The organism is Ruminococcus sp. J1101004sp1_RTP21198st1_B9_RTP21198_201120, assembly GCF_040924245.1.
GTDB classification, from domain to species: domain Bacteria; phylum Bacillota; class Clostridia; order Lachnospirales; family Lachnospiraceae; genus Blautia_A; species Blautia_A faecis.
The window spans coordinates 57672-173014 of the sequence record NZ_JBCOMI010000001.1 but is presented as its reverse complement, the minus strand read 5'-3'; the positions used below and the strand labels follow the sequence as shown (position 1 = coordinate 173014).

Here is a 115343-nt window from a genome sequence, read left to right as displayed (position 1 = left end):
AAAGAAGGGAAACAGATGCAGCCACCGTTACCACTCCCAGACCGCCTATTTGTATGAGTATAAGAATAATCGTCTGTCCTGCCAGAGACCAGTAGCTTCCGGTATCCTTTACTACAAGCCCGGTTACACATACCGCCGAAGTGGCTGTAAAAAGAGCCTCATGAAACGGAGTTGGTATTCTATCTACAGATGAAAATGGAAGCATTAAAAGAATGCTTCCCAAAAGGATCACTCCTGCAAATCCCAGAATTATTAGCTGAAAAGATGTCAGATGTTTTTTCTTATATGATTTTTCCGGCATAAATGATCAAAACTCCTTACGAATGATTACTTTTTTGTTGCACCCATTATATATAATTGCCTTTAAAGATGGTATAAGAGTATCTGATTCTGTATTAAGATTGTATAAAGATGTGTTTCCGCCATATTCAGCCTGAATTCGGTTGCCGTAGCAAAAAAATAAGCCATTCAGTCAGAAACATATCCAACCAAATGGCTTTTATTCTTATCTTCTATCCAGTATTTTATCAAATCGTCTGAAGAAAGTTGAAGTTGTAATGATTGCTGCCAGTATATCGCTGATTGGTTCAGCCAGAAAAACGGCAAATACCTTATTCTGAATGAAAAGCGGCAGAATAAAGATCAGCGGAATCAACAGGATCAGTTTTCTTAAGCATGCAAGCAGCAGACTGACTTTCGCCTGTCCCAGTGCCATAAAGCTCTGCTGACAGGAAACCTGAAATCCCAGTGAAAAAATACCTGCCATATAGATTCTCAGTGCCCATGCGGTATACGTGATCAGATCCGTATCATTAGAGAAAATACCTGCAAAGAGCCTGGGAAACAGAAGCATGATCAGCCAGAAGCAGCCGGTAAAAACCGTGCAGACTGTAAACTGCGTAAAAAATGCTTTTTTAACACGCTCTTTATTGCCGGCACCGAAATTATAACTCATGATCGGCTGTCCGCCCTGGCATATTCCCTGCAGCGGTAAGGTTGCAAGCTGGCTGACACTTGTGATAATAGTCATGGCTCCAACCGCAAGATCTCCGCCATATCTTGAAAGGCTGGAGGTGAAACTGATGGACAGAATACTTTCTGTGGACAACATGACAAAAGTGGATATTCCAAGCCCCAGGCATGGTAAAATAATATTTTTTTGTAATTTGAAATTCTCTTTCCTGAGATGGAGAATGGTCTTTTTTCCTGACAGGAAACGAAGAATCCAGATAGCACCAACAGCCTGACTCAAAACAGTAGCAATTGCAGCACCGCTTACGCCCAGGTCAAATACAAAAATAAAAACAGGATCCAGAATAATGTTGATCACCGCACCGATCACAGTAGTCATCATACTGATCTTTGCAAATCCCTGTGTGGTGATAAAAGGATTCATTCCCATTACGATCAGGACAAAAATACTTCCCAGTATATAAATTCTTGCGTATGACACTCCATAAGGAAGGGTCTTATCACTGGCACCAAACATTGTCAGAAGCTGTGGAGCGAAAGCGAAAAAAATCACCGTAAGGGCCACAGCCATAAGAATAAGAAGCGAAAAACAGTTTCCAAGAATCTTTTCCGCTGTCGCATTATCCTTTTTTCCCATGGAAATTGCAGCTCTGGGAGCACCTCCTGAACCTGCGAGCATGGCAAAGGCATTAATCAGCATAAGAATTGGCGTAAATAACCCCACACCGGTTAATGCTGCCGCGCCAACACCGGGAATGTGTCCAATATAAATACGGTCTACAATGTTGTACAAAAGATTAATGATCTGTGCCACAACAGCAGGAATTGCAAGCTGCGCCAAAAGACGTGGGATTTTTTCCGTTTCCATTGCCTGTGTATTAGATTTACTACTCATATCTGTTTTCTCCTGACAAATTTTTTGACATAAACCAATAAAATATAAACGAATTATGTCTTCTGATTTTAACTCATATATTTGTCAATATCAAGCTTCTTTTCTGATTTTGCAACGATCAAGGATGCAGCTGTTGCTCATTGCACGCATCCTTCCTCCACTGATCAACAGCCTGTTTACAGCTTATGTTTTCTCCTCCAGATACAATCCTTAAGTACATTTACAAGCCTTGCCGGTTCAAGGGGTTTGGTAAGATGCTCATCCATGCCAGATATCCGGCTGTTTATAATGTCTTCTGCAAATGCATTGGCACTCATGGCAATAACCGGTACGCGCTCTGCATCTGATCTTTTCATGGAACGAATTCTCCGGGCAGTATCCCAGCCGTTTAAGTTTGGCATCATGATATCCATTAAAATCACGTCATAATACCCTGGCTCGGACTTTTCAAATTTCCCAATTGCCTCCAGTCCGTCTTTGGCGCAATCCACAAGAAGCCCGTTATCTTCCAGGATAAAGCTGGCGATTTCCCTGTTCAGCTCATTATCATCAACTACTAATGCCCGGAGACCTTCAAGGGAAATCGTATTCTGGTCCTTTACAAAATCTTCCAGTTTCCGGGCTTTTTCTGCTTCTCCGATTTTGAACGGAATTGTCATGATCACAGTTGTGCCGGTTCCCTCTTTACTTTCGATCCGGATCGTGCCGCCCATTCTGTCTGCCAGCTTCTTTGCAATGGGAAGTCCCAGTCCGGTGCCTTCATATTTCGACCGGCTGGTTTCCTTCTCCTGGGCAAAAAGGTCAAACGCATGTGCCACAAACTCCTGGCTCATACCAGGACCATTATCTGCACAGCCAAATTCATACACTACCCGCTTTTCATCTGCAAACTTCTCTTTACACCATACATGGATTCTTCCGCCTGGTTCTGTAAATTTCACCGCATTATCAGAAATCGCATTCAGAAGCCGTTCCAAATAAACAGAATTTCCGGTTAATAATATATGACTTAGCTCTGATTTTTCCCAATCCACAATGCATTCTATATTTTTCTCAGCTGCCTGAAGCTGCTTTTCTGTGTTGATCCTGCTCAGGATTTCTGTCAGATCAAAAGTAAGCTCCTGATCAACAATATCTCCCGACTCCAGTTTATTCATATCCAGTATATCGTTTACAAGGGAAACCAGATATCTGGAGGAATCCATAATCTTATCCCTGCATTTTTGTTGTATTTCAGGGTCATTGGGATAACGGTTTGCCAGTTCAACCATGCCTATGATCCCATTCATAGGAGTTCGGATATCATGGCTCATATTAGACAGAAACCTGGTTTTAACCGCCGCATCCTTCTTTGCTTCTGCAACCTGGTATATAAGAGTCTGCTCCCTTCTCTTCGCATCACTGATACTTCGAATCGCACAAAGAACATGGGTCAGGCGGCCAGTCTCATCCCTTTTCTTCTCAATAAAGCGCAGACTATGCCAGCTTCCATCCTTCATCCGGTATTCCATAACGACGGATTCTTCGTCTTTCATTCGTTCCGGCAGTGTAGAGATATCTGTAAATTTTTCAAAAGCATCCTGATACTCTTCTGCCACCAGTCCACGGCAAACTCTTTTGTTGTTTTCAGACAGAGTACCTGAATGAATATATTTCAGATGCTCCACATCCCTGTTGGAAATTTCCTCAAAATAATCCGCCTGGATATCAATTCTGGAAATATATTGGTACGTTCTGGCAATGGAGGAAATGATCTCATTTCCTAATCTGGCCTCATTCAATGCTTTTTGCAGTTTCTCCTGGATTTCCTTTTCTTTGTAAAGGATACTGTCTATATTGCGATATCCAAGAAAAGCATCAAAGGTCTCATCATCTGTCTTTCCCTTCACTACATAGGCTTCATAATAGCTATCTTTCCCTTCCTTTGAAACACTGTGGTAATGGTAAGTAAACTTCTCTTCATGTAAAAGCCTTCTTTTCATATTTGCGCAAAGATGCCAGTCTATAAACTCTTCTTTCTCTTCATCCAGAATAAAATTGTCTGCATATCTTCTCACATATTCATCAAAATTTTCAGGCGGATGGGGATCTTTCTCCGCCAGCTGCCTGGCATTGGTATTCGCATCCAGTCTCAGTATTTCATATTTGCCGGAATTAAGATCTATCCGGTATAAAGATACATACTCGGGCAATAATCTGCTTAAAACATATTGTTCTTTCACCGGATAATCATTTACATCCTGCCTTTGATCGTCTGTCTTTGTTTTTTCTCGTGAAAGCATAATACCGTTTTAAATTTATCCTTTCTTTTGCTGTTAACATTTGTTTTTGCATGCCAGGCATAAACCACCACGGACGTTTCTGGTGGAGCCGCATAACTTGCAAATCTCTGTTATTTCCGGCTTCCAATCGCTGTCCAGCCTCTTCAGGCCTCCGCTGACCTGATCCAACGCTTCATCATCCAGCTCAACAGCTGCCTGACTCATAGGCTTCATGCTCTCTTTTTTGTCATTCACTTCTTTCATAATAGTTTCCTCCTGTATATGATTTTAATATGATTTCACTTTTTACTATAGTAATTATACAAGTTTTTACTTGTGTCTTCAACTGTTTTTTGGCATTTTAGCCAAAACGTTACTGGTCACTCCGTGACTAGTACATCGAAAATTAAGTATCTGCTATATTGACGCAGGATGATTTCGTGCCGCAATTCTCGGGTTTTCTGTGAACCTTGTTCACAAAAAACGCCTCGCGGAAATAATATCTCTGTTTATTCACGCCTGCTTCGTCTGTACTCCATAGCCGTCATACCGCAAGATTTCCGAAAACTCTGCGCCAGATAGCTCTGGGAAGAAAAGCCTGCAAGATGGGCAATGTCAGAAATATCGTGATCTGTATTTTCCAGAAGATTTTTGCAAACCTCAATCCTGCGCCGGTTCAGATAGTTAATGGGAGAAATCCCATAATATCGGGTAAACTCGTGGCTTAGATAATACTTGTTCAGATGACTTAATGCAGCCAGCTGATCCAGATTGATGTCCTCCCCATAGTTAGAATCCAGATAGCGCTTGATCTGTGCACACTCTTTACTTGGATGAAAAGAAGGCACCAGCTGAAAGCCGGAATCTGTAATCCTGCGAAGCTGGGCAATAAGAATGGAAAGCGTGTGTCTGCAAATCTCTTCATAACCCTCTTTTTTTTCATCTAATTCCTGAAAAAGGGAGTGAAAATAAAACAAAAGATCTGTATTAATCTTCCGGCAGTTGAAAATCTGGAATTCCTTCTGATCCCGGAAAGAAAAACTGATTCCATCCACTCCTACAGTATAATAAGAAAGGGGCGCAGCGCTCTGAGAAGTTTCCGTGTGCAGGATATGTGGATTGATAATGACCAGATCATCCCTGGCAATGGAAAAGCGCTGATTTTCTATAAGAAATTCGCCGCTTCCTCTGGAAACATAAAAAAGCTCCGTAAAAGCATGGGTATGAGGAATGCTGGGCCAGTCCTCTTCGTATCTGGAGGATGAGGCATTCACCAGAACTGCTTCTGTAGAAAGTGGATTATCATTGGAAAAAGAAAAGGAACGTGTACTCATAGATTCTCCTTACGTATCATAAACTATAGTTTGTTGTCTGCGCTGTCAGCTCCCGATATTTCGAATACAGTGTCTGCAAGCAGCAATGAAAAAAGCTCGCACACTTAGAGTACCATGAAACGGAAAATACAGCAAGATTTCTAAAAACCATAGCAACAACTCTGTTGAAAAACAGCTGTCAAAAACGTATTCTTATATTATAGGAAAAACAACCATCAAACAATATTAACAACCTTTGTAAATAAAAAAGAGAAAAGCGAGGTCGCAAAATGGAACAGAAAAAAGGCAGAGTTACCATTCCTACCAACCTGGATGTGGTAAAGGAAACACTGGATATTATGAATGAGTGGGGCGCAGATGCCATCCGTGACTGTGATGGAACCGAATTCCCACAGGAGCTGAAGGACACCGGTGCGAAAATCTACGCTACCTACTATACCACCCGAAAGGACAATGCCTGGGCAAAGGCTAATCCGGATGAGATCCAGCAAATGTACATTATGAGTTCTTTCCACACTGCAACATCAGACAAACTGGAGATCCACCTTATGGATCACCTGTACCCGGATATGCTGAAGGTGAACACACGCGATGATATCACAAAGTGGTGGGAAGTGATCGACCGCACCACAGGAGAAGTGGTTCCGGCAAGTCAGTGGCATTATGAAGAAGCGAGCGGAAATGTGGTAATTACACCTGTAAAACCGTTCCATGAGTATACCGTCAGTTTCCTGGCTTATATTATGTGGGATCCGGTGCATATGTACAATGCAGTGGTAAACGACTGGAAAGATGTAGAGCCGCAGATCACATTTGATGTGCGCCAGCCAAAAACAAGAGCTCATTCCCTGGAGCGCCTCCGCAGATTCCTTGACACCCATCAGTATGTGGATGTGGTACGCTTCACCACCTTTTTCCATCAGTTCACCCTGATCTTTGATGAGCTGGCAAGGGAAAAATATGTGGACTGGTTCGGTTATTCCGCATCTGTCAGTCCATATGTGCTGGAGCAGTTCGAAAAAGAGGTCGGCTATCCATTCCGCCCGGAATACATTATCGACCAGGGCTACATGAACAATACCTATCGCATTCCATCTAAGGAATTCAAGGACTTCCAGGCATTCCAGCGTCGCGAGGTTGCGAAGCTTGCAAAGGAGATGGTAGACATTGTCCATGAATATGGCAAAGAAGCCATGATGTTCATGGGTGACCACTGGATCGGCATGGAGCCATTTATGGATGAGTTTGCTTCCATCGGTCTTGATGCTGTGGTTGGAAGTGTGGGAAATGGTGCAACCCTGCGTCTGTTCAGCGATATTAAAAATGTAAAATACACGGAAGGACGATTTCTTCCATACTTTTTCCCGGACACCTTCCACGAAGGTGGAGACCCGGTGAAAGAGGCGAAGGTAAACTGGGTAACTGCAAGGCGTGCCATTCTCAGAAGCCCCATCCAGAGAATTGGTTATGGCGGATATCTGAAGCTGGCTCTTCAGTTCCCAGATTTTGTCCAGTATATTAAAGAGGTCTGCCAGGAATTCCGTACCCTTTATGATAATATCCAGGGTGTGACTCCTTACTGCGTGAAACGTGTTGCTGTGTTAAACTGCTGGGGCCGCATGCGTTCCTGGGGCAATCATATGGTACATCACGCAATCTATTACAAACAGAATTACTCTTATTTTGGCATTATTGAGGCATTAAGCGGTGCACCCTTTGATGTATCCTTTATCAGTTTTGATGATATTCTGGCAGATAAGGATCTGCTGAAAAAATTTGATGTTGTGATCAATGTAGGGGATGCGGATACTGCGCAAAGCGGCGGCGAGTACTGGGTAAATGAAACCATTATTACTGCTGTAAAGGAGTTCGTTTACAATGGTGGCGGTTTCATCGGAGTTGGCGAGCCTGCAGCCCATCAGTGGCAGGGAAAATTCTTCCAGCTGGATGATGTACTGGGTGTGGAAGAAGAAAGAGGCTTCAATTTAAATACCGATAAATACAACTGGGAGGAACACAGAGACCACTTTATTCTGGCTGATGTAGAAGGTGATGTGGACTTCGGTGAGGGCAAAAAGAATATTTTTGCGCTTCCGGAAACCCAGATCCTGATCCAGAATGACCATGAGGTTCAGATGGCAGTAAAAACCTTTGGAAAAGGCCGCGGTGTTTACATCAGCGGACTTCCATACAGCTTCAGAAACAGCCGTGTACTCTACCGTGCGGTTCTCTGGTCTGCATCTGCCGAGGACGAACTGAACCGATGGTATTCCACCAATTATAATGTAGAAGTCCACGCTTATGTAAAGAATGGCAAGTACTGTGTCGTAAACAATACTTACGAGCCACAGGATACAGTTGTCTATAAAGGAGATGGCAGCAGCTTCCCGCTTCATATGGATGCAAACGAAATTAAATGGTACCAGATTTAATAGTCATAGGTTTATTATAATTAAACCACATCCTATTTCAATAATTCTGTCACGAAGTGTTGGAAAATGGCACGAATGGTATTATAATAAACCTATCACAAAACAAAGGAAACCATTATGAGAATTGCAATTGTTGATGACATTAAAGAAGAGCGTGACAAGCTCGCAGACGTACTGACGAAACAGCTTTCCAGACGTGGGATTCACGTAAATTTATTTGAATTTGAAAATGGAGAAGATTTTCTTATTGCGGCAAAGGAACGTCCTTTCACCGTCGTTTTTCTGGACATCTACATGAGTGGTGCAAATGGGATCGAGACTGCCAGAGAGCTTCGGATATTTGACTCAGATGCACTTTTAATTTTTACTACCACTTCTACGGATCATGCTCTGGATGGGTTCAAGGTCCGTGCCATGCACTACCTTGTGAAGCCATATCCCGAAAATGAGATTTCAGACCTGATCGATGAGGTTCTTTCCCGGATCCCGGATTCTGGAAAATACATAGATATAAAAGTAAACGGAAGCAATGTGCAGGTTCCGTTTCGACATATTATATACGCAGAACATTTTTCCCATATGATCCATATTCACACCACTGGCGGCAAAGAGCTGATCACCCGCCAGTCCTTCGAAGCCTTTACTACATCCCTAAAAATGGATCCAAGATTTTATCTTTGCAGCAGAGGCGTTGTGATCAATCTGGAGCATGCTGTTGATTTTGATGGAGCCCTGTTTATCCTGGACGATGAAACCCGGATTTCCGTCAGCCGGAAGCTGGTCAAAAATGCAAGACAGACTTTTATGGATTTTCTGTTTCAAAGGGGACATTGAATATGAATACTATATTAAGACCTGTTCTGGAGCTTACGGTAATGATTTCCGGTCTGTTCCTTGCCTATCTGCCGGTACAGACCTATCTGAAACAACCGCCCGGCAGACTGGCTGCATGGCTTGCACCTCTTCTGGCAGGAATCTGTCTCCTGGAAGGAGGATTTTGTTACTTTCTTAACATTCCTACCAGCTCAGTGCTTTTTCCCACTCTGCTGGTACTGATGCTGATCTATCACAAAAGCCTGACTATCTCTATCTGGAAATCCGGCAGCATTTTTCTGGCAGTATGTGGGGTCTTTGCCTGTGTAAACAGCCTTTCCAGAGCAGTGAATGCCATTGTGGCAGAAAGACTTGGACTTCCGGAAACAGAGATCTGGTTTCACACCAGTGCCGGTATTTTTTACAATGTAATATGTCTGCTGTTCGTTGCTGCCGCCTGGTACCCGGCCTCCCATGCAGCCCGCACTATGATCGATGACGAAAATTTAGCCCAGACCTGGTATGTTTTCTGGATACTGCCACTGATTTTTATAGGTCTGAATCTCTTTATGATTCCCAAATATGAGGGAACTCTGTATACTGGACGTATTTTGCAGGGCTACATTGTGATCAGCCTGATGCTTCTTGTAATTCTCATGCTGTTTTACACAATGTTTCTTATGATGGCCAACAGCCTGAATAAAAATGCAAGGCTTCAGCAGGAAAATCATTTTCTCTCCCTTCAGCAGGCACGATATGAGAACCTTTGCTCTGCCATAGAGGAGGCAAGGCAGGCACGACACGATATCCGCCATCACTTTTTGCAGCTTTCTTCCCTTGCGGAAAAGGGAGATCTGGAAAAAATAAAAGAATACCTTTCCAATGCAAACAGTAAAATTCCAGACTACGACCTGCATTTTTGTGAAAACCAGGCGGCTGACAGCGTGATCAGCCATTATGCCGCTCTGGCAAAACGGGAGAACATTCCTTTCCGGGCAAAGGCCGATCTGCCAGCCCACATTTCCATAGACCAGATTGATATGTGCTTGGTTCTCTCCAACCTTCTGGAAAATGCTCTGGAAGCCAGTCTGAAAGCAAAGTCTTCCAACAGGAGAATCCATGCAGAGGTTTACCTTCATCATAAGCACCTTCTCCTGATCCAGGTGGAAAATACCTTTGAAGGAAAAATACAGGAGAAAAATCATATTTTCCAGTCGTCCAAGCGTCCCGGAAACGGAGTGGGAATCCAGTCTGTCCGCCACATTGCAGAAAAAAACGGAGGAGACAGCAGCTTCACTTATGAAAATGGTGTTTTTACTGCAAAAATTATGCTGCGCATACAGAAAACAGCCGTTTCCCATCCATAACCAAAGCAGAGAGGTTTCATGCAGACACGCTCTGGAACGTGTCGAAAAAATCATTCCCGCAATCTGCACGCCCCACTTTGCGGTATATTTTCCCCGAATCCAACAAAAAAAGAAAGCTGCAGAACAATATCAGAAATGATACTGTCTGAAGCTTTCTTTTTCTGCATCAATAAACTACAAATGCCATGACCACATACACCAGTATGGATATCAGGCAATACAGAGAATTGGTGGTGGAAACATAAGCGCTTCCATCCTCACTCTTCAGGAAGGTCTGCATACTGAATGTGGCTGGAGCGGACATGTAGCTGATCACTGCAAGGTTCAAAAGCAGATGATCTCCCACTATGTAATGTATTGCCAGCAGCACTCCCCCGATCATGACTGCCTGAAGAAGAATACGAAGTACAATGGTCCTGATACATGGGGAAAGAAGTTTCTTATCAAATTCAATGCTGAATCCTACCACCAGCAGAATAACTGAGGTTATGGAAGTGGTGAGAATGTTCTCCACACTTGTATAGGTACCTGCAAACGGTCCGGCAAGAAGCTTCTGCACCACACCGGTAAGTCCGGCAATGATTCCCAGCACACTTGCAATAAACGCCGGTGTACGTATTGCACTGGAAAACAGTTTTCCCGGATCGATCTTTTCCCCGTTTTCTACCTGTCCGAGCATTCCCATATAGACGCTGAAGCCAAACAAAAGGCCTGCAATATCCAGCACAGCGATCTGGGAAAGATTCTCCGCTCCGCAAAGGCTGGTATATAAAGGATAGGCCATGGAACCGCCTTCGTATACACTGACCATAAAGGGCAGATATTTCCGGTAACGCTCTGCCGGCATAAGCGGGCGGAGTAAAAAACCGATGCTAAAGGAAACAACCAGCATTACAAACATAATTCCAACCAGAATTCCGGTTTCTTTATTATATTCTGACGTAGCAAGGGCATGGAAAATTGCCACAGGAAGCATGATCTGGGTCACCAGAAGCTTCATATTGTTAATTCCATTCTGATCCAGCAGTTTCAGCCGCTTGCAGGCCATACCCAGAAGGATCATCACCAGTACGGGCAAAATAATTTCCAATACTTTCATTCTATGCACACTTTCTATGTATTTCTTAATATTGTATTTTGGTATTTCTTAATCCAGACTCTTCCTGATTTCTTACCTTACAGGATATTTCGTATGGCAAACTCTTCTGCCAGAGCGTGTCTGAATAGTTCTTTTATTCATCAAAATCGGTCTCAAATACTCCCTCAGGCGTACGCATGGTAAGAACCCCGAGATTAAAATCATCATCCATTACCGTGATATGATACTCAAAGATTACATCATCCTCAAACTTGGACAGCAGAATATAGCTTCCGTTCTCTTTTCCCTCGATCTGGTCGCAGATATCATCATACACATCTGCACCGGAAATCTCACGCGGATAACCGGAAGCTTTGATTTTTTTCTCAATTGCAGCGTATAATTCTTCCATTTTATGTTCTGCAGCAGTGCATGCCATCAGGGCTTACCCTCTCAGTTCTTTTTGACTGCCGCATACTCCTTTCCTGAATTTTTTTCGATTAAATATGATTGTATAATATCCGCCCCTGAAATGTCAAACCACATTTTAACCAAATCCTGGTTATCGTAATTTCTTCGTGAGCAAAGAAATCCTGATTTGTATGATTTCGTACCATACTTCTCGTTTTTTGTATAATTTTTTATAAATTATCTGTTATTTTATTCTACTCTCTACATTTTTTCCATGGCTTTTGTGTTTTTTTGTTTTTTCTTTTGTGTATTTCGTTGTGTTTTTCTTTGTTTTTGATATTTTTCATTGTTTTTTTCACCAATTTCTGTTGACATCTGACTGTTTTTGTTGTATGCTATTTTCTACAGAGAGGCACTCCATTTGGTACAAGGATATATCTATGGAATGCCTCAACTCGTATCTAAAGGGAGGTAATACTTATGAAAATGAAACAGGTTTTAGCAACAGGCGCAGCTTTATCAATGGCCCTCTCCATGACTCCGGTCACCGCATCCGCCGCAGACAAAGTGGACATAAACGTCATTGCTGCACAGTATGGCCAGCAGACTGCTGACTGGTGGGCGAACTTCGTGACAGAATTTAATGAGGCAAACCCGGACATTAACCTGAACGTAGAAGTTGTTTCCTGGAACGACATCTACACCGTAGTAAATACCCGTATCGCCAATGGCGAAGCTCCTGATGTCCTGAATATCGACGTATTCGCAGATTATCAGGCAGATGATCTCCTTCTTCCTATCCAGGACGTTGTTTCTGAAGAGACCTACAGCAAGATGTACGATGCATTCCTTGCACAGTCTGAAGTAGACGGAACTGTATGGGCTATCCCTGATCTTGCATCTGCACGTGCTATGTACTATAACAAAGACATCCTCGATGCAGCAGGCGTAGAAGTTCCTACTACATGGGATGAACTGAAAGCTGCATGTGAAGCTCTTAAGGCTTATGACGACAGCATTTATCCATGGGGTATCGATATGACTACTGACGAAGGTCAGGCAGCATTCGCATACTACACCTGGAACAACGGCGGCGGATTCGTTGACGATGAAGGCAACTGGACACTGAACAGTGAGCAGAACGTTGAAGCAATCCAGTACGCAATCGATCTTGTAAATTCCGGTTACACAAACACCGATCCTGCTAACGATACCCGTTATGATCTGCAGGATATGTTCGGCGCAGGTAAGGTTGCTATGCTCATCGCACCGAACAGCTTACCTACCTACATTGCTACAGGCGGAAATGAAGTAAACTACGGCGTTGCTTCCATTCCTTCCAATACAGGCGAGTCTGTATCTGCAGGTGTTATGGACCGCTTCATGTGCTTCGATAACGACTACTCAGATGATGAGAAAGCTGCTATCTCCACATTCTTTGATTATTTCTATGATGATGCCCGTTATACAGAGTGGGTTGACATGGAGGGATTCCTTCCGGCAACCAAGTCCGGCGGCGAGGCTCTCGCAGCAGCTAACGAAGATATGGCAAGCTGGATTGATATCTTAGACAGCTGTAAATTCTATCCAACAGCGAAAGCAGAATGGGCAGATGTAAAACAGGGCGTTATCAACGTAGAGCAGAATGCTCTTCTTGGCGGCGACGTTCAGGAATTACTGGATGACCTTCAGGCAGAAATCGCTGGCTGATCTTAATCCACTGTTTTTCCCATTACGAGGAAGATAATGGGCCGGACTTACGGGTCCGGTCCATTTTTAAGTTTGCGAAGCAAACGCTACTTCTTGTGCCAGGCACAAGAAGGTTCCACCTTTTTGCGAAGCAAACACTACTTCTTGTATTTGTCACAAGAAGGTTCTGTTTTTCTACGTAACAAACGCCGTTTTCTGTGCTTGTCTGCGCAGCGTCAACGCTATTTTTATAAAAAGAGAGGTATCCCTGTGAAGAAAAAATTCAAAAAAGTGGAACCATATGTATGGATCCTGCCAAGTGTCCTTCTCATGGCAATTTTCATCCTGGTTCCTATTATCTTTGTATTCCGTATGGCCTTAAGCGACGTCAGCAAAGCTGGTCTGATCAAAGGCTTCGCCGGATTGGAAAATTTCCGCAAGGTAACAAACAGCCCTGTTTTTGCCATGGTGCTGAAAAACACCCTTGTGTGGACCGTTGCCGTAGTCGGCATCTCCACACTCCTTGGATTTATCCTTGCGATCCTCCTCAACAATGAATTTAAAGGCCGTAAGCTTGCACGTGCCGTTGTTGTTTTCCCATGGGCCACAACCCTGATCGTTCAGGCAAGTATCTGGAAATTCATCATCGACACAGATTACGGTACCTTAAATACACTGTTGATGAAGCTTGGCATTATTGACCACGCTGTGAACTGGACTCCTACTGCCGGTGCTTATTTCGCCTGGGAAATTGCCTGCGGTATTTTTGTTACCATTCCATTTGTAACCTTTACCGTACTTTCCGGTCTGCAGAGTATTGATGCCAGCTACTATGAGGCAGCAGCCGTAGACGGAGCCAGCTACTGGCAGAAAATGTTCCAGATCACCATCCCGCTGGTACGTCCGAATCTTACCATCAGTACCATCCTGAACATTATCTACGTATTTAACTCTTTTCCGATCATATGGACCATCACCAAGGGTGACCCTGCCAACCGTACCGACACCCTGGTTACCTATCTGTACAAACTGGCCTTCTACAATGGCAAACAGGGACAGGCAGCAGCCGTATCTGTTATCGGCTTCCTGATTCTTCTTTTCTGCGCCAGCCTGTACATGGTTTCCGTACTGAAGAAAGGAGACGAATAATATGGCAAACACCAATGCTTCAGTTAAGAAAAAAAATACCAGAAACACAGTTTTGCGTGTATTGCTCTATGCAGTGATCATCGCCATCTGTCTGATAACTTTATACCCATATTTTGTAACTGTATGTACTGCTCTTAAAAGCCGCGCGGAAATCTTTTCCATGAATGGAACTATTTTCCCTGTTGAGGCCATCTGGTCCAACTTCACAGACGTATGGAAGCTGGCTCCCATGAGCAATTACATGATGAACTCCATTGTGATCGCAGGAGGCTCCACTCTTCTGGCTATGGTCTGCGGTATCCCAGCTGCTTATGCCCTGTCCAGAATGAAATTCAAAGGCCAGACTGCTTTTCTGGGATTTGTTATTGTCTCCCAGATGTTCGCACCGGTTGTACTTCTCATCGGTATCTACAAGGTTATGATGGCGTTCCATCTTACCAACAGCATTATCGGCCTGATCTTTATCAACGCAGCATTTAACCAGGCATTTGCTATCTGGCTGCTCCGCGGTACTTTCCTGAGCATCTCCCCTGAGATGGAGCAGGCTGCCACTATTGACGGCTGTAACCGCGTACATGCCCTTTTAAGGATCCTTCTGCCTGTTGCTGCACCTGGTATCGTTACAGCGCTTATTTTCGTATTTATCAACGCCTGGAACGAATATACAGTGGCACTGACACTGATCTCCACTGATACCTTCAAGCCTCTCACCGTTGGTATCAATATTTTCAATGGTTACAATATGATCGAGTGGCAGTATCTGTTTGCTGCTTCCCTCTATGCAATTGTTCCAGTTGTAATTCTGTTCGTCGGAATTGAAAAAAATCTGGTTGGAGGACTCACTTCTGGTGGTGTCAAGGGTTGATTTTTATTTTTTTCCAAGTATAATAGAGGAAGATGCGGACGCGAGAAAGGGTTGCCCAGGGCAGCCCTTTGTTCATGCCCCGTAACTATTCAGAAGGCAGTATTCCGCCAGGTGTTTTTGTGAACATTGTTCACAGCTGCGGCGCGAAATCATACAAAACATGTTACTGGTCATCCAGTAACTGTTTTATTGTGTACGGTAAAATTTCACATACGGAATAACCCCGATGATTCCGCACATTTCAGGAACTCTATACCGGAGATCACCGAATGATTCTTCTGTCCTGCTGACGAAAATTCAGCACATTTCACAGATTTTTAAAATCAATGGTTTTGACCTTGACTTTTCTGTAGAATACTGTAATATTGATAGTGCACAACATCTAGTATGCAATTAAAGATTTAAACACAATATATGGAGGGATTTGAAAGAATGAGTACTGAGGTCAATGCAAACGTCATTAAACGAAATGGCGTGGAAGTTATTTTTGATAAGGCGAAGATCATCAACGCCGTTGAAAAAGCGAATGAGGAGGTTTCTAAGCTTCACAGGCTGAGTCATTACCAGATCACAGCGCTTGCTGATATGATTGCCACCCGTGCCCTTGAATCCTCCCACGCTGTCAATGTGGAAGATATTCAGGATATGGTAGAGACCGGCATTATGGAGATGCGCGGTTATGAGGTTGCACAGAAGTATGTGCGCTATCGCTACAAGAGAGAGCTTACCCGCAAGTCCAATACCACAGACGACAGCATCCTTGCTCTTCTTGACCAGATTAATGAGAATGCCAAGCAGGAGAACTCCAATAAGAACCCTACTATTAACTCTACCCAGCGTGATTACATGGCAGGCGAGGTCAGCAAGGACCTGACCATGCGTGTTCTTCTTCCTGAGGAGATCGTAAAGGCTCACGACGAGGGAATCATTCATTTCCATGATTCCGATTACTACGCACAGCGTGAGCATAACTGTGACCTGATCAATCTGCAGGATATGCTCCAGAACGGCACGGTTATCAGCCAGACACTGATTGAGAAGCCTCACAGCTTCTTTACCGCATGTAACGTTACCACACAGATCGTCGCACAGGTAGCCAGCAATCAGTACGGCGGACAGTCCTTCTCTCTCGCCCATCTGGCTCCTTTTGTAGACATCAGCCGCCAGAAGATCCGTAACAAGGTAATCGAGGAACGTAAGGCTTGCGGTGAGCCTCTTGATGATGAGATCATCCAGAAGGTATCGGAACGCAGACTGAAGGATGAGATCCAGAGTGGTATCCAGACGATCCAGTACCAGCTGATCACTCTTATGACCTGTAACGGACAGGCACCATTTGTAACGATTTTCATGTATCTTGATGAAGTTCCGGAGGGACGCACCCGTGATGACCTTGCACTGATCATCGAGGAAGTTATGAAGCAGCGTATGCAGGGTGTTAAGAACGAGCGCGGTGCGTGGATCACACCTGCATTCCCGAAGCTGATCTATGTGCTGGATGAGGATAACATCCACGAGGATTCCAAATATTGGTACCTCACAGAGCTTGCAGCGAAATGTACTGCCAAGCGTATGGTTCCGGATTACATCTCAGCCAAGATCATGCGCCAGTTAAAAAACGGCAATGTTTACACCTGCATGGGATGCCGTTCCTTCCTTACCGTTGAGGAGAAACAGAAGAACCCGGACGGTTCCTACAAGTTCTACGGTCGTTTTAACCAGGGTGTTGTTACCATTAACCTTGTAGATGTAGCCTGCTCCTCAGACGGCGATTTTGATAAGTTCTGGGAGATTCTGGAGGAGCGCCTGGAGCTTTGCCACAGAGCACTCCGCTGCAGACATGAGCGTCTTCTTGGCACAGTTTCCGATGTTGCCCCGATCCTGTGGCAGTATGGTGCTCTTGCACGGCTTAAGAAGGGTGAGACCATTGACAAGCTTCTTTATGACGGCTATTCTACGATCTCACTTGGATATGCAGGTCTCCATGAGATGTGCATGAGAATGTACGGAAAGCCTCATACAGACCCTGAGGTTCGTCCGTTTGCGCTGAAGGTTATGCAGCGCCTCAATGACAAATGTGCCCAGTGGAAGGCAGCTGAGAACATCAGCTACTCTGTATATGGCACTCCGATGGAATCCACCACATACAAGTTTTCCAAATGTCTCCAGAAGCGTTTTGGCATCATTCCAGGAGTTACGGATAAGAATTATATTACAAACAGCTATCACGTTCACGTTACTGAGGAGATCGACGCATTCTCCAAGCTGAAATTCGAGTCTGAATTCCAGAAGCTTTCTCCAGGAGGAGCCATCAGCTACGTGGAAGTTCCGAATATGAAGCAGAATATTCCGGCAGTTCTCTCTGTTATGAAGTTTATCTATGATAACATCATGTATGCAGAGCTGAATACCAAGAGTGATTTCTGTGATGTCTGCGGATATGACGGAGAGATCCAGATCAAAGAAGACGAGAACGGCAAGCTGATCTGGGAATGCCCGAACTGCGGTAACCGCAATCAGGACAAGATGAGCGTTGCCAGAAGAACCTGCGGATACATCGGTACCCAGTTCTGGAACCAGGGACGTACCCAGGAGATCAAGGATCGTGTATTACATCTGTAATAAGTAATGGTTCCCGGGTTTTCTGTGAACTACGTTTACAGAACCTTATATAACGTTACCACTGAACATAACACTCCGGACAGTTTTCTGAATTTCATAATTTTGATTTCTGTCCGGATTTTTTTGCATAATGGTATTTTACTATGAAAGTCCTGAATCGTGTTTGAAAAAGGCTTTCTGCAAGATGTGTGCATTTGATTATCAAGCACAGGAGGAAAAGAGGAATCAGTTATGAACTACGGAAACATTAAATCCTACGACATTGCAGACGGCACAGGCGTGCGTGTAAGCCTGTTCGTATCTGGTTGCAGGCACCACTGTAAGGGCTGTTTTAACGCACCTACGTGGGATTTTAACTACGGTAAGCCATTTACCCGGGAGACACAGGATAAGATTCTGGAGCTGCTTGCTCCGTCTTATATAGAGGGCTTCTCCCTACTCGGCGGCGAGCCATTCGAGCCAGAGAATCAGCCTGTTCTGGCAGAGCTTCTGGAAGAGATCAGGCGTACCTTTCCGGATAAATCCATCTGGTGTTACAGTGGATATCTTTTTGACAAAGATATGGTTCCCGGAGGTAAGATCTACACTCCTTTTACAGACCGGATGCTTTCCTGCATCGACGTTCTGGTAGACGGAGAGTTTATTCAGGAATTGAAAAACCTCTCCCTTCAGTTCAGAGGGAGCAGCAATCAGCGAATTCTGCATTTAAAAGATGGTAAGCTTATTAAAGAAGGCCTGTGATACGGGTCTTCTTTTCTTATATCTGCATTCAAATAGTTGCATAAGTTTTTACATCTGGGTAATCGAAAATCCCCCTCCTGTCTAACAGGAGGGGGATTTTATTACACTTTATTTATTTTGCTTTCGCATATTTTGGTGTGCTGTAAGAAGAATAGATTGGAACACCTGCTTCGTTGTTTCCAACGGCGCGTACTTTGTAATAATACTTGGTTCCAGCTTTCTTGGAGCTCTTGTCAACATATTTCACTTTGGAGCCTTTTGTAATAGTTCCTACCAGTTTGTATCCGGAACCTTTCTTAGTGGAACGGTATACCTGATATCCGGTAGCTCCTGTTACTTTCTTCCAGCTGACAGTAATCTTGCCCTTTGTTGCTTTCGCTTTTGGACTGGTTGGCTTCGCGATCTTTGCTGTGGAAACTATAGCACTTGCAGATTTGCTTGCACCACTTGTATATGTTTCATCAGCAGAATCTTTGTACTCATAGGACTTACCATTCTTGTAAGCAATTACATAATAGTAATATTTTACTCCTGCTTTCGGTCCTTTGTACTCTGTGCTTGTTGCACCATTATAGGTGTACTTGATCTCGCGATCTGTAATAGTCGTTTCCTTCAGTTCACTAACGAATTTGTATCCGCTGACTGTTGTGGAATCAGCAACATAATTCGGGACAGTTGCACTGGAACCGTAACTATAGCTGTAAGAATTGCTGTCTTTGTTATATCTGTTCCAGGAAGAGGTGGTTCTGTATACACGATAGTAATCAGCACCTGCTACCGGATTCCATGTTACAGTAATACTTCCATCTGCTTTGTTTGCAACAGCTTTTACATTGCCAGGAGTTGCTAAAACAGGATTAACTGTTGCTCTGATTTCATTGCTGTATTCCTGTCCTCTGTATGCACGTACACGATAGGTTGTTTCCGTATCTGCTGCCGGGAATGTAATGGAAGATGTGGAAGCTTTCAGTGTCTTATAGGTTTCCCATGCACCAGTCTCTTCATTTCTCTTCTCAACCAGATAACCCTTTCCTGCATATACCGGCTGCCAGCTTAACTTCATCTTACCGTTTGCATAAGAAATTCTGTTAACGGTAGTCATCTCGAAGCTAAGATTTGCATATACACCTTCATCAATGTAATACTTGCTGTTTCCTACAGTCTTGTATGCTCTTACAAGATAGTAATAATCCATACCGCTCTGAAGCTTCTTGTCTGTATAACTGGAAGCCTTTGCACTTGTAGTCTTGATCAGTTTATACTTAGCAAAATTGTTGGTCATGCCAGCTGCTACAGTATCTCCAATAGAAGATCCTTCACATCTGTAAATCTCATATCCCTTAGCACCTTTGATCTTGGTCCAGGACAGTTTTACAGAAGTTGTGCTCTTAGGTGTTGCTTTCAGCTTCAGCGCACCGCCCCAGGTAGTAACCTTATTATAAGCCCATGCTCCATAAGTGGTCTTGCCTGTTTCGGAATCATAATAATATGGTCTTACTCTGTAAGTATAGGTAGTATCTGCTTTCAGTTTGGTATTCTTATAAACGCTGTCTGTAGTTTTGGCAATTGTTTTATATTTCTTGCCATTCTTTCTCTGGATCTGATAGCCGGTAAGCCAGCTTTCTGATCCGCTTTCAGCGCTCATCTTTAAGGTAACGGTCTTAGCTGTGATAACATTTGTTACAGATATATTCGGCATACCAGCGTTAAATGATGCTGTATTTGTGTATGCACTGTATTTCTGTGCAAGTGTAGCTGCCTTATCATTTTTTACACGGGCACGCACATAATAGGTCTTGCCTGGTGTAAGTGATTCAAAGTAAAGTGTTGCCTTATTATTCTCACCAGAAATACAATCTGTAACCTTGTAATCATTTACAAATTCAGGTGATTCGGAATACCAGAATTCTACATCTTCTTCTTTTCTTACAGTTCCGTCATAGGAGAATACATAACCATCCGGTGTTTTCTCAACCAGCTTCAGGTTGCTGATCGCTGAAGTGGCTTTGGAGACATTGACAGCTACTACATTGGAAGGAGTACCGTATTTCTTGTTTCCGCTCTTGTCTTTTACATAAGCGACAACTCTTACATAGGTTGCTCCTTCTTTTAATAAGGATTTTCTCAATGTAAGTGCATCATCATCCTCATAGTACTCATCTTCATCTTCATCATAGTAACCACTGGAAGAAGCTGTTACCCAGTCCTCTTCGGAAGGCTGTGCCTTATCAGTGTACTGGAGCTCATAAGAGTCGCCATCTTCCAGAACAGCATCAAAACGGAATTCGAAGCTGTTTTCAGATTCTTTATACATCTCTAAGCCAGTCACATTCTTAGGTGCCTTTTCTGCATCTGTAGTGAAGGAGACTGCTGCAGGTTTCAGTTTTGCAACCTCTTCCTCTTCCGGTCTGTCTGCACTGCTCACTGCACGAACATAATAGGTTTTTCCTGCTTCCAGATTACTGTTGTTTTTACTGATCTTCAGTTTCGCAGAACCAGCTGAGCCATCATAATAGAAGCTGCTCCAGTCACTTGCCATAGTTGCAGTAGTAAATTCTGTGCCTGTTGCAATCTGATACCATACGCTGTTTAAATCAACCTTTGCACTGTATGTGAAATAATAGTACTCATCGTCAGCTTTTACATACTGAAGATCTGTGATCGGCTGAAGAGCATCTACTGTAAATGCAGCGGACGGTGCTGACCAGTCGCCTTCTACGGTCTTTGTGACTTTCTTTCCGTCTGTATCAACGGTATAAGTGCGTACTGCACGTACCTGGAAGGTATAGGATTCTCCAGGAGCCATTGCCTTGATCGGATCGCCCTTCTCATCTCTTACACGGTCAAATGAAACCTTAGGATCTGTTGTATATGTATACAAATCTTCATCTTTAAGCTCTGACAGGGAAACACTTGGGAAATTACCGCGTCCGACGCTGTAGTAGGTCTTATCAACAGTTCCGTCATCCTTCAGAGAAGCTGAGCTCACGTATTCACGGCCGGCAGAATCTTTTACAAGGATTTCATAGCGGTTTACATTGTCAAGTGCGTTCCAACGCAAGGTTGGCTCACTATCCTCTGTGTTTACATTTACACCGGAAACAGCTGCAGGCTTCTCACTGGTACCTGCATCTGAAGCGGTTACTTTGTATGCAAATGCATTGGACCAGTCTCCGTATACTTCCTTACCATCCTCTCCGATCTTAACGGCACGAACAGAAAGATTATAGGTCTTTCCGTCTTCAAATGCATAAACAGGCTGACCGGTAGCCGGGTAAATAACAGGTTCCAGAACTCCGTCTACGCTTGTATAAGTTCTATAATCAGACTCATCAAAGGAATATCTGGTGCCGCTTACTCTGGTATACCTGCCACTCTTCCGATCGGATGCCAGCGACTCAAAGTACTCACGTCCAGCTTCGTCTGTGATCTTAATCTCATAGCTGTCTGCATTCTTATCCGGATTCCAGCTGAGAACATAAGAAGAAGCTGTTACACCGGAGATTTTCTTCAGGCTTGTATCTACAGCTTTATAAGTTACTGTATAAGCGTCAGACCATTCACCTTCCTGCTTCTTGTTTGCACCATTCTCATATCTGTAATTAATTCCGCGGACACGGATGGTATAGGTTTTACCTCTTTCAAATTTGAACTCTCCGTAGGTTCTTCCTAAATAGAAGTTTGGATAGGAATAATTGGAATCTGTTGTAAAGGCAACTTTTCCATCTACTTCAACTTCGTACTGGGATACATATGTATTCTGGATACGGTTCCAGCTTACATATTCATATTCATCGTTGTATTTGAAATTACCGGTCTTCTCTGGTACAAGACTGCCGCTGTCGTCTGCTTCTACAACCAGCTCATTGGACCAGTCGCCTACCTTCTTCTCGTCGCCGGAGCCTGTATATGCACGGACTTTAACGGTATATTTCTTGCCTTTCTGGAAAGCACCGATATATTTTCCGTCTGCATCAGAAGCGACTTCATAAAGACCTGTGGTGTCGTTCTTTTTAAGCAGATAACCGTAATTCTCATAGAAATTGAGCCAGTTACCTGAAGTAGTTACATAGGAGGGTTCCTTTGCTCCATATGCATAAGAATAATATTCATTTCCAGCTTCATCCTTAATGGAAACCTCGAGGTTCTGGTTCTCGCCGGATACCTGAATCTGATTCTTTCTTTCAGCTGCATAAATTGTCACACTCTTCGGTTCAGCGACCTTCTTTGAGTAGGTATAATCTACAACGTCAGACCATTCACCATATGCAACAGTTCCATCTGCGCTGTTACGGTTTACGGCGCGAACGGAAACCTTGTATGTCTTGCCATTCTCAAGACCTGCAATATATCCGTCTTTACCATCTGGTTTGTATACAAGGTTTCCTTCTGCGTCAACCTTGAACGGCTGCATGGTAAGACTTGTAAGATTATAGCTTAAGTTGACTGTGGACGGATAACCAGTCTCTGGCTCGCTTGCATTATAATTGTAGCGGTAAGTATACTCTCCGTCTGTTACACGGATCTGGTATTCATCTGCCTTCTGGTCCGCATACCAGGTAAGAACATTCTTATCCTCCTCATCAAATGCAACATGTCCGATCTTGCCAGGTGCCTCTGCATCAAAAGCAGCAACCTCATCGGTGCTTCCGCTCTCTTCTGCGTCTGCAACTGCCTCGCTGTCACCGAAGCCATCCTCTGTAACAGCTGCCACTGCGGCTTCATCTCCGAAGCCATCTGCCTCTACAGCAGCTTCCTCTGTGGTGTCCGCTTCCGCTGCCGGAGACTCAGATACGAAATCTCCTCCATCTGTAAAATCTGACGCCAGAAGTGGTGTCGGTGCAGAAGTTGCGGTCATTGCCGCTGCAATTGCAATGGCAACAGACTTATTGAGTGTTTTCAAATCTTTCTTCATACATTTCCCTCCATGAATTAAATTTATTGAAATTGATCAATAAGTAGTATGGGAAAATTATAGCGTATTACTCCGTTTTAGGCAAGTGTTTTGTGAAAAATTTATGTATTTTTTGTGTAAATAAACACACATTACCCCACCCATTTGTATTTTTCTGATATTTTCTCTTTTTTCTGACAATTAAGTGTTTTCTTTATTTTTTGACTATTTTAGTGTTTTTTCATATTCCGTCAAAATACTGTTCATTTCGTAGCGTTTTAACTGTCTGATCAGTTCTTCTGCATTAATATGAAGCCGCATATCTTCCAGGCTTTCTTTTATCTCAATGTCACGTTTCATAGTTGCCAGCTGTTCGCTTAAGTATACCATCTCTTTATTTGTTTTCAGTGCTTTCAGAGGGCTTCTGCCTATTCCAAGGTTTTCTTTCCAGAAAGTATTCAGTTCCTTTTCTTTCTTTGCCACGTCTTCGCAGTCCTCAATTGCTTCATAGATCGCGTCCAGGGTTTTATATTCTGCTACAAGCGGCGCTGCTGCTGAGGAAACGCCCTTACAGCCTGGAATTCCATCGCCTGGATCTCCGGTGATCGCCAGAAGCACAGGAATCTGTTCCGGATATACCCCTTCCTCAGAACAGACAATTTCCGGTGTATATTCAAATACATTAGAAGGGAGTTCCTCGTAAGCTTCTTTTCCAAACAGGCCATATGCATCCTTTAAGTTCTCCAGCTTATCCTTCGTAACAACACGCCACATGCGGGTATATTCGCTTACCAGCTGAAAATAATCGTGATCCTTGGTAAGCACATAAGTCTGCAGATCCGGGCCCTGGAATTTCTCCACAAGAGATGCCGCATAATCGTCAGCCTCGTAGTCCTGACTCATAAATACCGGACAGCCAATTGCTTTCAGGAACTCTTCCATCTGGACAAACTGTTCTTTTAAGGGCTGGGCAGTCTCCTTACGATTGGCCTTATAAAAATCGGCACCAAGCTGGGTGCGGCGGAAGGTATCTCTTGTCATATCAAAGGTAAATGCCACGTATTCCGGCTTTACTTTCTTATAGACAGCCAGAAGGGAGCGAAGCATGGTGAACATGGCATTTGTATATTTTCCATCGGAGGTGTGCAGGATTTCCGGATAGTGTCTCTCTTTTTCCTCGTCTGTCTTTGCGAAAAGGATAGATTTGGGAAGATTTCCGTAATAGGATGTGGACAGCATGGAGGAGCCGTCGATGATCAGAAATTTTGGCATGATTGTTCTCCTTCTATGATTATTTGGCAGCTTCCTAACAAAGTGTTGGTTTTTACACACTGTCAGGAAGTGTCTTTTCAAGATCTGATATGATATCAGACCTGTAATTTCTCTCAATTTCTCTGTAAGTATACCATAAATTTATCTTATCTGAAAAATTCCCAAAAATTTTTTCAGATTTCGTGTTATTTCTTTCTCTGGTTTTCGTATATATAGTGAAGGGAGCAGAAAACAAAATTATTTCTGAATTCCCGCTTCTACGTAGAATGAGGAGGTACTCAATGAAAAAAATAATTTTAACCTTATCCGGCGTTCTTTTTGTGATCGTCACCGGATGCTCGCTGCTGATCTGCATGATGAACGGAATTCCGAATTTGGATCAGCCGGCTGCTGCCTTTTACCTGGCGAAAGCAATTCTGTTATCCTTTAGCCTTCCTCTGATAACCTTAGGTCTCTTCGTACACTGTTTGCAGCTTAGACGAAAGCTTGATAAGAAGAACCTGTTGTTCCGGAATGCGATGAAGGAGCTGATAAAAAATCGCCAGACCAGCTGCAGGGATTCTGGAGATTCTGATTTCCAGAGCTTTAAAAATTCACTTACCTGTCTGTTCTGTGCCTTTGCCGAAGATTCCGATCTCAGCGAAGAGGATCAGAAGGACTTGCTGGATTTTATTGACAAATTTTAAGTGAGGGACTTGCATGCTTTTAATCTGTATGAGCATAGCAGGAACAGTGCCACTGATCATCTGTCTCCTGCTATTGCTTCTCCAAAGGAAAAAATTTTCATACCGGCTTGGCCGGAACCTGGTGTTTCTGAGTCTGGTGGGGTATTTGATACCGTTTCAGGTGGTTAAATATCTGATGCCCGAGGATTTGTTAAGAGAAACGGATTCTCTTATGAACATTTCCTACTTTATCAATTTTGATGACAAAGAAGCAATTTCTTACAACGGAATTTCACTCTGGATGTCCGACTGGATTCTTATGGTTGGATTATGCTGGCTGTTTCTTGTAAGCGGTTTCAGCATTTATGAAATCATTAAGTATCACCGGCTCACGCGAAAGCTGAAAAGAATTACTGAGACGAGAAATTGTTTCTTACCTGGAATTGGAGATGTACAATATCGCATTTCTCCTCTTATTGGTTCTCCATATACTATAGGTTTCCTGAAACCTTTCATTGTCGCACCGGAGAGCCTTGATAATTCCAGATTGTCAGAAATGATCATGCGGCATGAATATTCACACCTGCGCCGTCATGACTCAGCTGTAAAGCTGCTCTGCCTGTTAGCCATTTGCCTTCATTTTTATAACCCGTTAACATTGCTTACGCTTCTGCTTTACACCAGCTTTTCCGAAAACATTGCAGATCAAGCCGCCACCGAAGGTTTCACCACGGAGGAGAGAAAAGCCTACGCAGTCGCTCTCGTGAATCTTTCCGCAAGAAACAGACAGGTTCCTGTAGTCTGGAAAAACAACTTATTGGGGGCCAAACATACAATGAAAAGGAGAGTGGAATTTATTATGATGAAGAATAGGAAAGCCAGTAAAATTGGTACTGCTGCTGCAATATTGGCATCTGTGTTTTTGAGTGGGACTACAGTGTTTGGGTATGCGCCGATGCAGACGGTACAAATCACTGACAACACACCAATCACTGAAGAATATATGGCGTTTAAGGATTCTGAAACACAAGATGAATCCTTTAATACTACCAGTCTTCATTTTGAAACCAACAATCATGAAGTAATTCCGGTTTCTGAATCAGATTTAGAAACTCGAGCACTTATATGTACTCACAATTTTAAATCCGGTTATGTAGATAGACATTATTCTCAAAGCAATGGAGGATGTATCGTAAAAACCTACACAGCTAAAATTTGCACTAAATGTAATCATCTTGTTGTTTTAGACTACGTAAGCACAACAACTTACGCCAAATGCCCACACAAATAATCGCCTGCACTAACTTTAATGGGAGGAAGTTAGCCCAGCCGAATTATTGAATCATTCACACTTACCCAATTATGTCATTTTCCATTATTATCTTTCGTGAAGCTCAGAGGGAACGGAAGCTAAAAACGAGCCAGGGAAGCGTTTCGCTTTCCCTGGCTCTTACCCGTTTCAGAAACATATTATAACATTTCTCTTCTTTCTTTCCATCACGCCGCTTTCCCGGTACCCTTCAGCTGTCCATGCACCGTCCGTCTCACAAACACAAAGCAGACCACCTGCAGCACAATGGTAATGAACCAGGATGCCGGATAGGAAATAAACAAGGTGTACAGGCTTCTGTGCTGTGGGAATATCCAGAAGATCCACACAATTCTGGTACCAACCGTACCGATAATAGAAAGGATCATAGGCACACCGGAATGTCCCATTCCCCGGAGAGCGCCAGGAAAAAGATCCATGATTCCACATAAGAAATAAGGCACTGTGGTGATGGAAAGAATCTCCACACCACATCGGATAACCTCCGGATCCTCTGTGTAAACCTTCAGGATTTCACCGCCACACATATAAGATCCGCATCCCAGCACAAGGGCGATCACAAAGGACAGGATTCCGCAGTCCAGCAGCACTCTGTCCATACGTTTATATTTTCCAACACCATAATTCTGGCTGGTAAAGCTCATACAGGCCTGGGTGACCGCATTTACAGACGCATACAAAAATCCCAGAATATTATTCGCCGCCGTATAACCAGCCATAGCAGTGGAACCAAAGGAATTTACAGAAGACTGCAAAAGCGCATTGGAAATATTAATAACCGTACTCTGCACTCCTGCCGGTATTCCCACCTGGAAAATCTGTACCAGATAAAATTTCTTCATGCACAATCTGGAAAACCGGAGCTGATAACTGCTGTCCGTCATATACAGACAGCGGAGAACCAGAATACAAGAAATCAGCTGGGAAATAATGGTCGCAATGGCAACACCTGCAACACCCAGATGAAACACGATCACCAGAATCATATTCAGCACCGCGTTGGTCACACCTGCCACAACTAGGAACATCAGCGGACGCTTGGTATCCCCTACCGCACGCAGAATAGCTGCACCATAGTTATAAAGCATAAAAAACGGCATTCCCAGGAAATAAATCCTCATATACAAAGTGGACTGGTCAATCACATCCGCAGGCGTTCCCATAACCTCCAGTGCCCATCTTGAAAAAACAAGTCCTACAGCAGCCATCGCCACACCACTGACCAAAGCCAGTGTAACAGACGTATGTACCGTTTCCGACATCTCCTTCGCCTTACCTGCCGCATAGAACCTGGCAGCCAGTACATTAGCTCCCAGTGAAACACCAATAAAAAGATTGGTAAACACATTGATCAAAGCGGTAGTAGAACCAACTGCTGCCAGGGCCTGGCTGCCGGAAAACCGTCCCACCACAATAATATCCACAGCATTGAACATCAGCTGCAGAATTCCGGAAACCATCAGCGGAATGGCAAAAGAAACCAGCTTGTCCATAATGGTTCCGTTACACATATCTATTTCGTACTTATTCTTACTCAACTCTATCGCTCCCTCATCCATATGCCAGCACCACCGGAAGCCCCTTCCGGTCTGCTGCCAGAGTATATAAAAAGCTCTGGCAGGTACTGGCTCACATCATCCTTTCTGTCCTCGAAGCCATTTTTCAAGGACAGAATAAATCACATTCATGTCAATTGGCTTAGTCACATAATCACTCATTCCACACTCTGCTGCCCGGCTCTCATCCTCCTGGAACACATTTGCAGTCATGGCGATCACCGGAATAGTTTTCCAGTAGTCGCTCTCTCCTGCGCGAATATTTGCCGTGGCCTCATAACCATTCATCACCGGCATCTGAATATCCATAAAGATCAGTTCATAATAATTCTCCGGCCTGATTCCAAGAAGCTTGATCGCCTCCTGTCCATTCTCTGCCACATCCACGATCAGACCGGATTCGGACAAAAGCTCGTAAGCAATCTCCCGGTTCAGCTCATTGTCCTCCACCAGCATGATCCTGCGTCCCTTCAAAAAGCCCGGATCTTTTTCCTTCTCTTCACCAGCCTCTGCTGCCAGTAGGGCCTGGTCAGCCTCCTTCTCTTCTTCCACAAGCTTCAGATCCAGCCGCACAAGAAAAGTCGTACCTTTCCCCTGAATGCTCTTTACCTCAATACTTCCACCCATCTGCGAAATGATGGACTTGGCTATAGAAAGTCCCAGTCCTGTTCCCTGGGTAGCATTTGTCATACTGTTGTCCTCGCGGGAAAAAGGCTCAAACAGCTTCTCCTGAAATTCTTCCGACATGCCGATTCCATTATCCTGCACCACAAAAGAATAGCTTGCTTTGCCCTCTGCAAAGCTATTGCCCTGGGTTACTTTTACCTGCACACATCCATGCTCAGGCGTATACTTTACTCCATTTGAAATCAGATTGATCAGAACCTGCCTGAGTCTTACCGGATCTGCCAGCACATGATCATCCCGGATTTCTTCTATATCCATATCAAAAATCTGGTGTTTGTCAACAGCTGCCTGACGGCATACTCCATCCACAATTTTCATGGTTTTGCTCAGGTACAGTGGTTCCTCATGAAGCATCGTATCCCCACTCTCAATTTTCGACATATCCAGAACCTCATTGATCAGCTCCAGAAGGTGTCTGGAAGAATCGTCGATCTTCTGAAGACAATCCAGAATACGCGCAGGATCGTTCAGATGATTCATGGCGATCTGGGTCATACCAAGTATTCCATTCATAGGAGTGCGAATGTCATGGGACATACTGCTGAGGAAAATGCTTTTTGCCTTGTTTGCCTCTTCTGCAGACTGATATGCCTCCTTCAGACTGTTCATCAGCTGTTCATTTCTGCTGTGGCTTTCCTGAACATCTGTCGCGATCACAGTCATCATGCCAGGCATAACATTTTCCTCGTCCAGGCAGATAAACTGGAACCGCACCCAGCGGTAAGCATCTTTTGCCCGGATCCGGGCTTCACACTCATAGCTGCCCTCCTGCTCCAGAAATATGCGGGAAAGCTCTGACAGTCTGATTTTCAGCCGTACTTTTTCCCAATCACCCGGTTCACAGTTTGGCGCCAGATATTCTTTCAGGAAGTCTCCGTAATAACCGTCCGGAATCTTTTTATCCAGAAGTCTCTGGTTTCCGCGGTAGTATACCTTGTATTCGCCAGACATCATATCCACATACAAAATGATCAGAGAATTCCTTGCCAGTGCTCCAAGAAGCTGACGGCTCTCGTTTCCGCTTTTGTGAAGGAAATCGAGAATCGTATCTCCCTCTTCATCACTTTGCTTCCGGCTGCTGGCTTCCCAGTTTTCAATATCTGTGAACAGCCTGCTTTCTTCTATTTCATTTTGATCTACTGCCTTGCCATATACCGAATAACAAGTACGGATGCGTCCCGCTCCCAGCAGATATCTGAGATCTCCCTGCAGTTCTTTATCCTCTTCCAGAAGCTCCACCAGCTCCGGACAATAAACAGAACCTTTTCCCCAGGAAAACTCCTCCGCTACTTGTTCCAGCTTCTTGGCATTCTTATAGCTTCGTCCCACAAAGTCAGTGGCTGCATCCAGACAATCGCTGATATGCAGTATTTCAATAAGGAAACGCACATTTGACCTGGTATTGTCAAAATCTGCCGGATATCCTATTTTTCCATCCCAGGATTTGTGATGTCCCAGAACAGCATCCCGATATTTGCAAAGAGCCGGAATCTCCTCTACGAATTTAGCCCCCTCACAGGGATGGCTGAGAATATCATTCTTTTCCCTTTGTGTCAGCTGCCGTGACTGCTTGTTCACAATAGAGGCAAGTCTGATCATTCCAATATCCAGAAGCTGTGCAGACTGGGAAACATAGTCCAGAATGGTCTCCTGATTTTCCAGCACTTCCACCACGTTCTCATAACCAAAGGTTCCAATCAGAAGCTCCGGCCGCTTTTTCATCACTACATTCAGAATTCGCCTGGCAATCTGCTCCACCATTGCACTGTGCATGGCAGTGCCCTCATCCCGGCTTACCATGATCTGCATAAGAACCAGGGTGTTTATTTCATCTCCGGTAATATATTTCAACACATCCCTGAGAGAACGCCATACTACATCATTTACAAAGGTATCGTTTTCTGTCCTGGACAGCCTGCGAATAGCATGCACATAATTGGATACACAAAAATCACGGAGATCTGGTGCTCCGTGATATTCATCCGCATATTTCTCCAACAATTCCAAAATCGTCGGCAAATGGTTAATCGCAACCTGAAAATAGCGGCTGTCAGAAAAAGGCACTCCCTCCTGGCTGTCCAGATCGTCATGCTCCATACTGTGTTCACAGAATTTCCGGTAATCCTCCAGAAGCTCTGTGCAGGTTATCTTACCCTGATAGAACAGACAGGACTTATAATTACAGTATATTTCATCCAGCATTTCGTAGGGCTCCGGATTCTTCTCAAGCTCACGCTGATAATATTCTTCCAGAACCCGGGATGCTCTGGAAAGAAGCTCCGGATCAATCTCCCTCACGGTAAATCTCAGGACTGAATTTCCAAGAAGATCATAATTCAGTTCTTCGATCAGTTCATCAAAATCAAACCGCTCTCCGTCTAATTCCCGGACTTTCTCATCATTATAAAATTCCATTGCCTCATCAATGTACTGCAAAAGCTCCTTGGCCGTGTCCAGATTAAAGTTCATCAACACTATCGGAAAATTATAATAAGAAAAAAGGATTCGCTTCCTTACGTCAAAATCCTCGATTTCAAAATATCTGGAAGAAAGTGCCCGCAGTCTGTCAAAATACATGGCTCCTTTCTTTCCATCTTCATCACTGAAGGGACGGTTATAAAAATTTCCCAGAAGATTCAGGGTCCAGATATAAGAGTCCAGATCATCACTTTTCTGAAAATATCCATCCAGAAGCTCCAGAATTTCCAGCATGGCAAGGTTATCCTCATAGCCCTCCTCATCGGCCATGCGGATCTGATGCAGAAATTCTCTTGCCAGTTCCTCGTTCAGCTCCGCCTCTCCGTCAAGGAAGGGGCGGATATACAGATTCAGAAGTGCCTCATTTTCAATGTAAAGCCGGCGCATCATTCTGGATTTGTTCTTCAGATTTTCGATCCACGCCTCCTGGTCTTCTGCCTTCAGCAGATTCTCCTGAATCTGATCTTCCGTCTTCAGATTTTCTTTGTATTTGGTGTAAAAATGAATAATATTTTCCCGCGTGATCATTCCGCCGCACCTCTTTTGGAAATACGCTCATGATTCCGGCTCTTGCACTGATACATTCTTTGATCCGCTTCCTTCACCAAATCTGCGATTTTTCCCTTTTTTTCCTCAAATGCCACAATGCCATAGGAAAAGCTGATGTTGCGGATTTCTCCGTTAATATCAAAATGGATCGGGCTCTTTTCCAGAATTTCGTTTAGCCGTTCCTGTATCTGCTCCGGCTCCAGTGCAGACAAAATAAGGAACTCATCTCCTGCATACCGGTACAGAAGATCCTGCCTGTCCATAGCACACTTCATATTCTCTGCAAAACACACCAGGTAACGGTCTCCGTTTTCATGGCCATAGCAGTCATTGATCAGCTTCAGATAATCCAGGTCAATAAATACAAGGCTGCCCTTCTTATGATTCTTCATAAAGCGCTTGCTGTTGTGGTCAAAAGCCGCACGGTTCAGACAGCCGGTAAGGGCATCCCTCTCCATGGACGTTTTCAGGCGTTCAATCCGAAGCTCCTCCCTGGTAAGGAGACGTACCATCTGGTCATAATTCTCCTTCTCCTGCTCCAGAGCCTCCAGATACATTCTCTCGAATTCCGGTATCTGTCTCCGAAGCTCTTCCCGGTCACTTCTGCATGCAGCAGTGCGCATAAGCTTGTAAACCGGGCAGAAGCTTCCGCTGAAATTCCGGGCATTTTTAATGTAGTTGCCAATACGTATAATGTCGTCCCAGCGTTCTTCCTCCGCCATTACCTGAAGGAACTCTCCGAAATAGCAGACGCAGAAGCTTAAGGTATCCCTGGCACCCTCCCCGGCTTCCATTTTCTTCATATAATTGTTAAATTCTTCCGCAATGACCGCCTTGTCTTTTTGCTGGTAAAGGCGAAGATACAAGTCCGTAAATTCCTTCTGAAGCAGGAAAAAGGCTCTGCCATCTTCAGGAATCTCCCGTTCCGTAAGAATCGCCTGCATGTCCACTGACGCCTGCTCTGCACCTGCAACATCTCCCATTCCCAGCTTCACGTAAACCTTGCTGTCATAATAGACCAGCTCATTTAAAGTATCCGAATTCCAGAAATCCACACTGCTGTCACAGGGATCCAGTCTGGAAATATCCATCATTTTCTCCAGATAAAAATCCGCCTCAAAAAACAGTCCACAGTCTGAAAAAGCGGCTACGATAGTGTTATAAACGGATTTCAGAGGGGATCTTAAGGTAAATCCGGAATTGGCATATTTCAGGCCATATTCCACAATCTTCGGGGGAAAACCAAGGCAGAAATAAAGTCTTACCAGGGCAAGATAAAGTCTGGATTTCTCCTTGGAACGCTCCATGTGAACTCCGGCCTCCCGGCAGATTTCGATCAGAGAATAAGCATATTCCCGAAAATTATAGGCAAAAATCCCATAACTTATATAATAGATTTCTTCTGTATAAACAATAAAATCCGATATCTGCTTCAGCTCCTCCACACAGCGTGCCACATCCTCTTTTGTCCAGGTTCCTGTTTTTACTTTATTTTTTATTTCTTCAACTGTATACATACAAGTTTTATTCTCCTGCTTATTACTGTTGTTAATTCGACAAAAGACCCGGTGAGTTTAATAGATCACCCGGTCTCTTCCCTGTTCTTTGCCCATATAAAGTTTCGCATCCACATTTTTCAGCAAGGTGTCTATATTGGACTTGAAATCATTCTCCTCCACGCCAAACGTCATAGTAACCGGAATCCATTCTCCCCTCCAGTCAAACAGATCGTTGTCCAGCTTCATGCGAAGAGAGTTGAGCATAAGGCATACTTCGTCTCCGTTCATATCTGGGAAAAAGAAGATGAATTCTTCGCCTCCCCAGCGGCACAATTTGGCATGCTCACCCAATTCCCGGCTCATATGCTGTGTGATCCATACCAGTACAGCATCTCCGCAGTCATGTCCCCAATGGTCATTGATCCTCTTAAAAAAATCAATGTCACACATACCAATGGTAAACGCCATAACAGGCTCTTTCCTGCGCTTCTCCGTAATGTACTGTATCATCTGACGGCGGTTCCACAAACCTGTCAGCGGATCTGTCCCGGCCTGTTTCTTCAGCTGCTCATTATACAGCACCAGCTTCTTCTCCGCAGATTCCACATTGGAGCTGAACATACTGCACGCTACAGCCATAAGCACAAACGTCACAATGGTATTTATGATCTGTAATACAACTGTAGCCGTTTCTGTCAGGGCAAAAACAGAAATATTTACCCTGCAGTACAAAAACAGGCTGAATCGTACTGCAAACAGAACTACTGTATAGCTGACCTTATACACAAGAGAATTGTAGACAGCAAAATATACCAGTACCAGCATCTCAAACATCAGATGCTGAATACCGCAGTCCCATCCATAGAGAACAACAAACACAATTATCCATGCCAGCTGCAGACCGCTGCAGACAAGCACACTGGTGTGTACCTTCAGCCGGTATGTTGCATAAAAAGCAGCAACCGCCATTGCTGCGAAAATATATCCTGTCCAGACCTCTGTCTTCGGTCCCACAATGCAGAATACTAACGGAATGATCAGAAAATAAAGTCCCAGAATCAACAATATAATTCTGAGAAGGAACAATATACGCTGAGGCTCATTCTCATGAACTGCTTCTTTCCTCAACAATGCATAAAATTTCCTGCACAGCCCTTTAACCATTACAGGTGCCGCCTTTCCCACGAGTGTTCAATATAATAATATTGCACTATTTATCACAAAAATGCAACCTTTTTTGTAATTATTTATATTATTTGCGCTTTTTACTTTACGGTTCAATGGTAACGTTCTGCAAGGTGTTTTTTGTGAACAAAGTTCACAGGAAGTCCGGGAATCTCAGCACGAAATCATGCGAATGCATGATTTCTGCGCATCGCAAAGCGTGTTACTGGTCACGGAGTGACAGTAGCCTTTTTGCCAAATATTGCTTTTTATTCATAGTCAGGATTACAGAATCAAAAAATCTGATATATAAATCTTTTGTAACGATTCGGCAGGTGCTTTAATCCTCCACTCTTGTTCCCATGTAATAGAAGCCTTTACAGGTATCCAGACGCACATTCACATACTTGCCAAGAAGATCCGGGGTTCCTGGAAAATGAACCAGCAGATTATACTGGGTTCTTCCTGTGAAAATACCCTTTTCCTTGCTCTCCGTCTCAACAAGAACTTCCTGAACCTCGCCCTGGAATCTGGAAGAGACTTCTCTTCCTTTCTCCTGAACCAGCTTTAGAAGGCGGTCAAAACGATCCTTCACCACATCCTCTGGAACCTGATCCTCCATCTTCGCCGCAGGAGTGCCGCTTCTCTTGGAATAGATAAAGGTAAATGCAGTATCAAAATCAGATTTCTCCACTACATCCAGAGTTTCCTGAAAATCCTCCTCAGTTTCACCCGGGAAACCTACAATAATATCTGTAGTCAGGGAAATATCCGGCACCGCTGTACGGATTTTCTCCACCAGTCCCAGATACTTCTCCTTATCATAATGCCGGTTCATGATCTTCAGGATACGGCTGCTGCCAGACTGCATAGGCAGATGCAGATGATGGCACACCTTCCTGCTCTTACTCATATATTCGATCAGCTCATCAGATAGATCCTTCGGATGAGAAGTCATAAACCGGATTCTCTTCAGCCCCTCGATCTGCTCCACCTTCTCAAGAAGCTGTGCAAAAGTCACCGGATCCTTCAAAGTCTTTCCATAAGAGTTTACATTCTGTCCCAGAAGCATAACCTCTGTAACGCCATCCGCCACCAGAGCCTCTATCTCTTTCACAATCGCCTCCGGCTCACGGCTTCTTTCACGCCCTCTTACATAAGGCACAATGCAATAACTGCAGAAATTATTACATCCAAACATAATATTCACACCGGACTTAAAAGAATAATTACGCTCTGTAGGCAGCTCCTCCACGATCTTATCCGTACCCTCCCAGATATCGATCAGCTGGCTGTCACGATTCTCCATCTCATAAAACAGCTCTGCAAACTTAAAAATATTATGGGTTCCAAACACCAGATTGACAAATGGATAATCCTTCTGGATCTTATCCACAACCTGCTTCTCCTGCATCATACACCCAAACAAAGCAATCTTCATATCCGGATTAGACTTCTTCAGACTATGCAGCTTACCAAGGCGACCATACACCTTAAGATTGGCATTCTCACGAACCGTACAGGTATTATAAATCACAACATCCGCATCCTCTGTTTCCTGTCTCTTAAATCCAATCTCATCCATAATCCCTGCGACAACCTCAGACTGCTTCTCATTCATCTGACATCCGAACGTCTGCAGACAATAAGTAATCCTCCGTCCCAGTTCCCGCTCCCTCAAAGCCACCATCTCAGCCAGCTTCGCCATATAATAATACTGACGCTCTGTATCATCCTGAGGCGGTGTAATACTCGTATCTATCTTACTGAAATCAATTTCATTAAACATACTTTATTCCTTTCATAAAAAGACCCCTTGTCAAATCAAGGGGCTACTCCTGTCTATATCTAAATATTTTATCCTATTTACCCCCTTTTGTCCAGCAATTTATTTCCCCACACTAAGCACTGCCCTGCACACAAGCTCTCCATTTCCCGATCCCATCTTGCACCTTCCCACTTACACAATTATCCTCCCCCAGGCGCTGCCCGCACGCAAGCTCTCCATCCCCCGATCCCATCTTGCACCTTCCCACCTATACAATTATCCTATCCCCAGGCGCTGCCTGCAGCCGCCGTCCCTTCCCAGTAACCAGTGAGAGGAAGTGGGTGCCGTCTGGGGGCATTGCCGAAATGGGGCGTCTGGCGAGCATAGCGATCTATAAAATTGCACTGTCTGAGCCCTGCAAGGGCGAGTTTGCAATTTTATAGATCACTAGGCGGCGGAGCCAGACACCCCATTTCGGCACCGCCCCCAGACGGCACTCACTTCCTCTCACGTCCCTCGAAATCAAAAAAGGCTTCAGGGAACGCACTCACACACTCCCTGAAGCCATTCATATAGGGGAAATTACAGCTCTACGTAATGTCCCTCTGCTTCACCGTTTACTACATAATATGCCTTATTCTCTTCAGTCTTAACGTAAACTTTAATATCCTGGATATCTTCTTCTTTCTTTCCGGTCATCTCTGTCCAGGCCTTTTTCACATTTGCCACTACATCCTTAGTAGTGAATTCCTTGCCTGCATACTGAATAAAAATCTCCTCAGCTGCAACAGCAGCCTTCTTAGCAGTTCTTCTAACAGCAGGCTTCTTAGCCTCTGCCTTCCCAGCTGTCTTAGCCGGAGCCTTTGCAGTCTCCTTAACAGCCTCTTTCGCAGTCTCTTTAACACTCTCAGTAGCAGCCTTAACAGTCTCTGTAGCCGCTTTCACAGTCTCAACAACAGCTGTCTTAACAGCCTCTGCCTTACTTGGCTCAGCCTTTACCTCTGCTGCAGCTGTAGCTTTAACCTCAGCCACAGTCTTAGCAGCCTTCTTGGCCGCCATTGTTTCTGCCTTTTTTGTAGTTCTCTTCGTAGCCATTATAATAGCCTCCTTGACGGTGAATATAATCTTCGTTTTCGCTTCTATGATAGAATACTACGAATCATTTTTTTTTGCAAGTTCTGATAAAATCCCCCTTGACAAACCATTTCTCTGAATTCATAGGTAAAAGTATACAAACAAAACCTGTTAATTTCAGGAAATCCTCGGGTACAAATCTTAAAATCCTGATAATTTTTGTTTTCTTGCACAGTTATTACCAAAAAAAGGATGGATTTTCTTATTTTTTTCGTCATCTATTTCCCTGTAAAACCTTACAATCCAAGGTTCTCAAGGTCATATTTCATATAAGCATTCAATCTTTCTTTCAATTTTTCATGCTGGGGCAGCTCCAGCTCCCTGTCAAGATCCAGGATTCCTCCCGCAGCATCACTGGCAGCCTTCAGTATATCCGAATCCTGATAAATATCTCCGATCCGGAACTCCAGCTGTCCGCTCTGACGGATTCCAAACAGATCTCCCGGTCCCCGAAGCTTCAGATCCTCCCCTGCTATAAAAAATCCATCATTCGATTTATTCAAAATCTCCAGTCTTCTGGAGGTCTCTTCCTCTTCATTTCCCTGCATAAAAATACAATAAGACTGATACGCTCCACGTCCAACACGCCCTCTCAGCTGATGAAGCTGTGCAAGTCCGAACCGCTCTGCATTTTCTACCATCATCACCGTAGCATTTGGCACATTTACACCTACCTCCACTACTGTAGTAGACACCAGAACCTGGATTTCTCCCCTTGCAAACTGTTCCATGATCCCGTTCTTTTCCTTGGGCTTCATTTTTCCATGGAGCATTCCAATGGTGATGTCTGATGGAAAAATCTCCCTCAGCCGTGCTGTATAGTCTGTCACGTTTTCCCCGTCTGCCCCCTCACTTTCTTCTACCATAGGGCAAATCACATATGCCTGGCGCCCTTCCCGCACCTGCCTTTCTATAAAGGAGTAGGCTTTCGGGCGATAAGACGTGCCAACTACACAGTTCTTAATCGGGAGACGCATGGCAGGAAGCTCATCTATAATGGAAATATCCAGATCCCCGTATACAATGATCGCAAGAGTTCTGGGGATGGGAGTGGCACTCATAACAAGTACATGCGGTGCATTTCCCCTGGTGGTCAGCGCCTCCCTTTGCTTCACGCCAAAGCGATGCTGCTCATCGGTGATCACAAGGCCAAGATTCTCGTACACCACTTTTTCCTGGATCAGGGCGTGAGTACCAATGACCACATTTGCCTCCCCGGATGCGATTTCTCCATAAATTCTTCTTTTCTCTTTCTGGGTGGTTGAGCCAGTAAGAAGAACCGGATGGCAGGATGAAATCTCCTGTTCCTCCATCAATTTCGTAAATGCTTCAAAATGCTGATTTGCAAGTACCTCTGTGGGCACCATCAATGCTGCCTGATAGCCATTTTCCACAGTAAGGATCATTGCCAGAAAAGCCAGAATCGTTTTTCCGCTTCCAACGTCGCCCTGAACCAGCCGGGACATAAGGGTATGCCCGCAAAGGTCTCTTTCGATCTCATGCCAGGCGTTTAGCTGTGCCTTCGTCAGATGATAAGGAAGACCTTCCATAACCTGTTCTGTGGTCCATACCGGCTTCATGGGAAAAGCATTGGGAGCTTCTTCTGTTTTTCCCTTCAAGATCTGTACTGCCAGAATAAACAAAAGAAATTCGTCAAACACAAGGCGTTTTCGCGCCGCCAGAAGTTCCTGCATATTGCCTGGAAAATGGACAGTAGAGATGGCATAATTATCATCTGCCAGGTGATAAAATTCCTTAATCTCATCTGGGAGAAATTCTGTCTGCAGGCTCTGTTCATCCAGGATCTGGTGCATCAGCTTGATTATCAGTTTGTTTGTAAGCCCTGCAGTAAGTCCGTATATGGGCTGCATGCTGTGAAGGATTTCCTCATAAGCCGCCGGAGTAAAAATCTCCGGATGCTCCATCTCCAGGTGACCTTTTTTTCTGGAGATTTTGCCGCGGAAAATGAAGCAGCTGCCTTTTTTCAGGGTATTTTTTAAGTAGGGGGCATTAAACCATACCACAGGAAGTCTTCCGGTGGTATCTGCCACAGTGACGGAGATCACCTGGAGATTACGAATCCTGTTTACATAGACTCCGGCAGTGACAGTTCCACGAACAGACACCACGGAGTTCTCCTTCAAAGAACCAATTTCCTCCGGTGCCTCATATGAGTCGTAATTTCTTGGATAGTAATGGAGCAGGTCATCTGTTGTGGTGATACCGATCTTCTGAAATAGTTTTTCCGTCTTTTCTCCTACTCCTTTTAGTTCCCGAAGAAGCTTTGCCACTGTTTTTCCCCTCTTTCTGACCATTCATCTCTGTTTCCGGGTCTTTCTTCATTTGCCCGAAAAGCGTTCTCATTATTTTACAACAAAGACTGCCAATTTTCCATACTTATTTCACTTTGCCCATAGCAATATCTCCTGCCAACCACTTCGACCTCAACAACAGCTTCACGGTGCGCAAAAAAACTTAATATTACCAATGATCCTAGGTTTATTGTCAAAGAAGACAGGGCGGAAATCTTCCACCCTGTCTTCAATCTCTTTATCATTCGCTGCCCTGCAGCTATTCATTACTCAACAGAAATAATGTAATAGTAAATCGGCTGTCCACCCATATTTACCTCTACTTCGCAGTCTGGATATGCTTCCTCCAGCTCTGCGGCAAGGCTCTCGGCATCCTCTTCTGTGGTCTCAGCACCGTAGTAAATGCTAATCACCTCAGAATCCTCGTCTACCATAGCTGCCACCATTTCTTTGGCAACATTCTCACGTCCCTTGCCTACTGCAAGAATTCCGTGATCACCGATTCCCATAATATCACCCTCGTGGATTTCTTTCTCATCCAGTCTGGTGTCGCGGACTGCGTATGTTACCTGTCCGGTCTTCACCATGGATACAGCCTCCATCATGGCTTCCAGATTCTCTTCTCCGTTCATTTCCGGCTGGAAGCTGATCAGAGCTGTAATTCCCTGAGGAATGGTCTTGGTAGGAACTACCACGATCTCTTTGTCCTCGGTAAGGTCTCTCGCCTGGTTTGCAGCAAGTACAATATTCTTATTATTCGGGAAAATATAAATAGTATCTGCATTTACTTCAGCGATGGCATTGAGCATGTCCTCTGTACTTGGGTTCATGGTCTGACCGCCCTCGATGATATAATCTACATTCAGCTCTTTAAACAGGGTGGAGAGTCCTTCTCCCACGGAAACACTGATAAATCCGTATTTCTTATGCTCTTTGGCGGCTTTCACAGCAGCTTCCTTCTTCTCCTGTTCTTCCTGCTCCCGGGCAAGCTTCTCGGCATCCTTGATCAGCTTCTCCTGATGTTCCTCACGCATGTTATCAATCTTCATGCGGGAAAGTGCACCGTAGGTAAGCGCTTTCTCGAATGCCTGGCCAGGATGATTGGTGTGTACATGTACTTTCACGATTTCATCATCTGCTACCAGTACAATGGAATCACCAATTGATGTAAGGAACTCCTTGAAGCTGTGAAGCTCCTCATCTGGAAGAGGCTTATTCAAAAGAATGATGAACTCCGTGCAATATCCAAATTTGATATCCGCTTCTGCCTGCTGGGAGATCCTGGTCACTGCCGGACCGGAAGATACCTTCTCAAATGCAGAATAGTCGATTTCTTTTCCAAGATAACCATCAAATGCACCACGGAAAACTTCTAGAAGTCCCTGTCCGCCTGAGTCTACTACACCTGCTTCTTTCAGGACAGGAAGCATTTCCGGTGTGCGGGCAAGTGTCTTCTCAGCATGCTCGAAAATGGCACGGAAGAAAAGCTCCAGATTCGCAGATTCCTCTGCAATCTCAGCAGCCTTTACTGCGGCCTCACGTGCTACTGTAAGAATGGTACCTTCCTTCGGCTTCATAACTGCTTTGTATGCAGTCTCTACAGCCTTCTCCATAGCAGCTGCGATCACAACTGCATCCATTTCTTTATGTCCCTTGGTTCCCTTGGTAAAGCCTCTGAGAAGCTGGGAAAGAATAACGCCTGAGTTACCTCTGGCTCCACGCAGGGAACCGGACGAAATAGCCTTGGCGAGTGTCTCCATATCAGGATCTGTAAGACTGCTTACCTCTGATGCAGCTGACATAATAGTCATTGTCATATTCGTACCGGTATCTCCATCCGGAACCGGGAATACATTCAACTCGTTGATCCATTCTTTCTTCGCTTCCAGGTTCTTGGCTCCTGCCAGAAACATTCTGGAAAGTATCTTGGCATCTATGGTCTGTCTATCCACCACAAGTTTCCTCCTCTAATCCTAATCTATTGCACGAACACCTTCTACGTAAATGTTGATTTTCTCAATCTCCATTCCTGTAAAAGCCTCGACTTTATATTTCACATTGTTTACAAGATTATCTGCAATAGTGCTGATATTCACACCGTACGCCACGATTACATGAAAATCAAGGCGAATCTTATTATCTTCTGTGATCTTAACATTTATACCATGCTGTAAGGAATCTCTCCTGAGCAGCTTTACAAGGCCGTCCTTCATGCTGACAGCGGCCATACCGATAATACCAAAACATTCTACTGCAACGCTTCCTGCATAAGTCGCGATTACATCCGTATCAATAATGATCTGGCCAAGGCCGGAATCTATACGTCCCTTCATATGGTTTACCTCCATTAATTTGATTTTCAAAATGTATATACCATATTATACCCTTTTTTCATTCATAACACAATGTCCAATTTTAGCACGCATCCACGCAAATAGCAAATTTATTTTAAATTGTTTTAAAATTTTCCTTTTTTTGCTTGCAAAATGTTTTTCCATCTGTTAGAATATGAACTGTTGAAAAAAAGCGTCAAGGAGGTGCTATCATGGCTAAATGCGCAATTTGTGAAAAAGGTGCTCATTTCGGAAATAATGTGAGTCATTCCCATAGAAGATCCAATAAGATGTGGAAATCAAACGTGAAATCCGTTAAGGTTAAAACTGAAGGCGGAGCTAAGAAAATGTACGTATGTACTTCCTGCTTAAGATCCGGAAACGTTGAAAGAGCCTAAGAAACACCTGCCCTCACAGTTTTGTGGGGGCTATTTTTTTGTTTCCCGGATAAGCATTTTTTAAGTGTGTTTGAAAAATCATTCCCGCAAAGTGTGGCGTACATTTTGCAGAAAGCCTTTTTCAACAAGCTCCAGAACAGTTTCTCCCAGACAGAATTTATTTTAATAAAAAGGATAGTTACATAAAATGTAAATGGGTATGAAAGGATTCGCTGATAATCTTTTCATACCCATTTTATCTACAAAATAAATGATAGCCACACAGCATACACAAAGCTGCTGCAATCAGAAGTGCGGTGGTCTCGGAGACAAGCAAGCCGATCACCATTCCCAGTCCGATGAAAAATAGCATAAAACCAAGAGCTTTTCCCATAATTCATACAGCCTTGCCTCTTTGGTTTAGTATATTTTATGCTGAAATGCCACATCTGAACACATTAACTTCTAAAATAACCGCCTGCAGCTTTTATAATCAGTTACTCGATCAGACACGATCTAGTTCTCTTCAGAATCTACAGTTTCATCCGCGCTGTTATCTCCGCCAGGTGCGAAGCGGTTTACAAAGTCAGGAACCATATCCAGAACTTTAGTAAGACCATCCTGGTTCTTTACGTTTACAAGCTTGGTGGTACCATTCTGGATTACCAGAACTGCGCATGGGGTCATCTTTCCGGCGAGACCTCCGCCGCCATTGTTCTTTTTATCACCTGCAAATGCACCAGCGCCTACACCAAAGGATACATCCACCAGGGGAAGTATAATGGTGTCTCCTACATGGATCGCATCTCCTACCACTGTCTTCGCAGATACAAATCCATCCATTCCCTTAAACAGGGAGCTTACGGTTTCTTTAAAGTTGTTTTCGTTTTCCATTTCTAGTCCTCCTTATGCTTCCATCGGTTGATAACGTATTTTATATTTTTATTGAAGTAAATCTCTATTGCTGCCTTGATAAGCACAATGCCATAAATACGACCTTTCAGAAATACATTTCCAGTCAGCTGGTTCTCTCCATCAAAAAGCGGATTCACATGAATCCTGTTCTTGTGAAATGGAAAGGTCATACCAAGCACTGCCAGAACTGTCCCGGTAATGGCCGGATCATCGCATCCAAAAGTAACATCACCTTCCAATTTCGTTGGAAGTACATGATGGAGCAGACCTTTTACATCTTTCCATATAAGAGAAATTGCAGCCTTGGTCCGTTCATTGGTAAGAAATTCTTTCCACCAGCCAAGCTTATCTGTGATTCCTGAAATTGTTTTCTTTATATTTTTAATTTTCTCAATTATACCTTTAATTATTGAAATAACCTTATTCCACAGATTACCCGGGAATCGGATTATTTTGCTTAGTATTTCCCAAATACGCGTAATTAAGCCGGACTTTGAAGCAGATTTGATATTTTCTTCCTGCTTCTCTGCTGATGGCTTCCCTGTCTGCGGTTCTGCTGTATTATTTTCCAACAGCACCGCCTCAGTTTTTGGTGCATGATCTTGAAAATTCTCTGCTGCATGTGCTTCAGGCTGAGATGCTTTCTTCTCAGTTTCTATGCGAGACTCTGCCATCTGCTTAGTTTTCTCTTCAGCAACAGCATTACTCACATTCGACTCTTCACCAGAAGCTTCTTTTACATCTGGCTTTTTTGTTCTGTTCTCCTGAGATATTCCCTTCGTTTGCGCAGATTTCTTTTTCCTCTTCTTTGCCTTACTCCTGGAGGTTTGGCTGACGGAGTTCTTTCTTCTGCCGCCTTTTAGCTTCTTAAGCCAGCCTTTTATAGTTTCTAATGAAACTCCAAAAAACAGGATCACCAGCTTTCCTTCTCCATTATGAAAGCAAAACCTGACGCCTATGACGTGGAACAGCCAGGTAATTCTGGCTTCCAGTTCTGTCTCCTTGAAGCTGCCGGTCTCCTTCACAGCCCTCGCCTGGTAGCGTACCGGGCAGAACAACAGAAGAAGCACTGCCAGAAGCGCAAGTCCCAGCAGGATTCCCAGTATGATCAATATAAACTTTATGAGGATCCACAGTATATGTAACATGCGCTCACCTGTTCTTAAAATATTCTTTTACCTGAAATGCACCTGTCTCCCCGTAAATATTCTTCACAATATCTACTGCCAGATCAATGGCTTCGTCTTTTCCTTTCGCCATACCAACAATCTCAGGACATCTGGCATAATAGCTCTTCTGGATCAGCATGTAGGACGGTACAATTTCAAGAAGATTTCCCGGATTCTCAGACAATGTGACCAGATAAACACCAAAAGCCACCCTGCCTGCGTCAATCCTCCTCCGTGCTTTTGCCGCGTCTTTGATTCCTTCTCCCACATAATAGTCTTCTCGCCATTTCAGCATATTCGGCACAACTCTCCTTTGTTATTACTGCTTGACATACACCTTTTGTTATATTAATATTTCCCTTCTCTGGAAATTTTAAACATTTTACAACTATTCCGCAAGGCATTTCTTGTGAACCTCGTTCACAGAACGAACCTGTCAGGATGCTAGAGCGTGTTTGAAAAATCATTCCCTAGAGCATGTTTGAAAAAAGCATTCCCGCAAAGTGGGGCGTGCAGATTGCGGGAATGCTTTTTCAAACACGCTTTAGCAGCATTGTCATATAATAAAGGCTGCGTAAATCAGCTACGCAGCCTTTATTCTCCCCATGAATCAGAAATATTTCTGCTGCCTGTCCCATAATCCGGCACTTCGCAGTTCCAGATATTCCTGGTACGCCTTCTCAACGATCTGCTTCTCGTTCGCAAAACGAAGCAGATGGTAAATCTCGTGAAACTTGTAATACCCGGAGTCCACGAAAAATTCCTCTCTTTGAGGCTTGCTATGATAATTATCCGCCGTCATAAGATACCAGTGTACCTCTTTATTGACCATGTCTTCCGGCACTGTGAAATTGTACTGGCTCTTGCCTACATACTTCACAATGGAAGCTCTGACATCAGCTTCCTCCTTCACTTCCCGCAATGCGGTCTGCTCATGAGTCTCTCCTGGCTCTACGGTTCCTTTCGGTAAAACCCATCCTTCGTAACGGTTTTTGTAAGATTTATATAGTGCAAGAATCTTACCTCGATGAATTACCACACCGCCACAGCTCGTTGCTTCTATCATGCTGCAATCCTCCTGTAATGCGTGTGTTTTCTAAACTGTATATAGTATACCTCTTTTTCAGAAAACTGGCAACAGGGAATATAATATAGATTGCTGTTAGTTGGCGTAATAAGCATCAAAAATCTGTCCCGCAATCGGAACTGCTGCCTCACTGCCGGAGCCTCCATTCTCCACGATCACGGCAACCACCAGATCCGGATCATCTACATTGGAATAGCCGATAAACCAGGAATGGCTGTGTCCTTCCTCGTCAAACTCCGCGGAACCGGTCTTACCTGCTACTGTATAGCTTCTGCCGGAAAGTGCGGAAGCTGTACCGGAATCAACCACCTGTTTCATTAATTTGCCAAGAAGATTGGCCTCATTGGAACTCATCAGCCGTTTATAAGCTACCGGCTCTGTCTTTTTTACTGAATCGCCATTGTCATTTACCACCTCGTCAATAAGATAAGGTTTCATCAGAACACCATCATTTGCAATGGCACAGGTGATCAATGCCATATGCATAGGCGACACAAGAGTATTGCCCTGTCCAATGGCAGTCTGCATGATCAGAGGAGTTACGGAATCTGCATCAAGGGAAAAGCTGCTGGTTCTGTAGGAGTTCAGCGGCAGACTCTTATTAAACAGAAGATCCTCTGCAGTCTCGCGAAGAGATGCACCCCCAAGACCAACTCCAATATCTGCAAATGCACAGTTGCAGGAATTTGCAAATGCAGAATAGAAATTCTCCTGCCCGTGAACTGTATTGTGATAACAGTGGATCGTGTGATCCTGCAAGGTGATACTTCCCTCACAGAGATAATTGTATCCCTCAAATGTTCCCTTTTTGCGGAAATAATCAAGTGCAGTCACAACCTTAAAGGTAGAACCTGGCGGATATGCACCATTTGTGGCTCTGTTCAGAAGACTGCTGTCATTCTCATCGTTGACCAGATAGTCCCAGTTGTCCCCAATGGTATTTGGATCAAAATCAGGCTTGCTCACTTCTACAAGTCTTTTTCCGGTAGATGGTTCCATTACCACAACAGCCCCTCTTCTGTCACCCAATGCATTGTAGGCAATACTCTGAAGATTGGCATTCAGGGTAGATACAACTGTATCTCCGGTATTCTTCTCATTAAGGAACTGGTTCTTCATCTGAGTCAGAAAAAAAGAATGGGAAGTCAGAAGGGTAAAGTTCGCTTCTGATTCCAGACCGCTTTTTCCATTGGTATCATACCCCACAACATGAGAGAACATATTGGAATATGGATAATTACGTGTCTCAGTTCCATCCTCACTTACATTGGTCTGCGCCAAAACCTGTCCATCAGAAGACAGGATCTTACCTCGTACTACACGGTCGGAAAAGGAATCCTGTCTGGTATTGTAAGGACTGTTAATAAAATCATCGCTTTTAAAGCCATCAAAATAAATCAGATACCCGATCATACTGATAAAAATAATCCCAAAGAAGATGGAAACAAAGGTATATTCTTTATTTCTGGCTTTGCGCTTTTTAGTAATCTCTTTCTTCCGCTGCCTCAACAGCTCTCTGTCTCGCTCTCTTTGCTGCCTCTCGTCGATGTCTCTCAATTTCTTCGTCCTCGTCCTCTCTATAAATATACAAGCCCTGGATAATAGCGATCATCAAAATCATACACATTATGGAACTTCCTCCATAGCTGACCAGAGGAAGGGTCACGCCTGTCATAGGTATGAATTTGGTGGCACCTCCAACGGTAAGGAACACCTGAAACGCATATTCCGTACCAAGACCAATGGCGATCAGTTTATAAAACGGATTCTTAATCTGCAGGGCAATCTCCACGATAGTAAGGAAAAAGCTCATACACACAAAGATCAGGCAGATGGCAAAAATCCCGCCAAGCTCCTCGCAGATTGCACTGAAAATAAAGTCGTTTTTTACAACCGGAATTTTCTCCGGAGAGCCTTGGCAAAGTCCCATTCCAAACCATCCGCCTGTACCAATGGCAAACAGGGACTGTACGATCTGGTATCCTTCATTCTGATAAACTGCCATAGGATCTTTCCATGCACTGACACGCTGCCTTACATGGCCAAACAGGTGATATGCCACTACAGCGCCTGCTGTACCGCCTGCAATTCCAATGCAAAGGTATGCCGGCTTCCTAGTTGATACATAGATCAGCACCAGATAAGCCACAAAAAATATTACAGCACTTCCAAGATCTCTTGAAAGCACCAGGATTCCCACATGAAGACCTGCCACAATAGTAGCCAGCACAACTTTCTTAAAAGTTACCTCTCTTGCCAGAAGGGATGCCATAAAGAACACGAAGGTCAGCTTGATCACCTCGGAAGGCTGGATTCCCATCAGAGAGAGCTTGGCGCCGTAACTTGTCTGTGCCAGAACAAGAACTGCTCCAAGAAGAACAACTCCAAGCCCTGCATACACCCAAGTGAGATCCTTGAGAAATTTCATCCTGCGGATCATAACCGGAATCACCAGCGCCACTGCACTTCCGCACGCAACGATCAAAAGCTGCTTATTGGCAGAGGCAATATCCAGCCTGCACAGCATTATAAATCCAACGCTTAAAAGCATGCACATGTTATTTAAAAGCAGCATAGACGCATTTTTATAAATTCTGCGGTATAAAATAAGGATCGCAGCAAAATATATCATCATTTCTGCATAAAAGATGACAACCTTAAAATCAAAGGTTTTCAGAAAAATCACAACAAATGCGGTAAAATCCAGGAAAAAGGTTAAGGTGATCTGACTTCTTAAAAGTCCTTTCCTGTCTGAAGCGTGTTTCCCGACAACAAGGTAGTAGCACAAAACTGTGTACACGATCATCAGTGTCAGGATCACATATTTGGATAATTCAACAACAATATTAATCATACGCCTTTACTCGGCTCCTCTTTTAAAATGACCTTTTGTAAACTCATATTCGTGAGATACCCGGCCGCCATGATATGCAGCCACAAAATCTTCCACGATCCGTTCTGTCTCTTCCCTGCTTTCTATGGTAAAAGCCAGTCTTACAGATGAAACACCAAGTTCTTCCACCCTGCCTGCTTCCTTCAAAAGCCCGTATGGCAGACTGTTATAGATGATATTATAACATGAATCTGCCGCCTTTGTATTTCCCATTTTCCATGGGCGGCAATAACAGACCACAGGAAATTCCTTGTCATAACGGTCTTTCAGAACAAGCCTCTCCTCCTGTCCATTGCAGCCGGAAGTATTCTTGCGTACACACTGGGCGCTGTGCATAAGAGGCAGACGGCCGTAGACAATCATCTCACTGCCTGCATTTTCCCTGTGGCGAAGTTCCTTCTCATTCAGCTCCAGGGGAACTGTATTTCGAAGGATTCCCTGATCTTTCCAGAAACGGATGGCTTCATCATTCCAGGTATACAGGGAGTGATCCAGCACACACTTGTCTGCCAGTCCCATCTGTGCCAGTGCACTGTAGGACTCCAGATTCCGCACAAGAAATCCGCTCAGCCCTGCTTCCAGCCACTTTTTCACCTGCTCCATATAACCTTCCGGTGGATTTTCTCTTGTAATATGAGGAAGAGAAAGGTACATTTCCTTTCCATTGTCAAGACCTGTCTGCAAATGTTTCTCCATTAATGCGTAAGGAAGATAAATGCCCTGGATTCCGGTCTTTTGGCAGAGGACTTCAGAAGCATCCTCGTTTTCACAGGACACGTAAACCGGAATGTATTCCTCTTTATTGCGGGGAACATTATCATGAATCACAACATCACGGATTTTTGCCGGAGTCTCTTCTGCAATTCTCTTAACCCGCTCGTCTCCCACATTTCGCCTGTATTTTCGTAAAAGCTTCTCCTTCAGATTCTCTAATGCCTGATGCCGCGCCTCATTTAAAGTCTTCATGGGAACAAAAACGGAATCCTCCATATAAATTTCCAGTTTTTCCCATATAAATGAGGTGTTTCCCAGCTTGTCCATCTGCTGACGCACTCGTTCTTCCGTTACCGGCTGGCTCTTTGCGTATTGTACTTCTCCAACACATTCATATGCATCTTCTCCCTGGCAGGAAACATGAAGAAGGACCGGAGAACCGGGGACAAGGTGAAGTTCACCTGTGATTTTCTCTTTCAGCTGCTTCGTTTCCAGGAAAACTTCCCCTGTTTTTTTCTCATTTGTAAAAGCCATCATCTGAGGACCATTTCCCATCTGATAGTAGCCTGTACAGGAACCGCCTCTGTTAAACAGATCCAGAAGATATTTTTTATCTTTTTCTGTCACATGATAATTCGCAGGTCCTTTTTCAAAAAGAAAATCCAGATATTTCCGATACATACCGGTAACGCCAGCAGTGTAAGCCGGCTGCTTCATTCTGCCCTCTATTTTCAGAGAAGTAACTCCCGCTTCTATAATTTCAGGCAAAATTTCAATGGTGCAGATATCTTTCAGGCTTAACGGGCAGAATTCTCCTTTTCCATACTCTTTTGCCCTGAAATTCTTCACCTGGTACGGCAGACGGCAAGGCTGGGCACAACGACCTCTGTTTCCGCTTCTGCCTCCTAAAAGACTGCTCATCAGACATTGTCCTGAATAGCTGTAGCAAAGTGCTCCATGGACAAAAGCCTCTATCTCAATTGGACAGGCTTCATGCATGCGTGAAAGCTCCTGAAGGGACAGCTCTCTTGCTGCAACCACCCGGGTTGCTCCCTGTTCTGCCAGAAACTTCATACCTTCCGGGCCGGTCACCGTCATCTGTGTACTGGCATGAAGATGAAGCTTGGGAAATTCCCTCTTCAGAAGGGAAAATACTCCCATATCCTGAACGATCACTGCATCAAGACCAGCGTTATAGTAAGGTTCCAAATAGGAAACCAGGTGTTCATTTAGTTCTTTGTTTTTCAACAGGGTGTTGACAGTGAGGTATAGCTTCCTGCCATGAATATGTGCCACATCAATAGCCCGAAGAAGCTCCTCTTCATTAAAATTCTGGGCATATGCCCTGGCTCCGAACATCGTACCACCTACATATACGGCATCTGCGCCTGCTCCAAGCGCTGCCTCAAAGCCTTCGTAGGAGCCGGCAGGAGCCAGCAATTCTATATTGTTCTGGTTCAAAGTTTGTCCTCCATTTTATGTGAAAGTCTCAGATCTCAGCAGAAAAAATACCGCCTCAGTCCACGGCATTTTTCTCTTATCTGCCAGACAGACGATTTGCTGATAAAGGAAAAGAGGAATCACCTAAGCAATCCCTCCTGCTATTATTTCAGCATTTCATCCAGTTCTTTTTCCAGTTCTTTTACTTTACCTTCCAGAAGATTCTTCCCGTCAAGAGCTTCCTGCTCATTCTTCTGTGCTTCTTCAATCTGCATGCGAAGGGAAATAAGCTCGTGCTTCAGGTCATACATCTCCTGATCCTTCTGCTGCAGGTCAAGTTCGTAAGTCTCCACCTGCTTCTTCGCCTTGAAGTAATCGTCTGTAATATTCAGGCTGAGAAGCATATGCTTGGTCTCCATAGGCTGTCTGCCGTATCCTGGCACAGTCTCCAGCTCTCCTATCTTCTTATTCATATATGATGCAACCTGCTGGAAATATTCCTCTGATTCATATCCTCCCAGGGTAATGATCTTACCCCCGATGATCACCTGTGCTGTATTCTTGACCGCCATTCGTTCAAGCCTCCTGTATCTTTATACTACCAGATTCTCCTTACACTGTTACACGAAAATAATCCGTCGCTTTCATTCTATAGCCGGTAACCTTTTCGTGGAATATTATCTGTAAATCTAATATTCTCACAATGTGTCCGGAAAAACCAGTCTGTTTACTATCTTTTCGTATCATAATTTATGTAAGCACTCCTATTATAATCGAAAAGTGTTGAAAAGTATAGGATTTTTTACAAAAGTTTATCTTTTATATTTCCGGAACAGGAAAACCAAGGTGTTCGTAAGCAAGTGCGGAGGCCGTCCGCCCTCTCGGGGTGCGGTTCAAAAAGCCATTTTTCAGAAGGTACGGCTCGTATACATCTTCTAAAGTACCGGAATCTTCACCGATGGCTGCTGCCAGAGTGTCAAGTCCAACAGGGCCGCCTTTGAAATTTACAATAAGAGTAGTCAGGATCTGGCGGTCCAGTTTGTCCAGGCCGTACTGATCTACTTCCAGAAGGTTCAGGGCAAAGCATGCAACATCGTAAGTGATCCTTCCATCATATTTCACCTGGGCAAAATCACGGACACGCTTTAACAGACGATTTGCAAGACGGGGGGTTCCCCGGGAGCGCATGGCGATCTCTCCGGCACCTTTCACGTCAATTTCCACTCCAAGTACCTGGGCAGAACGCATAATGATTGTGGTTAGTTCCTTCTTACTGTAAAATTCCAGATGATGAATCACACCAAAACGGTCGCGGAGCGGCGCAGAAAGAAGTCCGGCTCTGGTGGTAGCACCTACAAGGGTAAATTTCGGCAAATCCAGTCGGATCGACCTGGCGGAAGCACCCTTCCCGATCATAATATCAATGGCGAAATCCTCCATAGCAGGGTAAAGCACCTCTTCCACCTGTCTGTTCAGGCGGTGGATCTCGTCCACAAAAAGAATATCCCCTTCCTGAAGATTATTCAGAATCGCCGCCATTTCTCCAGGCTTCTCAATTGCAGGGCCGGAAGTCACTTTCATATGCACACCCATTTCATTGGCAATAATGCCGGAAAGGGTAGTTTTTCCAAGTCCCGGAGGGCCATAGAAAAGGACATGGTCCAGGGAATCGTGACGCTGTCTGGCAGCTTCAATATATATTTTTAAGGTATTTTTGGTTTTTTCCTGACCAATATACTCGTCCAGGGTCTGTGGACGAAGATTCCCTTCCAGAGAAAAATCCTCTTCCATAACATCAGTGGTTATGATACGATTGTCCATTTTTTACCTCTTGAAATTAATGTTTGCATTTATATAAAGGGATGCATTCCATTCACGATGGCACCCCTTTGCGAAAAAATTTATAGGATCTAGAAATTCTTCAGCGCAGCTTTCAGGATTCCTTCTACATCCGTCGGCTCCACATCTGTCACCTTACGCACTGCGCGGAGGGCATCTGTACTGCTGTAACCAAGTGCCACCAACGCTTCAACTGCTTCCTGTCTGGCATCTGTCATTCCTGCTCCAGCTGCAGCTGTAGTAGCCTGAACCTGTTCATTGGCAAGCTTCTGCTCAAAGGCTTCTTCCAGACTGAGCTTATCCTTCAGCTCCAGGATCAGCTTCTGGGCTGTTTTTTTACCGATTCCAGGGGCTTTTGACAAAGTTTTCACATCATCGGAAAGAACAGCAAAGCGAAGCTCATCTGCAGTGATTCCTGCCAGAACTCCCAGAGCAGCTTTCGGTCCAACTCCGTTTACACCAAGAAGAAGTTTAAACACCTGTAAATCATCTTTATTGAAAAAGCCATAGAGAACCATTGCATCTTCTCTTACCTGAAAATAAGTATGAAGCTTCACTTCCTGTCCAATGTGTAGCTGTGCCAGTGCGTTTCCGGTCATATTTATTTCAAATCCGATGCAATTTGATTCTATGATTGCAGAATTCTCGGTAAGGTCTGCTACTGTTCCTCGGATGAATGAGATCATGGGGAGGACCTCCTGTTTTATCTATTGTAAAGAGTTATATTCGAAATTCTTTGTCATCATACCATATCTAATAAAAAAAAGCAAACATTCATTCGGGTAAAAATAAATTCAAACGGACGCGATGGAGCCAGTCATATTCCACGCGGACCGCCGCAACGTTCCACCAAGCTAATGGCCAACTACAACTAAGACGTTCAGGAGAGCCTTCACGTCTAAGTTTACGTAGGCCATGGATCTTGGCTTCACTAAAACCACGGCTTAAATGGTCTGCTTAGGAATAGGACTGGCCCCAACGCTGGTAGTCGGCTAAAACTAATCTTTTCCCGAACAGTCATAAAATACTTAACAGTCCTTTTTCACAATTTTTCCATGATAAAGAACCGTACAAATAAGAACCGTCAACGGCACTGAGAGCACAATGCCGAAACTTCCCGCCAGCCCCTGCATGATGGCGATTCCAATGTTATTGGAGTTGATAATCTGCTGGTAAGGAAGGTCGTAAGCGTAGTCCAGGAGGAGCATGCTTACACTGCTTCCGGCAAAAGCTAGGATCAGAGTGTTGCTGTCTGTACCCATCATGTCACGGGCTACATGCATTCCGGCTTTGAACAGGTCGGCGCGGCTCATTGCCAGGTTTTGATTATAGATTTCGTACATGGAACTGCAGACAGACATTGCCACATCCATCACGGCGCCCAGACAGGAAATAAGAAGGTCTGAGAAAAGGAGACCGCCTACCTGGATTCCATTTGTGTTCCATAAGGTCATCAGCGTCTCAATATCGGAAACATTGTAGCCTGTGATTCCAGATGCCATGCTGAAAAGCCAGGCGGAAATTCCGGCGATTACTACGCCGGCTACGGTTCCTGCCGTGGCTGCTATGGTTTTTCTAGTAGCTCCGCCGATCATGTACATTGTCACCAGCGTAGTGATAAAGCACATAAATACGGCCGCTCCAAAAGGAGACACATTCCGATAGATCAGTGGCAGATACACAAAGATCACGCAGAAAAAGGTAAACACAAGCCCGATACATCCTTTTATACCCTGGCGTCCGCCTATAGCGCACAGTGCCAGGAGATAAAGTGCTGCAAAAATGTAGATCACCCATTCCCTGTCCTGGGTGTACACACTGGCGATGGTGGTATCTCCAGCCACACTTTGCATCACGATTACTTTCATTCCAACTTTACATGCAGCGCCGAACAGGTAACCGGAGCTGCTGGTTATTTCAAGTTCCTCTCCTTTTCGGACACCGGTCAGCATACGCACACGAACCTTTTGCTCTCCCACACGGGTTCCGTTGTCCTCCAGATTATCCTGAAGAATTTCTGTCACTTCTGCTTTTTCAAAGGTCTGCCCTGTACGGACAACCAATTCTGTTTTGTCCACCTGGTTCAGTTGGTAAACAAAAACTCCAAATAATACAATTATTACTCCTAAGATACAGCGCCAGACTGCTTTTTGGGAAAAGCGAAGTCCGGCGTTGTTTTTATTTTGCATCTGATTCATTTTTATTACTCATTTCTGTCACTTATTTTCTTGGCTTCCAGCTCTTTTCACACTTTTTTCTGCGTTAAAAACGCTTACAGTAAGTGTTAAAAAGGGCTGTTTGCATATCTTTTACTGCAATTTATTTTGCAGTTATCTCAATTGTAAAGGTATCATCAATTGCCTCTACACTTCCGTCATCTGTAATCTGATAAGTATCAATGGTAAATTTCTCTGCATCCATTGTGATAATGGAATAGCTTGGAAGCCAGTTCTGGCTGCGGGCTGCAATGTAATCCTGCTGTGTGGAAACAAGCTCATAGTATTTGGAACCGGAAGCAGAGTTTGCAGTCATGTAAAGAGTTCCCTGTGGATCTGTTACGGTATTGCCGTCTACATCTTCAATGGTGTAGCACTGGTTGTCCTCTTTGAATGCGTCAAGTGCAGCCTTCGCTTCCTCGTCGCCGTCCTCCGGATTTAAAGTGATCTGCTCGCCAGTCTCAACATTTGCAGCGTGATCCCAGTCATAATCAGTTCCATCTGCATTTAACTGGAACTCATAGCTCTGGTGAGTCTGTCCGTCACCATAAAGAAGTTTAGAACGGCTGTATGTATGGTCATGTCCCTGAAGTACTACATCAATGTCATTTGCATCAAATACAGGAGTCAGCTGTGTACGAAGGATCATACCGTCTGTATCAGAATGGTCAAGTCCAGAACCGTAGATATCCTGATGGATGGTTACGATACGCCATTTTGCATCCGGATAAGCCTTTACAGCCTCTTCGATAGTATTCTGATGCTCTGCTACATTGTAATTGTTGGTATTCAGAACAATGAAAAGTCCCTCGCCATAGCTGTAATAATAGTCTCCGCCAGCTGCTGTTTTTCCATTTTCTGTGTTGTTCGGGTTATTGAAATGATATGCGTAGTCTGGATTCAGGGAATCATGGTTTCCAATGGTAGTTGCTACTGGAAGGCTTGCAAGTGCATCTGCGCTAAGATAAGAAGCATACTCTTCCTCTTTTGCAGCACCGGTTTTGTTTACCTGGTCACCGGCAGAGATTACAAAGTTTACGTCCGGGTTTTCTGCAAGTGCTGTATTTAAGGTACGATTCCAGGAAAATCCGTCATTTCTGGCTGCTGTGTTTGCTGCCCCATCATCTGGAACCAATTCAGCACCGTCCTGTGTCTGACCCTTGGAAGCGCCTACCTGTGGGTCACCAACATAGATCATTTTTACTGTGTCAGTACCCTTTGTTGTATATTCAACAGGCTCTGTCTGCTCACCATTTTTCTCAACAGTATAATAGTAAGTGGTGTTTGGCTCAAGGCCTGTAACGGTTACATGATTATATTCGTAAGCTTTATCGCCGGTAAGATCCTGGTCAACATCTCCAGCCTCTCCTTCGAAGGTATCCAGAGTCTCTTTGTCAGTTCCGAAGTGAACAACCGGTGTTGCTGCTGCATCTGTTTTTTCACTGTACCATGCAAAGTTCAGTTCAGTGTCATCTTTTCCCGGGGTAAGAGAAACCTTTGTAAAATCCGTGGCAGTTGCATCCCAGTTTGCCACCCATTCGTCCCAGCCGCTCTCAGCTCCAACTACACTGCTGTCGGTATAATGCTCAGTAGCACCAAAGGCTGTGGAACAAACAGTTGTCATTGCAAAAACAGTTAAAATTGCGGCGATATATTTTCTTTTCATAATAATAAAATACTCCTTTCAGATGTAGGAAGGAAACTTGCGGGCCCTTATTTCCTTGTCCGAAAGGAGTATAGCATTCTAATTTTCAGAAAACAATAGTGTTTCCTGTCTTTTGACGCATATTTAACAGTACTGTCACATGTGCATTCTGTTCTTTTTTTAATTCTTTACACAGTTTACATTGTTTTTACAATTAATACTTTTATCTGGGTTTGACACGTATTTGAAAAAGGTTCTAATCCACTTTTTTCGCTTTCGGATATACCTGTGCCATCCGACCATCATCAAAATGTTCATCTACCCAGCTTTCAAAACTGTTTGCAGCTTCTATTCCATTGCTTCTGGCATTATAACGTGCCAGTGCTGCACTGGATATAATTCCGTCTGCAAGCATAAATATGATCAGAAGCCAGGTAATGATTTTTCCAATTTTTACCGGAATCTTCTCGATCAGCCTGGAAACAGGCGGATAGAATATTTTAAACCATGCCACTGCTGCAAATCCCCAGAAGAAACAGTACAAAAGATTGATTCTTCCACCAAGGTTAAACGGGATATCACTGTAATCCCAGAATACAGTTCCAAATACGATTTCTGTGAAAACACTGCAGATATATTCATAGGCACCGCCAAGAAATGTGCCCATCCAGAAAAGGAACTGCTGGGAGCGGTTTCTGTATTTGTAGAGAAGAGCTGTAACTGCTGCAATGGCAAGGCCCCACACAATACTGAAATCTCCCCACACCACACTGCTGCGGCTCATCCAGTATCCAGCTGTAATCCGGCAGAAAATAGTCTCTGTAATATCTCCAAGAAATGCGCCGATAAAAAACAGCAGTACAATTTTATAAAAGCTGCAGCCGTAGGCAAAAATCTCCGGATGTGCCTCTTCTTTCTCCGTGTGCTGCTTCTGAGGATATGCTTTGGTAATTCGACGATTTACAACATCATCAATTTTTGCCCCAAGCTTCTTTGTTACGGAATCAATATCCCGGTCAGCGGCGATCCATCTTTCAGGATTCTTGCTGTGTCCAAAAAGAATGGTCAGCGTGGCAATGGCATCCACTGCAAGGAAGCCCAGAAGAACCAGTATGATAATTCTGCTTATAAGACCTGGAAGCATGCCATATAAGGACATACAAAGCCCGTTTCCAATTTTGATCACAAATACACCAAGAAGACCCCAGACACAGGAGGTTGGAACACTGACATATCCATCCAGATTCCATTTGATCTTCCGGTAATCCCACCATCTTTCATGGTACCACATTTCAATTAAATGTCCTGCGATCCACTCAAGCAGGGAGGCTACAATGGCACAGCCAAGAAACAGCCAGATACCGGTCAGTTCTCTTGTAAATGCGGTAATGAAGAATCCGCCAAATCCATAGATCAGACAGAATGGACCATTGATAATACCTCTGTTTGCAAATTTTTTCTGTTTCAGGGAAGCAAGAACTGTCTCAAGGACCCATCCTGCGAAGGAATAGATGAGAAACAGCCAAAGTAATTTCCAAATCATATGCATGTCTCCTCTTTTGTGTGTGATATTTAATAAAAAAACCTTGCAGTATTCTTTATCTGCAATTATATAATCCTGATTGGAACATCATATCACACACGAAGTAAAGCGTAAACAAAAAGATGGCTATCTGAAAGGCTTTAGAGCGTGTTTGAAAAAAGCTTTCTGCAAGATGTGCGTCACAATTTGCAGAAATGATTTTTCAAACACGCTCCGCCCCCAAGAATAAAGCCTGTATTCCAGCTGCTGGTTCTCATATAATTTACATTCTATGCCAACAGTCTGAAAATACAGGCTTTTCATTTTTATTTTATGCCTCCCGGATAACCCCTCTCGGACAGGCCTCCTTACATGCTCCGCATCCTGTACACTTCTCATAATCAATATGTGCACAGAAATCTTCCACGGTAATTGCACCGTTTGGACATGTTTTTTCGCACTTCTTACAGCCGATACATCCAATCTCACAGGCATCCATCACCTGTTTGCCCTTATCATGGGAGCTGCAGTCCACAGCCACTTTCTGGTCGTACGGAATCAGCTCGATCAGATGTCTCGGACATTTGGCAACACATTTGCCACAGGCTTTACATGCTTCTTTATCTACTACTGCAATGCCATCTACAATATGAATGGCATCAAATGGACAGACCTTTACGCAGCTTCCAAAGCCACAGCAGCCATATGTACAGGTCTTTGCTCCGCCGTTTGGCACGAAAGGAAGCATCTCGCAGTCTTCCACTCCAGTATAAATATACTCTTCTTTCGCTTTTTCACAGGTTCCGGAGCATTTTACATGAGCTACCTGACGGGCAGTCTCAACTGCCGCCTGTCCCATAATACCGGCAATTATTTTCCCAACAGGCTCGCCGCCTACCGGGCAACGGTTTACAGGCGCTTCACCTTTGGCAATTGCTGCTGCCAGACCATCACAGCCCGGAAATCCGCAGCCACCACAGTTATTTCCAGGAAGAGCTTCTCTTATGGCAACTTCCTTCTCATCAATTTCAACAGCAAATTTTTTTCCGGCTGCTCCAAGAAAAACACCGATGAAGAGGCCTACTGCTGCAACCAGAATTGTTGCTGCTATAATCGCACTAATATTCATCCCGACGCCTCCTTAAATTAATCCTGAAAATCCGAAGAACGCAATCGCCATCAGTCCAGCTGTCAGAAGAACGGTTGGAAATCCCTGGAAAGCTTCCGGAATATCGTTGTAGGCAATTTTCTCACGGATTCCTGCCATCAGCACAATAGAAATGGAGAAACCAAATGCTGTTGCGAAACCGTTTACAGTGCCTTCCAGAATATTGTAATCCTTCTGCACGTTTGTAAGAGCCACACCAAGAACTGCGCAGTTTGTGGTGATCAGAGGCAGATACACGCCAAGTGCTTTGTAAAGAGAAGGCATACTTTTCTTCAGGAACATTTCTACGAACTGCACCAGTGCTGCAATGATCAGAATGAACACAATGGTCTGAAGGTAAGTCAGATCAAGCGGCTGAAGGATCAGCTTGTAGATCACACTTGTTACAAAGGAGGACAAGGTGATTACAAAAATAACCGCACCGCCCATACCAGCTGCCGTATCTGTAGTCTTGGAGACTCCAAGGAAAGGGCAAAGTCCCATGAACTGGCTCAGGACTACGTTATTTACCAGCGCAGAGCTTACAATGATCAGTAATAATTCTTTCATCTTCTCTTACCCCCTTTTTCCCGAACACATGGAATTTCCGCAGGAAGCACAGCCACCCTTGCAATCCGGATTGCTTGGATCGATGCCCCGTTTTGCAGCACCAATCTTGAATTTGTTCTGAAGCGCAGATAAAAATGCAAGGACAAAAAATGCGCCAGGTGCAAGAATAAAGATGGTTACCGGCTCATAGCCCATTTTTCCTGCTGCAGCGTCTGCAAGAGGAAGGATCTGTTTGCCGAAAATACTGCCGGCACCGATCAGCTCACGTACTGCTCCGATGCAGGTGATGCTTAAAGTAAATCCAAGTCCCATTCCAATACCATCAAAAAGTGAGGGAATTGGTTTGTTCTTGGATGCATAAGCCTCTGCTCTTCCCAGGATGATACAGTTTACAACGATCAGCGGAATGTAAATTCCAAGGGAAGAATACAAAAACGGGATAAAGCCCTGGAGAAGCATCTGCACAATTGTTACAAAGGATGCTACAACAACAATGTAAGCAGGCATACGCACACTGTCCGGAATAAAATTACGGAGCAGGGAGATCATCAGGTTGGATGCTGCCAGAATCACCGTTGTGGTAAGTCCCATTCCGATACCATTGATTGCAGATGTGGTGATGGCCAGTGTTGGACACATACCAAGCATCAGCACAAAAGTAGGATTTTCTTTGATAATACCATTTATCAGTCGTTCAGATGGTGTATTCTTTTTCATTTCTGGCTGCCCCCTTTCTCATAACGGAATGCGGCAAGTCCTGCATTGACGCCATTTGTCATGGCATTTGTGGTAATTGTCGCACCACTTAAAGCATCGATCTCATCATCAGAGGTGGCACCAGTTTTTGTGTAGGTAAATTTCTCTACGTTCTTATCCTTGAACTGATTTTTAAAATCATCTGTAGTTGCACGCATACCAAGACCAGCGGTCTCACTGATGGATAAAATGGAAATTCCGTTCAGAGTTCCATCATCCTGAACGCCCATGGCAAACTGAATGTCCCCGCCATAGCCTTCTGAGGTTGTTACGGTAAAGGCATAGCCAAGTTCATTTCCCTGGTCATCCTTTGCCAGCATGACTTCATCAATATTCTGAGCTTTGAAACCGTTTTCATCCAGATAGCTTTCCAGATCCGTATCCTCACCGCTTGTAACTGTCTCGAAGCTGGCTGCATCAGCAAATACTGCCTTATATGCCTCTTCTTTCTCTTTCGCCTGCTGGCTTGCAATCGGACCTGCTGTAATATCGTTTACAAGACCAAGAAGCAGCCCGGAAACCAGTGTGATCACGGTCAGCGCAAGAGTATCTTTCACGATCTTATTTTTCATTTCTTCGCGCCTCCTTTTCCAAAAGCAACCGGACGGGTGAAACGCTCAATCTGAGGTACCAGCAGGTTGCAGAAAATAATCGCATAGGAAACGCCCTCTGCGGAAGCTCCGAAAATACGGAAAATTCCGGTAAGAACACCAAGACAGACGCCATATACATACTGCCCCTTTGGTGTAATGGGGCTTGTAACGTAATCTGTTGCCATAAACCATGCACCAAGCATAAGACCACCGCCACAAAGATGGGTGAGCAGATAATTTACATCAAAGCCTTTGCCGGAAGCAAGCATATAGATGATCACAAATACTGCAAAGCTGCCAATATAGGTCAACGGAATTCTGGCGCTGATCACTTTGTAGCAAAGCAGGATTGCTGCACCGATCAAAATGGCAATTACAGATGTCTCTCCGATGGTTCCCTGGATATTACCAAAAATCAGATTCTTAACCGGAACGGAGGAGCCTGCCACAAAGCCATGGTCACGAAGAGCGGCCAGAGGAGTGGCTCCTGTCACACCGTCAACAGCACCTTTAAAGCTGTCTGATACAGAAAAATCTGTCATCTTGCCGGCAAAGGAAATCATAAGGAAACAGCGGGCTGCCAGGGCCGGGTTCATAAAGTTCTGGCCAAGACCGCCAAAAAGCTGTTTTACCACAATAATTGCAAAAATACTGCCGAGCACCGGGATCCAGAGCGGAATTCCTGCCGGCATGTTCAGACCGATAAGAAGTCCGGTTACCACTGCACTGAAATCCTTCACAGTGTTCTTTTTGTGCATAAAATGATCATATAACCACTCTGCAAGCGCAGCTGAACCGGTGGATACCACCAGAACGGCAAGAGCCTTTAATCCATGATTATAAATTCCCATAAGGGCAGCAGGCAAAAGCGCTATGACAACCAGCTGCATGATTTTTGCAGTGGTCATCCTTGCCCGGACATGGGGATTAGATGATACATTAAACATTTGTTCCATTTATTTCTTCCCCCTTATTATTTCTTCTTCCTGCTTGCCAGAACCATTTTACGCATGGACTTAATGCTCTGGGTCAACGGACGTTTGGCCGGACAGATGTAACTGCAGCAGCCGCATTCACAGCATTCCATTCCATCAAACTTCTGGAAGCTCTCCATATCGCCGCGCTGTGCAAAGGTCGCAAGTCTTGCCGGAATAACATGTCCGGGACAGACGCTTACACAGCGTCCGCAGTTAATGCAGGCTGTCTCTTCCTCTTTCGCATCTGATACCGGGTCACTCTGCATACACAGAAGGGAAGAAGAGGTCTTCACACATGGTACATGAAGATCATACATGGCAAATCCCATCATAGGACCGCCGGAAATCACCTTACCGGCATGCTCCTTCAGGCCACCGGCTGCGTCGATCAGTTCGGCCATATCCGTTCCTGTACAGACTTCAAAATGTGCCGGACGGTTGATGCCCTTACCGGTTACTGTGAAAATCCGCTTCATGATCGGTCTTCCAAGTGCCACTGCGTCATAAATACTGCATATTGTTTCAACATTATCTACAATACATCCGGCATCTGCTGGAAGCATGGAGGAGTTGATTTCTCTTCCTGTCACTGCATAGATCAGGGTACGCTCACCACCCTGGGGATATTTGGTCATCAATTCTTTTACTTCGATATTCGGGACTCCGGCAGCCAGTTCTTTCATTCTGGCAATACAATCTGGCTTATTGTCCTCAATGCAGATACAGCCCTTTGCATTTGGAAAAAGTCCGACTACAATCTTTAATCCTTCCACAACCTTCTCCGGCTGATCCATCATGCGCCTGTAATCACTTGTAAGATAAGGCTCACATTCTGCACCGTTCACCAATATGTATTCAATCTTGTCAGGCTCCTTGGGGGAAAGCTTCACATGTGTGGGAAAGCCTGCACCTCCAAGACCTACTACACCGCCGTCGCGAATCCTTCCGATAATCTCCTCACGAGTAAGCGAAGCCGGATCTGCCGGGTGGAATTCCACCTCTTCATACAGTCCGTCATTCTCCACTATAATGGAATCTACCATACTTCCGGTAGCTGTCAGACGTTTCTCAATCCCTTTCACTGTACCAGATACAGAAGCATGAACAGGAGCAGATACAAATCCGCCTGCTTCAGCGATCATCTGACCAGCAAGCACATGGTCACCCTTTGCAACCACAGGCTTCGCCGGAGCACCAATGTGCTGGGACAATGGGTATGCCAAATCTGCCTTAGGAAGATATTTCTCCACCGGACAGTCCTTTGACATTTCTTTCCCCTCGAAGGGGTGTACGCCTCCTTTAAAAGTTAATCGCACTAATATTCACCGCCTTTATTTTATTGATTACTGACTCTTTTGTCCGCAGCAACCTGATTTATTGTCTGTTTGATTTATATTATTAATATCACTTTTGTCTGAGTATTTATTCAGCGTCTTTATTTCTCCTGCCAAATCCATATTTCTTATGGATCTTATATCCACGGTTCAAATTCGGATATGCCTTTACAAAACGCTGCATGTTGTGGCTGACCTTTCCTGCCATAGCCTCTTTACGCTTCTGAAGCTCTTCAGAGATATCTGACAGCATAGCAGTTCTCTTCTCTTCCAGTTCCTTGATCAGAGCAACATCATCAAGGCGTCCCAGCTTGCTCTCCAGCTGTTTCTTGATTCTCTCTCTGGAAAGTCCGCTGCTCTCCTCCAGATTCTCCATCTTCTCACGTGCCTGTACAAGCAGTTCTACACGCATCTGATCCAGCGCCTGCTCCCATGCAGGAATACGCTCGTGAATATGGAATGCAGCTGCAGCTGAGAAAGCGAAATCCACTATGTAAACAACTGTGACCACACAAACTGCAATCTCACCTGTTTTTCTGGAGTAAAGCTCTACAAAATCAGAGACCACCGGATGAAGGACTCTGAAAAGCCCTACTGTAAATAAGCCCCATCCAAGGGAACATCCCAGGCAGATACGTCCCTGAAAATTAAACTTCTTATCACTGTAGTCCCACCATGACGTATGGAAAATATTCTCCATCAGAGCTGCTGTCACATATTCCAAAGCCGTTGCAACTACAACTCCTCCCACAAACAAAAGAAGCAGATCCCCGCTTACAGGAAGAAGAATCAGATAAACAGCAAGTGCTCCGCAGCCATATATGGTACATAAAGGACCATTGATAAAGCCTCTGTTTATCAGCTTGCCTTTTCTCACCGATACATAACAGGTTTCCCACAGCCATCCAAGAAAGCTGTATATATAAAACCAATTGGCAATGTGATAGAAATCCACTCCGTTAATTGATAACTCCCACATAGATTTCTCCTTTTCTTTATATATTCTGACTATTCTATACATTCTACTATACCGCATTTTATGAAAAAATTCACTACCTAAAAATAAAAAAATTGTGTATAATTAAATACAATCCATGAAAGGAGTATAAACATGCTGATTGTTAAAAAAATGCCGATTTTACAAGGTTTTCCGGACTTTGAGACTGTTAAAAATTTATCTGGAAATGCTACTGAGAATGTCAATTTTTCACCATTATTTTATGATATTGAAACCACTGGATTGGGACGAAATTCATCTTTTTTATATTTAATTGGTGCAGTTTGCTATGAATCTGGTTCCTGGCAGCTTTATCAGTGGCTTGCTCCCGATTTCCGGGAAGAAAAAGCATTATTGGAGGTTTTTTCAGAATTTATAAAAAATTTCAGCTGTACCATCCAATACAATGGAGATTCTTTTGATCAGCCTTACCTTCAGGCTCGTTATAAATTCTACGAGCTGCCAGATCCTTTTGAGGGGATTTCTTCTTTTGACCTGTATAAAATGCTTCGCCCTCTGAAGGGATTTTTAAAGCTCCCAGGGTTAAAGCAGGAACAGATGGAAGCCTTTCTTGGAGAACAGAAGCGCATTTACTGTAATGGCGGGGAATGCATTAAAATCTATAAAAAATATATGGCACACCAGGAGCAGACGGACCTGGATACGGTTATGGGGCACAACATGGAAGATCTTCTCGGACTTGGAGATGTGTTTAAAATGATAGGGTATCTTGCGCTCAGGGATGGGGCATTTACTGTTCGCGGAACTGATTTTGACGGAGAAAATCTGATTTTGCAGATGAACCCCCATTACAGCCTGCCCGCTTCCTTTTCTAACGGCACAGAAGAATTCTATATTACAGGTCAGGACAATCTGGTAAGCCTCCTTGTAAAGCCTTTCAATGGCCGTATCCGCCAATATTACAGCGATTACAAAAGTTATGATTATCTGCCCGGAGAGGACATGGCAGTACCTAAATCTATTAGCAAATTTATGGAAAAAGGACTGAAAAAATCTGCTACAAGAGAGACCTGTTATACCTGGTTTCCATGCACAGAAGAATTTCTGGAAAATGAAGAAAAGCAAAAGCAATATTTAATACATACCCTGGAATTTTTATTTTGGAAATTAAAATAAACTTTCAACCCATATTCCAAAATTCCCAAAACCTTTTTCAAACATACTCAAACTTCCAAAGCACGTAAAATCTCACGTAAAAAAGACATCATCCCAGAGCGTATCTGAAAAATCATTCCCGCAAATTGTGATGCACATCTTGCAGAAAGCCTTTTCCAGACACGCTCTAACAGACAATGTCTTTTTACTAATATCATATTCATGATATCAAAACCAACCGCCATTCACAAATCCTGTGAATGGCGGTTATTTACATGGGATAAAAGAAATGCACAACACATCCCTCTTGGTTAAATTATTCCTCTACAGACTCTTCCTCAGCCGGAGCCTCAAGAGCTTTCATGCTAAGGCTGATCTTCTTGTCTTCGCCATTGAAATCAACAACTTTAGCCTGGATCTCCTGTCCGATTGTAAGCACATCAGATGGTTTTGCAACGTGCTCTCTGGAAATCTGAGATACATGAAGAAGTGCATCTACGCCAGGTGCAAGCTCAACAAATGCACCGAAGTCTGTCATACGTGCAACTTTACCAGTTACTACGTTTCCAACAGCGAAATCCTCAGCAGCTGTAAGCCATGGATTCTCCTCCGGGAATTTCATTGTAAGAGCAATCTTCTCGCCCTTGATATCTTTGATCATAACTTTAACAGTCTCACCAACTGTGAAGACTTTCTTCGGGTTCTCTACTCTGCCCCAGGACATCTCAGAGATGTGAAGCAGTCCGTCAGCGCCGCCCAGATCGATGAATGCACCAAAATCTGTAACGTTCTTAACAACACCCTCTACTGTATCGCCAACATGGATACGCTCCATAAGCTCCTGCTGTTTCTTAGCTTTCTCAGCAACAAGAAGCTGTTTGCGGTTACCAATGATGCGGCGTCTTCTTGGATTGAACTCTGTGATAACGAACTCAATCTCCTGATCAGCATATTTGCTGAGATCTTTCTCATATGTGTCGGAAACAAGGCTTGCAGGAATGAATACACGTGTCTCCTCAACGTTAACACATAATCCACCGTCAAGTACCTGAGTTACAGGAGCCTTTAATACTTCCTGGTTCTCGAATGCTTCCTCAAGGCGTTTATTGCCTTTCTCTGCAGCAAGTCTCTTGTAGGTTAAGATAACCTGGCCTTCGCCATCGTTTACCTTAAGCACTTTGGCTTCCATGGAGTCACCTACATGTACAGCGTCTGTGAGTACTACGGAAGGATCATTGCTATATTCACTCTTGGTGATAATACCATCAGCTTTATAGCCAATATTCAGGATAATTTCATCTTCTTTCACATCGATGACCTTTCCCTGTACGATTTCTCCATTTCTGATTGTTTTTACGGAATCTTCCAGCATCTGTTCAAAACTTAATTCTGACATGTTCTTGAACCTCCTCAATAATTTTCTTTGGGGTTGAAGCCCCTGCTGTAATACCTACATAACTACTGCATTGGAACATATCTGAATCCAAGTCTACAGGTGTTTGTATATAGTAAGTATTTTCACATTCCTTTTTACATATTTCAAACAGCTTTTGAGTATTGGAACTATGTCGGCCTCCTACGACTAACATAGTGTCTACCTCTCCGGCTATGCTCTTTGCTTCTCTCTGCCGTTCTTCGGTAGCATTACAAATAGTGTTTAAAATATTAAGAATATTTAAAACAGTATTATCATACCTCTTTTTGCGGAGAATTTCAACTAAATCTTTAAATTTATTATAATTAAATGTGGTCTGCGACACAATGCACACATTTTTGCCTTCCGGAGGCACGAAATCCAGTGCGTCCTGTTTGGTGCGGATCACAGTATATGGTCCTATACACCAGCCGCAGATTCCCACAACCTCAGGATGATCCGGATCTCCAATGATCACAATATGGGAACCGGCTTTGCTCTCCTTTTCCACAATCCGGTGGATCTTCAGGACAAAAGGACAGGTCACGTCCACATAGGAAAGGCCGCACTCTTCCAGCTGATCGTAGACTTTTTTTCCAACACCGTGTGAGCGGATCACTACGGTGCTGCCCTCTGGAAGAGTTTTCAGTTCTTCTTCTGAAGCAACACGGACACCTTTCTTTTCCAGATCATTTACCACTTCTTCATTGTGGATGATGGGGCCCAGGGTAAAAAGCCTGTCCGGACAGCTGTCGATCAGTTCATATACCTTATCTACTGCACGCTGCACGCCAAAGCAAAAGCCTGCTGTTTTTGCAACTTTTACTTCCATGGTTTATTCCACCTTATCTTTGTAAATTCCAAGGATCGCAGCTACCACTTCATCAATGTTCATAAGAGAAGAATCCACAAGCACTGCATCCTCAGCCTGGCGAAGAGGAGAAATTTCTCTTGTCATATCCTGATGATCCCGGTTTTCAATGTCTTTCTTGATTTCTTCAAGATCAGCACTCTCGCCCTTGGCAAGATATTCATCATAACGCCTCTTAGCTCTGGTCTCCACGCTGGCAGTAAGATAAATCTTCACCTGTGCGTCCGGAAGAACTACAGTTCCAATATCCCTGCCATCCATTACCACATCGTTCTTTGCTGCCAGATTTCTCTGAAGATTGAGAAGATGTGCCCTTACCGCCGGGTTTGCAGATGTTTTGGATGCCATGTTTCCAACCTCTTCCGTACGGATATACTGATTTACATTCTCACCGTTAAGAATTACAACTTGCTCTCCATTTTCATATCGAATGGAAACCTCAGCGCTCTGACAGTTACCTGCAACTGCTTCCGCATCTGTTCCGTCAATTTCATTTCTCAGCAAATAAAGTGCAACGGCACGGTACATAGCGCCTGTATCTACATAAATAAAAGACAGTTCCTTTGCCACTCTCTTTGCAATTGTGCTTTTGCCTGCTCCTGCCGGCCCGTCAATGGCAATGTTACATCCCATTTTCTCTGTTACCTCCTCTTAAATCGCAGTTTTTTCACTTCTTACATTTATAACAGATTTTTATTCATTTTTCAATGCCATAGCTGCAAGATATGCGGTAGACCATGCAATCTGGAGATTATAACCGCCGGTCACTGCATCCAGATCCAGTACTTCTCCGATAAAATAAAGCTTCTTTACCCTTCTGGATTCCATAGTACCAGGCTGGATATCCTTCACAGAAACACCACCTCTTGTAATAACTGCTTCTTTATATTCTCCCATTCCATTGATGGTAAATGGGAAAGCTTTCACCAGTTCTTCAAAGTGCATTCTTTCTTCCCTGGAAATATCGTGTATCTTTTTTTCCGGAGAAATACCACCCAGTTCCAGCATGACAGGTGTAAGGGATGATGGAAAAAGTACGCCGATCACATTCTTAAACTGTTTGTTCTGTCCTGCCTCAAATTCCCGCAGAATTCTGGCATCCAGCTGTTCCATGGTAAGGGCAGGCTTCAGATCCAGATAAGCATTCAGCTCTCCGGATTTCTGCAGTTGTTTGCCAATATGTGCGCTTGCAGATAAAATCATGGGGCCTGTCACGCCAAAGTGGGTGAACATCATCTCGCCAAAATCCTGGAAAAGCACCTTTTTGCCTGACTTAATCGTAAGTTCAGAGTTTTTTAAGGAAAGTCCCTGAAGTCTTGGGATATAATCCTCTTTTGTCTTAAGAGGAACCAGAGACGGAGAAAGCTCCGTTACTTTATGGCCGGTTTCCTCTGCAAAGCGATAACCATCCCCTGTGGAGCCTGTTGACTGATAGGAAAGTCCTCCAGTGGCAACCAGAACATGGTCGCCCTCCATAAAACTTCCATCTGCCAGTTCTACACCGGTTACCTGGCTGTGATGTGCCTTTTTCTCATCCACGTCCGGTTCCTCATAAGGACTGACCTTCACATTTTTCACCTCTGTGCGAAGATGGATATATGCGCCAGCTTTCTTAAGTTCCCGTTCCAGACCGCGGATAATATCTGAAGAATGGTCAGACACAGGGAAAACCCGGTTACCTCTCTCTGTCTTCAGTGGAACTCCCGCTTCTTCAAAGAATTCCATTACGTCCTGGGGTGTAAAAGAATAGAAAGCACTGTACAGGAATTTCGGGTTAGACATAACTGCCCGGAACAGTTCTTCCGTGTCACAGTTATTTGTAACATTGCATCTGCCTTTTCCTGTAATATACACTTTCTTTCCAAGTTTCTCATTTTTCTCCAGAATGTGGACCTCATGTCCTGCCCTTGCCAGATAAACACCGGCCATCATTCCAGCAGCTCCGCCGCCTACGATCAATATTTTACTCATTTAGATACCTTTCATAAATCTGTTCGAAAACCTTTTTCTGCGGAATTCCCAGGTTGTGACCAGCCGCCCCTGGCGATATTTGCCCACTGTAGAATATTTTTTTCATACCGGATTCAAACAGTTTTGTGTATATTTTTTAAAAAGACACGTGCAAAAACCTTCTCTGCACGTGTCTTTCGTCGTAATTTCTATAGGATCAGCATATAACCTGTCCCATAGAAATCCTTATTCCTCACTGATTAAACCGGATATGCTCCGTTTTTGGTATCAGCAACAGTCTCATCCACCTTTTTCTCCTGAGCCTGACGATACTTGAAGAAGTCAGTAGCAACCTGTGGGAACAGTGCATAGGACAGAACGTCCTCATCCTGCTCTTTATACTGTGCCATCTCGCCTTCAAGTTTGCCCAGCTCATTCTCAAGAAGATCTGCCGGACGGCATGTGATCGGCTTCGTATCACCGATGCATTTCTTCTGAACTTCCGGATTGAATGGTTTTGCTGTAGCGCCATATTTTCCGCTGAGAACATCCTTTGTCTCTTTGGTAACCATCTTGTATCTCTCGCCCATAAGAACGTTAAATACAGCCTGTGTACCAACGATCTGGGAAGACGGAGTAACAAGCGGCGGCTCACCAAGGTCTTTACGCACACGCGGAACTTCCTCAAGAACATCATAGAACTTGTCTTCTGCATGCTGCTCTTTCAGCTGGGAAGTAAGGTTGGATAACATACCACCCGGTACCTGATACAGAAGAGTCTTAATGTTTACGCCAAGGTTCTTCGGATTCAGAAGGCCGCTCTCAAGAGCCTCGTCACGCATTGGACGGAAGTAGTCTGCGATCTCAGCAAGAAGCTGCTGATCAAATCCGGTATCATATGGAGTGCCTTTGAAGGTCTCAACCATAACCTCAGTTGCAGGCTGGGAAGTACCCAGTGCAAATGGAGACATTGCAGTATCGATGATATCGACACCAGCTTCAACAGCTTTTAAGTAAGTCATGGAAGCTACACCAGAGGTGTAATGTGTATGAAGATCGATCGGGATCTTAACAGTCTCTTTCAGGGCTGTAACAAGCTCAGTTGCCTTATATGGAAGAAGAAGACCGGCCATATCTTTGATACAGATAGAGTCTGCACCCATTTCCTCGATACGTTTCGCAATGCTTGTCCAGTACTCAAGAGTATAAGCATCACCAAGTGTATAGGAAAGAGCAACCTGTGCATGGCCATGCTCTTTGTTTGCAGCATGTACAGCAGTCTGAAGGTTGCGAAGGTCGTTCATACAGTCGAAAATACGGATGATATCGATACCATTTGCCAGAGATTTCTGAACAAAATACTCTACAACATCATCAGCGTATGGACGGTATCCAAGAATGTTCTGGCCACGGAAAAGCATCTGCAGCTTTGTGTTCTTAAATCCTGCACGTAATTTACGAAGTCTTTCCCACGGATCCTCATGAAGGAAACGAAGGCTTGCATCGAAAGTAGCACCGCCCCAGCACTCAACTGCATGGTAGCCTACTTTATCAAGTTTATCAACGATTGGAAGCATCTGCTCTGTTGTCATACGGGTTGCAATCAGGGACTGATGTGCATCACGCAGAATAGTTTCCACAATTTTAACAGGTTTTTTTTCAATTTCTGCCATAATTGTTCTCCTTATTTATTTAGTTCATCCGGACTTCCCGGTTTCACTATAGAAAGCCGGGAAAAATCCGAATTTCTGGTATCATTATTAGATTCCGTAAATAGCCATAAATGCTCCTGCAGCAACGGCTGTACCGATAACACCGGCAACGTTTGGTCCCATTGCATGCATCAGAAGGAAGTTGGTAGGATCTGCCTCAGCACCAACCTTCTGGGAAACACGGGCTGCCATAGGTACCGCAGATACACCGGCGGAACCAATAAGCGGATTGATCTTGCCGCCTGTAAGCTTGCACATAACCTTTCCGAGCATAACACCGCCGAAAGTACCACATGCAAATGCCACAAGACCTAATACAACGATCTTCAAAGTGTCCACATTCAGGAATGCCTCTGCACTTGTGGAAGCACCAACAGATGTACCAAGAAGGATAACTACGATGTACATAAGTGCATTGGAAGCTGTCTCTGTAAGCTGTTTTACAACGCCGCACTCTCTGAACAGGTTACCAAGCATAAGCATACCAACCAGAGGAGCTGTTGTCGGAAGAATCATGCAGACAACGATTGTGATTACGATTGGGAAGAGGATCTTCTCAAGCTTGGATACAGGACGAAGCTGCTCCATCTTGATTTTACGCTCTTTCTCAGTAGTAAACAGTTTCATGATCGGAGGCTGGATGATCGGAACCAGTGACATATAGGAATATGCCGCCACGGCGATCGGTCCCATAAGAGCAGTCTGACCAAGCTTACCAGCAAGGAAAATGGAGGTCGGACCATCTGCACCACCGATGATGGAGATTGCTGCTGCTGCTTTTCCATTGAATCCAAGGAAGATTGCAAGGAAGTAAGCTATATAGATACCGAGCTGCGCTGCAGCACCCATCAGGAAGCTTTTCGGATTCGCGATCAGCGGACCAAAGTCTGTCATGGCACCTACACCCATAAAGATAAGGGAAGGAAGAATACTCCACTCATCAAGGATGTAGAAGTAATGAAGAAGACCACCAACACCGTTGGACATGTCTTCCGGATTTGCCATAATGTCCGGATAAATATTAACAAGGAGCATACCAAATGCAATGGGAACAAGCAGCAGAGGCTCAAATCCCTTTGCAATGGCAAGATATAAGAATACACAAGCAACCACGATCATCAGGTAGTTACCCCATGTCAGATTAAAAAATGCGGTCTGATGGATCAGGTTGGACAAAGTGTCTGCTACGTAAGACATCCTATTACCTCCCGACTTAGTTCATTGTTGCCAGGGTATCTCCATTTTCTACAGAGGCACCTTCTGCAACGTCAATGCTTGCAACGGTTCCGTCCTGAGGAGCTACAACCGGGATCTCCATCTTCATGGATTCCAGGATTACAATGTTGTCACCGGCTTTTACAGCCTGTCCAACGCTTGCTGCGATTTTCAGAACCTTTCCAGGTACGGAAGCTGCAACCTTAACTGCGCCTGCTCCGGCTGCTGCCTTAGGAGCTGCCTTCGGTGCCGGTGCTGCTTTCGGAGCTGCTGCAGGAGCTGCAGCTGCTGGTGCGGAAACGCTTCCTGTCTCTTCAACAGTTACTTCATATGCTGTTCCGTTAACGGTAATTGTATAACTTTTCATTTTAGGATCCTCCTGTATTTATCTCTTTTTACGATTGATTTTGCGGATGGAACGAACAACGAATCCATCTGTAGTGGTTCCCTCAGCTGCTGCAATTGCTGCTGCGATAACCGCGATCAGTTCTGTATCGTCTGCTTCTGCAGCTTCCACTGGTGCTGCCACCGGTGCAGGGGCAGGGGCTGCTGCAGCCTGAGCTTTTTTCTTTGCTTCCGGATTCGGGATGAATCTGAACAGATAGATCAGGAAGCTCAGGAAAATAAGAACGATGAATACGATTGCAATACCCATGATAGTATTCATAACAGCTCTTCTTAAGGTCTCAGCCATGGAATACTGTACATCAACAGTAAGGGATGTAGGTGTTCCTGTAGAAGCATCGAAAATATAAACGAAATTTGCATCTGCTTTCTCGAAGGAGACCGGTACAGTAACGGTATATCCATCGTCAGAAGCCTTCACCTCTGTCTCTCCGGTTCTCTCCTTTAAAGCCCCAACTTCATCCTTGGAGCCTGCCCATGCAGTCATTGCTCCAACAGTAAACTCATCAGATGACTTGGTATAATTCTCAATATCTTCATCACTGAGAGCAATGATGGTATCGGTAAGTCCCTCAGCGGTAGTGACCAGGGTCTGCTTTACCGTGTCATCAACCTCATCAGCTGCCCATACGGAGGATACTCCGGTAAGAGTGAGAACTGCCATCATGAGAAGTACTGTGCAAAGGGAGGATACTTTCTTAAAAATCTGTTTCATATGCTCCACCTCGCTTAGACCGTGCCGTGTTTCTTGGACGGACGTTCTTCCCTTTTTGTGAACAGCATTTCAAATGCACCGATCACATATTTTCTTGTATCAGCCGGGCTGATAATGGTGTCAACATATCCTCTTGCTGCTGCAGAGGAAACAGAGTTCTGAAGTTCTCTGTACTCAGCTGCTTTCTCAGTAAGAGCTGCTGCGTCATCGCCTGCATACATGATCTTGGCTGCAAGGTCTGCATCCATCATACCGATCTCTGCGTTCTCCCATGCGTATACCATGTCTGCACCGATTGCTTTGCTGTTCATAGCTGTGTAAGCGGTTCCAAATGCTTTGCCGATCACAACGTTAACCTTCGGAACAGTAGCGTCTGCAAATGCATGAACCAGTGCTCCGACAGATTTCGCCATCATCTTCTCGCCACATACAGTAGCCTTAAAGCCGTTTACATTTGTAAGAGTAAGTACCGGGATCTCGAAAGCGTCACAGAATTTTACGAACTCTGCTGCTTTTCTTGCACCGCGTGCACTAAGGGTACCATCAGACTCCCATACCTTTTTGCCTTCTACATCATAGCTCTCGCTTCTGTTTGCAACAGCACCAACGGTAGCGCCGTTCAGTCTGATAAATCCAACAGCAACACTCTTGCCGTAGTCAGCTTTTACCTCGAAGAACTGTCCGTTATCAGCGATTCTGGAAAGTGCAATGGCTGTGTCGCCTGTGCAGTTCTCAATATCCTCGCATACACGGTTCAGGTCGTCTGTGCACTCCATGTAAGAATCAGTGTCTTCGCAGTTAGATGGCAGATATGTTACGAGTTCACGGATTTTACCAAGGATCTCGTCCTCAGTACCGATTCCGTCTACAAGACCTGTCTCTTCGCTCTGGAATCTGGCAGAGGATGTGTCACATTTGGAAACGTGATTGCCTTCAAGGGCGTTCGGGGTGTTTACAAACAGTTTGCCTTTCTTCTCTTCAACAAATGTGAAGTCTGTCAGTGCCGGTACAAGTGCCATACCACCACCGCAGGTACCGAAGATACCTGTGATCTGTGGAATCAGTCCGGATGCCAGAGTCTGTTTCATATAAATTTCACCGAATGCTTCCAATGCGTCAGTTGCCTCCTGAAGACGGAGACCTGCACAATCGATCAGGCCGATCACCGGAGCACCGGTCTTCATAGCCATATCATAAAGTCTGGTAATCTTCTTGGCATGCATTTCACCAACTGTTCCGTTCAGTACGGAAACATCCTGGCTGTACACATACACCAGATTTCCATCGATTACACCATATCCGGTAATAACACCGTCTGAAGGTGCTTTTTTTTCAGTCATGTTGAAATCTGTATTTCTGGCTGTTACACTTTGGCCGATCTCAACAAAACTGTTCGCGTCAAGCAAAGAAGTGATTCTTGTGCCCGCTAAACTTTGTGTTGCGTTACTCATTCTTTCTTGCCCTCCATTTTATAATAATTTAAAAGTATAACCAAAAATTCTGCCGATTCTAATTGTACATTTTTTCACACAATTTTTCAATAGTTTTCCGTGTTTTTATGCAAAAAAATCCCTCGATTTTCGGGGGATTTTTTTATATATCATACATATTCCGTCAGGCTTTTTAGTGAAAAAAGTCATGAAACACCTTGTTTGCACACCATAAATAGGTGATTTTGACGATATTGCGATCTGCTGTCACAAAATAGTTATCCAGGACAAGTTCTCCAAGGCTAAAAGTGACCTGACCAATTTTCTGCCCCTTTTTCACAGGCGCTGTCAAATTTTTCTCAATACGCAGACGACAGGTAATCTTTTCCCCTTCTTTCAGAAGGATCTGCTTCTTTTTGTCAGAATCGGATGCCTGGATCTGTCCATTTATATATGCATCTGCGAAACCTGTCCCGATTTCTGTGAAAATTTTCCCGGAATTTTCCTGGTTTTCTTTACCAGATTCTTTCCCGCTGCTTTCGTCAGTCCCATCCTTTACTGGTATAGCCGGAATCTCCGGCTCCTGCCAGTAGGTTTCCTTGTGAAAATTTGCTTTGCCATATTCCAGCAGTTTCATGGCATCTTTCCATTTATATGTCTTATTATTCGGCCAGCCGCAGCCAAGAAGGGAAATAATAAATTTTCTTTCCTCATTTTCACAGGCTGCCACATAACAATAACCCGCATTTCCTGTAAAACCTGTTTTTCCTGAAATGGCGTCCGGAGTCATATCAAGAAATGCATTTGCATTATGGACAGAAAACTGACGTTTTCCTGAAATATCAGAAAAAGAATAATCCCTGGTCTGTGTAATATGAAGAAATGCTTTATTTTTCACCGCATAGCTCATGATCAAAGCCAGATCTCTTGCGGTAGTCTGATGAATGCCTCCTGCATCTGCACTGTCAAGACCGTTCGGCGTAACAAAATGAGTGTTCGTGCAGCCAATCTCCTTTGCTTTTGCATTCATCATTTTTGCAAACCCTTCCACAGAACCGCCAATGTGTTCAGCAATTGCCACGGCCGTATCATTATGGCTTTTCAACATTAAAGAATAAAGAAGATCTTCCAGGTAATACTGCTCCCCTTCCTTTAAATTCAGCTTTACTTCTGGTTGAGAGGCCGCATTTTCTGACACCATTACATAATCATCACCGGAGCCCTTCTCCAAGGCAAGGATACAGGTCATTACCTTTGTGGTACTGGCATTCGGACGAGCTATATAGCCCTCTTTTTCGTACAGTACCCGGCCAGAATCCCCATCCATAAGAACTGCTGATAAGGCATAGAGATTTCCAGGTCCGTCTGTTTCTTTCATATCAACAGCTGCCGGTATCATCTGCACAATGGAGCTGACAGCCTTTTTTTCGTCTGTGCCAGTGCTTCCTGACACCTGGCCAGCAGTGCATAAAACAAGTACAAAAGTCAGTGTAAGACAAAAGAATCTGTATCTGCTTTTCATAGTCCACCCCACATTCCGTTTATAGTATTTTACGCGAACCTGTCCCAAACTATGCAAAGCTCACTCTACAAGTTTTACCTGATAAAAAGAACAGGTATCTTACAGAAATACCTGTCCCTGAAATTGGTTCAATTTTCAATTTGTATATCACAGCTAACCATTGTAAGTCAGATCCCATCGCTCAGACAACAGCCTGTCCTCCTGGGAAAGCTGATACAGCTCCAACAATTCTGCCGGTGCCTCTTTCACCTCTTTTTCAAACAATGTATTCAGCTGTTCCACAGGTTCCCTGCTGCCACCTGCCGGCTGAGCCATCATATAGTGATCGATCAAAGCAGACTGTGCTCTTCTTCCTCCAAGGCTGGAAAGCTTCGACAAGCGCGCCCGTCTTGTCCCGCCATCGTCACATACCAGCAGATTTGTCATAAATTTCATCAGTTTAAGGCTCAGAAGAATATCTCCTGTTTTTACAAGAGGAAAAGCCTTGTGGATTTCCGCTGCATTTTTGCGTTTTGCTTTGATACAATCAGAAGGATAAAAGGCATATGGATTTTTTCCATTTTCTTCCATAAGGAAGCGGTCAAATTCAATTTCCAGAAGGCTGTGGGAAATCCTGCCCTTATCATTCATTTCATTTACAAAAGGATGACAGGAAGAGTCCAGAAGATAATGACAGCCAAAGCCAAGAAGATAGGCAAGAAGTGCCTCATCACCAGTCTCTCTGACCTGCGCCATTCCCTGGGTAAAAAAAGCCCGGGCTTTTTCTTTGTGCATACGGTATCCTACACTGCTTACGTGATTCTTAAAAATAAAATAATAGAAGAAAATATCCGGTCCGTGAAGACCGATCCGATACAGTTCACCGTTTTTCCGAATAATTTCTTTCACTTGATCGGGCAATTGTCTGTATACTTTCTGACCAAACAAATCATGTGCATATGTTGTGGGCATTTTTTCTCTCCTGTCTTATCGCCTGCAGTTTATCTGCGGCTTACTTGTCCTGTTTCATTGTCTGCAGTTTATCCGCGGCTTACTTGTTCTGTTATATCGTCTGCAGTTTATCTGTGGCTTACTTGTCCTGTCTTATATATCCAGCTTCAGCTGTACTTCCTCTTCGGCCTCAGCCTTAAAATCCGCCATTTTTACCGGATCCACAGCCGGCAGCTCTTCCAGACCCTGCACACCAAATGTGCGAAGAAATTCTTCTGTAGTGCCGAAAAGGATCGGCCGTCCAGGTGCATCAAGACGTCCAAGCTCCTTTACCAGATTATACTCAACCAGCTTATTTACTGCATGATCGCTTTTTACTCCCCGGATCTTTTCAATCTCAGCTTTTGTCACAGGCTGCTTATAGGCAATAATAGACAGCGTTTCCAGCATAACATCTGTAAGGGCAGGTTTCTTAGGCTGCATGGCAATCCGGATCAGACAGCCATAGTAATCCCGTTTGGTGCACAGCTGATAAGAGCCTTCCAGCTCAATGATCTGGATTCCCCTTCCCTCATCCTTATATTTATCCATCAGATTATGGAGTAATTTTTCTGTAGTCGGCTTATCCTGCTGAATTGCTTTCGCAATCTGACCTAATTCCACAGATTCACCCATCGCAAACAGAATTGCCTCAACGGCACCTTCTAATCGTTTAATTTCCATATACTATCCTTCTTCCTCTGCAAACTCTGTCAGATTCTTCCAGGTTTCTGGCTCCGTCACAACATTGATCTGGATGTCATCAAAGATCTCTTCCTGAACCACATGAATGTGTCCCATTTTTATCAGTTCCAGAACAGAAAGGAAGGTAACGATTACCTGTACTTTGGAGCACTGCTTTTTCAACAGGTCCCGAAAGCTGAATTTCCTGTGAGTCTTTGCAAATTCTTTCATCTCCAGCATTTTATCAGAAAGACTGACTTCTTCCTTCTCGATTTTTCCAAACTGGCTTCGGATAGGGTCCCGTCTGTCGTCCTGCCGCCTGATGATCGACTGGTAAATGGCGTTTAACTTCTCAAGAGTAAGACCAGCCAGAAGTTCTGAGGGATCCACTGGTTCCCGGTACTGAAGCACCTCCCTGGGCACATCCGGCTCACGGAAATAGACGCCGCTGGCATCGTCCATCTTGTCCTTCAGCTCATAAGACATATATTTATACATCTTATATTCCAGAAGTTTCTGAACCAGCTCCGCTCTGGGATCCTCTTCTTCTCCTTCTTCATTGATCTCTTTTGGAAGAAGCATCCGGCACTTGATATCCAGAAGCGTAGCGGCCATGACCATAAACTCACTCATAATACCAAGGTCTTCTTTTTCCATAGCGTGAATGTATTCCATGTACTGATCCGTAATCTCCACAATCGGTATATCATAAATATCAATTTTATTTTTATCAATAAGGTGAAGGAGCAGATCAAGCGGTCCTTCAAAAACATTCAGTTTTACGGGAATTGCCATGCGCTTTCCTCTCTCCCTTACGGTTTCATTTCTATAAAAATCAGCTCTCTTGGATTATGGATCCGAAGAGGCACTGTGTGTTCCCCAAGACCTGCACTTACGATCATACATTTGCCATTTTTGTAAAAATCGCCGCAACAGTATTTGGGAAAAGGTATAAACTGAGAGCTGATGGCTCCCACATGTCTGGAAAAACGGAGCACACCGCCATGGTAATGTCCAGACAGGATCAGGTCTGCACCCCAGCGGAAATAGGTTCTGCCATATTTGGGGTTATGGGCAAGCAGAATATTTATGGCCTCCGGATCTGGCTTTCCCATAAGCTCTTCCATTTTTTCAGAAGTGAGCTTCGGGGAAAAAGGCTTATGATAGTATTCCAGTGGAAGTTCCAGTCCATTTACCACAAAGGAATTGCCAGCCAGAACAACTTTGTTCTTCTCATTTGCCAGGAAACAGATTCCTTTTTGTTTCAATTCTGCCTGATATTCCAGATACTCATTCCGATAAATGTGCTCTTTGGCCTTCATTTTGGTTTCGTGATTTCCCATGGCGTAAAAAATAGGAAAGTTCTTCGCCAATGTACAAAGCAGCTTCCTGGCGGTTTCCAGGGTGGAAGGATCCATCCGAACCACCATGTCTCCGGCAAGAAGAATGGCATCAGGGGCATATTCCTGGATTTTTTTCAGCAAAGTATTGTTCTCTTCGCCGAAAATGCTTCCGTGAAGGTCTGCAAGAACAGCAAAGCGCACGCTTTTTTTTATTTTCGGGTTATGGACTTCATAGGTTGCAGTTCGAAATTTTTCCATAAATCTCCTTAAATACTTTGTAATTTCCAGAGCTTACTTTCCAAATCCACAGTTGGGGAAAGTACAGACTTTGCAGTTCAGGCAGAGACCGCCTTCTCCGTATGCAGCAACTTCTTCCGGGAAAATTTCATCGTCTGCCATGATTCTTGGCAGAACCAGGTCAAATACAGTGCGCTTCGCATACATGACACATCCGGGAAGGCCAAGGATCGGGATGCGTTTTCCCTCTTTCTCATAGTAAGCGATGAGAAGCATGGCTCCTGGCAGTACCGGTGCACCGTAAGTAACAACTCTGGCTCCTGTATCACGGATTCCTCCAGGTGTACGGTCATCTGGATCTACACTCATGCCGCCGCTGCAGACTACCATATCTGCACCCTGGTTAATAAATTCCATAATGTCGGCTGTGATCTGTGCCTTGTCATCTCCCGGAGTCGTCTGACCGATCACCTCAGTGGGGTACTCGGAAAGCTTTTCTTTTAATACAGGGGTAAAGGTATCCTGAATCAGACCTTTTTTTACCTCGCTTCCAGTTGTAACGATCCCAACTTTTTTGAGGTGATAGGGAAGAATGGAAAAAATCGGTTCCGGTCCAGCAGCTTCCACAGCTTTGTCCATTTTTTCTTTTTCGATTACAAGAGGGATGATCCTGGTGCCAGCCAGTTTATCTCCTTTTTTTACCGGGAAGTCCCCGTGGCGGGAAGCGATCATCATCTCCCCCAGAGAATTCACTGCCAGAAGGGCATCTCTGCGGATTTTCAGAACTCCATCCTCGTCTGCTACCAGTTCGATCTTGCCTTCTTTCACATCAGTTCCATGCATGGAATCTCCTGCACAGATTTTATACAAGATATCAGCGCCCTCATTTTCATGAAGAATGCCTTCTTTCTTTTCCCACACAAAAAGATGTTCTTTTCCAACAGAAAGGAGCAGCGGAATGTCCTCTTCTTTCACAATATGTCCTTTGGAAAACAGAACGCCTTTCTTCTCATCCTTTATAATCTGTGTAATATCATGGCAGAGGATCTGGCCCACTGCGTCTTCGGTTCTTATTTCTTTCATTCTGCAATTCATCCTTTCGCATATAATTGCTGTTTACGATCACAATCCGGCTTTGCAAAGTTTCGCATATACGCCGTCCTTCTCCATCAGCTCCTGATGTGTACCTTCTTCTGCAATTCCATCTTCGGTCAGCACCAGGATCCTTCTGGCATTGCGGATCGTGGAAAGACGATGGGCGATCACAAAGGTGGTTCGGTCTTTGGCAAGACGTTCCAGAGATTGCTGCACTACCTTCTCACTTTCGTTATCCAGGGCGGATGTTGCCTCATCAAAAATCAGGATCGGCGGATTCTTCAGAAAAGCTCTCGCAATGGAAAGACGCTGTTTCTGTCCTCCGGAAAGCTTCACGCCGCGCTGTCCAATGTCTGTGCCATAGTTATCCGGCATTTCCATGATAAAGTCGTGGGCATTGGCAAGCTTGGCTGCGCGGATAACTTCCTCATCGGTAGCGTCCGGACGGCCATACCGGATATTTTCCATAATGTTTCCTGCAAACAGGTATACATCCTGCTGCACAATGCCAATCTGATTACGAAGATCCTTCAGTTTGATCTTTCGGATATCTTTTCCATCCAGATAAATGGCACCGGATGAAACATCATAAAATCTGGGGATCAGGCTGCAAAGGGTAGTCTTTCCAGCTCCGGAAGTGCCTACAAGGGCAACATAGTCACCGGGCTTTACCTCCAGATTTACGTTGGAAAGTACTTTTTCATTGTGGTCTTCATAGTGGAAAGAAACATTCTCGAAGCGGATATCTCCTTTTACATGATCCATAGAAACTGCATCCGGCGCATCCTCAATATCCGGCGCAATGGACATCATTTCCAGGAAGCGGTCATAACCACTGTAGCCGTTCTGGAACTGCTCGGTAAAGTTTACCAGCTTGGTAACCGGCTCTGTAAAATTGTTAATATACAAAAGGAAGGTCACAAGATCTGTGGCGCTTAAATCTCCTGCCGCCAGGAACATGGCTCCGGAAACCAGTGCAGTAACTGTGATCAGCGTGGTAAACGCATCCATGCCTGCATGATAACCTGCCATATAGCGGTAAGTCACACGCTTGGAATCCACAAAACGCTCATTTCCTTTACGGAATTTCTCAATCTCGCGCTTCTCATTTCCAAAAGATTTTACCACACGGATTCCGGAAAGACTGTCCTCGATCTGGCTGTTGATCTCGCCCATGCGCACACGGTTTTCCTTAAATGCACTTTTCATCTTTTTATTATAAATCAGTGCATAGATCAGCATAATAATTACAACTGCGAAGCACAGCAGCGCCATCTGCGGCTTCACATTCATAAGAATGATCAGTGCTCCGAACAGCTTGATCACTGAGATCAGAATATCCTCCGGTCCATGGTGGAGAAGCTCTGTAATATCAAAAAGATCACTTGTGATCCTGGAAAGAAGCTGGCCGACCTTCTGATTATCATAAAATGCAAAAGAGAGCTTCTGGTAATGGCTGAATATCTCGTTTCGCATATCATGCTCAATATAAGCGCCCATCATATGTCCATAATAGGTAATAAAATAACGGCTTCCAAGCTGCACCAGGATCAGTACCAGCATTCCCACCCCGATTTTCAAAATCATGGTCTTCGCTTCATCCGCTGACATTTCACTTATGGAATTCATAATATAACGAACCATCAGTGGAATGACAAGTGTCACTGCTGCCCCAAGGAATGCAAAAAAAAGATCTGCAAAAAACAGTCCCTTATATGGTTTATAATAGCCTGCAAGCATCTTTAATCTGCCAGGCTGTTTTTTCTCTTGTTTCATATGATTTCCCTCCGCTTTTGCTGCTATATTTTTGTAAGACATCAGCAAAAATTTTCATACAGAGTTTATTATAAACCGACGAGGACTGTTTTGTCAAAATGCTTCTTTAATTTGTATAACTATTTTTAGGGTTACTGTTCACTCCGTTCACAGTAACGCGCTTCGCGATGCACAGAAATCATGCATTCGCATGATTTCGCGCCGCAATTCTCGGGTTTTCTGTGAACTTTGTTCACAAAAAACGCCTCGCGGAACGTTACCAGTGAACAGTAACTTTTTAGGGGCAAAGGTGAAAATCAGGTTCTCCTGCCATACTACGTTCTTTACAATAGCTTTAATAGCTTTTCCAGACAGTTTTTATAGGTTGCTTTTTCTATAGTTTCAGAAAAAAGAATGTTCACCTCTCCAAGCTTTTGTCCATTCTGGTAATACTCCAGGGTACCGGCAACATCGCCTTCTTTTACAGGCGCCTGGACCTGAGTTTCCAGATTCAGTTTCCGTTCCACTTCGCCTATGGTTTTGCCGTCGGTGCTCAGATACTGGAAGTTCTTTTCATATTTTATTTCTGTAGTAGGTTTGGTTCCTTTTCGGACCTCTATCTGGGGAAGCTTTTCGGGATTTTCATCCGTGTAAAAGCTGCATTTTGAAAAACCGTAGTTCAGCATGGCAGCGGCGTCCTTGAAACGAACTTTGTAATCGGGTGCTGCCATAACTACAGAAATCAAGGTAATGTTATTTCGGGACGCCACAGCAGATACGCAATACTTTGCCAGACTGGTACTTCCAGTTTTCAGACCGATGCATCCGTCGTAGCTTCGAAGGAGTTTGTTAGTGTTCGTTAAGCAAAACTCTTTGGAGCCTTGTCTGGTCACATGAGTAATATTTTCCATCCATATAGAAGAGTACTCCAGGATCTTCGGATATTTGGTGATCAGCTCCCGGCTCATAATGGCAATGTCCCGGACAGTTGTGTAGTGATCTGTGGATTCTGTCAATCCACAGCAGTCTACAAAATGGGTATTCTCCATTCCAAGCCCTGCTGCCCGCTCATTCATCTGCCGCACAAATTCCTGCTCGCTGCCTCCAATATGCTCTGCCATTGCTACACTGGCGTCATTTCCAGAGGCGATCACAATGCACTTGATCATAGTCTCCACGTCCTGGGTTTCTCCTTCCTCCAGAAATACCTGGGAGCCACCCATAGATTTCGCATAGGCACTGGTGGTTACCAGATCATCCATTTTCAGTGTACCATTCTCCAACGCATCGAAAATCAGGATTAACGTCATAATCTTTGTAATACTCGCTGGACTTCGCCTGGTATCCGAATCTTTTTCGTAAATTACAGTGCCTGTACTGGCCTCCATTAAAAGAGCAGAAGGTGCCTGCACAAGCGCATCATCAGGTGCTGCTGGCTCCGTGGTTTTTTCTTGTTCTTCCGGGGATGCAGCGGTATTATCACTTGTAAAATTTTCTGCCCTTTCATTCAACGATATATCTGCTTTCCCATATACAATCCGACAGCCAGTTCCCACCATGAGACTGGCCAGCAAAATAGGTAAAACCGCCTTTCTTATTGCCTTTCCAAGCATAGGATGTCTCCTCAAAAATAAGTTCTATTCTATTGTAAAGCGGTCACCATAATTTTATTACTATAATCTCAGAATGCAAAAGCATCACCAATCTGCAAATATTTCCATGACTTCTCCACGTAAAAAAGTGGAGTTTACGAATTTTCTTCCTCATCTTCCAGGATCCGCAGCCCGGCTGTGCTGGTTACGGGGAGGGAAAATACGATGGTTCCTGCTTTGGAGGTGAGACCGGCTTTTTCCATGATAGCACTCATAATGGCATTTTTCTGTTCTGATTTTGCCACAATGAAGATCACCTCTTTTTCGGAAACCAGGGAAACGCCAAGAAACTGTTCGGCGCGCTTCATTCCTACCCCTTTTCCATGAAGAACGGTACCGCCGGTTGCGCCACCCTCCTCTGCTGCTTTCATCACCTGGGTGTTATATCCGTAATTGGCAATTGCCACGATCAGTTCATGCTTTGTCTCTTTCAATGTACCTTCCTCCTCTCTTACAAACTCCTGTCCCTGAATGAGAAATCCCAATTCCCGTTTGCCGCCAATGCTGCTCATGGGAATGGTAAATGCAATCCCAGTTCCGGGCACGTCGATCCGCAGCTGGTTCTGCAAGCCCTTTTTCACCTTTTTCCAGGTAGCTTCTGTCACAAAGTGAAAACAGATGCTTTTCTCATCATCTTCTAATCCCATATAGTCAAGGATGGAGCTTGAGGCAGTTCCCATACCAAGGGAAACCGTTCCTACTTCTATCTGATTTTCCCGGTAAAGTGCTGCAAATTTCGACATGTATTTTCGGTTGGTGATGGTAACCATCATGTATAATTCGCTCATAGATGATTCCTTTCTTTATAAAGTTCGTTGCTGTTCATAATCTTCCCTGAGTGTACCCAATCATCATTCCTATAATCTGTACTTCCACTTTGTGCCACACAAAAATGGCATCTATTAGGTCTTCCTAACTATAATTGTTCATTTATAATGTGTTTGAGTCAACACTCAATCCCTATTTTCTTAATTTTCTATAACTCTATAATTTCTGTGTCTTCCAGTTCTTCAAACAGTTCCGCCACTGGTATAGCTTCCACTGGTATTTTGTCCGCAGGCAAATTCTTCCCCTTGCCTCCAAGCTCGCCGCCTTTTACCTGGTAAACCAAGCCCAGCACCTGAAGAGTAATAAGAGGCGTCATGGCAACCATCGCCACTACTCCAAAGGCATCTGTCACAATATTTCCCCCCACAGCTTCACAGGCGCCCTGTGCAAGAGGAAGGAGAAAGGTTGCGGTCATAGGTCCTGAGGCAACACCACCAGAGTCAAATGCAATGGCAGTAAAAATTTTCGGCACAAACAGGCTGAGAATTAAAGCAATAGCATAGCCTGGCACCAGAAAATAGAAAATGGAAATTCCGGTCAGCACCCGAAGCATGGAAATCCCAACAGAGACTGCCACACCCACAGACAAACCGATCTGAATAGATTTCCCGGAAATCGCTCCGTCAGTCAGCTCCTCAACCTGCTTCATCAGCACATATACCGCAGGCTCGGCTTTTACAATAAAGTAACCGATCACCATTCCAAGAGGCACAAGAATCCAGTTATAAGGCAGATTTCCCAATACCATCCCCAGGTAATTTCCAGCTGGGATAAAGCCTACATTTGCTCCGGTAAGAAACAGAACAAGTCCTATATATGTATAAAATAAACCGATACAAATTTTGATCAGCACAGTTTTATTCAATTTTAGCGAAACAATCTGGAAAATTCCGAAGAAAACAACAATTGGGAAAAGGGATACGGCGATCTCCTTAAAATATTTCGGCAGTGCAACTGCAAATAATTTTCCCAGTTCTATAGAATTTTCCACTTCAGAAACCACTTCCAGCGCAGCACTGCCTTCCGTGTGGTACAAAAGTCCCAGAATCAGAACTGCCAAAATAGGTCCAATGGAGCACAGGGCCACAAGCCCGAAACTATCATCTCCGGCATGTTTATCATTACGGATGGATGCAATACCAACACCCAATGCCATAATAAAGGGTACTGTCATAGGTCCAGTGGTCACTCCACCGGAATCAAATGCCACTGCCAGAAAATTCTCAGAAACAAACATGGCTAATACAAATACTAAAATATAGAAACTGAATAACAATGGCGGCAGTGCAATTCCAAAAAGGATACGCAATAAGGCCACAACAAGAAACGCACCAACACCAAGTGCCACGGATAAGATCAGCACCAGATTGGGCACAGAAGAAACCTGTTCTGCAAGAACCTGCAGATCTGGTTCAGATATTGTGATAATAAAGCCCAGAATAAAACCGATAATTATAATAAAGCCTAACTTTTTCGTGCGAAGCATACTGCCTCCCACATGTTCTCCCATGGGCGTCATGGATAATTCTGCTCCCATGGAAAAAAAGATCATTCCCAGGATCACAAGCACAGATCCTACCAGGAATTCCACCAGGATGCCTGGAGATAACGCAGCCACGGTAAAACCAAGTATAAAAACGATCAGTACAATGGGAATCACTGCGCTGATGGATTCTCTGGCTTTCTCCCTGGCTTTTTCCTTTAAGACGGACTGATGGGACTGAAGTTCTCTGATTAATTTTCTTTTTTCCACATATACCTCCATTTCTGAATATTTCACTGTAGTTGACTGGAGTGTGTTTGAAAAGGCATTCTATCATCTATACGCTCCACTTTGATGCCTGATATGGGTTATTGTAACATTTTCCCATAGGGTTAGTCATCTATAAAACAAAGATATATTCTTAATTTTTTGTAAACTGACTGCATAAACAAAAAAACAACCAGAATTTAATATAGACCTAGCTATATTTCTTCCGGTTGTTTTACATCAATATATTTTCAACAGATATCATGCAATTTCGGATTTTATCAGCCCGTGATCACACCGCCGCCAATGACTACGTCTCCATCATAAAGCACAGCTGCCTGCCCTTTGGTGATAGCTCTCTGGGGCTCATCAAAAATGATGTGTACACTATGTTCTCCAGTAACTTTTACAGTTGCCCACTGCTCCTTCTGGCGGTAACGAACCTTGGCTTTGGCGCGAAATTCTGCCGGCGGGGTATCAAAGGAGATGAAATTAAAGTCTTCCACATCCAGTTCGCGATGGAACAAATCCTCATTATCTCCCAAAATCACGCGGTTCTCTGCCGGACAGATTTTGGTAACGTAAACCGGCTTCCCGGCTGCAATACCAAGCCCCTTTCGCTGACCTACCGTGTAGCCAATAATTCCTTTATGATGCCCAAGCACATTTCCGTCTTTATCTGTAAAATCGCCTGCCGGATAGTCTTTTCCTGTAAACCGGCGGATAAATCCAGCATAATCCCCATCTGGGACAAAACAGATATCCTGGCTGTCCGGCTTATCTGCGTTATAGAAATTCTGCTGGTCTGCGATCATGCGGGTCTGATGTTTATTCATGTCTCCAAGTGGAAACATGGTGTGTGCCAGCTGCTCCTGAGTAAGAGAGTAAAGAACATAACTCTGGTCTTTTGCAGGGTCAGCTGCTTTTTTCAGAAGATATCTTCCATCTTCCCGCTTTTCAATTCTGGCATAGTGTCCGGTTACTACATAGTGACAGCCTAATTCTTCTGCACGATGGTAAAGGCTGTTGAATTTCAGGTAGCGGTTGCAGTCAATGCAGGGGTTGGGAGTTGCACCGTTTTCATAGGCTGCTACGAAGCGGTCCATAACTTGTTTTTTAAAATCTGCGGTGAAATTAAACACGTAATACGGGATTCCAAGATTATGTGCTACGCTCCTTGCATCCTCCACATCATCCAGAGAACAGCAGCTTTTTTTGCGGCTCACACCGGCATCTTCATTCTGGAAAAGCTTCATGGTGACACCGATGCAGTCATATCCATGCTCCTTCATCAGGTAAGCGGCCACTGAAGAATCTACGCCGCCACTCATGGCGATCAATGCTTTTTTCATATTGTCTGATTCCATATTTATACCTCATAAAAACTGAAAACTATTACTATTTAATGTGTTTAAGTCCCAGCCGACACACAGCATTTGGGCAATGTGTATTACTCCAGCGAGCCATTTCAGGCGCGCTCTTAGCGTAAGCGAAATCCAGCGCTTACGGAGACTTATGCGTGAGGGCTCTCCCGAACGCATTAGTCGCAGTTAGCGATTAGTTCGCTGGAGCGTTGCGCCGGCGAGTGAGTAATACACATTGTCCAAATGCGTCCCTCCTGACGAACTTTTAATCAACTAAATAGCAATCTATTCTAATAATCATATCTTGTATCATACACGATTCTTTTAATCCTCGCAATGCTTTTTCCGCCAATCATCTGACATTCCGCGGAGTTGTTCCACCACCTGGGGAATCACTTCCAGCATATAATCGATTTCTTCCTCAGTATTGGAAATGTCAAGGCTGATTCTGAGGGAGCCCTGGGCGATTTCAGGAGCGAGACCAAGAGAAAGAAGTACAGGGCTTGGATCCAGGGCACCTGATGCGCAGGCAGAACCAGAAGAAGCACAGATTCCCCTGCTATCCAGAAGAAGCAGCAGGCTTTCACCGGATACACCTTCAAAGCAGAAATTCACATTACCAGGCAAGCGTTTCTCCCTGGAACCATTCAGTATACTATAAGGAATCTGCGAAAGCCCCTGAATCAAACGATCTCGCATGGCGATAACCTTGGCTTCATTTTGTTCCATCAAAGTGCACTCTTCTTTCAGAGCAGCTGCCATTCCCATAATTGCCGGTAAATTCTCTGTGCCTGGCCGTTTTCCACGCTCCTGGCCGCCGCCCTCCATAAGAGAAGTCAGTTCAATCCCCCGTTTCACATACAATGCACCGATTCCTCTTGGGCCATGAAATTTATGTGCGGAAAGAGATAACATATCAATATTCTGTTTCTTCACATTTACCGGGATATGTCCTGCTGCCTGCACTGCATCTGTATGAAAAAGCACCCCGTGAGCACGGCAGGCTTCTCCAATTTCCGCTATAGGAAGAACAGAGCCAATTTCATTATTGGCAAACATAACCGTAACCAGACAGGTATCCGGCCGAATTGCTTCTTCCACCTGAGCAGCTGTAATATTCCCCTCTGCTCCCACATCCAGAAGCTGAATCTCAAATCCCTGCTCCTTCAGCCTTCTCAGAGTATGAAGCACCGCATGATGCTCAAACGCAGTAGAAATAATATGCCTCTTATTCTTTTTCGCCCCAAGCATAGCCGCTGACACAATTGCCTGATTATCTGATTCTGTCCCACCTGATGTAAAAAAAATCTCTTTCGGCATACAGCCAAGGCAACGTGCAATCTGCTCTCTCGCCGTCTGTAAGGCATCATTTGCTGCCATCCCAATCTGATGAATACTGGACGGATTTCCGTAACTATTCTCCATTGCAGAAATCATAGCCTTCATTGCTGTCTGACTTATTTTTGTGGTTGCTGCATTGTCTGCATAAATTCTAGGCATAACTCAAATTCCTCTTTATATTACATTTCAAGAAGCAGCACATTTCTCAGCTTCCTCGTAAGATCAAATGTCCCTGCATCTTTCTTCTGCATCATCATAAGAATCGTCATATTCTCCTTGGGAAAATTGGCGAAATAGCAGCCAAGCCAGCCATCCCAGCCATATTCACCCTCGCAGCATGCAAAGGGTGCCTTCCACGGATCCGTCATCACACGCATCAGATTTCCATAAGAATATCCATTCATCTCCCACCATTTTTCAAACCACGCCTGCTGACATGATATAAGCTTGTGGGTGGTCATATATTCCACAGAAGCAGGCTTAAGGACCTGTCTGCCCTGAAAGCTACCTTTGTTTATCAGCATAGCCGCAAATCTGGAATAATCCTCAATGGTGGAAACAAGCCCTGCCCCTCCGGCTTCATAAGCAGGCGGTACGTCCATGGAAAGACGGATTCCCAGACTGTTGTCACGGAATTCTTTCATTTCACCGGCAGTCTGCTCATAAGTCATGGCCAGTCTGTCCAGCTTCTCACCTGGAACATAGAAATCTGTATCTTTCATTCCCAAAGGCACAAAAAGCTCTTTCTTAAGAAATTCACCGTATTTCATGCCGGAAGCCTTCTCCACCACTGCTGCCAGAATATCTGCGGATACCCCATACTTCCAGCGCTCTCCGGGCTGAAACTCCAAAGGACATCTGCCGATCTTATCTGCAAATTCCAGTGTTGTCATGGGATGCTCTGTATTCAGACGTGCATGTATTTCTTCCATCACATTTCCAACGGCAAACTCTGCGGCACTGCTGTTTCCGCCATAAGTCAAACCACTGGTCATAGACAACAAATGATAAACCGTTACATTATGCCATACTGGTGCCAGTCCGCCAGGTACAGACACCATCTGGTCTGCAAATCCCGGAATATATCTGGAAACCGGATCTGCCAGATCAATTACTCCTCTTTCAAATAAAATCATGGCCGCTGCCGCTGTAATCGGTTTCGTCATGGAAAAAAGACGGAATATGGTATCCCGTTCAATCATTTTCCCATTTGCTTTATCCGCATAGCCACACTGAAGATAGGCTTCCTCCTGGCCGTCCTTTATTACCATCATATTCATACCGGCAATCTGATTATCCTTTACTGCCTGATCCATAATCGTCTGAAGCTGTTTCTTTATCTCTTTTCTCATTTCTGACCTCCTGATTTATATATGGCAATGCCGCAGGTAAGGGGCATCATCTATATACTCATTCTGCATAAGGTTTAGAGCGTGTTTGAAAAATCATTTCCGCAATCTATACGCCTCAATTTGCAGAAACCCCTTTTTGAACACGCTCTACAGCATCGGTGCAAATAACCTTAGAATACTCTGCATCGCCCGCACTGCAATATTTCTTCCACGACAGAATTCCAAAGATACCGGATTACAATATTCCAGGGTATCTGTGAAATCCTTTTTAATATCATAAATCACCTGATTCCGATAGATCCATACACCATCCTCAAAGTGAAGATACAAGCTCCGGTAGTCCAGATTGATGGTTCCCACAACAGCGATCTCGTCATCACATACAAAGGACTTGGCATGTAAAAATCCCGGCTGATATTCATAGATTTTCACTCCTGCTTCCAGAAGCTGCTCGTAGTAAGACTGGGTAAGAAGAAATACCAGTTTTTTGTCTGGAATCCCAGGTGTCATCAGACGGACATCCACACCACTTTTTGCTGCGAGACAAAGAGCAGTCATCATCTCATTGTCAATAACAAGATAGGGTGTACAGATATACACATACCTTTTTGCACGATTGATAATATTCAGATAAACATTCTCTCCAACAGTCTCGTTATCCAGCGGAGAATCACAAAACGGCTGAATATATCCATCCCCTTCAAATGCCTCCGGATGCCATACATGAGGCAGATATTTCTCAAGTGAATGATCCTCACGGTTATTGGTAATCACATTCCACATATGGAGGAACATAGCAGTCATGTTCCAGACAGCTTCCCCCTTCAGCATAACCGCAGTGTCCTTCCAGTGTCCAAAGCGCTCCTTCTGGTTGATATACTCATCTGCCAGATTTACACCACCGGTAAATCCCACATATCCATCAATAATACAGAATTTCCGATGGTCACGGTTATTCTGGATAATATTCAGGATCGGACGGAAAGGATTGAACACCTGACACTTGATTCCTTTGGATCTCATGGTTTCATAATATTTATGAGGGAGCGTGGTAAGACATCCCATGTCATCATAAATCAGACGGACATCCACACCTTCCTGAACCTTCCTCTCCAGTATATCCAGTATGGTTCTCCACATTACTCCATCATGGATTATAAAATACTCAATAAAAATATAATGCTGTGCCTGCTCCAGTTCCCTTACAAGAACCGGGAACATGTCATCTCCAACCTGGAAATATTCTGCGGTAGTATTTCCGTGAATAGGATAACCTGCATTATGATATATATAATCAGACTGATTGCATGCAGATATATCTTCTGCCTCCAGAAGGTCATGTATTTCAGGATCTGTCTGTAAAAGATTACCGGACTTCATCAGCATCTCATTAAATCGATCCTGCATATAAGCAGCAATTCTGGAACGTCCAAATACAAGATACAAAACAAGGCCAAAAATTGGCAGGCATAGGATCAACATCGTCCATGCCAGTTTATACGAGGGATTTATCTTTCGATTCACAATTTTCAGAACAACCAGAATACTGATAACATCCAGAATAAAAGACATATATCTGGAATATCCTGCAAGACGCAGAAATATAGTCAACAGCCAGCCAAGCTGCACCGCCATGGCAAATATTACATAAAATACCCGGTTAAACAGAAGCTTGGCTATTTTTTTCAAAATCATCATAAGTTTATATTTTCTCCTTCATACACCGGTCAGCAACAAAACGGACATGTGGTCAGCCAGCGATATCACCATATATAAAAATCAGTTCTTCCCTGAAGACAATGAGCCAAATTTGAAGATATTGCGGGATTTAAAAATCCCTGACTGAATGCAGCCAGGGATTTTTGCGCACAATTAATTATATTTACGTTTTCTTGCGGCTTCAGATTTTTTCTTACGACGAACGCTTGGTTTCTCGTAATGCTCTCTTTTGCGGATTTCCTGCTGGATACCTGCTTTTGCACAGCTTCTCTTGAATCTGCGAAGAGCGCTATCTAAAGTCTCGTTTTCTTTTACGATAACGTTTGACATAGACTCACACCTAACCTCCCTCCAGTTGTAGATTGTGCTAAAATACAACTGTCTGGGTATTTTTCTTGCACGAACATTATTATATATCATGCACTCGGGGTTCGTCAACAACTTTTGGTTTAATTTTACAAAAATTTTTGACAAAATTTTGAGTGTTTTTTAGTGAATCTGTCCTTCCAGGATTCCGGCTGCTGCTTCGATTGCCTCGCCTGCCTTCTCCGGATTCTTTCCACCAGCCTGAGCCATATTCGGACGTCCGCCACCGCCGCCGCCAACGATTGCAGCAACAGCTTTGATCAGGTTTCCTGCATGTGCTCCTGCTTTCTGTGCAGAATCAGTAGCCATTGCAAGAAGGTTCACCTTGCCCTCATTTACTGCAGCAAGGACAACGACGCCCTCGCCCAGCTTCTCTTTCAGCTGGTCACCAAGATCACGAAGTCCGTTCATGTCAACGCCCTCTACCTTGGCAGCAAGGAGTTTCACACCTTTTACTTCTACAACCTGATTCATAACATCTCCCAGAGCACCCTGAGCCAGTTTGCTCTTCAGAGATTCATTCTCACTTGCAAGAGCCTTCACCTCACCCTGAAGATGTGTGATCTTCTCAATCATCTCGGAAGGGGTTGTTTTCAAAGCCTTGGCAGCCTCGTGAAGAAGTGCTTCCTGCTTCTTATAGTATTCCAGAACCCCGTTTCCGGTCAGTGCCTCAATACGGCGGACACCTGCTGCGATACCGGACTCAGAAACAATCTTAAACAGCATGATGGAGCTTGTATTTGCAACATGGGTACCACCACAGAGCTCTCTGGAGAAATCACCCATAGATACCACACGTACCTTCTGGGAATACTTCTCGCCAAACAGTGCCATAGCACCAGACTTCTTTGCTTCCTCAACATCCATGATATCGGTATGAACCTCAAGTCCTGCCTGAATCTGCTCATTTACAATTTTTTCAACTTTACCGATTTCCTCAGCAGTCATAGCTGTGAAGTGGGCAAAGTCGAAACGAAGTCTGTCAGCAGTTACAAGAGAACCCTTCTGCTCTACATGAGAACCAAGAACTTCTTTCAGAGCTTTCTGAAGAAGATGTGTCGCACTGTGGTTCTTCTCAATATCTTTTCTTGCAGCAACATTTACTTTCAGAGAAACGGTCTCTCCCTTGGAAATCATACCAGATTCCATATATCCTACATGACCGAATTTGCCGCCGCGAAGCTTGATGGTATCTTCTACGATGAATTTGCCATTTGCAGTCTCGATCACGCCGGTATCTCCAACCTGACCTCCCATAGTTGCATAGAAAGGTGTTTTCTCTACGAAAACAGTACCCTTCTGTCCTTCCATCAGGGAATCTACGATCTCAGCTTCTGTGGTAAGAACAGTAACCGGAGATTCAAAGGAAAGGTGATCGTATCCAACAAACTCTGTGGTAACAGAAGTATCGATCTGGTCATATACAGTAGCGTCAGCTCCCATATAATTGGTTACCTCACGGGAGGAACGTGCTTTCTCTCTCTGCTCATCCATAGCAGCCTTGAAGCCTTCCTCGTCGATCTCGTAGCCCTTCTCCTCAAGGATCTCCTTGGTCAGATCAAGAGGGAATCCATAGGTATCATATAATTTAAATGCGTTTTCACCGGAAAGAGTCTTCTCTCCAGCTGCATTCATAGCCTCTTCCATATCAGCCAGGATACGAAGTCCCTGGTCGATGGTCTTACCGAACTGGTTCTCCTCGTTGGTGAGAACGTTGAAGATAAATTCTTTCTTTTCTTCCAGTTCCGGATATCCATCCTTGGAACCGTCAATTACTTCTGCACTTAAAGTAGCAAGGAAGTTGCCCTCAATTCCCAGAAGTCTTCCGTGTCTTGCAGCACGGCGGATCAGACGGCGAAGTACATATCCACGTCCTTCATTGGTAGGCATAATACCATCGGAGATCATGAATGTCGCGGAACGGATATGGTCTGTGATCAGACGGATGGAAACATCGTCCTCATGATGTACCCCATACGGTTTGCCGGAAATCCTACTTACCAGGTTACGAAGGGAACAGATGGTATCTACATCGAAAATGGAATCTACGTCCTGGACAACAACAGCCAGACGCTCAAGACCCATACCGGTATCAATATTCTTCTGTTTCAGAGTTGTATAATTGCCATTTCCGTCATTCTCAAACTGGGTAAATACGTTGTTCCATACTTCCATGTAACGGTCGCAGTCACAGCCTACTGTACATCCCGGCTTGCCGCAGCCATATTTTTCTCCACGGTCATAGTAAATCTCGGAACATGGACCGCATGGACCTGCGCCGTGCTCCCAGAAGTTATCCTCTTTGCCAAATTTGAAAATACGCTCTGCCGGAATTCCGATCTCTTTATTCCAGATATCGAAAGCCTCATCATCCTCCAGATAAACAGACGGATAAAGACGGCTGGCATCCAGACCTACCACCTCAGTCAGGAACTCCCATGACCAGTGAATGGCCTCTCTTTTAAAGTAATCTCCAAAAGAGAAATTACCAAGCATTTCAAAGAATGTACCGTGACGTGCAGTCTTACCTACATTCTCAATATCACCTGTACGGATACATTTCTGACAGGTACTGACTCTTGTACGTGGTGGTTTCTCTGCTCCTGTGAAATATGGTTTCAGTGGTGTCATTCCTGCATTGATCAGCAGGACACTTTTATCGCCCTGTGGAACCAATGAAAAGCTTTTCAGAACAAGATGTCCCTTGCTTTCCATGAAATCCAGAAACATTTTTCGAAGTTCGTTTACTCCGTATTTCTTCATTTCAATTCTCCTCCTACGCAATAAAGAAGTACTTTCGTTACTGTAAACAATAACGTGCATTCCTCTTATTGGAATGCTTGCATGGTTTATATGATAGCATATATCTTTATCACGGTCAAAATATTTTTTGCATAAGTCGGGGACCAGTACAAAAATCTGTTTTCGCATCAACGATCAGATTTAGAGCATATCTGGTCCCCTTTTATGATCTTATTTTACAAATACTTTATTAAATTTCTTCTTTCCTCTCTTAAGGACAATACCGTCACCTGTGAGAGCGTCTTTGGAAAGTACATGTCTGATGTCCGTCACTTTCTCACCGTCAACGGAAACGCCGCCCTGCTCGATGGCTCTTCTTCCCTCGGAACGGGTTGTTACAAGAGCGGATTTTACAAGAAGGCTGATCAGGTCGATATTGCCTTCTTCGTCAAAATCCTCTGCTGCAAGCTCAGTGGTCGGCATATGCTCTGTATCAGCTCCGCCTGCAAAAAGTGCCTTGGCACCAGCCTCTGCCTTCTTCGCTTCCTCTGTTCCATGAACAAGCTCGGTAAGCTGGAATGCAAGGATCTCTTTTGCCTTGTTCAGCTGGCTGCCTTCCCATTTCTCCATCTCCTGGATTTCTTCCAGCGGAAGGAAGGTAAGAAGCTTCATGCATTTGATAACATCTGCGTCGTCCACATTTCTCCAGTACTGGTAGAAATCGAATGGAGATGTCTTATTTGGATCCAGCCAGACAGCACCAGACTGTGTTTTACCCATTTTCTTACCTTCTGAGTTAAGAAGAAGGGTGATTGTCATAGCATATGCGTCTTTTCCAAGCTTACGGCGAATCAGCTCAGTACCGCCAAGCATGTTGCTCCACTGGTCATCGCCACCGAACTGCATATTGCAGCCGTATTTCTGGTACAGCATATAGAAGTCATAGCTCTGCATGATCATGTAGTTAAATTCCAGGAAGCTTAAGCCTCTTTCCATACGCTGTTTGTAGCACTCTGCTGTAAGCATACGGTTAACAGAAAAGTGAGCTCCAACCTCACGTAAAAGCTCCACATAATTCAGGTTCATCAGCCATTCTGCATTGTTTACCATAAGTGCCTTTCCATCAGAAAAGTCGATGAAACGCTCCATCTGTTTCTTGAAACAGTCAATGTTATGCTGGATGGTCTCTTTCGTTAGCATCTGGCGCATGTCGGTTCTTCCGGATGGGTCACCGATCATACCGGTTCCGCCGCCAAGAAGGGCGATTGGTCTGTTCCCTGCCATCTGCAGACGTTTCATCAGGCAAAGTGCCATGAAATGTCCTACATGAAGGCTGTCTGCGGTTGGGTCAAATCCAATATAGAAAGTTGCCTTTCCGTTATTTACCATTTCTTTAATCTCATCTTCGTCTGTTACCTGGGCGATCAGGCCTCTGGCTTTCAGTTCTTCCCAAACTGTCATTTTATTTTCCTCCTGTAAAATAGATATATGAGCTGCTTATTCTCTCTTCACGAAAAAAGCCGCTGCAAATATAAAAAGCCCGGTTCTCATGCCCCTTTAGGACGAGAACCGGGTCCCGCGTTACCACCTAAATTTACAGAAAGCTCGCACTTTCTGCCTCGATAAGTGACCATACTGAAAATTTCTTCCAGACGATTATCCCCACAGACAATACTGTCCAAAAATAAATGTCTTCAAATACTCTTCAGAATTATCACCCCGGCATGATAACGTATGCCACTCCGTCACAGCCTACTGGATTTCTGCAATCAATCACAAGCGCCTGTCCGCTGCTGTCTCTGCCACTTCAAAACCGTTCGGTGCAAAGCTCCGGGATGTATTCACAATGGATCTCTGCACGCGCCTCTCACCATCCGGCAGCTCTCTGTGTGCTCTTTCCAAAGCTACTTGTTCCCTTCAAAGCCTTTCTCATTTAATACTTGCAAGTATACAAAGGCTGTCTGTTTTTGTCAAGGATTTTAGCTTTGTATTTTAGCAACTCACCGCGGTAAAGTTTGCTATTATCATTTATACTGTTTCTACATCTGTATAGCTACCTTTATACCCAGTCCACAAAAAATGTATGATCCTTGTATGTCTCATATACAACCTTTTTAAAATTCAATGGCTGTTTCCAGAATGCAGAAGTCATCATAAAATACTTATAATTAAAATCTTTGGCCTTGATTCCGCTTACTGTACGCGGTGTACCATTCAGCACATAAGCATTAAAACTGTCAAGTGCCTGCTGGGCAGCTTCATAAGCGCTTGCACGGTCAATAAACTGACCATTCAGACGTTTCAGCAACTGGTTGTTTGTCACGACTGAATACTGGGGGAAGGTAGTTCCCTGGTAAAGCACATAACGGACACTGGACGGAAACTCCTTGTCCAGAGTTCTGTTCAAAAGGCAGAGAGCAACTGCCTTCATACCTGCAATTCCCTGGTCTCCTGCCTCAGCCTCGCAGACAGCTGCCAGAATATCAAGATCAGACTTGGTTCCATCTGCAACTCCCGGATGACTCTTAAGCTCCTTCATAATAGTAAAATTGCGGCCACGTTTCTCATCATACCAGGTAAAGGTAATACTGCTGTCATTGTCATCCTTTCCTGAATCCTGTTTCTCGGAAGCAACACCATTGGAATCAAACGCGTAGGTCTTTCCTCCAATGGAAGCTGTAGTGTTTACGTACATCACGCCTGTTGTTCCAAAATAATAGCTGTTTCCATCCAGACTCAGCCAGCCGGTCTGCGCTTTGCCATCTGTGGTACTAAAATAATACCGCTTGCTTCCAACCTTACCAAAGCCTTTCTGATAACGGACTCCGCTGGTCTTGGAAAAATAATAGATATTTCCATCTACAGTCTTAAGTCCGGTATACATAATACCTGTGCTAGTATTAAAATAGCGGGTATATCCCTTAGAATCCGTGAACCAGCCGGTAAGCATCTGACCATTGCTCTTGAAATAACGTTTCTCTTTCTTAGCTGTGGTCTGCCAGCCCTTTACCATAGCGCCGGTTCCGCTGGTAAAATAATATTTCTTACCCTTTAAGGTCAGCCAGCCGCGGACAAGCTTACCATTGGAAGGTCTGAAATAACGGGTTACGGTTCCGCTCTTCAGAAAACCGGTGGCCATCACACCTTTTCCCTTGGTAAAATACCGGATGTTTCTGCCCTTACTGTCTTTTTGCCAGCCTTTTAACTGTACGCCTGTTTTTTTATTAAAATAGTATTTCTTGCCTTTCAGAGTCAGCCAGCCTTTCTGCTTGGCTCCGCTGGCTGTTATGTAGTAGGTCTTGCCGTTTATAGTCTTAAATCCGGCTTTCGCAGCCTGAACATCCCTTGTCATCAGAAAAACCGTACATAATGTGGCAATCACAAGCAGCACCAGAGCCAGACTTTGCTTTCTGTTTCTCTCTTCTTTTATCATAGCATTTTCCTCTCTTTGACCTGACTAATTCCGAAGCTTTCCCACCTCTGCTTTTCACAAACAGTTACTGTTTACTCCGTGACCAGTAACACGCTTCGCGATGCACAGAAATCATGCATTCGCATGATTTCGCGCTGAGATTCTCGGGTTTTCTGTGAACTTTGTTCACAAAAAACAGCGTTTGCTTCGCAGACTTAATTCTTAACAAATCAATCCTTGTTTTATATATTTTATGTCGAATTCTTTTCAAAGATTACAGAAATATTACGTTTCAGTTTATTATAGCCAAATTTCTCTTTTCTGTCAACTGCTTTGTCACACACCCCCTGTCCCCTCCATATGATGAACTGTAAACATTTTCTGGAGGTAACAGCATGAGTGATTTAGCTGCTACAAACTGTGGCTGCGGCGAGGAAAGATCCGGTTGCGGATGTGGTAACTGCGGTTGTAATAATGGCTGCGGATGTGACAATGGATGTGGGCTTTCCTTTGGGAACGGCTCCTGTGGATGCAATATTCTCTGGATCATCATTCTTCTTTGCGCATGCGGCGGCAACGGTATTGGCTGCAACAACAGCTGTGGCAACGGAAATGGTGACTGCTGCTGGATCATTATCATCCTTCTGCTTCTCTGCGGTGGATGGGGGAATGGCTGCGGCTGCTGATCTGAGTTTCCCACATATGAAAAAGGGCTGTCTTCTCAGTCCTTTTCAAAAAAATCGGGACAGCGGGAATTTTCCCCTGTCCCCTTTTTCAGGCATATTCTAAAAGCATTCTTACGTTTCCTTGTTTCTTTTTCAACCACGCTCTGGGTAGAAACTCTCTCCTGCAAATTGTCTTTAATCCCCGGTATGGTTTGCGGACTGCCTTCTTTCTTCTGACTGCTCCACACACCTGCCATTTCCTTCCTGTTTTCCTTGCTTCTTTCGCACACATTCCAGATCCAGCTCGTATATGGCATTTCCATCTATAATAAGCTTTTCATTTTCTCTTCTCATAACTTTCCCTCCTGACTTTGCGGGAAATTCATACATCCCCCTGCTATAGAATATGTTACAGATGTCAGAGCGTGTTTGAAAAATGCTTTCTGCAGAATGTGCGTCACAATTTGCAGAAGATTTCACCGTTTTCAAACCGTCGTCATATTTTAATAACAACAACATAGATATAGAAAAGGGATTTTTATGGATCAGGAATATATTGCCCAGACAGCTCTGGATCAGATGGTGGGAACTGACCAGGGACAGCTGTTAAAAGCTCTCATCCCCTATTTTCCACCCAGGCAGCAACAGTTTCTGTCCGTTTTTGCAAAAGCCAGGGAACTTTCCAATACAGTCGCTCTTTTTACAAAGCCGTCAGAAGCCATGCATATACAGGCTGCAGCAGCCCCTGCCCAGCCTCTTGAAGTCATAAACGACCTGCGCCGCTACTGTTTTGGAGATATACGAAAGACTCTGGATCAGATCACCAATATGATGACCATGGCAGAAATGCTGAGGATGATGAATGAACCATCTCCAGAAGATAATTGCGAAGAAGAACGACAGTAAAAACAGAAAAATTTCATTCAAAACGGACATGTCGCCGATTGGCAGCATTACTATATAAGAAAGGAATGATTCCATATGGATGACAACTGGCAGGATAATCCAAAGCTTGCAGATATAGACAAAAACAAGCTTGACATGCTCCAGCAGATGGCCCGGCAAGGAGCCGGAAAATCTCCCTCTGATCTGCTGCCCTTTATTATGAATGCAGCTTCCCAGGGGAGAAATGCCGGTCTGAACTTTAACAGTAATGAAATCAATACCATCATCGAGGTTTTGAAAATGGGAAAAAGCCCACGGGAACGTGCAAAGCTTGATAAAGTGGTAAACCTGATGAAGATGATGAAGTAAAGCATTTTCTGCGATTAAGAAAACTTACTCCTCAACTTCTCCCATCATGCACTCGCGAAGCAGCACCAGTGCACTGGCAACAGCCTGCTGACGGATTTTGGTCCTGTTTCCGGTAAAATGATATTCCCGGGTAACCGTATGTCCATTGCAGCAGCAACCCATAAACACGGTTCCAACAGGAGTCTCACTGGTTCCGCCATCCGGGCCTGCAAGGCCGGTAACAGAAAGACAGATATCAGCTCCTGAAGCTGCGCAGCCGCCCTTTGCCATCTGTCTGGCACATTTTGCAGAAACAGCTCCTACTGTTTTCAACGTGGATTTCTTCACCCCAAGGCATTCTCTCTTGGCACGGTTGCTGTAAGTAACAAATCCATGGGTAAACACCTGGGAAGCACCTGGAACATTTACAATGCGGGCAGCAATGGCACCACCTGTACAGGATTCTGCAAGAGATAGAGTTAATTCTTTCTCCTTCAGCAGATCCACAACAGATTCTTCCAGCGTTTTGTCCGCATCCAGGGCAAATACATTTTTGCCGAATCGCTTTTGAAGTTCCTTTACTACAGGTTTGATCAGCTTCTTGCAGGATTTCTCATCCTCACCCTTGGCTGTAATACGGAGATGAACCTCTCCTGTCTTTGCATATGGGGCAAGCGTTGGATTTGTCTGGGCCTCGATCATATCCTGAATATCGGCAGCCACCTGGCTCTCACCGATTCCACAGATCTTCACAACCTGGGAGCAGATGATCTCCGGCTGTTTCTTGCGAAGATATGGGAAAACAGACTCCTCAAACATAGGGATCAGCTCGTTAGGAGGTCCCGGAAGAAGAATGGCAGTCTTACCGTTTTTCTCAAGGATCAGACCAGGCGCTGTACCGTTGTGGTTATCAAGCACAACAGCGCCTTCCGGAACCTGCGCCTGCTTATAATTATTGGAGGTCACACGTCTGTCCGGATGATTCTTCTTATATTCCTTCATATAGCGCTCAATACGCTTACGGGAATGAGGATCTTCAGAAAGAGGAAGTCCCATTACCTCAGCACATACTTCCTTAGTCAGATCATCCTCAGTTGGTCCAAGACCTCCTGAAAGAATTACCACATCAGATCTGTCAAGGGCAGATGCGATCACAGCTTTCATTCGGTCGCGATTATCTCCCACAACAGACTCATAGTAAACAGAAAGTCCCAGCTGGGCACATTTCTCAGAAAGATATGCGCTGTTGGTGTTTACAATGTTTCCCAGCAAAATCTCAGTTCCTACAGCTACAAGTTCTGCAATCATTTTTATATACCTCTTTTCCAGAGCATGTTTGAAAAAGGCCAACATCTCTGCTTACAAAGATGCTGGCTGGTTTACATTCAGATATTCACACGCACTGCACGCAAAAGCATTCCGCGGGCAGTGACTATTTTATTCCTGCATGGAAATTACATTCTTATTCTGCACAATATACGTGATCAGAGAGATCACCGTCAGAGCAAGTGATACCCATACAAAAATCTGTGTCAGTATTTCAAAAACTCCCCCAAAGTTCAGGATCAGAAGAATGATCATGACCATCTGGGATACAGTTTTAAATTTGCCCCAGTAGTTTGCAGCGATGACAACGCCGTTCTCGGCAGCGATCAGTCTGAAGCCACTGATAATAAATTCTCTTGCAATGATAATGATCACGAACCATGCCGGCAGGCGGTCAAGCTCGATCATGCAGATCAGTGCAGAACAAACAAGAAGCTTGTCAGCAAGAGGATCCATGAATTTACCAAAATTGGTAACCAGATTATTCTTGCGGGCAAGATAACCGTCAAACCAGTCCGTAATACTTGCCACTACAAAAATAGCAAGGCAGATATAGCGGTTGGCATCTCCGCCCCAGCCAGTCAGAATAAATAATACAAAAAACGGTACCAGGATCATTCTGGCAATAGTCAGTTTATTCGGTGTATTCATCTTCCAGCTCTCCTATCAAATCGTACTCCAAAGCTCCGGTAACCCGGACTCTCGCAAAATCTCCTGTCATGAGAAGTTCGCCAGTCTGTACAAAAATATATCCATCGACCTTCGGCGCATCTCCGTAGGTGCGTCCGATGTACGCACTCTCTCCGGATACTTTGCCCTCGATCATAACAGTCAGCACCTGACCAACGCGGCTCTCACCCTTTTCAAGAGAAATTTCCTGCTGAAGTTCCATGATCTCATCGCGTCTGGCTTCCTTGACCTCCTCCGGAATCTGATCTTCCATAGTGGCTGCCGGGGTATCCTCCTCAGCAGAGTATGGGAAAACACCAAGGCGGTCAAACTCGATCTCATCCACAAACTCCATCAGTTCTTCGTGGTCTTCCTGTGTCTCTCCAGGAAAACCACTGATCAGGGTTGTACGAAGGAAAATATCCGGGATCTCCCGGCGCAGCCTGCCAATAATATCCACCAACTCCTGCTTGGTGGTACGGCGGCCCATGCGTTTCAGCACACGGTCACTTGCATGCTGGATCGGAAGATCCAGATAATGACAGATCTTCTTCTCTTCCTTCATAGTCTGAATCAGCTCATCATAAATCTCTTCCGGGTAACAGTACAAAATACGGATCCAGCGGATTCCCTTTATTTTGCAAAGCTCCTTTAAAAGGACATGAAGAGATTTCTTTCCATAGATGTCCTTGCCATATACAGTGGTCTCCTGGGCAACCAGAATCAGCTCTTTCACCCCTTTTTCAGCAAGAGACCGGGCTTCTTTTACGAGCTGCTCCATAGGCACGCTTCTGTAGCCGCCCCGGAGTCTGGGGATAATACAGTAGGTACAATGCTTGTCACAGCCTTCTGCAATTTTCAGATATGCAAAATGTCCACCTGTGGTCAACATACGCTTGCCGGAAATATCCGGAAGAAAATCAATGCTCTTGTACTCTTCAAAGTGTCTACCTGCCTGGGCTTCCTTTACAGCCTTGCTGATATCGCCGTAAGAGGTTGTACCAAGAATGGCATCCACTTCAGGTATTTCCTCTGAAATTTCTTTCTTGTAACGCTGTGCCATGCAGCCGGTAACGATCAGCACCTTGCAGGTACCTGCCTTTTTCTTCTCTGCCATTTCAAGAATGGTATTTACACTTTCTTCTTTGGCATCACCGATAAAACAGCAGGTATTGACAATAATGACCTCTGCTTCGTCCTCATCATCAACAATCTCATGTCCGTCTGCAGCAAGCATTCCAAGCATTTCCTCAGAATCTACCAGATTCTTATCACATCCAAGGGAAATGAACAGTAATTTCATATTATTCTGCACTCTCCTCAGACTCAGCAGGATCAACTGCAGCTACAGGTTCTTCAGAAGCAATTTCCTCTGCAGAATGTCCTGCGATCTCTGCTAAATCCTCTTCCTCATGTTTACCTGGAAGGATCTTAACCTTGCCGTGATATAACTCGTCAATTGCGATAGAAAGAGGTTTCTTGCCTTTAACATTGTCTGCCAACGGCTTTGCACCACCGATCAGCTGACGCGCACGCTTGCTTGTAGCAAGAATCAGGGAATAACGACTGTTGAGCACCATGCTCTCATCGTCGTCCTCATTGTTCGTATTGATTGCTTCGATTAACTCAGAATAAGATGGATGGATCATATATATACTCCTTTCAAAAATTGTGATTATTGTTATTATTTTTATAAAGATTCGCAGTTTCAAACTGTGTTTTCGTGAATAAATCTGCAAATCGATATTTCATTTTATGGCAGTTTCATCTGCTCTTTATTTGGATTATTCTTCCACAAACTTTGCTGCCTGTGCCTGGATCTCATGGATAAAACCAAGGTTTCTCCTCATGGCGAAATGTTCGCTCTGAATAATATTATGAAGCCTGTCTACAGCATCCTCCAGCTGGTCATTCACCAGAAGATAGTCGTACTCGTCAACTCCTTCTGCCTCCTGTGCAGCTCTTGCAAGACGCTGGTGGATCACTACCGCAGTCTCAGTGCCTCTTCCAACAAGACGCTCTTTCAGTTCCTCCATGGAGGGCGCTGTTACAAATACCAGCACAGCTTCCGGGAATTTCTTCTTGATCTTGCGAGCTCCCTGAATCTCGATCTCCAGGATCACATCCCTGCCTGCTGACAACTGCTCCTCCACATAAGCCTTAGGTGTGCCGTAGTAATTCTCCACGTACCAGGCATATTCGATCAGCTGATCCTGACGGATCATTTCCTCAAATTCTTCTTTTGTGCGGAAAAAGTATTCTCTTCCGTCTTCTTCCCCTGGTCTGGGGTTTCTGGTGGTGGCAGATACAGACAATGCATAATTGTCGTACTTCGCCATCAGGCTTTTCATAATGGTGCCTTTTCCTGCTCCGGAAAATCCGGAAACAACTGCCAAAACTCCTCTACTCATGGCCCTCTCCCTTATTTTCTATAACTTCTGCAAATCTGCGGGCGATCGTGTCCGGCTGGATCGCAGATAATATCAGAATGTGGTCTGAAGTAACGATCACGGACTTGGTCTTTCTTCCCTGAGTGGCATCCACAAGGGAATTGGAACCTTTCACACTCTGAACCATTCGTTTCACCGGAGCGGCATCCGGGTTTACCACAGCTACGATTTTCTGGGAATTCACCACATTGCCGAATCCGATATTGATTAATTTTGCCATGTTTTCACCCTTCTGTCAATATGGAAAGCTTACGTCTTTGATTCTCTAGTACATCGCTTCGTAAATAACTATACCAATCACGTAGGATGTGGATTCGAGTGTGCAGGTATAAAAACGCAGGCGTAGCGGGCTACGCCGAGGCTTTTATACCTGTGCAATCGGATTCACAGACAAGTGAGTGGTATAGTTATTTCGAAAACGATGTACTAGGTTACTCCACATTCTGAACCTGTTCTCTGATCTTCTCAATCTCTGTCTTCAGATCAATCGCTATATTGGAAATAATCAGATCACTTGATTTCGACAAAATGGTATTTGCCTCACGGTTCATCTCCTGTGCCATAAAATCAAGCTTGCGTCCGATGCCTTCCTTCTCCTCCAGCATCTTCTTCATTCCCTGGATATGGCTGTGGAGACGGACGGTTTCCTCATCGTTGCAGATCTTGTCGGAGAACAGGACAACTTCTGCTGCAATACGGGAATCTTCGATCTGAGAATCCTCCAGAAGCTCATGAACCTTGGCTTCCAACTTCTCTCTGTAAGAATCCACAACCTCCGGAGAGCGGGCTTCTACCTGACTTACCTTCTCATCAAGAGCATCCAGCTTGGCGATCAGGTCGTTCTTCAGATTCTCTCCCTCGCTTGCACGGGACTGGGCAAATTTCTCGCAGGCCTCACGAAGCGGTGCTTCCAGAACTGCCCACAATGCGTCCTCATCTACAGACTGCTCCTCCATAGTCAGCACGTCCGGATAACGGGAAAGAGCTCCTGCCTTCACATCGTTCTCAAGGCCAAATTCCTCTGCCATCTGACGGATATATGCAAGATATTCTCCTGCAAGCTCCTTATTATACTTCAGTGCGCCACAGCTTAAGGTGTAGTCCTCATATGTGATAAACACATCCACTTTACCACGCTGCATATAGGTCTTCATAAGATTCCGGATCGCGCCCTCAAGGAAAACCAGCTTCCTTGGCATTTTGATACTCAGATCCAGATATCTGTGATTGACGGATTTTAACTCAACGGTGATTTTCCGCTCTTTTGTAATCACCTCGGCTCTTCCAAAGCCGGTCATACTTTTTATCATAGTAATCTCTTTCTTTATTTTTATTCCGAATACTGTCTGAAAAGAGTACTATTCCGCATAACAGAATCGTCTCTGATATTCAGGCAATAACTCTACGCAGGTTACCGTTCACAGTTGCCTACGCATACAGATTTATTATAGTTCATTCTAAAACCCTAGTCAAATCCTTTTTTTGCTGTTATAATAAAGTCTGCATGTCACGGTTACTGGTCACGGAGCGACCGGTAACCTGTCAGCAGAAAGGAGTTTTTTATGGCTTTTGACGGAATTACCATTGCTGCAATGGTTTCTGAATTAAATAAAAATCTCTCCGGGGGACGCATTAACAAAATTGCCCAGCCGGAAAGTGACGAACTGCTGATCACCGGAAAAGGTGCAAATGGTCAGAAGCGTCTGCTTCTCTCCGCCAGCGCCTCCCTGCCTCTGATCTATTTTACAGGCAAAAACCGGATCAGCCCTTTGACTGCTCCTAATTTTTGCATGCTTCTCCGCAAGCACATCGGAAGCGCCAGGATCACTGCGATACGCCAGCCTGGTCTGGAGCGTGTTGTAGAATTTGAGCTGGAGCACCTGAACGAACTTGGCGATGTATGCCATAAGGTTCTCATTATGGAACTGATGGGAAAGCACAGCAACATTATCTTCTGTGATGATAATAATATGATCCTGGACAGTATCAAGCACGTATCCTGCAACGTAAGTTCTGTACGTGAAGTTCTGCCAGGACGCCCTTATTTCATCCCCCACACTCAGGACAAGCTGGATCCTCTTACCATTTCCAGAGAGGATTTCATGGAGAAAGTTTGCGGCAGATCCAATGCCGTCTCCAAAGCTCTCTATCAGACGCTTACCGGTTTCAGCCCGGTAATGGCTCAGGAACTTTGCTATCGCGCTTCCATTGATGGAAATGACGATGTCCAGACATTAGATGAGAATACCAAAGAGCAGCTTTATACAGAATTTACCCGTTTAATGGAGCAGATCCGTGGGGAAGAATTTACCCCGGTTATTGTTTTCAAAGGGGACGAGCCGGTTGAATACGGTGTTCTTCCTTTTTCCCAATATGGAGAAGGCTTCACCACCCGGACCTTTGAATCTGTGTCAGAGATGCTGGAAACCTATTATGCCTCCCGCGACGTGATCACCCGTATCCGTCAGAAATCTGCGGACCTCCGAAAGATCGTCCAGACTGCCCTTGACCGCAACCGCAAAAAATTAAGCCTTCAGCAGAAGCAGATGAAAGACACTGAGAAAAAGGACAAATACAAGGTTTACGGCGAATTGATCAACACCTACGGCTACGGCCTGGAAGAAGGCTGCAAATCCTTTAAGGCTGTGAACTATTATAATGGAGAAGAAATCACTATTCCTCTTGATCCTACCCTGACTCCTCAGGAGAATTCCAAGAAGTATTTCGATCGTTACGGTAAGCTGAAACGTACTCAGGAAGCTCTGGAGGTTCAGATTGCAGACACCACCAGCGAGATCGAACATCTGGAATCCATCTCCAATGCCCTGGACATTGCCGCTGAGGAGAGCGACCTTTCCCAGATCAAGGAAGAGCTGATGGAATACGGCTATGTAAAGCGCCACTACGGAAACAAAAAAGGTGCCAAAATGCAGGTGAAATCCAAACCCTTCCACTATGTTTCCAGCGATGGCTACGATATTTATGTAGGAAAAAACAACTACCAGAATGATGAGCTAACCTTTAAATTTGCCACAGGAAATGACTGGTGGTTCCATGCCAAAAAGATGCCGGGCTCCCATGTTGTGGTAAAGACAAAAGACGGCACACTTCCGGACCGCACCTTTGAAGAAGCAGGAAATCTTGCAGCCTTTTATTCCAAGGGACGCACTGCACCAAAGGTAGAGATTGATTATCTCCAGAAAAAGAATGTGAAGAAGCCGGCTGGAGCCAAACCGGGATTTGTAGTTTATTATACAAACTATTCTCTGATGGCTTCACCAGATATTGCAGGAATCCAGCAGCTATCCTGATTGTAACCGTTTTTCCCTCTTTGCATGCAGCCCTGAATTTGCGAAACGGCTGCTCTGCAAACCGCAAGCTGCTATCTATATACACCGGAGCCTGTTTCAAACGCGCTCTGATTTAAGAACAGGAGTTATCTATGAGTATTTTAAATGTTGAACACCTTACCCACGGCTTTGGTGACAGAGCCATTTTCCATGATGTTTCCTTCCGTCTTTTAAAAGGAGAACATATTGGCCTGGTAGGCGCCAACGGAGAGGGAAAATCCACCTTCTTCAATATTGTAACTGACAAACTGATGCCAGATGAGGGCAGGATTCAGTGGGCAAAAAATGTCCGCGTAGGTTATCTGGACCAGCATTCTGTCCTCGCTCCTGGCATGACCATCCGCGACGTGCTGAAATCTGCTTTTTCCTGGCTTTTTGAACTGGAAGAACGAATGAATACCATCTGTGATTCCCTTGGTGAAGCCTCCCCGGAAGAAATGGAAACTCTTATGGAGGAACTGGGAACTATCCAGGATACCCTGACCATGCACGACTTCTACGTAATTGATTCCAAAGTAGAAGAGGTTGCCCGGGCACTTGGTCTTCTGGATCTTGGACTTGACCGTGATGTCACAGATCTCAGCGGCGGACAGCGTACCAAGGTGCTCCTTGCCAAGCTGCTTCTGGAGAAACCAGATATTCTTCTTCTGGATGAACCCACCAACTATCTGGATGAAGAGCACATTGCATGGCTGAAACGCTATCTCCAGGAATATGAGAATGCCTTTATCCTGATTTCCCACGATATCCCGTTTCTCAATGATGTGATCAATATCGTTTATCATATGGAAAATCAGGAGCTGAACCGTTATGTAGGCGATTATGACCACTTCCAGGAAGTCTATGAAGTGAAAAAGGCTCAGTTAGAGGCGGCTTACCGCCGCCAGCAGCAGGAAATCAGCGAACTGAAGGATTTCGTTGCCAGAAACAAGGCCCGGGTTTCCACCAGAAACATGGCAATGTCCCGCCAGAAAAAGCTGGACAAAATGGATGTGATCGAACTGGCTGCCGAGAAACCAAAGCCGGAGTTTCATTTCAAACAAGGACGCACCCCTGGCAAATACATCTTCGAGACAAAGGATCTTGTGATCGGATATAACGAGCCCCTTTCCCGCCCTCTCACCCTTTCCATGGAAAGAGGCCAGAAAATCGCGCTTGTAGGTGCCAACGGAATTGGAAAAACAACTCTTCTGAAAAGTATTCTTGGTCTGATCCCATCATTGAAGGGAACCAGGGAATTAGGGGACAATCTGCAGATCGGATATTTTGAGCAGGAGGTAAAAGGTGACAATAAAACTACCTGTATTGATGAGATCTGGGCAGAATTCCCATCTTATACCCAGTATGAAGTCCGCTCCGCACTTGCAAAATGCGGTCTCACCACCAAACATATTGAGAGTCAGGTCCGTGTGCTTTCCGGCGGTGAGCAGGCCAAGGTCCGCCTTTGCAAGCTGGTAAACAAAGAGACAAATGTCCTTCTTCTTGACGAGCCTACCAACCACCTGGATGTGGATGCAAAAGAGGCTCTGAAGGAGGCATTAAAGGAATACCGTGGAAGTGTGCTTCTCATCTGCCATGAGCCGGAATTTTATCAGGATGTGGTTTCACAGGTGTGGGACTGCAGTAAATGGACAACTAAGATCCTGTAAATGCTATATTAAGATTATTATTTTATAAATAAAACAGCATCCAGACAGAATATACTTCTTCATAATTCTGTCTGAATGCTGTTTTTATTTCATATATAGTGATGTCACTTGCAGCAGCATGTCCATTTAGAATAATTTGTCATTCTACTATATCTCATTCTATCAGTTCACAAACTGAATGATTCCGGATACCTGCTCGTATGCACTATCCCAGTCCTGACCACTTGCCAGTCCTTTTACTTTTCCCTTAATCGTTACTCGCTTGGAAGCCGCATATCCGGAAGCATCTGCCTTGATTCCCTTATTGGTTGTGAAGTCATGCGTACCCCAGATCTTATCTGCATAATATTTGCCGTCAGCCTTCAATTCAATATTGCTGAATGTGGCATTTACAGAATCTCCGTTTAATCTTGCAGAACCCTCTACGCGAAGATAGACAGTTGTGTTTGCAAGACTGCTGTTTTTAACTGTTTTGGCAAGTTTGCCGTTGATGTAGCAGCTGCAGGTTCCGTCTTTTTTCACAGTCAGCATTACATGGTAAGTCTTATCTCTGGCCGCTTCCTGAACCCAGATATAGTTCTGACCGCCTGCACCATTGTGGGCTACATTCTCGATCATGAACCATGCCTTACCTGTATAGGGAGCTCTTGCATGTTTGTCATACTGGATACCAAAGCTTACTGCAGAGGTCGCCGTGCAGGCAACCAGCTTCGCATGGTAACCGGAACCGGAACCAGAAAGTACCATATCCGTTTCAATGGTATATTCGGAAGCTGTATTTGCAACAGTGGAACCTGTTGCCGTGGTATTTCCGCCGGCAGTATCCGGTTTCGTTGTGGTTGGCACCTCATAAACAATTTTCAGTCCTTTTTTGTTATAGGAACTTACTTTCTTTCCTTTGTAGGCTTTTACTGTGTAGTAGTATGTAGTTCCACTCTTCACTTTTTTATCTGTGTAAGATGTTTTGGAACCGCCTTTCACAGTTTTGATTTTTTTCCAGGAACTATTTTCTGTCTTACGCATAACATAGTAGCCTGAAGCGCCTTTACTCTTTTTCCAGGTAATTTTAACACTTTTGTTTACACGTACCACCTTGGAAAGCCTCGGTGCTTTTAATGCTGCTGCCTGAACCGCCTCTGCTTTTCCAAATGAATAAACCGGAAATACAAGCATAAAAGCAAGTAAAAACAGCATAATCTTTTTGATTCCTTTTCTGTTCATAATATTCCTCCTTCTTTCCTCATATGAACTTCCATCATAAAAGACGGAGAACTTCTTCAAGAAATTCTCCGTCTCATTATACTACTTATTCATCAGCAGCGTCAACCTTACTTGCCCTTGCTTCGATCTCTTTCTGCTGGATATCACCAGGAGCCTGCTCATAGCGGGCAAACTCGTAGGAGAAGTCACCACTTCCACCAGTCATGGAACGAAGATCTGTGGAATATCCATAAATCTCAAGAAGAGGAACGTCAGCTTCAATAATGGTATTTCCGTTATGATCCGGATTCATTCCAAGAACACGGCCGCGGCGCTTATTCAGATCGCCCATAACGTCACCTGTATATTTATCCGGAACTGTAACCTTCATGGAAACGATTGGCTCTAACAGTACCGGAGAAGCATCCATGAAGCCTTTCTTGAATGCAAGGATGGTAGCCATCTTAAACGCCATCTCTGAGGAATCTACCGGATGATAAGATCCATCATAAAGAGTAGCCTTTACACCAACTACCGGATATGCTGCAAGAGGTCCTTTCTGAACACATTCCTGAAGGCCCTTCTCGACTGCCGGGAAGTAGTTCTTCGGAACTGCACCACCAACAACAACCTGCTCAAATACGTATGGAGTCTCCATATCGCCAGACGGCTCAAAACGCATCTTAACATGTCCATACTGTCCATGTCCGCCGGACTGTTTCTTATGTTTGCCTTCTACGTCAGAATTCTTGCGGATGGTCTCGCGGAATGGAACCTTCGGTTTGGAAAGCTCTACATCAACTTTATAACGCTCTTTCAGCATGCTGACAATAACATCAAGATGCTGATCGCCCATACCATAGATCAGACTCTGACGGTTAGCACCATCGTTCTCAACACGAACAGTCCTGTCTTCGCTCATGATCTTGGCAAGAGCCTGGGAAATCTTATCCTCATCCCCCTTGTTCACAGCCTTAAATCTCTTATAGGTATAAGGTGTGGAAAGAATTGCTTTCGGATAAAGAACCGGATTCGCCTTGGTGGCAAGGCTGTCACCAGTCTGAACACTGACTAATTTGGCAATTGCACCGATATCACCTGCATGGAGCTCTGGAACTTCGATGGGCTTGGAACCCTGAAGAACATATAATTTATTCAGGCGCTCTTCTGTGCCTTTCTCAACATTGAGAAGGGTATCATCAGATTTGATAACACCGGAGCAAACCTTGATCAGGGAATACTTGCCAAGGAATGGATCCACGATGGATTTCCATACATATGCTGATTTTGCTTTAGCGAAATCGTAATTTGCTTCAAAAATCTCGTTGGTCTTCTGGGAAATACCGTTGCAGGAACGTTTGTCCGGGCTTGGGAAATATCCGCAGATGTCGTCCAGAAGGTTGGATACGCCGCGAAGATTGATCGGGGATCCCATGCATACTGGAACAATGCTTGCATCCTGTACATTGGCGGCAAGTGCTGCGGAAACTTCTGTAACGGAGAACTCGTCTCCCTCAAAATAACGATCCATGAATTCCTCGCTGGTCTCTGCTACAGATTCCATCAGGATATCATGATACTTCTCAAGGTACTCATCCAGATAAGAAGGAATCTCGCACTCTTCCTTCTGTCCCTTGTCGATATATTTTCTTCCGGCCTGCTTCACAACGTTAACATATCCCACGAACTTGCCATCCTCACGGATCGGGAAATGCAGCGGGGCAATCTTCTTGCCATAAAGCTCGGTAAGCTGATCTACTACCTTACGGTAACTTACATCGTCCACGTCCATATCGGTAACGAAAATCATTCGCGGAAGTTTATACTTCTCGCAGAGATTCCATGCCTTCTGGGTACCAACCTGTACCCCTGCCTTACCTGATACTACGATGATTGCTGCGTCTGCAGCGCTGACAGCTTCCTCAACTTCTCCTACGAAGTCAAAATATCCGGGAGTGTCCAGAATGTTTACCTTGTTCTTCTGCCACGGGACCGGAATCAGAGATGTAGTGATAGAGAAATGTCGTTTGATTTCTTCTTTATCATAATCACTGACTGTGTTGCCATCTTCTACACGGCCTAAACGGTTGGTCAAGCCGGCAAGATATGCCATTGCTTCTGCCAGAGTTGTCTTTCCAGCACCGCCGTGTCCTAACAGCACTACATTTCTGATTCGGTCAGTTCTAAAAACGTCCATATGTAATACCTCCCTGTTTGTCTAATATGTTCATATTTTACTAAATATTCAGAAGAATTTCAAGTATTTTCTGGGATTTTGACGGTCTTTTTTCAAAAAAGTTTAGATTATTTTGTCATTTCTGTAGGAATTGACAATTTGCGAGGAATCTCGTACAATATCATAAGATAATTTTTCACTTTAACGAAGGAAAGGAAACGACATTATATTATGAAGACAATCGGTTTTATCGGTCTCGGTCTGATCGGCGGCTCTATCGCCAAGGCCATCCGGAAGTACCATCCGGATTACCACATTCTGGCCTATAACCGCAGTAAGGAAGCACTTGCCTCTGCCATCAGCACCGGCATTATAGATGGTGTCTGTGAGGAAATGAAGGATCCACGCTTTGGATCCTGTGATTATGTATTTTTATGTGCTCCGGTAGAGATCAACCTGGAGTGCCTTGCATATCTGAAAGAGATCCGCCAGCCAGGCTGCATTATCACAGATGTGGGAAGTGTAAAGGGAATCATCCATCAGAAAGTGGATGAGCTGGGAATGACAGACTGCTTTATCGGCGGTCACCCTATGGCCGGTTCTGAGAAAACCGGTTTCGACCATTCCAACGAGCGCATTCTGGAAAATGCATACTATATTCTTACCCCGGGCGGAGAAGTGGGACTGGAATATATTTCAGATTTTACAGAACTGATCAGTTCTCTTGGTGCTATCCCTATGGTGCTTACAGCTGAAGAGCATGATTTTATTACAGCAGGTGTAAGCCATCTGCCCCATATTATTGCTTCTGCCCTTGTAAATCTGGTAAAAACTCTGGACAACGATGCCGAATATATGAAGACCATCGCAGCAGGCGGTTTCCGCGATATTACGAGGATTGCCTCCTCCTCTCCCGTTATGTGGCAGCAGATCTGCATGGAAAACCATGAGAACATTTCCAATGTTCTGGACGACTATATCCGCATGCTGATCCAGATCCGCTGTTCTGTAGACAACTGTGCTACAGATGGGAAGGAGGCAGATGCTATTTATCAGATGTTTGCAAGCTCCAGGGATTACCGTGATTCCATTGATGTTGTGGATAATGGTCCTATCCGCAAGGCTTATGTGCTTTATCTGGATATTGCAGATGAGGCCGGCGGAATCGCTACCATTGCCACCATCCTTGCCATGGATAAGATCAG

General features: G+C 44.4%; 98 protein-coding genes and 2 pseudogenes (2 of these 100 cut by a window edge). 21 read left to right on the top strand and 79 right to left on the bottom strand.

What is annotated here, in order from left to right:
• The 5 genes from AB5618_RS00745 to AB5618_RS00725 all read right to left on the bottom strand — a co-directional run.
• Positions 1-301: the 5' end (the start) of a TrkH family potassium uptake protein gene (locus AB5618_RS00745; RefSeq protein WP_173735586.1), read on the bottom strand. The gene continues 1037 nt to the left of window position 1, outside the view; only the first 301 of its 1338 coding nucleotides appear in the window; its start codon is at positions 299-301; the stop codon falls past the left edge of the window.
• A 204-nt stretch (positions 302-505) separates the two neighbouring features.
• Positions 506-1867, bottom strand: a complete 1362-nt coding sequence (locus AB5618_RS00740; protein ID WP_173735585.1) for an MATE family efflux transporter — start codon at positions 1865-1867, stop codon at positions 506-508.
• 176 nt (positions 1868-2043) lie between these two features.
• The gene (locus AB5618_RS00735; RefSeq protein WP_173735584.1) at positions 2044-4149 is read right to left on the bottom strand and encodes an ATP-binding protein; all 2106 of its coding nucleotides are present in this window, start codon (positions 4147-4149) and stop codon (positions 2044-2046) included.
• Positions 4150-4182: 33 nt separating this feature from the next.
• The gene (locus tag AB5618_RS00730; protein ID WP_173716001.1) at positions 4183-4392 is read right to left on the bottom strand and encodes a hypothetical protein; all 210 of its coding nucleotides are present in this window, start codon (positions 4390-4392) and stop codon (positions 4183-4185) included.
• Between the two features lie 245 nt (positions 4393-4637).
• Entirely contained in the window at positions 4638-5462 is an 825-nt protein-coding gene (locus AB5618_RS00725; RefSeq protein ID WP_173716000.1) for an AraC family transcriptional regulator, read from the bottom strand.
• A 269-nt stretch (positions 5463-5731) separates the two neighbouring features.
• Here AB5618_RS00725 and gnpA point away from each other — a divergent pair, with 269 nt between their 5' ends.
• The 3 genes from gnpA (at position 5732) to AB5618_RS00710 (ending at position 10074) form a co-directional block, all read left to right on the top strand.
• Positions 5732-7894 carry a 1,3-beta-galactosyl-N-acetylhexosamine phosphorylase gene (gene gnpA / locus AB5618_RS00720; protein WP_173769052.1) on the top strand — a complete coding sequence of 721 codons (2163 nt, stop codon included), beginning with the start codon at positions 5732-5734 and terminating at the stop codon, positions 7892-7894.
• A 117-nt stretch (positions 7895-8011) separates the two neighbouring features.
• Complete coding sequence (locus AB5618_RS00715) at positions 8012-8728, top strand: LytTR family DNA-binding domain-containing protein (RefSeq protein WP_173717776.1); 717 nt, start codon at positions 8012-8014, stop codon at positions 8726-8728.
• A 2-nt stretch (positions 8729-8730) separates the two neighbouring features.
• The gene (locus AB5618_RS00710; RefSeq protein ID WP_173769053.1) at positions 8731-10074 is read left to right on the top strand and encodes a sensor histidine kinase; all 1344 of its coding nucleotides are present in this window, start codon (positions 8731-8733) and stop codon (positions 10072-10074) included.
• 24 nt (positions 10075-10098) lie between these two features.
• On the opposite strand, the pseudogene AB5618_RS00705 reads toward AB5618_RS00710, so the two are convergent.
• Positions 10099-10173 (bottom strand): annotated as a pseudogene (locus AB5618_RS00705) (DUF6783 domain-containing protein); the annotation flags it as partial.
• Here AB5618_RS00705 and AB5618_RS00700 point away from each other — a divergent pair.
• Positions 10138-10263: a hypothetical protein gene (locus AB5618_RS00700; protein ID WP_368356999.1), complete on the top strand. Its 126-nt coding sequence runs from the start codon at positions 10138-10140 to the stop codon at positions 10261-10263. The pseudogene AB5618_RS00705 and the gene AB5618_RS00700 overlap by 36 nt on opposite strands.
• Here AB5618_RS00700 and AB5618_RS00695 read toward each other — a convergent pair.
• Positions 10241-11173 carry an AEC family transporter gene (locus AB5618_RS00695; RefSeq protein ID WP_195982968.1) on the bottom strand — a complete coding sequence of 311 codons (933 nt, stop codon included), beginning with the start codon at positions 11171-11173 and terminating at the stop codon, positions 10241-10243. The two genes, AB5618_RS00700 and AB5618_RS00695, sit on opposite strands and share 23 nt — an antisense overlap.
• 133 nt (positions 11174-11306) lie before the next feature.
• The gene (locus AB5618_RS00690; protein WP_148462016.1) at positions 11307-11564 is read right to left on the bottom strand and encodes a hypothetical protein; all 258 of its coding nucleotides are present in this window, start codon (positions 11562-11564) and stop codon (positions 11307-11309) included.
• Between the two features lie 479 nt (positions 11565-12043).
• On the opposite strand from AB5618_RS00690, the gene AB5618_RS00685 reads away from it, so the two are divergent.
• The 5 genes from AB5618_RS00685 to nrdG all read left to right on the top strand — a co-directional run bounded on the left by AB5618_RS00685 (position 12044) and on the right by nrdG (position 18629).
• On the top strand, positions 12044-13273 hold the full coding sequence (locus tag AB5618_RS00685; RefSeq protein ID WP_226837204.1) for an ABC transporter substrate-binding protein: 1230 nt from the start codon (positions 12044-12046) through the stop codon (positions 13271-13273).
• Positions 13274-13522: 249 nt separating this feature from the next.
• On the top strand, positions 13523-14401 hold the full coding sequence (locus AB5618_RS00680; RefSeq protein WP_226837207.1) for a carbohydrate ABC transporter permease: 879 nt from the start codon (positions 13523-13525) through the stop codon (positions 14399-14401).
• Between the two features lies 1 nt (position 14402).
• Entirely contained in the window at positions 14403-15266 is an 864-nt protein-coding gene (locus AB5618_RS00675) for a carbohydrate ABC transporter permease (RefSeq protein WP_313718516.1), read from the top strand.
• Between the two features lie 432 nt (positions 15267-15698).
• Positions 15699-17888 carry an anaerobic ribonucleoside-triphosphate reductase gene (gene nrdD / locus AB5618_RS00670; protein ID WP_118578071.1) on the top strand — a complete coding sequence of 730 codons (2190 nt, stop codon included), beginning with the start codon at positions 15699-15701 and terminating at the stop codon, positions 17886-17888.
• Between the two features lie 231 nt (positions 17889-18119).
• A complete protein-coding gene (nrdG, locus tag AB5618_RS00665; RefSeq protein WP_173717772.1) occupies positions 18120-18629 on the top strand; it encodes an anaerobic ribonucleoside-triphosphate reductase activating protein in 510 nt (169 codons plus the stop codon).
• A gap of 112 nt (positions 18630-18741) precedes the next feature.
• Here the strand turns inward: nrdG and AB5618_RS00660 are convergent, their stop codons facing one another.
• Together AB5618_RS00660 and AB5618_RS00655 are read right to left on the bottom strand one after the other, a co-directional pair.
• Entirely contained in the window at positions 18742-23544 is a 4803-nt protein-coding gene (locus AB5618_RS00660; protein WP_148462014.1) for a fibronectin type III domain-containing protein, read from the bottom strand.
• A 204-nt stretch (positions 23545-23748) separates the two neighbouring features.
• Positions 23749-24795: a 5'-3' exonuclease H3TH domain-containing protein gene (locus AB5618_RS00655; protein ID WP_148462013.1), complete on the bottom strand. Its 1047-nt coding sequence runs from the start codon at positions 24793-24795 to the stop codon at positions 23749-23751.
• A gap of 281 nt (positions 24796-25076) precedes the next feature.
• On the opposite strand from AB5618_RS00655, the gene AB5618_RS00650 reads away from it, so the two are divergent.
• Positions 25077-25481, top strand: a complete 405-nt coding sequence (locus AB5618_RS00650; protein WP_148462012.1) for a hypothetical protein — start codon at positions 25077-25079, stop codon at positions 25479-25481.
• 13 nt (positions 25482-25494) lie between these two features.
• Entirely contained in the window at positions 25495-26751 is a 1257-nt protein-coding gene (locus AB5618_RS00645) for a M56 family metallopeptidase (protein WP_148462011.1), read from the top strand.
• A gap of 206 nt (positions 26752-26957) precedes the next feature.
• Here the strand turns inward: AB5618_RS00645 and AB5618_RS00640 are convergent, their stop codons facing one another.
• From AB5618_RS00640 to AB5618_RS00600, 9 genes are all read right to left on the bottom strand, one after another.
• Positions 26958-28328: an MATE family efflux transporter gene (locus AB5618_RS00640; protein ID WP_325064514.1), complete on the bottom strand. Its 1371-nt coding sequence runs from the start codon at positions 28326-28328 to the stop codon at positions 26958-26960.
• A gap of 96 nt (positions 28329-28424) precedes the next feature.
• Positions 28425-32039 (bottom strand): ATP-binding protein, encoded by a 3615-nt coding sequence (locus tag AB5618_RS00635; RefSeq protein ID WP_368366420.1) that lies wholly within the window; start codon positions 32037-32039, stop codon positions 28425-28427.
• Positions 32036-33577, bottom strand: coding sequence for a GGDEF domain-containing protein (locus tag AB5618_RS00630; RefSeq protein ID WP_195391633.1), 1542 nt, complete (start codon positions 33575-33577; stop codon positions 32036-32038). Before AB5618_RS00630 ends, AB5618_RS00635 begins: the two co-directional genes overlap by 4 nt.
• 57 nt (positions 33578-33634) lie before the next feature.
• Positions 33635-34723, bottom strand: a complete 1089-nt coding sequence (locus AB5618_RS00625) for a GGDEF domain-containing protein (protein ID WP_368366419.1) — start codon at positions 34721-34723, stop codon at positions 33635-33637.
• A gap of 340 nt (positions 34724-35063) precedes the next feature.
• Positions 35064-36512, bottom strand: coding sequence for a tRNA (N6-isopentenyl adenosine(37)-C2)-methylthiotransferase MiaB (gene miaB / locus AB5618_RS00620; protein ID WP_118578058.1), 1449 nt, complete (start codon positions 36510-36512; stop codon positions 35064-35066).
• 561 nt (positions 36513-37073) lie between these two features.
• Positions 37074-37586, bottom strand: a complete 513-nt coding sequence (locus AB5618_RS00615) for a DUF6465 family protein (RefSeq protein ID WP_118578057.1) — start codon at positions 37584-37586, stop codon at positions 37074-37076.
• A 275-nt stretch (positions 37587-37861) separates the two neighbouring features.
• On the bottom strand, positions 37862-39940 hold the full coding sequence (recG, locus tag AB5618_RS00610; protein ID WP_256144024.1) for an ATP-dependent DNA helicase RecG: 2079 nt from the start codon (positions 39938-39940) through the stop codon (positions 37862-37864).
• A gap of 263 nt (positions 39941-40203) precedes the next feature.
• The gene (locus tag AB5618_RS00605) at positions 40204-41889 is read right to left on the bottom strand and encodes a DAK2 domain-containing protein (protein ID WP_148462004.1); all 1686 of its coding nucleotides are present in this window, start codon (positions 41887-41889) and stop codon (positions 40204-40206) included.
• 21 nt (positions 41890-41910) lie between these two features.
• On the bottom strand, positions 41911-42270 hold the full coding sequence (locus AB5618_RS00600; RefSeq protein WP_117851829.1) for an Asp23/Gls24 family envelope stress response protein: 360 nt from the start codon (positions 42268-42270) through the stop codon (positions 41911-41913).
• A 212-nt stretch (positions 42271-42482) separates the two neighbouring features.
• On the opposite strand from AB5618_RS00600, the gene rpmB reads away from it, so the two are divergent.
• Positions 42483-42668 carry a 50S ribosomal protein L28 gene (gene rpmB, locus AB5618_RS00595; RefSeq protein ID WP_118578056.1) on the top strand — a complete coding sequence of 62 codons (186 nt, stop codon included), beginning with the start codon at positions 42483-42485 and terminating at the stop codon, positions 42666-42668.
• Between the two features lie 235 nt (positions 42669-42903).
• On the opposite strand, the gene AB5618_RS00590 is transcribed toward rpmB, so the two are convergent.
• From AB5618_RS00590 to AB5618_RS00575, 4 genes are all read right to left on the bottom strand, one after another.
• Complete coding sequence (locus AB5618_RS00590; protein ID WP_173736106.1) at positions 42904-43041, bottom strand: hypothetical protein; 138 nt, start codon at positions 43039-43041, stop codon at positions 42904-42906.
• A gap of 122 nt (positions 43042-43163) precedes the next feature.
• Positions 43164-43541: a GerW family sporulation protein gene (locus tag AB5618_RS00585; RefSeq protein WP_118578055.1), complete on the bottom strand. Its 378-nt coding sequence runs from the start codon at positions 43539-43541 to the stop codon at positions 43164-43166.
• 2 nt (positions 43542-43543) lie between these two features.
• Complete coding sequence (locus AB5618_RS00580) at positions 43544-44710, bottom strand: DUF2953 domain-containing protein (RefSeq protein ID WP_226854438.1); 1167 nt, start codon at positions 44708-44710, stop codon at positions 43544-43546.
• Between the two features lie 4 nt (positions 44711-44714).
• Positions 44715-45026, bottom strand: a complete 312-nt coding sequence (locus AB5618_RS00575) for a hypothetical protein (RefSeq protein ID WP_148462001.1) — start codon at positions 45024-45026, stop codon at positions 44715-44717.
• 182 nt (positions 45027-45208) lie between these two features.
• On the opposite strand from AB5618_RS00575, the gene AB5618_RS00570 reads away from it, so the two are divergent.
• Entirely contained in the window at positions 45209-45295 is an 87-nt protein-coding gene (locus AB5618_RS00570; RefSeq protein ID WP_368366432.1) for a DUF6783 domain-containing protein, read from the top strand.
• Positions 45296-45341: 46 nt separating this feature from the next.
• Here AB5618_RS00570 and AB5618_RS00565 read toward each other — a convergent pair whose 3' ends face one another.
• The 18 genes from AB5618_RS00565 to AB5618_RS00480 all read right to left on the bottom strand — a co-directional run bounded on the left by AB5618_RS00565 (position 45342) and on the right by AB5618_RS00480 (position 64443).
• A complete protein-coding gene (locus AB5618_RS00565) occupies positions 45342-45797 on the bottom strand; it encodes an NUDIX hydrolase (RefSeq protein WP_021925514.1) in 456 nt (151 codons plus the stop codon).
• 96 nt (positions 45798-45893) lie between these two features.
• A complete protein-coding gene (locus AB5618_RS00560) occupies positions 45894-47375 on the bottom strand; it encodes a penicillin-binding protein 2 (protein WP_173769064.1) in 1482 nt (493 codons plus the stop codon).
• A complete protein-coding gene (locus AB5618_RS00555; protein WP_173769065.1) occupies positions 47299-48672 on the bottom strand; it encodes an FtsW/RodA/SpoVE family cell cycle protein in 1374 nt (457 codons plus the stop codon). The genes AB5618_RS00560 and AB5618_RS00555 overlap by 77 nt, the downstream gene beginning before the upstream one ends.
• Before the next feature lie 6 nt (positions 48673-48678).
• Positions 48679-50886, bottom strand: coding sequence for a U32 family peptidase (locus tag AB5618_RS00550; RefSeq protein ID WP_173736109.1), 2208 nt, complete (start codon positions 50884-50886; stop codon positions 48679-48681).
• 143 nt (positions 50887-51029) lie between these two features.
• A complete protein-coding gene (locus AB5618_RS00545; protein ID WP_148461999.1) occupies positions 51030-51437 on the bottom strand; it encodes a cell division protein ZapA in 408 nt (135 codons plus the stop codon).
• A 247-nt stretch (positions 51438-51684) separates the two neighbouring features.
• Entirely contained in the window at positions 51685-52686 is a 1002-nt protein-coding gene (ruvB, locus tag AB5618_RS00540; RefSeq protein WP_148461998.1) for a Holliday junction branch migration DNA helicase RuvB, read from the bottom strand.
• Positions 52687-52775: 89 nt separating this feature from the next.
• On the bottom strand, positions 52776-53390 hold the full coding sequence (ruvA, locus tag AB5618_RS00535) for a Holliday junction branch migration protein RuvA (protein WP_148461997.1): 615 nt from the start codon (positions 53388-53390) through the stop codon (positions 52776-52778).
• 342 nt (positions 53391-53732) lie between these two features.
• On the bottom strand, positions 53733-54902 hold the full coding sequence (locus AB5618_RS00530; RefSeq protein ID WP_368366418.1) for a YibE/F family protein: 1170 nt from the start codon (positions 54900-54902) through the stop codon (positions 53733-53735).
• Between the two features lie 121 nt (positions 54903-55023).
• Positions 55024-56586, bottom strand: a complete 1563-nt coding sequence (locus AB5618_RS00525; RefSeq protein ID WP_148461996.1) for a metallophosphoesterase family protein — start codon at positions 56584-56586, stop codon at positions 55024-55026.
• Positions 56587-56821: 235 nt separating this feature from the next.
• Complete coding sequence (locus AB5618_RS00520) at positions 56822-58108, bottom strand: putative ABC transporter permease (RefSeq protein WP_148461995.1); 1287 nt, start codon at positions 58106-58108, stop codon at positions 56822-56824.
• A gap of 55 nt (positions 58109-58163) precedes the next feature.
• The gene (locus tag AB5618_RS00515; protein WP_368366431.1) at positions 58164-58304 is read right to left on the bottom strand and encodes a DUF6783 domain-containing protein; all 141 of its coding nucleotides are present in this window, start codon (positions 58302-58304) and stop codon (positions 58164-58166) included.
• Between the two features lie 114 nt (positions 58305-58418).
• Positions 58419-59216: an RnfABCDGE type electron transport complex subunit B gene (locus AB5618_RS00510; protein ID WP_226815007.1), complete on the bottom strand. Its 798-nt coding sequence runs from the start codon at positions 59214-59216 to the stop codon at positions 58419-58421.
• A gap of 12 nt (positions 59217-59228) precedes the next feature.
• Complete coding sequence (rsxA, locus tag AB5618_RS00505) at positions 59229-59804, bottom strand: electron transport complex subunit RsxA (protein WP_021925525.1); 576 nt, start codon at positions 59802-59804, stop codon at positions 59229-59231.
• Positions 59805-59810: 6 nt separating this feature from the next.
• A complete protein-coding gene (rsxE, locus tag AB5618_RS00500) occupies positions 59811-60521 on the bottom strand; it encodes an electron transport complex subunit RsxE (protein WP_118578047.1) in 711 nt (236 codons plus the stop codon).
• Positions 60518-61132 carry an RnfABCDGE type electron transport complex subunit G gene (locus tag AB5618_RS00495; protein WP_118578046.1) on the bottom strand — a complete coding sequence of 205 codons (615 nt, stop codon included), beginning with the start codon at positions 61130-61132 and terminating at the stop codon, positions 60518-60520. The genes rsxE and AB5618_RS00495 overlap by 4 nt, the downstream gene beginning before the upstream one ends.
• Entirely contained in the window at positions 61129-62109 is a 981-nt protein-coding gene (locus AB5618_RS00490; protein ID WP_118578045.1) for an RnfABCDGE type electron transport complex subunit D, read from the bottom strand. Before AB5618_RS00490 ends, AB5618_RS00495 begins: the two co-directional genes overlap by 4 nt.
• Positions 62110-62126: 17 nt before the next feature.
• Complete coding sequence (rsxC, locus tag AB5618_RS00485; protein ID WP_256144057.1) at positions 62127-63452, bottom strand: electron transport complex subunit RsxC; 1326 nt, start codon at positions 63450-63452, stop codon at positions 62127-62129.
• Between the two features lie 100 nt (positions 63453-63552).
• Complete coding sequence (locus tag AB5618_RS00480) at positions 63553-64443, bottom strand: putative ABC transporter permease (protein WP_173717753.1); 891 nt, start codon at positions 64441-64443, stop codon at positions 63553-63555.
• 132 nt (positions 64444-64575) lie between these two features.
• Here AB5618_RS00480 and AB5618_RS00475 point away from each other — a divergent pair, with 132 nt between their 5' ends.
• Complete coding sequence (locus AB5618_RS00475; protein WP_226815005.1) at positions 64576-65598, top strand: ribonuclease H-like domain-containing protein; 1023 nt, start codon at positions 64576-64578, stop codon at positions 65596-65598.
• 111 nt (positions 65599-65709) lie between these two features.
• Positions 65710-65892 (top strand): DUF6783 domain-containing protein, encoded by a 183-nt coding sequence (locus AB5618_RS00470; RefSeq protein WP_368366430.1) that lies wholly within the window; start codon positions 65710-65712, stop codon positions 65890-65892.
• A gap of 1 nt (position 65893) precedes the next feature.
• Here the strand turns inward: AB5618_RS00470 and rpsA are convergent, their stop codons facing one another.
• The 27 genes from rpsA to AB5618_RS00335 all read right to left on the bottom strand — a co-directional run bounded on the left by rpsA (position 65894) and on the right by AB5618_RS00335 (position 99441).
• The gene (gene rpsA / locus AB5618_RS00465) at positions 65894-66973 is read right to left on the bottom strand and encodes a 30S ribosomal protein S1 (RefSeq protein WP_118578042.1); all 1080 of its coding nucleotides are present in this window, start codon (positions 66971-66973) and stop codon (positions 65894-65896) included.
• The gene (gene ispH, locus AB5618_RS00460; RefSeq protein ID WP_148461991.1) at positions 66954-67823 is read right to left on the bottom strand and encodes a 4-hydroxy-3-methylbut-2-enyl diphosphate reductase; all 870 of its coding nucleotides are present in this window, start codon (positions 67821-67823) and stop codon (positions 66954-66956) included. The genes rpsA and ispH overlap by 20 nt, the downstream gene beginning before the upstream one ends.
• A 3-nt stretch (positions 67824-67826) precedes the next feature.
• Positions 67827-68495 carry a (d)CMP kinase gene (gene cmk / locus AB5618_RS00455; protein WP_148461990.1) on the bottom strand — a complete coding sequence of 223 codons (669 nt, stop codon included), beginning with the start codon at positions 68493-68495 and terminating at the stop codon, positions 67827-67829.
• Between the two features lie 60 nt (positions 68496-68555).
• Positions 68556-69833, bottom strand: coding sequence for an NAD(P)/FAD-dependent oxidoreductase (locus AB5618_RS00450; protein ID WP_148461989.1), 1278 nt, complete (start codon positions 69831-69833; stop codon positions 68556-68558).
• A 239-nt stretch (positions 69834-70072) separates the two neighbouring features.
• On the bottom strand, positions 70073-71485 hold the full coding sequence (locus AB5618_RS00445; RefSeq protein WP_148461988.1) for an oxaloacetate decarboxylase subunit alpha: 1413 nt from the start codon (positions 71483-71485) through the stop codon (positions 70073-70075).
• A gap of 87 nt (positions 71486-71572) precedes the next feature.
• Positions 71573-72721, bottom strand: coding sequence for a sodium ion-translocating decarboxylase subunit beta (locus AB5618_RS00440; RefSeq protein ID WP_148461987.1), 1149 nt, complete (start codon positions 72719-72721; stop codon positions 71573-71575).
• Positions 72722-72737: 16 nt separating this feature from the next.
• Positions 72738-73106: a biotin/lipoyl-binding carrier protein gene (locus tag AB5618_RS00435; RefSeq protein WP_118578036.1), complete on the bottom strand. Its 369-nt coding sequence runs from the start codon at positions 73104-73106 to the stop codon at positions 72738-72740.
• An 18-nt stretch (positions 73107-73124) separates the two neighbouring features.
• Positions 73125-73859, bottom strand: a complete 735-nt coding sequence (locus tag AB5618_RS00430; RefSeq protein WP_173769066.1) for an OadG family transporter subunit — start codon at positions 73857-73859, stop codon at positions 73125-73127.
• Positions 73860-73873: 14 nt separating this feature from the next.
• Positions 73874-75310 (bottom strand): acyl-CoA carboxylase subunit beta, encoded by a 1437-nt coding sequence (locus AB5618_RS00425; RefSeq protein ID WP_227199146.1) that lies wholly within the window; start codon positions 75308-75310, stop codon positions 73874-73876.
• 172 nt (positions 75311-75482) lie between these two features.
• Positions 75483-76811, bottom strand: a complete 1329-nt coding sequence (locus AB5618_RS00420) for a D-alanyl-D-alanine carboxypeptidase family protein (protein WP_243879967.1) — start codon at positions 76809-76811, stop codon at positions 75483-75485.
• A 153-nt stretch (positions 76812-76964) separates the two neighbouring features.
• A complete protein-coding gene (locus AB5618_RS00415) occupies positions 76965-77762 on the bottom strand; it encodes a zinc dependent phospholipase C family protein (RefSeq protein WP_148461983.1) in 798 nt (265 codons plus the stop codon).
• Positions 77763-77894: 132 nt separating this feature from the next.
• Entirely contained in the window at positions 77895-78464 is a 570-nt protein-coding gene (gene scpB / locus AB5618_RS00410; RefSeq protein ID WP_118578031.1) for an SMC-Scp complex subunit ScpB, read from the bottom strand.
• Positions 78465-78467: 3 nt separating this feature from the next.
• Complete coding sequence (locus AB5618_RS00405; protein ID WP_148461982.1) at positions 78468-79259, bottom strand: ScpA family protein; 792 nt, start codon at positions 79257-79259, stop codon at positions 78468-78470.
• A 17-nt stretch (positions 79260-79276) separates the two neighbouring features.
• Positions 79277-80065 carry a metallophosphoesterase gene (locus tag AB5618_RS00400; RefSeq protein ID WP_148461981.1) on the bottom strand — a complete coding sequence of 263 codons (789 nt, stop codon included), beginning with the start codon at positions 80063-80065 and terminating at the stop codon, positions 79277-79279.
• Positions 80066-80098: 33 nt separating this feature from the next.
• Positions 80099-81127 carry a molybdopterin-binding protein gene (locus tag AB5618_RS00395; RefSeq protein ID WP_173769067.1) on the bottom strand — a complete coding sequence of 343 codons (1029 nt, stop codon included), beginning with the start codon at positions 81125-81127 and terminating at the stop codon, positions 80099-80101.
• A 39-nt stretch (positions 81128-81166) separates the two neighbouring features.
• Complete coding sequence (locus tag AB5618_RS00390; RefSeq protein WP_118578027.1) at positions 81167-82915, bottom strand: ABC transporter ATP-binding protein; 1749 nt, start codon at positions 82913-82915, stop codon at positions 81167-81169.
• 323 nt (positions 82916-83238) lie between these two features.
• Positions 83239-84507, bottom strand: coding sequence for a D-alanyl-D-alanine carboxypeptidase family protein (locus AB5618_RS00385; RefSeq protein WP_173736118.1), 1269 nt, complete (start codon positions 84505-84507; stop codon positions 83239-83241).
• Positions 84508-84641: 134 nt separating this feature from the next.
• Positions 84642-85334, bottom strand: a complete 693-nt coding sequence (locus tag AB5618_RS00380) for a P-II family nitrogen regulator (protein ID WP_118578026.1) — start codon at positions 85332-85334, stop codon at positions 84642-84644.
• Positions 85335-85522: 188 nt separating this feature from the next.
• A complete protein-coding gene (locus AB5618_RS00375; RefSeq protein WP_330602360.1) occupies positions 85523-87127 on the bottom strand; it encodes a DUF1538 domain-containing protein in 1605 nt (534 codons plus the stop codon).
• 278 nt (positions 87128-87405) lie between these two features.
• Complete coding sequence (gene mnmA, locus AB5618_RS00370) at positions 87406-88491, bottom strand: tRNA 2-thiouridine(34) synthase MnmA (RefSeq protein WP_226815611.1); 1086 nt, start codon at positions 88489-88491, stop codon at positions 87406-87408.
• Positions 88492-88812: 321 nt separating this feature from the next.
• Entirely contained in the window at positions 88813-89988 is a 1176-nt protein-coding gene (locus AB5618_RS00365) for a cysteine desulfurase family protein (protein WP_148461977.1), read from the bottom strand.
• Between the two features lie 20 nt (positions 89989-90008).
• Complete coding sequence (locus tag AB5618_RS00360; RefSeq protein ID WP_148461976.1) at positions 90009-91181, bottom strand: serine hydrolase; 1173 nt, start codon at positions 91179-91181, stop codon at positions 90009-90011.
• Positions 91182-91328: 147 nt separating this feature from the next.
• A complete protein-coding gene (gene cls, locus AB5618_RS00355; protein ID WP_118578023.1) occupies positions 91329-92879 on the bottom strand; it encodes a cardiolipin synthase in 1551 nt (516 codons plus the stop codon).
• 174 nt (positions 92880-93053) lie between these two features.
• On the bottom strand, positions 93054-93230 hold the full coding sequence (gene rpsU, locus AB5618_RS00350) for a 30S ribosomal protein S21 (protein WP_004222305.1): 177 nt from the start codon (positions 93228-93230) through the stop codon (positions 93054-93056).
• 159 nt (positions 93231-93389) lie between these two features.
• Positions 93390-96029, bottom strand: coding sequence for an alanine--tRNA ligase (gene alaS, locus AB5618_RS00345; protein ID WP_173769068.1), 2640 nt, complete (start codon positions 96027-96029; stop codon positions 93390-93392).
• 210 nt (positions 96030-96239) lie between these two features.
• A complete protein-coding gene (gene tyrS, locus AB5618_RS00340) occupies positions 96240-97469 on the bottom strand; it encodes a tyrosine--tRNA ligase (protein WP_148461974.1) in 1230 nt (409 codons plus the stop codon).
• A 598-nt stretch (positions 97470-98067) separates the two neighbouring features.
• Positions 98068-99441, bottom strand: a complete 1374-nt coding sequence (locus tag AB5618_RS00335) for a cell wall hydrolase (RefSeq protein ID WP_173769069.1) — start codon at positions 99439-99441, stop codon at positions 98068-98070.
• A 374-nt stretch (positions 99442-99815) separates the two neighbouring features.
• Here AB5618_RS00335 and AB5618_RS00330 point away from each other — a divergent pair, with 374 nt between their 5' ends.
• Positions 99816-100106 carry a hypothetical protein gene (locus AB5618_RS00330; protein WP_118578021.1) on the top strand — a complete coding sequence of 97 codons (291 nt, stop codon included), beginning with the start codon at positions 99816-99818 and terminating at the stop codon, positions 100104-100106.
• A 174-nt stretch (positions 100107-100280) separates the two neighbouring features.
• On the opposite strand, the gene AB5618_RS00325 is transcribed toward AB5618_RS00330, so the two are convergent.
• Both AB5618_RS00325 and AB5618_RS00320 read right to left on the bottom strand, forming a co-directional pair.
• Complete coding sequence (locus AB5618_RS00325; RefSeq protein ID WP_173717738.1) at positions 100281-100439, bottom strand: hypothetical protein; 159 nt, start codon at positions 100437-100439, stop codon at positions 100281-100283.
• Between the two features lie 57 nt (positions 100440-100496).
• Positions 100497-100604, bottom strand: a pseudogene (locus tag AB5618_RS00320) (DUF6783 domain-containing protein); the annotation flags it as partial.
• A 21-nt stretch (positions 100605-100625) separates the two neighbouring features.
• On the opposite strand from AB5618_RS00320, the gene AB5618_RS00315 reads away from it, so the two are divergent.
• The gene (locus AB5618_RS00315) at positions 100626-100991 is read left to right on the top strand and encodes a hypothetical protein (RefSeq protein WP_173769070.1); all 366 of its coding nucleotides are present in this window, start codon (positions 100626-100628) and stop codon (positions 100989-100991) included.
• Positions 100992-101066: 75 nt separating this feature from the next.
• Positions 101067-101339 carry a hypothetical protein gene (locus AB5618_RS00310; protein WP_173715952.1) on the top strand — a complete coding sequence of 91 codons (273 nt, stop codon included), beginning with the start codon at positions 101067-101069 and terminating at the stop codon, positions 101337-101339.
• Between the two features lie 24 nt (positions 101340-101363).
• Here the strand turns inward: AB5618_RS00310 and AB5618_RS00305 are convergent, their stop codons facing one another.
• The 7 genes from AB5618_RS00305 to AB5618_RS00275 all read right to left on the bottom strand — a co-directional run bounded on the left by AB5618_RS00305 (position 101364) and on the right by AB5618_RS00275 (position 107073).
• Positions 101364-102626, bottom strand: a complete 1263-nt coding sequence (locus AB5618_RS00305; RefSeq protein WP_173715951.1) for a competence/damage-inducible protein A — start codon at positions 102624-102626, stop codon at positions 101364-101366.
• Between the two features lie 129 nt (positions 102627-102755).
• On the bottom strand, positions 102756-103295 hold the full coding sequence (gene pgsA / locus AB5618_RS00300; protein WP_173769071.1) for a CDP-diacylglycerol--glycerol-3-phosphate 3-phosphatidyltransferase: 540 nt from the start codon (positions 103293-103295) through the stop codon (positions 102756-102758).
• Positions 103279-104616, bottom strand: coding sequence for a 30S ribosomal protein S12 methylthiotransferase RimO (gene rimO, locus AB5618_RS00295; RefSeq protein ID WP_118578016.1), 1338 nt, complete (start codon positions 104614-104616; stop codon positions 103279-103281). Before rimO ends, pgsA begins: the two co-directional genes overlap by 17 nt.
• A gap of 1 nt (position 104617) precedes the next feature.
• A complete protein-coding gene (rpoZ, locus tag AB5618_RS00290) occupies positions 104618-104962 on the bottom strand; it encodes a DNA-directed RNA polymerase subunit omega (RefSeq protein WP_173769072.1) in 345 nt (114 codons plus the stop codon).
• A gap of 135 nt (positions 104963-105097) precedes the next feature.
• A complete protein-coding gene (gene gmk / locus AB5618_RS00285) occupies positions 105098-105724 on the bottom strand; it encodes a guanylate kinase (protein WP_173769073.1) in 627 nt (208 codons plus the stop codon).
• Positions 105717-105983: an extracellular matrix/biofilm biosynthesis regulator RemA family protein gene (locus AB5618_RS00280; RefSeq protein WP_118578014.1), complete on the bottom strand. Its 267-nt coding sequence runs from the start codon at positions 105981-105983 to the stop codon at positions 105717-105719. The genes gmk and AB5618_RS00280 overlap by 8 nt, the downstream gene beginning before the upstream one ends.
• Before the next feature lie 211 nt (positions 105984-106194).
• Complete coding sequence (locus AB5618_RS00275) at positions 106195-107073, bottom strand: YicC/YloC family endoribonuclease (protein WP_173769074.1); 879 nt, start codon at positions 107071-107073, stop codon at positions 106195-106197.
• Positions 107074-107325: 252 nt separating this feature from the next.
• On the opposite strand from AB5618_RS00275, the gene AB5618_RS00270 reads away from it, so the two are divergent.
• Both AB5618_RS00270 and AB5618_RS00265 read left to right on the top strand, forming a co-directional pair.
• Positions 107326-109074, top strand: a complete 1749-nt coding sequence (locus AB5618_RS00270; protein ID WP_173769075.1) for an NFACT family protein — start codon at positions 107326-107328, stop codon at positions 109072-109074.
• A gap of 131 nt (positions 109075-109205) precedes the next feature.
• Complete coding sequence (locus AB5618_RS00265) at positions 109206-110762, top strand: ABC-F family ATP-binding cassette domain-containing protein (RefSeq protein ID WP_173769076.1); 1557 nt, start codon at positions 109206-109208, stop codon at positions 110760-110762.
• A gap of 162 nt (positions 110763-110924) precedes the next feature.
• On the opposite strand, the gene AB5618_RS00260 is transcribed toward AB5618_RS00265, so the two are convergent.
• Positions 110925-111983: a hypothetical protein gene (locus tag AB5618_RS00260; protein WP_173717732.1), complete on the bottom strand. Its 1059-nt coding sequence runs from the start codon at positions 111981-111983 to the stop codon at positions 110925-110927.
• Positions 111984-112068: 85 nt separating this feature from the next.
• Complete coding sequence (locus AB5618_RS00255; protein WP_118578841.1) at positions 112069-114159, bottom strand: translation factor GTPase family protein; 2091 nt, start codon at positions 114157-114159, stop codon at positions 112069-112071.
• 210 nt (positions 114160-114369) lie between these two features.
• Here AB5618_RS00255 and AB5618_RS00250 point away from each other — a divergent pair, with 210 nt between their 5' ends.
• Positions 114370-115343 carry the 5' portion of a prephenate dehydrogenase gene (locus AB5618_RS00250; protein WP_173717731.1) on the top strand. It continues 136 nt past the right edge of the window, so only the first 974 of its 1110 coding nucleotides appear in the window; it begins with the start codon at positions 114370-114372; its stop codon lies beyond the right edge, outside the window.

Coding starts and splice junctions, on each gene's coding strand:
- AB5618_RS00740 (WP_173735585.1), bottom strand. CDS start 1,867: ATGAGTAGTAAATCTAATACACAGGCAATGGAAACGGAAAAAATCCCA.
- AB5618_RS00735 (WP_173735584.1), bottom strand. CDS start 4,149: ATGCTTTCACGAGAAAAAACAAAGACAGACGATCAAAGGCAGGATGTA.
- AB5618_RS00730 (WP_173716001.1), bottom strand. CDS start 4,392: ATGAAAGAAGTGAATGACAAAAAAGAGAGCATGAAGCCTATGAGTCAG.
- AB5618_RS00725 (WP_173716000.1), bottom strand. CDS start 5,462: ATGAGTACACGTTCCTTTTCTTTTTCCAATGATAATCCACTTTCTACA.
- gnpA (WP_173769052.1), top strand. CDS start 5,732: ATGGAACAGAAAAAAGGCAGAGTTACCATTCCTACCAACCTGGATGTG.
- AB5618_RS00715 (WP_173717776.1), top strand. CDS start 8,012: ATGAGAATTGCAATTGTTGATGACATTAAAGAAGAGCGTGACAAGCTC.
- AB5618_RS00710 (WP_173769053.1), top strand. CDS start 8,731: ATGAATACTATATTAAGACCTGTTCTGGAGCTTACGGTAATGATTTCC.
- AB5618_RS00695 (WP_195982968.1), bottom strand. CDS start 11,173: ATGAAAGTATTGGAAATTATTTTGCCCGTACTGGTGATGATCCTTCTG.
- AB5618_RS00690 (WP_148462016.1), bottom strand. CDS start 11,564: ATGGAAGAATTATACGCTGCAATTGAGAAAAAAATCAAAGCTTCCGGT.
- AB5618_RS00685 (WP_226837204.1), top strand. CDS start 12,044: ATGAAAATGAAACAGGTTTTAGCAACAGGCGCAGCTTTATCAATGGCC.
- AB5618_RS00675 (WP_313718516.1), top strand. CDS start 14,403: ATGGCAAACACCAATGCTTCAGTTAAGAAAAAAAATACCAGAAACACA.
- nrdD (WP_118578071.1), top strand. CDS start 15,699: ATGAGTACTGAGGTCAATGCAAACGTCATTAAACGAAATGGCGTGGAA.
- nrdG (WP_173717772.1), top strand. CDS start 18,120: ATGAACTACGGAAACATTAAATCCTACGACATTGCAGACGGCACAGGC.
- AB5618_RS00660 (WP_148462014.1), bottom strand. CDS start 23,544: ATGAAGAAAGATTTGAAAACACTCAATAAGTCTGTTGCCATTGCAATT.
- AB5618_RS00655 (WP_148462013.1), bottom strand. CDS start 24,795: ATGCCAAAATTTCTGATCATCGACGGCTCCTCCATGCTGTCCACATCC.
- AB5618_RS00650 (WP_148462012.1), top strand. CDS start 25,077: ATGAAAAAAATAATTTTAACCTTATCCGGCGTTCTTTTTGTGATCGTC.
- AB5618_RS00645 (WP_148462011.1), top strand. CDS start 25,495: ATGCTTTTAATCTGTATGAGCATAGCAGGAACAGTGCCACTGATCATC.
- AB5618_RS00635 (WP_368366420.1), bottom strand. CDS start 32,039: ATGATCACGCGGGAAAATATTATTCATTTTTACACCAAATACAAAGAA.
- AB5618_RS00630 (WP_195391633.1), bottom strand. CDS start 33,577: ATGTATACAGTTGAAGAAATAAAAAATAAAGTAAAAACAGGAACCTGG.
- AB5618_RS00625 (WP_368366419.1), bottom strand. CDS start 34,723: ATGGTTAAAGGGCTGTGCAGGAAATTTTATGCATTGTTGAGGAAAGAA.
- miaB (WP_118578058.1), bottom strand. CDS start 36,512: ATGTTTAATGAAATTGATTTCAGTAAGATAGATACGAGTATTACACCG.
- AB5618_RS00615 (WP_118578057.1), bottom strand. CDS start 37,586: ATGGCTACGAAGAGAACTACAAAAAAGGCAGAAACAATGGCGGCCAAG.
- recG (WP_256144024.1), bottom strand. CDS start 39,940: ATGGTCAGAAAGAGGGGAAAAACAGTGGCAAAGCTTCTTCGGGAACTA.
- AB5618_RS00600 (WP_117851829.1), bottom strand. CDS start 42,270: ATGAAGGGACGTATAGATTCCGGCCTTGGCCAGATCATTATTGATACG.
- rpmB (WP_118578056.1), top strand. CDS start 42,483: ATGGCTAAATGCGCAATTTGTGAAAAAGGTGCTCATTTCGGAAATAAT.
- AB5618_RS00590 (WP_173736106.1), bottom strand. CDS start 43,041: ATGGGAAAAGCTCTTGGTTTTATGCTATTTTTCATCGGACTGGGAATG.
- AB5618_RS00585 (WP_118578055.1), bottom strand. CDS start 43,541: ATGGAAAACGAAAACAACTTTAAAGAAACCGTAAGCTCCCTGTTTAAG.
- AB5618_RS00580 (WP_226854438.1), bottom strand. CDS start 44,710: ATGTTACATATACTGTGGATCCTCATAAAGTTTATATTGATCATACTG.
- AB5618_RS00575 (WP_148462001.1), bottom strand. CDS start 45,026: ATGCTGAAATGGCGAGAAGACTATTATGTGGGAGAAGGAATCAAAGAC.
- AB5618_RS00570 (WP_368366432.1), top strand. CDS start 45,209: ATGTTTGAAAAAAGCATTCCCGCAAAGTGGGGCGTGCAGATTGCGGGA.
- AB5618_RS00565 (WP_021925514.1), bottom strand. CDS start 45,797: ATGATAGAAGCAACGAGCTGTGGCGGTGTGGTAATTCATCGAGGTAAG.
- AB5618_RS00555 (WP_173769065.1), bottom strand. CDS start 48,672: ATGATTAATATTGTTGTTGAATTATCCAAATATGTGATCCTGACACTG.
- AB5618_RS00545 (WP_148461999.1), bottom strand. CDS start 51,437: ATGGCGGTCAAGAATACAGCACAGGTGATCATCGGGGGTAAGATCATT.
- ruvB (WP_148461998.1), bottom strand. CDS start 52,686: ATGGACAATCGTATCATAACCACTGATGTTATGGAAGAGGATTTTTCT.
- ruvA (WP_148461997.1), bottom strand. CDS start 53,390: ATGATCTCATTCATCCGAGGAACAGTAGCAGACCTTACCGAGAATTCT.
- AB5618_RS00530 (WP_368366418.1), bottom strand. CDS start 54,902: ATGAATCAGATGCAAAATAAAAACAACGCCGGACTTCGCTTTTCCCAA.
- AB5618_RS00525 (WP_148461996.1), bottom strand. CDS start 56,586: ATGAAAAGAAAATATATCGCCGCAATTTTAACTGTTTTTGCAATGACA.
- AB5618_RS00520 (WP_148461995.1), bottom strand. CDS start 58,108: ATGATTTGGAAATTACTTTGGCTGTTTCTCATCTATTCCTTCGCAGGA.
- AB5618_RS00510 (WP_226815007.1), bottom strand. CDS start 59,216: ATGAATATTAGTGCGATTATAGCAGCAACAATTCTGGTTGCAGCAGTA.
- rsxA (WP_021925525.1), bottom strand. CDS start 59,804: ATGAAAGAATTATTACTGATCATTGTAAGCTCTGCGCTGGTAAATAAC.
- rsxE (WP_118578047.1), bottom strand. CDS start 60,521: ATGAAAAAGAATACACCATCTGAACGACTGATAAATGGTATTATCAAA.
- AB5618_RS00495 (WP_118578046.1), bottom strand. CDS start 61,132: ATGAAAAATAAGATCGTGAAAGATACTCTTGCGCTGACCGTGATCACA.
- AB5618_RS00490 (WP_118578045.1), bottom strand. CDS start 62,109: ATGGAACAAATGTTTAATGTATCATCTAATCCCCATGTCCGGGCAAGG.
- AB5618_RS00480 (WP_173717753.1), bottom strand. CDS start 64,443: ATGTGGGAGTTATCAATTAACGGAGTGGATTTCTATCACATTGCCAAT.
- AB5618_RS00475 (WP_226815005.1), top strand. CDS start 64,576: ATGCTGATTGTTAAAAAAATGCCGATTTTACAAGGTTTTCCGGACTTT.
- rpsA (WP_118578042.1), bottom strand. CDS start 66,973: ATGTCAGAATTAAGTTTTGAACAGATGCTGGAAGATTCCGTAAAAACA.
- ispH (WP_148461991.1), bottom strand. CDS start 67,823: ATGGAAGTAAAAGTTGCAAAAACAGCAGGCTTTTGCTTTGGCGTGCAG.
- cmk (WP_148461990.1), bottom strand. CDS start 68,495: ATGGGATGTAACATTGCCATTGACGGGCCGGCAGGAGCAGGCAAAAGC.
- AB5618_RS00450 (WP_148461989.1), bottom strand. CDS start 69,833: ATGAGTAAAATATTGATCGTAGGCGGCGGAGCTGCTGGAATGATGGCC.
- AB5618_RS00445 (WP_148461988.1), bottom strand. CDS start 71,485: ATGGCAGAAATTGAAAAAAAACCTGTTAAAATTGTGGAAACTATTCTG.
- AB5618_RS00440 (WP_148461987.1), bottom strand. CDS start 72,721: ATGTCTTACGTAGCAGACACTTTGTCCAACCTGATCCATCAGACCGCA.
- AB5618_RS00435 (WP_118578036.1), bottom strand. CDS start 73,106: ATGAAAAGTTATACAATTACCGTTAACGGAACAGCATATGAAGTAACT.
- AB5618_RS00430 (WP_173769066.1), bottom strand. CDS start 73,859: ATGAAACAGATTTTTAAGAAAGTATCCTCCCTTTGCACAGTACTTCTC.
- AB5618_RS00425 (WP_227199146.1), bottom strand. CDS start 75,310: ATGAGTAACGCAACACAAAGTTTAGCGGGCACAAGAATCACTTCTTTG.
- AB5618_RS00420 (WP_243879967.1), bottom strand. CDS start 76,811: ATGAAAAGCAGATACAGATTCTTTTGTCTTACACTGACTTTTGTACTT.
- AB5618_RS00415 (WP_148461983.1), bottom strand. CDS start 77,762: ATGCCCACAACATATGCACATGATTTGTTTGGTCAGAAAGTATACAGA.
- scpB (WP_118578031.1), bottom strand. CDS start 78,464: ATGGAAATTAAACGATTAGAAGGTGCCGTTGAGGCAATTCTGTTTGCG.
- AB5618_RS00405 (WP_148461982.1), bottom strand. CDS start 79,259: ATGGCAATTCCCGTAAAACTGAATGTTTTTGAAGGACCGCTTGATCTG.
- AB5618_RS00400 (WP_148461981.1), bottom strand. CDS start 80,065: ATGGAAAAATTTCGAACTGCAACCTATGAAGTCCATAACCCGAAAATA.
- AB5618_RS00395 (WP_173769067.1), bottom strand. CDS start 81,127: ATGAAAGAAATAAGAACCGAAGACGCAGTGGGCCAGATCCTCTGCCAT.
- AB5618_RS00390 (WP_118578027.1), bottom strand. CDS start 82,915: ATGAAACAAGAGAAAAAACAGCCTGGCAGATTAAAGATGCTTGCAGGC.
- AB5618_RS00385 (WP_173736118.1), bottom strand. CDS start 84,507: ATGCTTGGAAAGGCAATAAGAAAGGCGGTTTTACCTATTTTGCTGGCC.
- AB5618_RS00380 (WP_118578026.1), bottom strand. CDS start 85,334: ATGAGCGAATTATACATGATGGTTACCATCACCAACCGAAAATACATG.
- mnmA (WP_226815611.1), bottom strand. CDS start 88,491: ATGGAATCAGACAATATGAAAAAAGCATTGATCGCCATGAGTGGCGGC.
- AB5618_RS00365 (WP_148461977.1), bottom strand. CDS start 89,988: ATGCCTAGAATTTATGCAGACAATGCAGCAACCACAAAAATAAGTCAG.
- AB5618_RS00360 (WP_148461976.1), bottom strand. CDS start 91,181: ATGAGAAAAGAGATAAAGAAACAGCTTCAGACGATTATGGATCAGGCA.
- cls (WP_118578023.1), bottom strand. CDS start 92,879: ATGATGATTTTGAAAAAAATAGCCAAGCTTCTGTTTAACCGGGTATTT.
- rpsU (WP_004222305.1), bottom strand. CDS start 93,230: ATGTCAAACGTTATCGTAAAAGAAAACGAGACTTTAGATAGCGCTCTT.
- alaS (WP_173769068.1), bottom strand. CDS start 96,029: ATGAAGAAATACGGAGTAAACGAACTTCGAAAAATGTTTCTGGATTTC.
- tyrS (WP_148461974.1), bottom strand. CDS start 97,469: ATGACAGTTTGGGAAGAACTGAAAGCCAGAGGCCTGATCGCCCAGGTA.
- AB5618_RS00335 (WP_173769069.1), bottom strand. CDS start 99,441: ATGATAAAAGAAGAGAGAAACAGAAAGCAAAGTCTGGCTCTGGTGCTG.
- AB5618_RS00330 (WP_118578021.1), top strand. CDS start 99,816: ATGAGTGATTTAGCTGCTACAAACTGTGGCTGCGGCGAGGAAAGATCC.
- AB5618_RS00325 (WP_173717738.1), bottom strand. CDS start 100,439: ATGAGAAGAGAAAATGAAAAGCTTATTATAGATGGAAATGCCATATAC.
- AB5618_RS00315 (WP_173769070.1), top strand. CDS start 100,626: ATGGATCAGGAATATATTGCCCAGACAGCTCTGGATCAGATGGTGGGA.
- AB5618_RS00310 (WP_173715952.1), top strand. CDS start 101,067: ATGGATGACAACTGGCAGGATAATCCAAAGCTTGCAGATATAGACAAA.
- AB5618_RS00305 (WP_173715951.1), bottom strand. CDS start 102,626: ATGATTGCAGAACTTGTAGCTGTAGGAACTGAGATTTTGCTGGGAAAC.
- pgsA (WP_173769071.1), bottom strand. CDS start 103,295: ATGAATACACCGAATAAACTGACTATTGCCAGAATGATCCTGGTACCG.
- rimO (WP_118578016.1), bottom strand. CDS start 104,616: ATGAAATTACTGTTCATTTCCCTTGGATGTGATAAGAATCTGGTAGAT.
- rpoZ (WP_173769072.1), bottom strand. CDS start 104,962: ATGATCCATCCATCTTATTCTGAGTTAATCGAAGCAATCAATACGAAC.
- gmk (WP_173769073.1), bottom strand. CDS start 105,724: ATGAGTAGAGGAGTTTTGGCAGTTGTTTCCGGATTTTCCGGAGCAGGA.
- AB5618_RS00280 (WP_118578014.1), bottom strand. CDS start 105,983: ATGGCAAAATTAATCAATATCGGATTCGGCAATGTGGTGAATTCCCAG.
- AB5618_RS00275 (WP_173769074.1), bottom strand. CDS start 107,073: ATGATAAAAAGTATGACCGGCTTTGGAAGAGCCGAGGTGATTACAAAA.
- AB5618_RS00270 (WP_173769075.1), top strand. CDS start 107,326: ATGGCTTTTGACGGAATTACCATTGCTGCAATGGTTTCTGAATTAAAT.
- AB5618_RS00265 (WP_173769076.1), top strand. CDS start 109,206: ATGAGTATTTTAAATGTTGAACACCTTACCCACGGCTTTGGTGACAGA.
- AB5618_RS00260 (WP_173717732.1), bottom strand. CDS start 111,983: ATGAACAGAAAAGGAATCAAAAAGATTATGCTGTTTTTACTTGCTTTT.
- AB5618_RS00255 (WP_118578841.1), bottom strand. CDS start 114,159: ATGGACGTTTTTAGAACTGACCGAATCAGAAATGTAGTGCTGTTAGGA.